General features: G+C 69.8%; 77 protein-coding genes and 1 riboswitch. Of the genes, 23 read left to right on the plus strand and 54 right to left on the minus strand.

Features of this window, described 5'->3' with window-relative positions; all coding sequences use genetic code 11:
- Positions 1-467: 467 nt before the first annotated feature.
- From ACIA1L_RS30315 to ACIA1L_RS30325, 3 genes are all read right to left on the minus strand, one after another.
- Complete coding sequence (locus tag ACIA1L_RS30315; RefSeq protein ID WP_396076443.1) at positions 468-2021, minus strand: hypothetical protein; 1554 nt, start codon at positions 2019-2021, stop codon at positions 468-470.
- Positions 2018-3016: a hypothetical protein gene (locus ACIA1L_RS30320; RefSeq protein WP_396076444.1), complete on the minus strand. Its 999-nt coding sequence runs from the start codon at positions 3014-3016 to the stop codon at positions 2018-2020. The genes ACIA1L_RS30315 and ACIA1L_RS30320 overlap by 4 nt, the downstream gene beginning before the upstream one ends.
- 241 nt (positions 3017-3257) lie before the next feature.
- Positions 3258-4136, minus strand: a complete 879-nt coding sequence (locus ACIA1L_RS30325) for a hypothetical protein (protein WP_396076445.1) — start codon at positions 4134-4136, stop codon at positions 3258-3260.
- Positions 4137-5590: 1454 nt separating this feature from the next.
- Between ACIA1L_RS30325 and ACIA1L_RS30330 the strand changes: the two genes are divergently transcribed.
- Together ACIA1L_RS30330 and ACIA1L_RS30335 are read left to right on the plus strand one after the other, a co-directional pair.
- Positions 5591-7312: a hypothetical protein gene (locus ACIA1L_RS30330; protein ID WP_396076446.1), complete on the plus strand. Its 1722-nt coding sequence runs from the start codon at positions 5591-5593 to the stop codon at positions 7310-7312.
- Positions 7313-7435: 123 nt separating this feature from the next.
- Positions 7436-8443 (plus strand): YaaC family protein, encoded by a 1008-nt coding sequence (locus tag ACIA1L_RS30335; protein WP_396076447.1) that lies wholly within the window; start codon positions 7436-7438, stop codon positions 8441-8443.
- Positions 8444-8725: 282 nt separating this feature from the next.
- On the opposite strand, the gene ACIA1L_RS30340 is transcribed toward ACIA1L_RS30335, so the two are convergent.
- From ACIA1L_RS30340 to ACIA1L_RS30365, 6 genes are all read right to left on the minus strand, one after another.
- A complete protein-coding gene (locus ACIA1L_RS30340; RefSeq protein WP_396076448.1) occupies positions 8726-9880 on the minus strand; it encodes a recombinase family protein in 1155 nt (384 codons plus the stop codon).
- Complete coding sequence (locus ACIA1L_RS30345; RefSeq protein WP_396076449.1) at positions 9811-10149, minus strand: hypothetical protein; 339 nt, start codon at positions 10147-10149, stop codon at positions 9811-9813. The genes ACIA1L_RS30340 and ACIA1L_RS30345 overlap by 70 nt, the downstream gene beginning before the upstream one ends.
- Before the next feature lie 224 nt (positions 10150-10373).
- Positions 10374-10490 carry a hypothetical protein gene (locus ACIA1L_RS30350; RefSeq protein ID WP_396076450.1) on the minus strand — a complete coding sequence of 39 codons (117 nt, stop codon included), beginning with the start codon at positions 10488-10490 and terminating at the stop codon, positions 10374-10376.
- An 82-nt stretch (positions 10491-10572) separates the two neighbouring features.
- Positions 10573-11550, minus strand: a complete 978-nt coding sequence (locus ACIA1L_RS30355) for a TIGR03557 family F420-dependent LLM class oxidoreductase (RefSeq protein WP_396076452.1) — start codon at positions 11548-11550, stop codon at positions 10573-10575.
- Between the two features lie 240 nt (positions 11551-11790).
- Positions 11791-12408 (minus strand): flavodoxin family protein, encoded by a 618-nt coding sequence (locus ACIA1L_RS30360; protein ID WP_396076453.1) that lies wholly within the window; start codon positions 12406-12408, stop codon positions 11791-11793.
- A 128-nt stretch (positions 12409-12536) separates the two neighbouring features.
- On the minus strand, positions 12537-12719 hold the full coding sequence (locus ACIA1L_RS30365) for a hypothetical protein (RefSeq protein WP_396076454.1): 183 nt from the start codon (positions 12717-12719) through the stop codon (positions 12537-12539).
- Positions 12720-12731: 12 nt separating this feature from the next.
- Between ACIA1L_RS30365 and ACIA1L_RS30370 the strand changes: the two genes are divergently transcribed.
- Positions 12732-13325 carry a cadmium resistance transporter gene (locus tag ACIA1L_RS30370; RefSeq protein WP_396076455.1) on the plus strand — a complete coding sequence of 198 codons (594 nt, stop codon included), beginning with the start codon at positions 12732-12734 and terminating at the stop codon, positions 13323-13325.
- Between the two features lie 398 nt (positions 13326-13723).
- On the opposite strand, the gene ACIA1L_RS30375 is transcribed toward ACIA1L_RS30370, so the two are convergent.
- The 20 genes from ACIA1L_RS30375 to ACIA1L_RS30470 all read right to left on the minus strand — a co-directional run bounded on the left by ACIA1L_RS30375 (position 13724) and on the right by ACIA1L_RS30470 (position 41494).
- Positions 13724-17863 (minus strand): fibronectin type III domain-containing protein, encoded by a 4140-nt coding sequence (locus tag ACIA1L_RS30375; protein ID WP_396076457.1) that lies wholly within the window; start codon positions 17861-17863, stop codon positions 13724-13726.
- Between the two features lie 399 nt (positions 17864-18262).
- The gene (locus ACIA1L_RS30380) at positions 18263-18910 is read right to left on the minus strand and encodes a DUF4262 domain-containing protein (RefSeq protein WP_396076458.1); all 648 of its coding nucleotides are present in this window, start codon (positions 18908-18910) and stop codon (positions 18263-18265) included.
- Between the two features lie 146 nt (positions 18911-19056).
- On the minus strand, positions 19057-19653 hold the full coding sequence (locus ACIA1L_RS30385) for a DUF3105 domain-containing protein (protein ID WP_396076459.1): 597 nt from the start codon (positions 19651-19653) through the stop codon (positions 19057-19059).
- The gene (locus tag ACIA1L_RS30390; RefSeq protein ID WP_396076460.1) at positions 19650-20885 is read right to left on the minus strand and encodes a hypothetical protein; all 1236 of its coding nucleotides are present in this window, start codon (positions 20883-20885) and stop codon (positions 19650-19652) included. Before ACIA1L_RS30390 ends, ACIA1L_RS30385 begins: the two co-directional genes overlap by 4 nt.
- A 191-nt stretch (positions 20886-21076) precedes the next feature.
- Positions 21077-22303 carry a HesA/MoeB/ThiF family protein gene (locus ACIA1L_RS30395; protein ID WP_396076461.1) on the minus strand — a complete coding sequence of 409 codons (1227 nt, stop codon included), beginning with the start codon at positions 22301-22303 and terminating at the stop codon, positions 21077-21079.
- A 129-nt stretch (positions 22304-22432) separates the two neighbouring features.
- Positions 22433-24733 (minus strand): ATP-binding protein, encoded by a 2301-nt coding sequence (locus tag ACIA1L_RS30400; protein ID WP_396076462.1) that lies wholly within the window; start codon positions 24731-24733, stop codon positions 22433-22435.
- Positions 24734-24996: 263 nt separating this feature from the next.
- Positions 24997-25713 carry a hypothetical protein gene (locus ACIA1L_RS30405; RefSeq protein ID WP_396076463.1) on the minus strand — a complete coding sequence of 239 codons (717 nt, stop codon included), beginning with the start codon at positions 25711-25713 and terminating at the stop codon, positions 24997-24999.
- Positions 25714-26008: 295 nt separating this feature from the next.
- Positions 26009-27754 (minus strand): nucleotidyltransferase family protein, encoded by a 1746-nt coding sequence (locus tag ACIA1L_RS30410; RefSeq protein ID WP_396076464.1) that lies wholly within the window; start codon positions 27752-27754, stop codon positions 26009-26011.
- Entirely contained in the window at positions 27705-29528 is a 1824-nt protein-coding gene (locus tag ACIA1L_RS30415; protein ID WP_396076465.1) for an amino acid adenylation domain-containing protein, read from the minus strand. The genes ACIA1L_RS30410 and ACIA1L_RS30415 overlap by 50 nt, the downstream gene beginning before the upstream one ends.
- Complete coding sequence (locus tag ACIA1L_RS30420) at positions 29525-30769, minus strand: MDR family MFS transporter (protein ID WP_396076466.1); 1245 nt, start codon at positions 30767-30769, stop codon at positions 29525-29527. Before ACIA1L_RS30420 ends, ACIA1L_RS30415 begins: the two co-directional genes overlap by 4 nt.
- A complete protein-coding gene (locus ACIA1L_RS30425; protein ID WP_396076467.1) occupies positions 30766-32067 on the minus strand; it encodes a condensation domain-containing protein in 1302 nt (433 codons plus the stop codon). The genes ACIA1L_RS30420 and ACIA1L_RS30425 overlap by 4 nt, the downstream gene beginning before the upstream one ends.
- A gap of 32 nt (positions 32068-32099) precedes the next feature.
- Positions 32100-33215 carry a branched-chain amino acid aminotransferase gene (locus ACIA1L_RS30430; protein WP_396076468.1) on the minus strand — a complete coding sequence of 372 codons (1116 nt, stop codon included), beginning with the start codon at positions 33213-33215 and terminating at the stop codon, positions 32100-32102.
- Positions 33212-33574, minus strand: coding sequence for a nuclear transport factor 2 family protein (locus ACIA1L_RS30435; RefSeq protein WP_396076469.1), 363 nt, complete (start codon positions 33572-33574; stop codon positions 33212-33214). The genes ACIA1L_RS30430 and ACIA1L_RS30435 overlap by 4 nt, the downstream gene beginning before the upstream one ends.
- Positions 33564-35042: an AMP-binding protein gene (locus ACIA1L_RS30440; RefSeq protein ID WP_396076470.1), complete on the minus strand. Its 1479-nt coding sequence runs from the start codon at positions 35040-35042 to the stop codon at positions 33564-33566. The genes ACIA1L_RS30435 and ACIA1L_RS30440 overlap by 11 nt, the downstream gene beginning before the upstream one ends.
- Complete coding sequence (locus ACIA1L_RS30445; protein ID WP_396076471.1) at positions 35039-35278, minus strand: acyl carrier protein; 240 nt, start codon at positions 35276-35278, stop codon at positions 35039-35041. Before ACIA1L_RS30445 ends, ACIA1L_RS30440 begins: the two co-directional genes overlap by 4 nt.
- Positions 35275-37500, minus strand: coding sequence for an SAM-dependent chlorinase/fluorinase (locus tag ACIA1L_RS30450; RefSeq protein WP_396076472.1), 2226 nt, complete (start codon positions 37498-37500; stop codon positions 35275-35277). The genes ACIA1L_RS30445 and ACIA1L_RS30450 overlap by 4 nt, the downstream gene beginning before the upstream one ends.
- Entirely contained in the window at positions 37497-38819 is a 1323-nt protein-coding gene (locus tag ACIA1L_RS30455) for an aminotransferase class III-fold pyridoxal phosphate-dependent enzyme (RefSeq protein ID WP_396076473.1), read from the minus strand. Before ACIA1L_RS30455 ends, ACIA1L_RS30450 begins: the two co-directional genes overlap by 4 nt.
- Positions 38816-39769 (minus strand): hypothetical protein, encoded by a 954-nt coding sequence (locus ACIA1L_RS30460; protein WP_396076474.1) that lies wholly within the window; start codon positions 39767-39769, stop codon positions 38816-38818. The genes ACIA1L_RS30455 and ACIA1L_RS30460 overlap by 4 nt, the downstream gene beginning before the upstream one ends.
- Positions 39753-40580 carry a formyltransferase family protein gene (locus tag ACIA1L_RS30465; protein ID WP_396076475.1) on the minus strand — a complete coding sequence of 276 codons (828 nt, stop codon included), beginning with the start codon at positions 40578-40580 and terminating at the stop codon, positions 39753-39755. The genes ACIA1L_RS30460 and ACIA1L_RS30465 overlap by 17 nt, the downstream gene beginning before the upstream one ends.
- Positions 40577-41494, minus strand: a complete 918-nt coding sequence (locus ACIA1L_RS30470; RefSeq protein ID WP_396076476.1) for a hypothetical protein — start codon at positions 41492-41494, stop codon at positions 40577-40579. The genes ACIA1L_RS30465 and ACIA1L_RS30470 overlap by 4 nt, the downstream gene beginning before the upstream one ends.
- Positions 41495-42275: 781 nt before the next feature.
- Between ACIA1L_RS30470 and ACIA1L_RS30475 the strand changes: the two genes are divergently transcribed.
- From ACIA1L_RS30475 to ACIA1L_RS30505, 7 genes are read left to right on the plus strand one after another with little or no spacing between them, the layout of a single operon-like run.
- Entirely contained in the window at positions 42276-43193 is a 918-nt protein-coding gene (locus ACIA1L_RS30475; RefSeq protein WP_396076477.1) for an HAD-IIB family hydrolase, read from the plus strand.
- Positions 43181-43834 (plus strand): dTMP kinase, encoded by a 654-nt coding sequence (locus tag ACIA1L_RS30480; protein ID WP_396076478.1) that lies wholly within the window; start codon positions 43181-43183, stop codon positions 43832-43834. Before ACIA1L_RS30475 ends, ACIA1L_RS30480 begins: the two co-directional genes overlap by 13 nt.
- On the plus strand, positions 43831-44538 hold the full coding sequence (locus ACIA1L_RS30485; RefSeq protein ID WP_396076479.1) for a hypothetical protein: 708 nt from the start codon (positions 43831-43833) through the stop codon (positions 44536-44538). The genes ACIA1L_RS30480 and ACIA1L_RS30485 overlap by 4 nt, the downstream gene beginning before the upstream one ends.
- Positions 44539-44597: 59 nt before the next feature.
- Positions 44598-45368 carry a hypothetical protein gene (locus tag ACIA1L_RS30490; RefSeq protein ID WP_396076480.1) on the plus strand — a complete coding sequence of 257 codons (771 nt, stop codon included), beginning with the start codon at positions 44598-44600 and terminating at the stop codon, positions 45366-45368.
- Between the two features lies 1 nt (position 45369).
- On the plus strand, positions 45370-46392 hold the full coding sequence (locus ACIA1L_RS30495) for a Gfo/Idh/MocA family oxidoreductase (RefSeq protein WP_396076481.1): 1023 nt from the start codon (positions 45370-45372) through the stop codon (positions 46390-46392).
- Positions 46385-47131: an SDR family NAD(P)-dependent oxidoreductase gene (locus tag ACIA1L_RS30500; RefSeq protein WP_396076482.1), complete on the plus strand. Its 747-nt coding sequence runs from the start codon at positions 46385-46387 to the stop codon at positions 47129-47131. The genes ACIA1L_RS30495 and ACIA1L_RS30500 overlap by 8 nt, the downstream gene beginning before the upstream one ends.
- Positions 47128-47736, plus strand: coding sequence for a pyridoxamine 5'-phosphate oxidase family protein (locus tag ACIA1L_RS30505; RefSeq protein WP_396076483.1), 609 nt, complete (start codon positions 47128-47130; stop codon positions 47734-47736). Before ACIA1L_RS30500 ends, ACIA1L_RS30505 begins: the two co-directional genes overlap by 4 nt.
- 162 nt (positions 47737-47898) lie before the next feature.
- Here the strand turns inward: ACIA1L_RS30505 and ACIA1L_RS30510 are convergent, their stop codons facing one another.
- From ACIA1L_RS30510 to ACIA1L_RS30530, 5 genes are all read right to left on the minus strand, one after another.
- Positions 47899-49218: a PLP-dependent aminotransferase family protein gene (locus tag ACIA1L_RS30510; protein WP_396076484.1), complete on the minus strand. Its 1320-nt coding sequence runs from the start codon at positions 49216-49218 to the stop codon at positions 47899-47901.
- 3 nt (positions 49219-49221) lie between these two features.
- Positions 49222-50343: an alpha-hydroxy acid oxidase gene (locus tag ACIA1L_RS30515; protein ID WP_396076485.1), complete on the minus strand. Its 1122-nt coding sequence runs from the start codon at positions 50341-50343 to the stop codon at positions 49222-49224.
- Positions 50336-51322 (minus strand): alpha/beta hydrolase, encoded by a 987-nt coding sequence (locus ACIA1L_RS30520; RefSeq protein ID WP_396076486.1) that lies wholly within the window; start codon positions 51320-51322, stop codon positions 50336-50338. The genes ACIA1L_RS30515 and ACIA1L_RS30520 overlap by 8 nt, the downstream gene beginning before the upstream one ends.
- A 9-nt stretch (positions 51323-51331) precedes the next feature.
- Complete coding sequence (locus ACIA1L_RS30525) at positions 51332-52549, minus strand: cytochrome P450 (RefSeq protein ID WP_396076487.1); 1218 nt, start codon at positions 52547-52549, stop codon at positions 51332-51334.
- A gap of 62 nt (positions 52550-52611) precedes the next feature.
- Positions 52612-53895, minus strand: coding sequence for an SGNH/GDSL hydrolase family protein (locus ACIA1L_RS30530; RefSeq protein ID WP_396076520.1), 1284 nt, complete (start codon positions 53893-53895; stop codon positions 52612-52614).
- A gap of 356 nt (positions 53896-54251) precedes the next feature.
- Between ACIA1L_RS30530 and ACIA1L_RS30535 the strand changes: the two genes are divergently transcribed.
- From ACIA1L_RS30535 to ACIA1L_RS30545, 3 genes are all read left to right on the plus strand, one after another.
- A complete protein-coding gene (locus tag ACIA1L_RS30535; RefSeq protein ID WP_396076488.1) occupies positions 54252-55799 on the plus strand; it encodes a class I adenylate-forming enzyme family protein in 1548 nt (515 codons plus the stop codon).
- Positions 55796-57019 carry an MFS transporter gene (locus ACIA1L_RS30540; protein ID WP_396076489.1) on the plus strand — a complete coding sequence of 408 codons (1224 nt, stop codon included), beginning with the start codon at positions 55796-55798 and terminating at the stop codon, positions 57017-57019. The genes ACIA1L_RS30535 and ACIA1L_RS30540 overlap by 4 nt, the downstream gene beginning before the upstream one ends.
- 70 nt (positions 57020-57089) lie before the next feature.
- Positions 57090-57770 (plus strand): SGNH/GDSL hydrolase family protein, encoded by a 681-nt coding sequence (locus tag ACIA1L_RS30545; RefSeq protein WP_396076490.1) that lies wholly within the window; start codon positions 57090-57092, stop codon positions 57768-57770.
- 85 nt (positions 57771-57855) lie between these two features.
- Here ACIA1L_RS30545 and ACIA1L_RS30550 read toward each other — a convergent pair whose 3' ends face one another.
- The 12 genes from ACIA1L_RS30550 to ACIA1L_RS30605 form a co-directional block, all read right to left on the minus strand.
- Positions 57856-59214 (minus strand): hypothetical protein, encoded by a 1359-nt coding sequence (locus tag ACIA1L_RS30550; protein WP_396076491.1) that lies wholly within the window; start codon positions 59212-59214, stop codon positions 57856-57858.
- Positions 59211-60185, minus strand: coding sequence for an alpha-ketoacid dehydrogenase subunit beta (locus tag ACIA1L_RS30555; protein ID WP_396076492.1), 975 nt, complete (start codon positions 60183-60185; stop codon positions 59211-59213). Before ACIA1L_RS30555 ends, ACIA1L_RS30550 begins: the two co-directional genes overlap by 4 nt.
- The gene (locus tag ACIA1L_RS30560; protein ID WP_396076493.1) at positions 60185-61156 is read right to left on the minus strand and encodes a thiamine pyrophosphate-dependent dehydrogenase E1 component subunit alpha; all 972 of its coding nucleotides are present in this window, start codon (positions 61154-61156) and stop codon (positions 60185-60187) included. Before ACIA1L_RS30560 ends, ACIA1L_RS30555 begins: the two co-directional genes overlap by 1 nt.
- Positions 61153-61950 carry a DUF3050 domain-containing protein gene (locus ACIA1L_RS30565; RefSeq protein WP_396076494.1) on the minus strand — a complete coding sequence of 266 codons (798 nt, stop codon included), beginning with the start codon at positions 61948-61950 and terminating at the stop codon, positions 61153-61155. Before ACIA1L_RS30565 ends, ACIA1L_RS30560 begins: the two co-directional genes overlap by 4 nt.
- 2 nt (positions 61951-61952) lie before the next feature.
- Complete coding sequence (locus tag ACIA1L_RS30570) at positions 61953-62876, minus strand: phytanoyl-CoA dioxygenase family protein (RefSeq protein ID WP_396076495.1); 924 nt, start codon at positions 62874-62876, stop codon at positions 61953-61955.
- Positions 62873-63970 (minus strand): 4-hydroxyphenylpyruvate dioxygenase, encoded by a 1098-nt coding sequence (hppD, locus tag ACIA1L_RS30575; RefSeq protein WP_396076496.1) that lies wholly within the window; start codon positions 63968-63970, stop codon positions 62873-62875. The genes ACIA1L_RS30570 and hppD overlap by 4 nt, the downstream gene beginning before the upstream one ends.
- Before the next feature lie 67 nt (positions 63971-64037).
- On the minus strand, positions 64038-65297 hold the full coding sequence (locus tag ACIA1L_RS30580; RefSeq protein WP_396076497.1) for a beta-ketoacyl-[acyl-carrier-protein] synthase family protein: 1260 nt from the start codon (positions 65295-65297) through the stop codon (positions 64038-64040).
- Complete coding sequence (locus ACIA1L_RS30585; RefSeq protein ID WP_396076498.1) at positions 65294-66910, minus strand: class I adenylate-forming enzyme family protein; 1617 nt, start codon at positions 66908-66910, stop codon at positions 65294-65296. The genes ACIA1L_RS30580 and ACIA1L_RS30585 overlap by 4 nt, the downstream gene beginning before the upstream one ends.
- Positions 66907-67407: a beta-ketoacyl synthase N-terminal-like domain-containing protein gene (locus ACIA1L_RS30590; protein WP_396076521.1), complete on the minus strand. Its 501-nt coding sequence runs from the start codon at positions 67405-67407 to the stop codon at positions 66907-66909. The genes ACIA1L_RS30585 and ACIA1L_RS30590 overlap by 4 nt, the downstream gene beginning before the upstream one ends.
- Before the next feature lie 14 nt (positions 67408-67421).
- Complete coding sequence (locus tag ACIA1L_RS30595; RefSeq protein WP_396076499.1) at positions 67422-68651, minus strand: beta-ketoacyl-[acyl-carrier-protein] synthase family protein; 1230 nt, start codon at positions 68649-68651, stop codon at positions 67422-67424.
- Entirely contained in the window at positions 68644-68889 is a 246-nt protein-coding gene (locus tag ACIA1L_RS30600) for an acyl carrier protein (protein ID WP_396076500.1), read from the minus strand. Before ACIA1L_RS30600 ends, ACIA1L_RS30595 begins: the two co-directional genes overlap by 8 nt.
- Positions 68889-69155, minus strand: a complete 267-nt coding sequence (locus ACIA1L_RS30605) for an acyl carrier protein (protein ID WP_396076501.1) — start codon at positions 69153-69155, stop codon at positions 68889-68891. The genes ACIA1L_RS30600 and ACIA1L_RS30605 overlap by 1 nt, the downstream gene beginning before the upstream one ends.
- 17 nt (positions 69156-69172) lie before the next feature.
- Between ACIA1L_RS30605 and ACIA1L_RS30610 the strand changes: the two genes are divergently transcribed.
- A complete protein-coding gene (locus ACIA1L_RS30610) occupies positions 69173-69778 on the plus strand; it encodes a 4'-phosphopantetheinyl transferase family protein (protein ID WP_396076502.1) in 606 nt (201 codons plus the stop codon).
- Between the two features lie 35 nt (positions 69779-69813).
- Here ACIA1L_RS30610 and ACIA1L_RS30615 read toward each other — a convergent pair whose 3' ends face one another.
- Positions 69814-71205 (minus strand): class I adenylate-forming enzyme family protein, encoded by a 1392-nt coding sequence (locus ACIA1L_RS30615; protein WP_396076503.1) that lies wholly within the window; start codon positions 71203-71205, stop codon positions 69814-69816.
- A gap of 733 nt (positions 71206-71938) precedes the next feature.
- Between ACIA1L_RS30615 and ACIA1L_RS30620 the strand changes: the two genes are divergently transcribed.
- Complete coding sequence (locus tag ACIA1L_RS30620) at positions 71939-73144, plus strand: EAL domain-containing protein (protein WP_396076504.1); 1206 nt, start codon at positions 71939-71941, stop codon at positions 73142-73144.
- A gap of 309 nt (positions 73145-73453) precedes the next feature.
- Positions 73454-73792, plus strand: a complete 339-nt coding sequence (locus ACIA1L_RS30625) for an STAS domain-containing protein (RefSeq protein WP_396076505.1) — start codon at positions 73454-73456, stop codon at positions 73790-73792.
- 19 nt (positions 73793-73811) lie between these two features.
- Here ACIA1L_RS30625 and ACIA1L_RS30630 read toward each other — a convergent pair whose 3' ends face one another.
- Genes ACIA1L_RS30630 through ACIA1L_RS30640 form a run of 3 tightly spaced genes read right to left on the minus strand, consistent with a single transcriptional unit; the run spans position 73812 to position 76404 of the window.
- A complete protein-coding gene (locus tag ACIA1L_RS30630) occupies positions 73812-74381 on the minus strand; it encodes a GerMN domain-containing protein (protein ID WP_396076506.1) in 570 nt (189 codons plus the stop codon).
- Positions 74378-75721: an ATP-binding protein gene (locus ACIA1L_RS30635; RefSeq protein ID WP_396076507.1), complete on the minus strand. Its 1344-nt coding sequence runs from the start codon at positions 75719-75721 to the stop codon at positions 74378-74380. Before ACIA1L_RS30635 ends, ACIA1L_RS30630 begins: the two co-directional genes overlap by 4 nt.
- Complete coding sequence (locus ACIA1L_RS30640; protein WP_396076508.1) at positions 75718-76404, minus strand: response regulator transcription factor; 687 nt, start codon at positions 76402-76404, stop codon at positions 75718-75720. Before ACIA1L_RS30640 ends, ACIA1L_RS30635 begins: the two co-directional genes overlap by 4 nt.
- Positions 76405-76553: 149 nt before the next feature.
- Between ACIA1L_RS30640 and ACIA1L_RS30645 the strand changes: the two genes are divergently transcribed.
- Together ACIA1L_RS30645 and ACIA1L_RS30650 are read left to right on the plus strand one after the other, a co-directional pair.
- Entirely contained in the window at positions 76554-76856 is a 303-nt protein-coding gene (locus ACIA1L_RS30645; RefSeq protein WP_396076509.1) for a GlsB/YeaQ/YmgE family stress response membrane protein, read from the plus strand.
- A complete protein-coding gene (locus ACIA1L_RS30650; protein WP_396076510.1) occupies positions 76853-77461 on the plus strand; it encodes an STAS domain-containing protein in 609 nt (202 codons plus the stop codon). The genes ACIA1L_RS30645 and ACIA1L_RS30650 overlap by 4 nt, the downstream gene beginning before the upstream one ends.
- Positions 77462-77525: 64 nt before the next feature.
- Here the strand turns inward: ACIA1L_RS30650 and ACIA1L_RS30655 are convergent, their stop codons facing one another.
- Positions 77526-79343, minus strand: coding sequence for a LamG-like jellyroll fold domain-containing protein (locus ACIA1L_RS30655; protein ID WP_396076511.1), 1818 nt, complete (start codon positions 79341-79343; stop codon positions 77526-77528).
- Between the two features lie 1009 nt (positions 79344-80352).
- Positions 80353-80613, minus strand: a complete 261-nt coding sequence (locus tag ACIA1L_RS30660; RefSeq protein ID WP_396076512.1) for a hypothetical protein — start codon at positions 80611-80613, stop codon at positions 80353-80355.
- A gap of 78 nt (positions 80614-80691) precedes the next feature.
- On the opposite strand from ACIA1L_RS30660, the gene ACIA1L_RS30665 reads away from it, so the two are divergent.
- The 4 genes from ACIA1L_RS30665 (at position 80692) to ACIA1L_RS30680 (ending at position 85258) form a co-directional block, all read left to right on the plus strand.
- Positions 80692-82548, plus strand: coding sequence for a diguanylate cyclase domain-containing protein (locus ACIA1L_RS30665; RefSeq protein WP_396076513.1), 1857 nt, complete (start codon positions 80692-80694; stop codon positions 82546-82548).
- A gap of 368 nt (positions 82549-82916) precedes the next feature.
- Positions 82917-83591: a DUF998 domain-containing protein gene (locus ACIA1L_RS30670; protein WP_396076514.1), complete on the plus strand. Its 675-nt coding sequence runs from the start codon at positions 82917-82919 to the stop codon at positions 83589-83591.
- 31 nt (positions 83592-83622) lie between these two features.
- A complete protein-coding gene (locus ACIA1L_RS30675) occupies positions 83623-83994 on the plus strand; it encodes a YciI family protein (protein ID WP_396076515.1) in 372 nt (123 codons plus the stop codon).
- A gap of 34 nt (positions 83995-84028) precedes the next feature.
- Positions 84029-85258, plus strand: a complete 1230-nt coding sequence (locus tag ACIA1L_RS30680; protein ID WP_396076516.1) for an RNA polymerase sigma factor — start codon at positions 84029-84031, stop codon at positions 85256-85258.
- Positions 85259-85268: 10 nt separating this feature from the next.
- Here ACIA1L_RS30680 and ACIA1L_RS30685 read toward each other — a convergent pair whose 3' ends face one another.
- Together ACIA1L_RS30685 and ACIA1L_RS30690 are read right to left on the minus strand one after the other, a co-directional pair.
- Positions 85269-86483, minus strand: a complete 1215-nt coding sequence (locus tag ACIA1L_RS30685; protein WP_396076517.1) for an acyltransferase — start codon at positions 86481-86483, stop codon at positions 85269-85271.
- A gap of 133 nt (positions 86484-86616) precedes the next feature.
- Positions 86617-87570: a MerR family transcriptional regulator gene (locus tag ACIA1L_RS30690; RefSeq protein ID WP_396076518.1), complete on the minus strand. Its 954-nt coding sequence runs from the start codon at positions 87568-87570 to the stop codon at positions 86617-86619.
- Positions 87565-87784: riboswitch (cobalamin riboswitch) on the minus strand. It overlaps the preceding gene by 6 nt.
- 240 nt (positions 87785-88024) lie before the next feature.
- Here ACIA1L_RS30690 and alaS point away from each other — a divergent pair.
- Complete coding sequence (alaS, locus tag ACIA1L_RS30695) at positions 88025-90670, plus strand: alanine--tRNA ligase (RefSeq protein ID WP_396076519.1); 2646 nt, start codon at positions 88025-88027, stop codon at positions 90668-90670.
- Positions 90671-90811: the final 141 nt, after the last annotated feature.

Consider the following 90811-nt stretch of genomic DNA (forward strand, 5'->3'; position numbering starts at 1 on the left):
ACATCCACGACAGCCTGGTCAGCCTCGCCTGCGCCCTCATCTGCTGGCGACGCCTGATCAAATCCCGCCAGCAGAGATCGTGTTAGCAGCTCTTATTGCCGGAGGGTTCGAGGGTGCGTTGAGCATCAGTTTCCGAGGCCAGCCAGTTGCCGAACTCGCGGGGCCTCGATGTCATGGGAAGGTTTCTAGCTGGCTGATGATGAGGCCGATGCCTGCTTCCAGGGAGGCAGGCCAGCTACGGAGTCCAACGCGGCGTTGTACATGATGTCGGCGAGGCGGCTCGCGATCGTGCCGATTCCTGCCGTCGCTGGGAATCGTCCTGGGATGAGGGTCGTGGCGCTCATGGCGGCTGCTAGGGCTTCTCGGAGGGTTCCGCCTCCGGCCCGGTAAAGGTCGATGAGGTCGATGAGGTGAGCCGCAGCGGCACGCATCACGCCGCCGCTGCGCTGGTGCTGCTTTTCAAGGGCTTAGTAGACGGCGTGCGGATCGATGCGCAGCTCGCGGTCGAGGAGCAGATGTATGGCCTCGGTCATGTCGATGTCGGTTAGTTGCTCGGTCTGATCCTGTCGTTCGAAAAGTTCTTCGGCGACAGCCGCCATCGAGGCGCGCCATGGGTTAATGCCGCAGCTCAGCCCGAATATCATGCTCGTCATCATCGAGGTGTAGTGGTTATCGACTGCGGGGGGAACGCCGGCGAGGTCGTACGCGAGCGGTTTGTTGATAATGTCGCCAAGCCACGCGATGGCGTAATTCGTGTAGCGAGGGTGAGAGCCAAGGCGTTGGCCGGTACCGCCGTCGGGGCGCCCGCGGATCGCACGCGAGGCGAGCGTCGAACACTGTGCCAAGGAGAGGAATTCGGCGAGGTTTGCCCAGACGTTGGAGAGTCGCTGCCTCTGTGCAGTTGATAGGCGGGGAAGTCCGGCCTCGTGAAGGCGAACCTCAAAATCGTCGATCGCTTCGAGGTGGATCAGCTCCGTGCAGAGTTCGAGCATCTCCTGTCGGCGCTGCCCGTCGAGTTGCTTTGCCGCCAGCCGGGCAGACAAGGCGCGGTTGAGTTCGTCGGCCGCGATCTGTCCGCCGTCGCCGAAAGGCGCGTACCAGTGCACCTGCAATAGGTCGACATCGCCGCGCGCGGGTTCGCCGACGCTGTCGGGGCTGTCGGCCTGCGCGAGGGCTTGTTCGAAGCTTTGCTGCCATGCCCATGCGCGAGTCGGTGTGTCGGGGTGAATGCGCAGGACATCCTGGGCCAAGCATTCTTCCAGCAGCGACCTCAGGAATCCGGTGGTGGGTGCTGGCGGGAGAAATGTGTCATGGGCCGCTGTCACCGTGGCCCTACCGGAACTGATAGCGACCATCAGCAGCGCCGCTGCTTCTGCTCGTACGGATGCTGTTGGCCGGTCCTTTGCACCTCCGGGCTCAAGGCGCAGGGGAAACGCGGCTTCGATCTGCGACCTCTGGTGGGCTGTCCATCGGTCTCGCGCCAATCGTTGCTTCGCCGCGTACTGGGCGCGCTGCTGACGTCTTTCCCGACGTTCTTGCGCAAAGGGGTCGAACTCGCGCTCGATGGCCTGGGCGAACCCTTTGTCACACTGCAGACACCGAGTGGGCGGCCTATTAATCAAGTAGTCGTGAAGATCCGCGCGAGATCGCAGCAATGGCGCTCGGCCGCATCCCGCGCACTCGAAGCCTTGCAAGGTAATGCAGACCCCTGCTGCGGCGAGAACGTCGCAGCGTTTCAGCGTCTCGCCCCATTCGAGCGCCAGTTCGTTGATGGTAAAGCGCCACACGACGCCGCCGTGATCGGCGTCCATGCCTTCGATCGACCAGTAGCGCTCGCCGAAATCGACGAGTTCTGGGACGCTCACCTCACGCCTGGTCACCGTCAGGACGAGGCGTATTCCATCTGACGTGACGAGTTCGGGTGCGTGCCGGGTTGCTTCGGGGCTCCCTGAGGTCGAGTCGTGCGAATCCTCCTGCTGGGTGCCGTCAGGCACTGGCCTTGGGTGTGCTTCGTTCGTCATCGCGGGATCACCTCTTGCCTGGTGCGAGTTGGCCCGTGATTGCTGATGGCTCCGAGTCGGCTGAAGCGCTGGTCCAACACGCTGTCAATGCCGTACACCGCGATGTCGCATCGCCGGGTTCGAGGTGCGGCAGCAGGATCCTCGGCATCGCTCGCCAGCTCGGTACCCACGCCGAAGCCGTCCTCACTCCGGTCAGTAGGTGTCAACGTCAATGCAGATTCCGTCAGCCTCACGCCGAGACCGGGGAACTGGTCATCGATGGCCGGGATCCACCCCTCGATCGACCTGTCGAGGAATCTGACGCTGGCGTGTTTACTCGTCGTCTCGGTCCCGATGTGCTGCTGGACGTCCGTGAGTGGCACCGTTACCGTGGCACGGACCTGGGGAGCGACCAGCGCCACCCAGTGCATCAAATCGATCGGCACGGGCGAGGGCGGCGCGTTGCTACGTAGTGGCCACTGAAGTCGGCTGGTCATGGCCACGTCTCGCACCGCGGCGACACTCGGCAGCGCGGGAAGGGCTCGCGCCGCCTCGGCAACCCAGTCCGCCAGCTGGATCCCTTCATCGCTGAAAGTTCCTACTGGCCGGCGGCTGATCACAGCCCCCGTGAGGGCCCTGATCTCGGCGGTGGTGGCCATCAGTCGATGTAGCTGGCGATGGCAGGTCTGCGCGGAGAAGTCCAGGGGGCCAACCAACGCACTCAGATCACCAGGACTCAGGACAGGGCTACCGCCCGCGCGAAGATAGTCGAGGACCTGACGCAGCACCAGGCGCCCGGCCGGCCCGGTCGCCCACTCATAGCCTCCGCCGACGCCGCGCGGAACTCGCAGTCCGACGACGCGACTACCGTACACGCGTTCGCGGACGCTCTGATCAGGCCTGTTCGTGTACGGCAGTTCGAGCAGCAGCTGGATCAGCGCACGCGCCCCATCGCGAAGATGGCCGTCCTCAGTATCCGCGACGGCAAATGGATCCAGGCTTCCTGAAAGCGACACGCGGCAAGGATAAGGGCATAAGCGGCCCGGTCGACACCCCGCGCCCCCACCCATCGATTTCCATTGCTGGCGGCGTGTGAACCTTGCTGCCCTTGAGGCATTCAAGCCGCAGCCGCCGCAGCCCCCGCCGCCGCTTGCTTCGCGACGATGCGACCGCGCGAAGTTTCGGGCGGAGCCTGGGGGTGGGTCGGCCGAGTCTCGATGCCCCTGGATGGCACGCCGAGGCCATCGGCGGAACGGGCTACGCGAACTCTGCGAGATCGTATCGGCGGCCCAGCATGAAACTACCCCGACGCACTTGATTGAACAACGTCTGGTCGTTCTTCCTAAGAAAGGCGCGAATACCAGCAACAGGAAGATCTGGGCGGGGGTCCGCAATTTCAAAAAGGCGGCACGCGGACAGCGGTTCCGGCGAATTGGCAAGGGAGCGGATGATGGCCGCTTCGGCGCTGCGGATGCCGGGAGCGGGAACGGCGAATCCGTTGAGCTGGGCCTGATCTCGCTGTACTTTTATGAAAACGTCTCCGTATTGCTGTAAGGCGAATGACGCCACGGTCGCCGCACATCGCTTCATTCTTGCTCGCTTCTCGGGCGGCAGTTGCAGGATCCACAACGCGCCACCCGCCGCGAGAATCCCCAGAGTGAGCCATACGGATGAGCCCATCCGCTGCGCTGCCCAACGTGTCGTGGCTGCCATCGCACGGCCCGAGAGCATCGGCACCGCGACGAGAGCTTGAGCCTGCGTCATACTTTCATCGCGCCGGATCAGAGTTAGAAGGCCGTCCACGCCCTGCGAAGGACTGACGACACCTAGCGGGCCGAAGTCTCTGTAATTGTGCGTAAGGAGGATGCAGGGCGAAAGCAGGGCCGCCAGCGCTGCCGCAGGATAATCGTCGGCGTCCAGAGCTGCTACCCCGTCAGCGCGTTCATCGATGCCGCGCAATGAGAGGGGAATCTTCACCACCTCGATGTGCGGCAACCAGTCCTCGTTGAGAATGCGGCGTAATTCATCCTCGGGAACCTTGAACTGCTTCGCGAATCTCGGCAGTCGTCCGATGGTCTCCGCCAGCGTGGCGTACTCCATAAACAGGCGCAGGGCGCCGCTCTGCGCAGCACGCACCGACGCGGGTGGTATGCCTTCGCTCAGCTGAGCGTGAAGTCCGGTACGCACACATGAGGTATCCAGAACCATCGGAAGCGGCCCATACCCCGCCCCGGAATTACCAGAGACAACCAGGTCCGGCGTAGGAGCACCTAACACCCGACGATCGAATTCCGCAATGACAACCATGGCCCTCCATCCACCCATCCCAAGTTTATGGTGAGGATAGGCGCCGACCCTAGGAATTTTCGATGAACTGCCGTTGAGGTACCCGTGACGACCAACGGGGGAAATGCTCGCGGGACTCGAACGGGCGGGGGTGATCGTGCACGGCGCCCCGAACCCTTAAGACTCGCTTCTCGGCGCGTGGCAGCTCGCGTCTTGCGGGCATTCTGGCGGCCGGGCAGCCTGCCCCCGCGCTCACAGTCCGGGCAAGGGCGGACGCTGATGCGGAAGGCCGCAAGGTGACGAGGGGAGCCCTTGCCCTGCCCCGGTCGCTTTGGGGCTACGGCGCCCAAACGCCCACCACCCACCCGCCAACGGCGTTCGTCGTCCGCGGCGCGCGCCGCGCGGGGTCAGGTCGCGGGCACATCCGGCGAACGCCGCGTCCGACCCGGTCGACCGTTCCGCATCGTTCACCTCGTGGTGGGGATATACGGCCACAGGGCGACCACAGTCTAGTAACGGATACCGATGATAAGAATTGAGTCACATCTCGCCGGGCTTCCGCTCATGCGAATCCTGTCGGGGTTCACAGGCCCAAGGCCGGTTCGATCTTTGCGCGCGGCGGGCGGGGCGGGGGCGGCGCGAGCGGGATGGGCCAAGCCGGGCGTGCAAGCCTGACTGCACCAAACGAAGCGAGCATGGCTGCCAGCCGCCTGCCTTCGGTCGTTGATGTAACTAACGATGCCTTCGCTGGTTCTCGAAGTGTTCCTGGAGCAGGGCGTGGCGAAACTGATAGATGGCGCCCGCAACCCGGGCACCGTCGATGGCCGACGCGTTCGGACTCTGACCTCGGCGGCTTGGCCGAGCTGGGCAGCCGCCAACCTGCCGGACGCTGTTCGTGGTGTACCGCATACACGCGGCGCTGCCATTGCGATCGCAGGGACAGCGATCCTGTTCGCCTTCCGCCGGCTGCAGCCTCGCCTCGAGACGCACCGCGAAGCGTTCTGAGGTTCCTTCCCAGCCAGCCACGCCAGGCGATGGCGGACCACGGATGGCCAAGAACGCCGGGTTTATGGTTAGGTTCGTGCCGGCCCTGGCCCCGGGCCCCGGATAAACTCACCCCGGACTGGCACGATCCTCGCGCCCCCGGCCGTCAGCTGTGCATGACGCCATGCACACCAAGAGCGTCCTGCGTATCGGGTTGCGCCCTGCTCGAGCCGAAGCTCAGACACCCGCTCACCCGTATGGGTGAGCGGGTGTACCCACGAAATCGCATCGATGGCCCTGCACCTGGTTTGCTCATGGTCGTGACGACCGTCAACTGGGAACGCGAGTCGGGTGAGAAGGTCGAGGAATTCGTGTCAGCGCTGCTGCTGCTCGACCACGATGGCCCCGGCAACCGCATCACCCCCTCACAGGGTGATCGGGGTGTCGACGTGCGCCTTTTGACCGCCGAGGGCTTCGACATCCATCAGATTAAACGCTTCCACGGGCCCCTGGACGCAAAGCAGCGAGCCCAGGTGGAGAAATCCTGGAAGACGTTCGTCCGCGATACCCTGCCGATCCTACCGGTGCGTTCCTGGAGTCTGACGTGTCCATGGGACCCCACGAACGAGCGCCTGGAATGGCTTCAGGACCTCACCGCAGGTCACGACATCACGGTCAACTGGATGGGGCGTACGCAACTCGACGTACTCGCGGCGCAGAACCTAGCCCTCGTCGACTACTACTTCGGCGACGGCGGACAACGTCTGCACCGCCTGATGACCGACGTCCTACAGGGTGGACGCGATGTCCCACAGCGGCTAGCCGGCGAGGACCTTCTCGACGCGGTCGCCGTCCGTCACCTGTCGCTCTCGGATGCCCTGAACGAGGTCGACCCGTTCTACCGGTACGAATTCGAGATCCGCTACGGGCGCGTGCGCGACCTCGAGCTGCAAGAGCCTGGCCTGAGGCCGGCCACGGTTTTCGAACGGTACCTTCAGGTCGACGAGGAACGCTTCCAAGTCCTGCGGATCCTCGCGCGGCACCCCAGCGCCCCGGAGTTGCATCCGATCAGCATCGATTTGCGCCTCGAAGCAGCCGCTGGCACTCCTGACCAGGCGGCGATTGAAGACTTCATCCAGTTCGGCGCTCCGTTCGACGATCTCCCGGCAACCGTCACGTCGATCACCGGCCCGCCCGGCATGCGCCAACCCACCGGAGACGGACGGTTCACCTTCATGGTCGCCAACGACCAAGCTGCTGAGCGACCTGATCTGGAAGTCCGGCTGGTCGACTCGCACGGCAACACCCAACGCGCACTTCCGCTATCGGGTGTCCAGGTGTCACGCGCACCTGCAGGACCCGGATGGTGGATCGCAGGGCGAGACGAGACCGGTGTCCTGGAGGTCGGATTCTTCATGCAGGGACCCGATGGAAGCGACGAAGTTCGAATCACCCCACGCTCTTTGACTGGCCGGACGCCGCTCAGTGTCCTGCCGGCGATGCAGCTGGCCGCAGCGATGGCCGAGGATGTCGGCCTCCTGCTCGCAGTCAGAGGCGGGCCTGCTCTGACGTCCGTGTGGCACCTCGAAGACTCGGCGCTGAGCGCCTCCGCCCGGTGGCATCTTCGTCTCCTCGAAGCCCTGATCGAAATCCAGCAGCACACTGTTCGACGGGTCACCGTGCCCGACGTCGATACGGTCCCGACAGGGGAAATCAACGAGATCCTCAGGGTCGGCAGACTCCTGCGCGGAGAGCAGATCGAGGTGTCCTGGACCCACGTCGAGCTGACCGTCACGACACCGGAAAACCTGCCACCAGCCGGAGGGACAGAGTTCGCACTCATGAATACAGGACCGCTCACTGTGGCCCTCAGCGGTGAGCGCATCGAGCTCGACCTCGACCGCCGTGTCCTGTACCGCGCCGCGCGACTCGCCGAGTCCACCGACCTCGACGGCGTCGAAGCTGGCCACGCCATACGCCTGTTACCCGGATCCGATCCGGCAGCCATCATTGCAGCAGTCCCGCGCGAACCTGATGCCTAGCTCAACCCAAGAGTGAGGACCTTACTACGCAACACGACTGCTGTCGTCTGCCTTGGCTCGCCGGGATTTCACACCGCGCCTCGTCGAGGGCCTCGGATCACGCGTCAAAGAAGGGGAGGTCAAATGGTCGAGCCCAAAGCCGTACTCCGAGAGCTGAGATCTTTACGTTACGATCCGCCCGGCTATGCGAAGAAGGGGTCCCGCCGGACAACGTTCCAGGCCGCCGTCGAGCAGTGCGAGCAGTTCCTGGCCGCTGGTAGCCAGGCAGGCTACTCCACCAGGCCAGTACAACTTTTCTACGCGTTGTCGCAGGCCGGTAGGGCCATAGTCGCGGCATCTCCACACATCGGCAATCAGCAGTGGAGTGTGCATGGGCACGGACTCAGTTCCCGGACCAGCGCCGCAACCGTCTCCGACACTGCAGTCGTAGCATCTGAAACTGGCCTGTTCCAAGCTGTTGCGGCGGCCCTGCAGGTAGAGCCCCTCGGCGTTGCCGACGTGGTAACCGTGCGCGAGCTATGGCCGCTGCTTCCGGAGATGGTGGGCGTCACATTGCCGGGAGATCTCTCGGCGCCTGCTCTGCTTTTCATGCCGGAGAATTGGCCGAAGCGCGGCCCTTTCGCGCAGGCCGAGCTGCATTGGATTCCGCCATGGGTGCGCGAATTTTATGGCTCAAGCGCTTCACGAGTGAGGGAGTTCTTGCAACTCTATCCCGCACTACGCGGCAGCGATCTCACCTCGAGCTCCATCATGACCGGGGCAGTGAGGTGGATCGAACAGCCGCTAGGACTCGCCATAGATGTGGAATGGCGATCCAGCAACGCGCCACATACGCACGCACCAGTTCAAGACACGAGCAGTCTGGGCTTGGTCCCATACCGCGCCCAAGATGACTGGTTCGTTACCCCGCCGTTGGGAACGATGCAACAAGGCATGCACCCCTTCCTAGCCCTGTGGGCAACGCTACTGGCGCTGTCATCCCTCGCACGGTACGAGCCCGCCGCCTGGTCGAGGATGATTGACATCGATCGGTCAGCGGAGGCCAGCGCTCTGGAGCACTTGCTGGACGAAGCCGCAAACTCGATCAGTAGGTCGGTGCGGAACTTCCTCACCACGCCCACCCAAACCTGACCGAAACATCGCCACCAGGCGGCAGACTGAACCGCTCGCCCTCGCGGGAGACGACGCCGCCGACAGAACGACCGGTAGGATTCAGCACATGAACACGGATGCCCTGTGGTATCCGTACCACTCGTGGGGGTTCAAGTCCCCCCTCGGACACGTTAACCCCCACCAAAGTCATTCACGTTTAGCGGATGATTTTGGTGGGGGTTTTTCGCTATCTATCGCCCGAAGTTCGCACCGGTGAGAACGAGTTGACCGGTCTCGGTTGCCTCAGCTGAGGCGGTCTCATCAGGCTCGGTTTCTTGGCCGGTGTCGAGGGTGATGCTGACCGGCGTGCAGACGATCGTGATCCGGTCGGCCCGCAACCCGTTGGGCCAGGTCCCGTAGCTCGAGGACTTCCGGGTTCACCCCGATGTGGTGCGCGTACTGGATCCGGGCCTGCGCTACGATCTGATCCTGACGCATATACAGCACTTTGGCCCGGTTGAGTTGGGCGTCGCTGGCACTGGTGTAGCCGTGCCGGCACCGGTACCGGGCTCTGCCGTGCGCCCGATGCCCCTCCATGCAGCGTCCGCACAGCCCGCAGATCACCAGGCCGGTCAGTTGGTAGCGGTCCGTGCTGGCGTCGTCTGGTACCGCGAGCGCGTTGACCTGCTGCACCCGCAGGGAGTCGGTGTCTGTGACGAGCGCCGGGTGCGCGCCTGGCCGGGAGAACTCCCATTGGTCACGAGGGTTCCAGCAGCGCGTCGGCTTGCTGCCCCGCGGCCGGCTCGACTTGTCGCCCGGCCTGGTCTCGTGTTGGTCGATGTGCTGGCGGCGCCATACCTGACGGCCGGTGTAGCGCGGGTTGGCCAGGATCGCCGCGACCGTGCGGACCGTCCACGCGGCGCCACTGCAGTGCGGGTTGCGGTCCCGGTCGTACGCTGATGGCGGCACCACCCCTTGGGCGTTCAACGTGCCTGCGATCCCGGCGACGCTGTACCCGGCGAGTCGTTGCGCGAACATCCACCGCACGTGCGGTGCGGTTTCCGGGTCCGGGTCAATGCGCAGCAGGCGTCTGCCCCACCGGGCGTGCTGCGGGTTCGGGTGCGGGCCCCCATCGTCGAGGCGGTAGCCGTAGGGCGGACGACCTCCGAGGTGCCGGCCTTGTGTGCGGACCTGGGCGCGCATCGCCGCCATGGTGCGGCGGCGGGCGCGCAGCACCTCCCGTTCGGCCTGGTACCCGAGCAGTGACAGCAGGGACTGGTGGGTGATGTCGCTCAGGTGGACCGGACCGCCGAACTCTGCCAGCCACACACTGACTCCGTAGGCGTGCAGTTCGGCGATGACGCTGCGGGCCTGATCGGCAGCGAAGGCCCGCTCGAACTCGCCGATCACCACGGCGTCGAAGCCGCGTTGCGGGTCGGCCACCGCGCGCAGCAGCGCGGCGGCCGGCGACGCCAAGGCAGGCTGCGGGAGTAGCCGACGTCGAAGAACTCGGCCACAATATGGCCGCGGCCGGCGATGGTCCGGTCGGCGTTCTCGCGCTGCCATTCGCGCGACGACGCCAAATCTTGGAATCGGCCTGTGGAGGTGCGGCCGTAGAACGCGAACCGCAACCCCGCATCGGCCGCTGATACGCGGCGCCGGCCGCGGATGCGGGGCTGGCCGGGGCCGTGGGAGAGCCAGTCCTCGAACGCGGCGGTCTGCATCTCGTCCATCGTGGTGGACATACCGATCACCTCGATCCGAGGCCGCGAGTACAGCAAAGCGGACTCTTACGTGCAGTGTGCGACGGCGGCAACGCATCGCGCGGCTGGTGTCACCGTGAAGCTGGACGGATGTACGCCGTCCGGCTGAGGCTCGGCCAACCGTGTCAGCGAATCCCCCAGTTGGGCGGGCTGTGAGCCATACGAATTCTTCGCGGGTGTCAGCGCAGCTCGCCTGCGTAGGCACGTTACGGCTCGTTGTCTAGCGTCGTCGCGCACCCGGCGTAGGACCTCCCCGAGATGCGTTCTGACTCGAACGGCTCGTACGCCTCAGCGGTGTCGAAGAAGGTGACACCCCAGTCCACCGCGGTACGGGATGATCTTAATCATGTCTTCTCGGCTGCTGATGCGACGGATTCGTAGACATCAGCACCGGGTATTACGCGATCAGCTGAGCTGCCGGAGGCGTTCCAGCAGCGGGCCGGCTGCTTCGTCGAGGAAGCGCTGCTGGAGAGCGTCACCGACCTGGAGCAGGGCGATGTCAGTGAAGCCAGCTTGCAGGAACGGTTTGACGCTTTCGGCGAGTTCATCCAGGTCCGGCCCGCAGGCGATCGAATCGGCTACGTCTTCTTTGCGCACGAATTGACTGGCTGCTTGAAAGCCGGCCGGGGTGGGTAGGTCGGCGTTGACGCCCCAGCCGCCGCCGAACCAGCGGAACTGTTCGTGGGCCAGATCGATGGCCTGCTGCTTGTCCGGGGCCCAGCAGATCGGCAATTGGCCGATAGCGCGGGACTTACCGGCGCCCCGCGGGCGGGCTTTGTTCCAGCCTGTCACCAGGTCGGCGTCCGGTTCCACGGCGACGAGGTGGTCACCCAGTGGGGCGAAGCGTTCCATCGACTTGTCACCCGAGACGGCCAACGCGATCGGCACGCCCCCTTCAGGGGCGTCCCAGATGCGGGCTGAGTCGACGCGGAAGTAGTCGCCTTCCCAGGTGATCAGTTCACCGGTGTGCAGTTCACGGATGATGTTGACAGCTTCTTCCAGCATGTCTTGGCGCTGGGCGACCGGGGGCCAGCCGTCCCCGGTCACGTGCTCGTTCAAGTTTTCCCCGGCACCCAACCCGAGGATGAACCGGCCGTCGGACAGCACTTGCAGAGTGGCCGCTTTCTGTGCCACCACGGCGGGGTGGTAACGCTGGATCGGGCAGGTCACGTAGGTCGCCAGCTCCACCCTCGAGGTGGCATGAGCGACCGCGCCGAGCACTGTCCAGGCATACGGTGCGTGGCCTTGCTCGGTCAGCCAGGGCGAGTAGTGGTCGCTGGAGACCTCGAAGTCGAAACCGACTTGTTCGGCCTGCACGGCGTAGCGCACCAAGTCCTTCGGCCCGCTCTGCTCCGTCATCAAGGTGTAACCGAACTTGACCACGCGCCCCCACGCCCCTTAATTGTTCTGGTGAAGTACTTGTAACGCCTTCCCGCAGCGGTCATGGTCAAACCGGGGAGAGCCAGTAGACGGCCGCCGGGTCGCCAATGTGCCCGGCCTCCCCCATTGCCCACCCGGATGCACTCAACGTCGTTGCTCAGCCGCGTGGACGTTTCCAGCCAATGGATGGCCGCCCGGAACTGGCGTCGAAGGAGCCAAGGCCCGTCGTGGGGTGCTAGGTCGTCAGGGGGCCGGGTAGGGGGATGCCGCCAGCAGCCGGGCCAGGTGGGCGGCGTTCGCCGCGAGGGCCTTGGTCGCACTGCCGGTGGTGTCCGGCTTCGGGCCGGCGTCTTTGTAATCGAGCTTGCCCATGGCTTCGCCGACCCAGTAGGTGCCGCCGGCGGCCGGGATGGTGAAGCCGACGTCGTTGAGGGCCTGGAACACCTCGGCGCACACGTGGTGGGCGCCGTCCTCGTTGCCGACGACCGCGACGACCGCGACTTTGCCGTACATGGACGGCTGGCCTTGGTCGTCGGTCTCGGACAGTTCGGCGTCGAGACGTTCGAGGACCATCTTGGTGATGGCCGAGGGCTGGCCCATCCAGATCGGCGTGGCGATGACCAGGATGTGCGCCGCGAGGATCTTCTCCCGTAGAGCGGGCCAGGCGTCGCCGTCTCCTTCGTCGGTGCTGACGCCGAACTTGACGTCGTGGTCAGCGACCCGGACCACTTCACCGGCGACGTCATGGTCGGCGAGCGCGGTGAGGACCTGACGGCCGAGCAGTTCGCTGCTCGACTCGCTGCCGGAAGACTTCAGAGAACAGCCGAGCACGACGACGCGCAGAGTCCGGGATTCAGTCATGCGGCGGGAATGCCCGCCCATGATCGGCCAAAACGCTGCAACGGATACTGGCGGATCGCGCCGGTGCCGGGCGCTCCGACCGGGAATGCGCGTGCGGTGCGGTGTCGTTCGCCAGCCCCGTGGCGCGGCTACTGCTGCTGGGAGAGGGCGAAGGCGCTGAGGAAGCCGGCCAGCAGGATCAGTCCCATCGCGAGGTGGGTGTGTTCGAACGCTTCCGGGATCATGGTGTCGGCGATCATGGTGAGGATCGCGCCGGCGGCCAGGGCGGTGATGCAGGCCAGCACGCCGGGTGCGGCGCCGTCGAGCACCACGGCGCGACGATCATGAACCTGAGCATCATCGGATCGGCCGCAGGCCTGTTCGCCGTCACCAACATCGACGACATCCTGATCCTGGCCCTGTTCTTCGCCCAAGGCGCAGGCCACCGCCACACCACCCGCAACGCCCTTATAGGCCAATACCTCGGCTTCGCCGGCATCCTCGCCGTCGCCGTTGCAGCCGCGTTCGGCGCCAGTTTCCTGCCCGATCAGGCCCCGCCCTACCTCGGCCTGCTCCCGCTGGCACTAGGCATCAAAGCCGCCGTCCAAGCCCGGCGGCACCACAACGACGCCGACCCGACCGAGACGACCAACGACGCTCCCGGCATCTTCGCCGTCGCCGCCGTCACGTTCGCCAACGGCGGGGACAACATCGGCGTCTACGTACCGGTCTTCGCCACCGCCGGAGCCGGCGGCATGACCGTCTACGTGATCGACTTCCTGCTTCTGGTCGCCGTGTGGGTTGCCGCGGGGCGGTTCTTCGCCACCCGCCCGATCATCGCTCAGGCACTCAGCCGCTGGGGGCACGTCCTGCTGCCCGTCGTCCTGATCGGCATCGGCCTGCTCATCCTCATCGAGGGTGGCGCGTTCGGCCTGTAACCCGGACGTGGGGACCGCGGGCCGGGCACAGTGTCGTCGGCGCCCAGGCTGCTCCAGCGCAGAATCACGGCGTCGGTGCCCTCGAGGGTCGGCTCCTGTCCGATGATCTGCTCGCCGGGTACGCCGAGCAGATCATCAGACGGCGTACCAGCTACGCCTGTCGTCGGCGGTGAAAGTTCGACTCGGCGGCACGGGCGGTCTGATGGCGCACGTCTGCTCGAACGACTCATCGAGGTAGAACACGCACGTCGGCCGGGAGGGATTAGGTAAGCCCGGCGAACCCGTCGGCGCTTCTTGCCAGTCGCTTCTGGTCCAATGACGGGTCAGCGTCGAGGGCCTGGTAGGCAGTCAGGGCCGCCACCCGGAAGGTGGCGGCCCTGATGTCTAGCGGCTGGTGCTCAGTAGCGGATGGTGATGTCCACTCGCCGGTTGCGGGCCATGCCCGCCGCGGTGCTGTTGCTGCCGGACGGGTTCGCCTCGCCCTTGGTGATCACGTACGTGCGGATCCCGGCGCGGGCAGCCAGCGTGCGGCAGACCTCCCGGGCGCGGCGTTGACCGAGGGCGCGGCTGGCGGCGGCGCTGCCCCGGTCGTCGGTGTGCCCGACGCAGGTGATCGACCGGATACCGGTCAGGTTGCTCCGCAAGGTGCCCAGGTAGCGGCGTTGCGGGGCACTGATCGTCGACGAGGCGGTGGCGAAGTACACCGGTCGTGCCGCGGTGAAGCTGTTCAGCACGAGCTGCGTACGACTGCTGCCCCGCAACGTCTTCCCGCCACCGGTCGGCACCGTGGTGATCGCCGCCGCGATCGGATAGCCGCCGAGTCGCGCGGCCATGGCCCGGCCGAGCGGGTTCAGCGTGACGGTGACGACCGCCGAGCGGCTGGCCTGCGTGGTGACTGCACGGCCGGTGCCGAGCATGACCCGCTTGCCGGACACCGTGCTCCACAGCACCACCGTGTGCCGGCCACGGACCGCCGCGGAGAACGACACCGCAACAGGCACCGTCGCCTTCGCCGGGACACCGCGGGTGACGGTCAGCTTGGACACCTTGACCGTGACCGAGCCGGTGGACGGTCCCGGTCCAGGGTTCTCACCGCCGCCACCGGTCACGACTGCCGTGTACGTGCCGTCCACCATCGTGCCGATCGAGTCGGTGATGCGGTACTTGACGGACGTGGCCGTACCCGTGAAGCCGGTGACCGGGACGAAGGTGATTGCTCCCGTCGTGGCGTCCAGGGCGTAGGTGCCCTGTTGCGGGATCACGACGGTCGTGGCCGGGTTGTTGTTCGCGTCGAGCAGCGTGATGCCGCCACCCGCTGGCACGGGCAGGGTCGTCTTGTTGGTGTCGCCGGGCCCGGTGGTGTCCGGGCTGGTCGGCGGCACGGTGACGGGCAGCGCCATCTTGCGGGACGATCCCTGCGGGTCGACGCCGACGGCGAGGAAAGTGTGCGGCCCGGCGGCGAGCGCCGCGGGGACGGTGACCGGCACGGAGAAGTTGCCGTTGCCGTCGGTGGTGACCGTGCCGAGCTCGATCGGGTCGGAGTAGATCGTGACCTTGGCTGTCGAGTAGGGCGCGAAGCCGGTGCCGATGACGACGATCTGCTGCGACGGTACGGCCAGCGCCAGCTTGCCCTTGTCCGTGGTGAGGGTGAGCGGCGCGTCGGTGGGCACGGTGGCCGGCGGTTCCGGTTCCTGCACCGTCACCTGGTTCGATGCCGCCGAGGGCAGGGAGGTGCCGCCGGGGCCGATCGCGACCACGGTGACCGTGTAGCTCGTGCCGGCGACGCCGCCGAGCACGCACGACGTGGCGGGCGCGTCCACCTGGCAGAAGGCGTTGCCGGGTGACGCCTGCGCCTTGTAGTTGACGGCGCCTTGCACTGCCGGCCAGGACACGGAGATCGATGAGATGCCGGCTGTGGCGACCGGCGCGGTGGCCGGTGCGGCGGGCGGCGGGGTTGGCGCCTCGGGGGTCACCGTGGCAGCCGCCGATTGGGTGCCGGGGCCGACGCCGTTCACTGCGCGGACGCGTACCTGATAAAGCTGGTTGTTGGTCAGGCTGGTGACCGTCGTCCGGCGCTGGGTGCTGCCGAAGGCGGTCGTCTGCACCGTGGTCCAGTTGACGCCGTTGTCGGTGGACACCTGGTAGTCGGTGATCGCGCTGCCGCCGTTGTCGACCGGCGGGGTGAAGGTCACCGTGGCGGTGGTGTCGCCGGGCAGGGCGGTCAGCCCGGTCGGCGCGCCCGGCGCAACAGGAGCCGGGGTCACCGATGATGCGGTGGAGGCGGCGCCGTCGCCGACACTGTTTACCGCCCGCACCTTGACCTGATAGGTCGTGGTGTTGGTCAGGCCGGTCACCGTCGCCGTGCGTGTGCCGCCGTTGCCCGCCGACGTGGCGATCGTCGCCCAGTTCACACCGTTGTCGGTGGACACTTCGTAGCGGGTGATCGTGCTGCCGCCGTCGTCGGCCGGCGGAGTGAACACCAGGGCCGCCGAGCCGTTGCCCGGCGTGGTCGACACGCCGGTCGGGGCGCCCGGCACCTGCGCGGCCGGGGTGGTCGGCGAGGCCGAGGTGGCCGCGCCGGGTCCAACGGCGTTGCGGGCCCGAACCTTGATTTGGTACGTCGTGGTGTTGGTCAGGCCGGTCACGGTCGCCGTCCGGGTGCCGCCGTTGCCGGCCGAGGTGGCGATGGTCGTCCAGTTGACGCCGTTGTCGGTGGACACCTCGTAGCTGGTGATCGCGCTGCCGCCATCGTTGACCGGCGGAGTGAACACCAGGGCCGCCGAGCCGTTGCCGGGCGTGGTGGACAGGCCGGTCGGGGCGTCCGGTGCCACCGAACCCGGGGTCACCGGCGAAGCTGTCGACTCCGCGCCGGGGCCCACGGAGTTCCTCGCCCGTACTTTCACCTGGTAGGTCGTGGTGTTGGTCAGGCTTGTCACGGTCGCCGTGCGGGTGCCGCCGCCGGCCGGGCTGGTGGCGATCGTCGCCCAGTTCGCGCCGTTGTCGGTGGACACCTCGTAGCTGGTGATCGAGCTGCCGCCGTTGTCGACCGGCGGGGTGAAGGTCAGCGTCGCGGACGTGTTGCCCGGGGTGGTGGACAGGCCGGTCGGGGCACCCGGCACCTGAGCGGCCGGGGTGACCGGCGAGGCCGTGGAAGCCGCGCCGTCGCCGACGCTGTTCACCGCGCGCACCTTCACCTGGTACGTCGTGGTGTTGGTCAGGCTGGACACCGTTGCGGTGCGCGTGCCGCCGTTACCCGGCGCGGTGACGATCGTGGACCAGTTCACGCCGTTGTCCGTCGACACCTCGTAGCGGGTGATCGAGCTACCACCGTCGTCGACCGGCGGAGTGAAGGTCAGCTCGGCGCTGCTGTTGCCGGGCGAGGTGGAGAGGCCGGTCGGGGCGCCCGGCACCTGCAGGTCCGGGGTGACCGGGGACACCGACGACGCGGTACCCGGGCCGATGGCATTCCGCGCCCGAACCTTGACCTGGTAGGTCGTGGTGTTGGTCAGGCTGGACAAGCTCGCCGTACGCGTCCCGCCGTTGCCCGCCGAGGTGGGAATCGTCGTCCAGTTCACGCCGTTGTCGGTCGACACCTCGTAGCTGGTGATCGCGCTGCCGCCATCGTTGACCGGCGGGGTGAAGACCAGGCTCGCCGTCGTGTTGCCCGGCGTGGTGGACAGACCGGTCGGCGCGTCCGGAGGAGCCGTACAGGCACTGTAGGTGGCGGTCACCCGCGACAGGCCGGTCGTCGTGGTGCTGTTGACGCTCGCACCGCCCGGAGCCAGGTTCGCGCCACCGCCGCCGCCGGAACCATGATCGTGGGCGCCGCCACCAGCGCCACCGGCGTACCAGCCGCCACCGCCACCGCCGGACGAACGGATACCGTCGCCGCCGACCGGCCCATTGCCATCCTGGCCCTCGCGTCCGGCCTGGTCACCGACGCCGCCGAGGCCCGCCCCCAGCGAGGTGCCCCCGCCGCCGCCGGTCGGAGAGAAGCCGTCACCACCGGCTACACCCAACGGCCCGGCATCCCCGCCAGCCCCGGATGCATACCCGGCCCCACCACCACCCGCAGCGACGATCACGGGCGTCGGAGAGGCCCCGATCGTCACGAACGTCGCGCCGCCGCCTCCGCCGCCGTACTGACTACCGAACCGGTCACCGCCGGCGCCACCGGACGTCGCACCGCCGCTCTGACCGCCGACGCCGTTACTGTCGCCGCTGGCACCGATCGACAGGGTGAATGACTGACCGGGTGTCACCGCCACTGATGCCACGACCCTGCCGGCCTTACCGCCGTCCTGCTCGAACCCGGGGAAGGCAGTCGCGCCCCCGGCACCTCCGCTCACATCGAATTCGATCTCGCAGACCGACGCCGGCACGGTCTCGTTGATCACTTGCGTGGTGTCGGTCCACGTCTGGGGGCTGGGCACTGCCGCCCAGGCAACTTCCGGCGCGAACACCGACACCGACGCCGCGAGGCCGACCGCGCTGACCAGCCGCAACCGGCGCACGGAAGATGATCGATTGAGAGGCATGGGCGAACTGTACCAATTCAGACTTATGCCTAAATACGGAAACGTGAACGCTCTAGCCGGGCGGGGTCGTAGTTACCAGCGCGGACCCGTAGGCACCCCGTACCGGCCAGCTCGAGATGCCGGGTAGGGCCCTGCGGCGCCGTCGACGCTCCGTTTCCCCCACGGGGCGCGAGAGGGTAATCGTTGTGCCCCTGATCTGGTCGGGCGACAGGTCCGGCCGCCTGCGGCTACGCCGGAGCAGTGCCTTGTCGGCAAGCAGCGTGGCAAAGCGGCGTCGTGGCCGACCGGGCCGGCCGGCGATAGGCGGGTAACAGTCAAGCAGGTCCAGGGCGCGGCTGATGTCGGGCACATTCGCGCCAGAGGTGAGCACATAGATCGGCGTGCCGAACCCGTCGCAGATCAGATGGTGCTTGGAGCCGGCCCTGCCGCGGTTGACCGGCGACGGGCCTGTCCCGGCACCCCCTTTTTCGCGTCGATGTGGCTGCCGTCCATCGCCGCCCCCAACCAGTCGATCCGGCCCGCCGAGTTCAACCTGGCGAGCAGGATCTGATGCACCTGGTCGAACACCCCGGCCTCGCTCCAACGCTGCAGCCGCCGCCAGCAGGTCATCCCGGAGCCGAACCCGAGTTCCTGCGGCAAGTCTTCCCAGCCGATCCCGGTATGCAGCACGAACAAGATGCCCTGCAAACAGAGACGGTCCGGCACCGGCGGCTTGAAGAGGACCGGATCGCCGTCGATGACGTGGCTGCGCTCCTCGTCGATCTCCGGCGGCCAGCCGGCGACGGCCTGCTCCCCCACCACGTTGAGACAGTCCTTCATTGCGCCGATCTCCAGGCCGAAGGTCGCCAGCTCGGGGAGACGGTGGGTGTGCCAGAGGCCTACGGTGAAAGCCCAGCCTGGGCCATGCTCGTCTCCGGGGATCTGCACGACACTCCAGCCATGCTCCTCGACGTGACCGATGGTGTTGCGGTCGATGGCTTCGAGTTCATCTCGATCGCCGTAGTCGCGGCAGATGATGCAGGGGCACCTCGGCTTGCCATGGGTCACCCGAAGAGGGTAGATAACCACTCGGTATCGTCCCGACCGCCATGAAGCGAGCTGCGGTCAGGACGATGACCAGTGTGGTGAATATTCATCGAGCGCACCGGCCGTAGTGCCGCTTACCAGGGCGGCAATGCCCTGGTAAGCCGGCGTCATCCAGACGGCGGGCAGTCGTCCGCGCGGGTCCAGGTGTGGACGTACCGGTTACGCAGACCCTCGACGAAATCGACGATCTCTCGCTCGCGAGCATCGTCCAGGTCTGCCGGCACCTCGGCCAGGCGGCCCCACGCGGTGAGGGCCACGACCGAACCCATCGAGGGGTACGGAGCTAGCACCACATCCCGCCCGTACTGTTTGGACAGTCGTCGGAGCCGGTCCACCGCCTGCGGTGACGTGCCGTCGCCGTAGCGGATGACGATGTGCCCGTGTTCCAGGGCGTGGACGGCCAAACCGTCGGGCACCGGATCGGGATAGATGCCCGGGGCGACGGTGAACGAGAAGTGCGGGCCCGAGGTCGGCGGTACGGAGTTGTAGCGCACCGCCGCGATCTGCGATTCGGCGATGTGCGGGCTGTCCATCACCGGGATCTCTCTGCCCGGCAGGCAGGGCGCGGCCCGTGTTCCTGACGCCGAGCCGGTCACGGAGCCGATCAGGAAACTTCCCGACTGCAGCGTGACGGCCGTGGCGGCGGTGGCAGCAGTCACCAGGACGGCGAGCCACCACGCTGCCCGTTCCTTGAGGGTGGTCACAGCAGTTCCCCCGTCCGCCGCATCCGGCGTTCGCGCAGCGCCAACAGGGGCGGTGCCAACCACTGCGCCGCGAGGAGCAGCAGCACCGCGACGGATTCCCAGAACGCCGCCGTCGTCACAGCGAGGCTGCGGATGTTGTCCGCCAGCCACAACACCATCGAGATGAGGAACGGTGCGCTGATGACCACCACCAGCCAGCCGGTGACCAGGATGCCCGCGGCGTAGACGACCGCGAACCAGCGCGCCACCCGCCGGTCGTGCGGGCTGATGTCCGCCAGTTCGGCGGTCTCGCCGGCACCGAGCCGCCACAGTCGGCTTTTCAGCGTGAGCCAGGTCGCCCGGTACAGGTTGTGGCAGCGGAGGGCGTTGGCCAGGACCGCGTACCCGTCGCTGCGCAGGAAGACGGCAGCGCACTGCCACACCAGAGCGATGGTCTGGGCCAGGATCACGGTGGCCAGCACGCGGTCGACGGTCGGCGGCAGGGCGATCAGGTCCTCGCGGTACAGCAGCCGCAGGCCCAACGCCACCGCGACGACGACGCCGTCGATCGCCATACCGGCGAGGAAAGCGCCGTAGCGCCGGCGCCGCGGCACGGCGACGATCTGGGAGAGGTCGGTCTCGAAGACCAGGAAGACGCCGCGGCGGCTGACCCGGAACACCGCCGGCACGCCGATGGCCCGGCCGGCCAGCCAGTGCCACATCTCGTGCAGCGCCGCGAGGAGCAGGGCGACCGGGGTGAACAGCAGCATGCACAGCACCGGGTCGGGCAGGAACCACGCCTGCTCGAAGCTGGGGCGCAGGTCGGGGCGCCCCAGCAGGGTGGCGAGCACGAAGACGGCGGCGAGCGCGTACCCGGTCCACGCGGTGGGGCCGAACAGTCGGCGGGCCGCCTCCGGTGACACGCCCTCGATCCAGGTGATGCGGCGGCCGTCGATCTCGGTGGCCGGCGTCGCTGTGGTCGCCAGGAGCAGGCCCGCGTCGTCGAGGCCCTGGAGGAAGTCGGCGCCGTCGACGGGTTCGCCGGCCGCCCGGCTGGCCAGATCGGTGGCTTCCGACAGGCCGGCGCCGCGTTGCAGAGCCGTGACGAACACGCCTCCCGGTGCGGGCACCACGACGTACAGGCCCAGGTCGGGCCGGCCGAGCAGGCTGCCCTCGTCGTCGTCGGTGACCACGATGGTGGCCACCCGCCGTTGGATGTCGATCTCGTCGACCCGATCACTGTCGGGCTGCATGGCGCCTCCGCGCTGTCGCGGCAGTCTCGGCGCGGACAAATGCCGCGCTCTCGTGGACAGGCGGTGTGCCCCGGGCGAAACCCGGGGCACACCGGTGAATCAGCTGTCGGTCGTGCAGCCGGCGGGGCTGCACACCGGCGGGAACGTCAGCCGGGTGTTCTCGACACGGCGGATGGTGAGCTTCACAACGATCACCTCCCTCCACCGATGGGGGCGGCCACCGCATCGCGATGGACGCCGGAACCGGCGCCGAGGGCCGTCGGCCCGCACACCGTGCAGGCCGGGTCCCGCGGCCACGACTGTTGGCGCATCGCACATCCGGCGGCGAAGTCGATGACCAGAGAGCTGCCGGCGTACGCCGGAGGTTCGAAGGCGGTCAGGTAGCGCAGGACCTCGAAGGCGCCCAGCGCACCGAGCAGGCCGGCGACCGGACCGATGCCCCGGTTGGTCCGGGGTTGGCGGACGTCGTGCAGGGTCAGGCCGGCCAGCGCCGTCGCGGTGGCCGCGTCCAGGTCGGCGGCGTCCGGGTCGGGCAGCGACGCGCACTGCAGGCAGGCGCTACGGCCGGGATCGACGGACCAGACCAGTCCCTCGGTGACCCACATCCCGCCACGCACGAACGGTACGCCGCGCGACACGCATGCCGCGTTGACCCAGGAGTCGACCTCGCCGGGATGGTCGATGCCGTCGGCCACCACGTCCGGGCGTACCTCGTCGAGCAGGTCGGCCAGCTGTTCGGGCCCTTCGATGCCGGCGTCGATGCCGCGTACGTCGATCGACGGGTCGAATGCGCGCACCCATTCGACGGCCCGCGCCACCTTGCGCTGCCCGATTTCCGACCACCGGTAGAGGTACTGGCGGGCGAAGTTGCGCGGTTCCACGGCGTCGCGGTCGAGCAACGTCAGTCGCCCCACGCCGAGGCCGCACAGGTGCGGCAGCAGGTTGGAGTTGAAGCCTCCGGTGCCGAGCACCAGCACGTGCGCGTTGCGCAGCGACTCCTGGAAGTCCTCCCGGCTGCGTGACAGCGAGGCGAAGGACTGGAAGAACGACAGGCTGCTGAAGTGGCGCTCGGCGTCTTCCGGCGCGAGCCGGCCCAGTCGATCGCCGTCTTCGAGCAGGCCGTGCGCGTCGAACGCGGCCACCGCCTCCGCCACGTCGTCGGCGCCGACCGGCCGGCCGGCCGCCGTCAGCGCGTCGGCGAGTTCGGCAACGGTACGGCCGCCGGCGTGCAGCAGCTCCAGCAGCGCCTCGACCACGCCGGCCTCGTCGTCGATGATCAGCTGTTCGCGCCGGTCGTACACCACGCGCAGCTCGTCGCCCGTACGCTCCCACACCACAGCCTTCAGCCGGGGCCGGGGACCACGGGCCGGCGTCCGGCTCGTACCGGTGGTGGCCGCTGTGTCGGCTTGCCCCCGCATGGCTCCTCCTCCTGCTGCCGGCGAACGCCCCTCGGGGCGCCGTCACCGTCCTCGGTGGATGAGCGTGCCCGAGTGCCGGCGGGGGGACCACACACAGCGACCCACACAGCGAGTGTGTGCGGCGCCCGGCTATGCGGCGTGCAGGCGGCCGCGGACGACGCCGGCGCGGGGTAGTCCCAGCTCTTCCATGATCACCAGGGCGGAGTGCCAGCACCGGCGGGCCGCCGCCGGCCGGCCGGCGGCGCGTTGCACCAGGCCGAGGTGGTCGGTGGCCAGGGCTTCGGTGTGGCGGTCGTTGTTGCCCCGACTCAATCGGATGGCCTCGGTGGCGTGGCGCGCGGCAGCGCCGTGCCGGGACAGCCCCAGGTACGCCTCGCTGAGGTGCAGCAGGGTCATCGCCTCGCCGTGCCGGTGCTCGATCTGGCGGCACAGGACGAGAACTGTGCCGAACGCGTCCAGTGCGTCCCGATAACGCCCGAGACCGAGGTACGCCTCCCCGACGTTGCCCCGCGCGACACCTTCCAGGTAGACGTCCCCGAGCGGCTGCACGGTCGTCAGTGCCTGCTGCGCGAAGGGCAGCGCCTGCACGTGCCGCCCCGCCCCGATGTGCACGTCGGCGATGTTGAGCAGCGCCGAACCCTGGGCCCGCCGGTCGACCGCCCGCCGGGCGATCTCCAGCACCTGGGTGAACCCCGCGATCGCCTCGTCGAAGCGATGCAGGTCGCGGTCGATGGCGGACAGCCCGCTGAGCATCCGCAGCCGCCCGCGGTCGTCGCCGCACGCCTCGGCGGCGGCAAGTCCGGCCCGGCAGACCGCTGACCAGTCGTCCCAGTACTTCGTCAGATAGAAGAACGGCCACAGGTTGTCGGCCAGCTTCCACGCCGCTTCGTGCAGTCCGTGTTCCGAAGCCAGGCGGACCATCGGCTCCAGCGCGGCCCGCTCGGCCTCGCACCAGGCCAGCGCCGCCTCGAAGCTGTCGAAGCCGGGCGGATCGGCGGGCCCCTCCGCTTCCGCCGCCGTGAGCGGACTGCGCTCCCGGCCCGGATGAATCCGGTCATTGGCGGCGGCGGCGGAGTGCAGGTAGAGACCCACCAGCCGGCTCACCGCATCGCGTACGTCGGCAGCCGGCTCATCGTCCGACAGCTCCCGGGCGTACGCACGCAACAGGTCGTGCAGCCGGAACGTGTCACCGTCCTCGCGCTCGACCAGGTGCGCCTCGGCCAGCTCCCCGAGCCGATGACGCGCCTCGCAGATCTTCATCCCGGCCAGCGCCCCCGCGGCGACCGCGCTGACCTGCTGAGCCGGATGGACACCCAGCAGCCGGAACAGACCGGCCGGCCGCTGCGGCAACCCGCGATAGGACCAGGACAGCACCGACCGTACGGCGATGCCCAGGTCCGGCCCGGAGCTGAGCACCTCCAGCCGGTACGCCTCGTTGCTCAACTGATCGATCGAGACGCGCAGCGGATCCTGCGACTGCAGGGCCGCCCGCTCACTGGCCACCCGCACCGCCAGTGGCAGCCGGGCGCACAGCTCGGCGAGTTCCCGCACCGCGGCCGGCTCGGCATCCGCGCGATCCGCCCCCACGACCGCCCGCACCAACGACACCGCTTCGGCCGGCGTGAACACGTCGAGGCCGATGGACTCCGCGCCGTCGCGTACGGTCAGACCCAGCATGCTGCGCCGGCTGGTGACCACGACCATGCCGCCGGCGCTGGCGGGCAGCAACGGCCTGACCTGGGTCTCATCGGACGCGTTGTCCAGCACCAGCAGGATGCGCTGCTCCCCGGTGACCGAACGCCACATCGCCGCCCGCCCCTCCAGAGTGCTCGGCATCTGCTCCGGGCCCAGACCCATCGCCCGGAGAAAATCCTCCAGCACCGCGGCGGGATCGGTCGGCGGCTGCTCGTCGAACCCGCGAAGATCGACGTAGAACTGACCATCCGGAAAGACATGACGTACGCGATGCGCCCACGCGACCGCCAACGCCGTCTTGCCGACGCCCGCCGTCCCATGCACCACCGCCAGCTGAGGTCCTACCGGCTTGACGGCGTCCAGCAACCCGTCCATCCGGGCCAGATGCTCACCTCGGCCGACGAACGACCTGATCGCCACCGGCAACTGACCCGGCCGCGGCAGCACGGCAGCCGCCGAATCCTCCACCTGGCCAGCAGCACCGACAAGCGCCGCGGCGTCCTGCTCATCAAGTTCCAACGCACCGGTCAACGCCCGCACGGTATTCGGATAGGGCCGCCGGCGCTCGCCACGCTCCAGCGCGCTGATCGCGTTGACGCTCAGCCCGGCCCGCTCGGCAAGCTGCTCCTGGGTCAATCCCCGACGCCGACGCAGCCGTCGAAGCGCCACCCCGAACGGCGCCGCAGCCGTACCCTCGCCCATCACACCCGTCTCCCCCACCCCGACCAGCATCATCAACGGGTCCCGAATTAGCCACCCCCGTGGCGCCACGCACCGCCACGCGCGGCTCCAGCCTTGACCCAAGATCGATCACGGTCACGATAGAGCACGATGCATCGAACGGTCGGGCGATCGCCAACGCCGGCTGTCAGCGCGGTGTCAGACCAGGCCGTTGCGGTGCGCCCAGGCCGGTTAGGCGCCGCGCCAGCCACCGGGAGAAGGGCACGGCCCGGTGGCTGGGCTGCTGCGCGAGCTGTTCGCCGCGCGCCGGGCCGTGATCAGCCGCAGAGGAAGATTGGGCACTGTGGGTGCGTGATGACCAGGGGTGGGTAGGCGGCCATCGTGTCGACGATCCACTGACGGTGCGGGGCGATGCCCAAGGCGGAGATCGGGCCGGAGAAGTCCCACGAGCCGTCCGGGTTGATCCGCGTGAACCAGTACGAGACGCCGACCAGCACGCCGCCCCAGATCACCGCGCCGCCCGCGTGGAACGTGGGCAGACCGTCACCACCCGAGGTGACCAGGTCAGGGTCGCGGTAGTCGCGGCCGTCGGCGTTCTCGAGGATGGTGACCGGGCTCGACCGGTAGAAACGGGTGTCGCTGCCGCTGTAGCGGAAGACCCGCGTGCCGATCGCCGGACTCTGCCGGGCCAGCGGAAGAACCGCGTCGGGCTGGCCGGGAATCGGGCGGCCCAGACGGGCCAGATACATCTGGCCGTGGCGGGCACCGAAGGCGACCGGGAAACGCTGGCCGCCGGCCTCGATCTCGCTGCCCGGGCCGGGCCCGACGCAGCCCTCGACGGTGAGCACCCACCAGCGGTTCAGGGCCGTACCCGAGCACCGCAGGTCGCCGTCCGAATAGCCGCGCACCATCCAATGGTTGCCGGGGACACGTTCGTCCACGATGGTGGACGCCGGCGGGTCCGCGTAGGCGGCGGTGGGGGTCAGAACCAGCGCGGCGAGGACCGCGGCGGCCACAACACGAAGGCTGCGCATACTGTTTCCGTTCATCGAGGGAGCTGAGCGCGCACGACTCTACGGGGTGGCCTTCGACCTGCGCGACCTCGAACCCTGACGCATCGAGGCCCGGACCATGCCGGGTCCGAACCTCGCGCTGCCCTCGATTGTCGGGGGAGTCAGTCACCGGCGCGACGTCCCCTGGACCCACTGGGGCCGTTAGACCTACGCTGAGTCAACTTGTGCACGGCAGCTCTCTGGCTGCGACCACCGTGTGGGTATCCCAAGTGTTGATCCCGGAACGTACCGTCGAGCGGCTCGCCGCGGCGCGCTTCTAGAGCGCGCTGGCGTCCAGGACCTGACGGCGTTCGTCGTCCGCGAGGTGACCGAGGGTACGCAGCCAGTCGACGACCGCCGCGGCGGCTCCGATCGGCACGTTGTCCAGGTAGTGCTCTCCCGCGGGCAGATCCCTTACGGCCGAAGTGGCGTTGTGGGCCATCGACGTCTTGGCCAGCGTCTGCCCGTCGGTCAACCGTCGGGCATCGTCCCGTCCGCCACGCAGTACCAGCACCGGCGGTTCGAGCGCCTCGACGTCCCGTGGCACCGCGGCGATCAGGTCTTCGAGGAAGTGGCGACCGACCCGGCCGGTCAGGAACGGTATTGACTCGCCCGCAGCGGTCGGGCGGGCCAGAAGGGCACGTGGCGTACCGTCCACCGGGCCGATCGCGTCACCGAGCACTGTGCCGGCCGTCACCACATAGTCCACCGACGCACCTGAGATGGTGGCGGCGAGTGCCGCGGCGCTGCCGAGGCTCAGGCCGAGCAGGCCGACCGAGCCGTCTGGGGCGAGCGAGCGTGCCTCGTCGACCTCTCGACGCAGCAGGGCGGCCACCGTGGTCAACGGCATGGCGTCGTCCTCCGCCGGGAACGGGGCGATCTCCACCATCGTCACCTCGTACGCGGCCAGGCGGCTGCGGAGCCGACGGATCCAGGGGGACGAATCGCGTCCCCGCCCCCACCCGTGGCAGACGATCAAGGTCCCCCGCCGACGGTCCTGCGGCACCGGTGCGGGCGTGGAATCCGCGCGGACGTCGTCGGCGGGTGGGGTGAGCCCGCACTCGGTCCGCAGGAAGCGCAGCGTCTCGGCGATCGGCTCGGTGACGAACGGGTAGCGTTCGGTCGCCTCACGGACTACGGCCGTCGACCAGTGTCCGCGCGCGACGAGCTCGGCGACGTCGGCCAGCAACTTGAACCGGCGTTCGCCGAAGATCGCGATGTCGCAGAAGGCCCGGTAGCTGAGCAGCCAGGCCATCGTGGTCGCCGGCAGGGTACGCACCTCGCCGCCCCGGTGGCGGACGGTGACGGCGGCCTCGAGCAGGTCCTGCGCGGGGATCGGATGGGCGACACCGGCGGCATCGAGATGGCCGACGTCGTAGTGCAGGTCGACCGCGGACACCGACCGTGTGCCCTCGGCGGTCGTCACGAGCTTGCGACCAGGTAGCCAGCGCGCGAGGTCGACGTCGTCGAGTTCGGGCAGCTTCAGCAGGCGCCCCATCGGTGCCACCTGCCCGTACGAGCCGGGAAGTGCCTCCAGCGCGGCGATGCTGCGCTGCCCCATGCGCAGGAAGCGGTGGTCGGTGACGTCCAGTCCGGAGTGGAAGTCCGCGGCCCGCAGCACCTCCTGGGCCGCCTCCAGTTGGTCGCGCGCGACGAGCAGGTCGAGGTCGGTGGTGATCCGGTCGCGGCCCTCGGGGTGGTCGAGCAGCGCGGCGAGGAAGATGCCCTTGATGCCTGCCACCCGGATGCCCGCGTCGGCGAACAGGGGCGCCACCTCGCGCCACGTCTGCCGGTGGTGCTCGCCGGCGACCGCCCCGAATCGCCGGTTGACCCGTACCCCGGCGGAGCCCGCGTCGGCGTCGTGGAGCAGGTGGGCCACCCGTCGGCTCTCGGCCCGCGCGTAGAGCCGGTCCGAGACCGGCGGCAGCGCGGTGGGGTGACCCGCCAGCCGCAGCAGCGCGGAGTCGAGCTCGTCAAACGACTCCCGGCCGCTGGCCCTCAACAAGGCGTCTTTCAATGTCATCGGCGAGCTCCCTCGCGGTCGGTCTGATGAAGATGGATGCGTCGCCGGAGATGTCGACCCCGAAGAGGCGCAGAACCTCGTCCTGGAGGCGTCCGGCGAGCCGTACCGCGGTGAGCGAGTCGCCACCGCCGATGTCGAAGAAGCTGTCCGAGGCGGCGATCTCCGTGGTGCCCAGCACCTCCTGGAAGAGCGTCAGGACCCGGGCGGTCAGGGTTTCCGGTGGCGTCGACGCGGATCCGGCGGGCAACGCGTCGAAGCGGCGTACCAGCTCGCGACCGTCGAGTTTGCCGTGGGGCGTGGTGGGCCACGAGGTGACGTACGCGAAATGGGTCGGCACCGCCGCCGCGGGCAGCAGCGCGGCGAGGTGGTCGCGCAGCTCGGCGGCGAGATCCGGCCGACGCGAGAGCGGAGCGTCCGGGGCGTGGCCGTCCTCCTCCGTCTCGACGAAGGCGACCAGCCGGTCGGTGCCCCGGCTGCCCGTCAGCACGGCGTGGGCCCGCACCACCCCCGGGTAGTCCGTCAGCGCCTCCTCGACCTCGGTCAGCTCGATCCGGACGCCCCGGAACTTGACCTGCCGGTCGATGCGTCCGAGGAACTCCAGCACGCCGTCGCCACGGTCCCGGACGAGGTCGCCGGTGCGATAGACACGTGCGGCCGGAATGTGCGCGGGAGCGGTCGGGAACGCGCGGGCGGTCAGCTCGGGACGGTGGTGGTAGCCGTGGGCGAGCCCTGTCCCGGCGAGCCACAACTCGCCCGGTTCGCCCGCCGCCACCGGCCGACCGTCAGCGTCCACCACGTAGGTGGACATCCCGGTGATCGCCCGACCGATCGGGACGACGCCCGACGCGAGGTCTGCCGCGTCGACCCGGTGAGCGGTGGCGTCGATCGAGGCTTCGGTCGGCCCGTAGAGGTTGTGCAGTTCGGCGGCGGCCGGGAAGCGGCGCATCGCCTCCCGGGCGGTGGCGGCACTCAGGGCCTCCCCGCTCGTGACCACCAGTCGGATCGTCGCGAGCTTCGGGTCGCGGGCGTCCGCCGGGTTCGTCCGGAGAAAAGCCTCCAACATCGATGGTACGAAGTGCACGATCGTAATCGCCTCAGCGGCGATCACGTCGCGGAGGTACCGGCCGTCCAGGTGACCGCCCGGTCGGGCGAAGACGACCGTCGCGCCGTACATGAGGGGCCAGAGGAGTTCCCACAGCGAGACGTCGAAGCTGAACGGCGTTTTCTGCACCACGCGGTCGGCCGGGGACAGGGCGAACGCCTGCTGCATCCATTCGAGGCGGTTGAGCAGGCCCATTTGTCCACTAAGGACTCCTTTCGGGCCGCCCGTGGAACCCGAGGTGAACAACAGGTAGGAGAAGTCTGCTGCCGAGCCGGCCGGCCCGGTGCCCGGCGCGGGACCGGAGGTGTCGTCCAGGTCCACGGTCGGCCGGTCCGGGAACGGCGACGCGCCGGCCGTCACGATCACGTCAGGCGCCGCGTCGTCCACCATGGCGGCCAGGCGTCGGCGCGGCAGCTCCGCGTTCATCGGGAAGTAGGTGCCGCCGACCTTGACGATCGCCAGCAGCGCCACCAGGAGGCGGTTGCCGCGATCGAGGTGGACGCCGACGATCGGCGCTGGTCGGTCGGCGCACGCCTGGAGCCGCGCCGCCAGGTCGTCAGACAGGGCATCCAGGCGAGAGTACGTCAGCGGCGCGGGGTCGCGGCCGGCAACGGCGTCGGGCCGGCACCGCACCTGCGCGGTGACATGGGCGAGCAGATCGTCGGTGCTCATGAAGTCCTGCCCTCCTCGGGCGTCGGCGTGCGGGCGGTGATCCGTACGCTCAACGCCGCATAGCCGAGCGCCGCGACCACGCCGAGGACGGCGCACAGACCCCAGAGCCAGTCGGCGCCGAACCGGGCCACGACCAGGCCGGCGATGGCGGGTGCCGCGACGGCGGCCAGTGCGATCGACGTGGCGAACACCCCCTGGTAGCGGCCGCGGCCGTGCAGCGGGGACAGTGCCACGACCAGGCTGCTCTGGGTGGGCGCGCTGACGATCTCGGCGACCGTCCACACCAGTACGGTGGCCGCGTACCCGACCATGGAGTGCGCGAAAGCCGTCAACGCGAAACCCCCACCCGCCCCGAGCGCTGCCAGAACGAGCAGTCGCCGGGGGTCGCGGCGTTCGATCAGCCGGGTGACGGGGATCTGCAGGGCGACGATCAGGATGCCGTTGAGCGCGATGACGAGGCCGAAATCGCCGCTGGAGAAACCCTGGTCGGCCATCGTCAGCGACAGCCCCACGAAACCCTGCTGGAAGATCAGCGCGACAACGAACGACACCGTCACGAGCGTCATGAACGATTTGTCCCGCCAGACGGGGCCGCCAGGCCGGGGAGTGGTGGCGTCGACAGCCGTTGGCTCGGGCCGCGACTCGGGCACCTTGATGAAGATCAGCACCGCACAGCACAGTGTCAGGGCCGCTTCCACAAGAAAGCCGGCACGGTAGCTGACCTCGGCGATCAGTCCCGCGCCCGCGGCCGAGACGGCGAAGCCCAGGTTGATGGCCCAGTAGTTGAGGGAGAACGCGCGTACCCGGTCGGCCGGGGCCACGATGTCGGCCATCATCACCTGGACCGCGGGGCGGGACGCGTTGGAGGCCACGCCGACGACGAAAGCGATGGCCGACACGGCAACCGGGGCCTGCACGAAACCGAGCAGCGCTACCGATACCCCCGTCGCCACCTGCGACACCAGCATGGTGGGCCGGCGTCCGAGACGGTCGGTCAGCACGCCGCCGATCAGGGAGGCCACCACTGAGCCGCCGCCGTACAGCGCCACGACCAGACCGGCGAACGACGCAGGGTAGCCCTGGTCCGCGGTGAGATAGAAGGCCAGAAACGTCGCGACGAAGGCGCCGATCCGGTTGATCAGAGAGCTCGCCCAGAGCCACCAGAACGCCGCCGGCAATCCGCCGACAGCCTGCCGGACCGCCTGCCGCGCCCCGCTCGGCCGCACCGGAGCAGAGGTCACGACGGTCCACCGGACGATGCGACCGGGCGGCGTAGAGCGTCGAGCCAGGAAGCGACCCGCTCAGCGGATACGAGCGCGCGGCGGCTGACCGCCATGCCGCGCAACCGCTCACCGTCATCCGAGATCCACAGGCTCAAGTCGAAAAGCGCCGTGGTGAGCCGCGGCAGCGCGGTCTGCGCGCGTACCTCGTCCAGGATGAGGTCGTCGGGCGGGAACCCGGCCACGAAGATGGACCGGCGGTTGCGGGGCAGTTTCTCCCCTGTCGCGTCAACGTGCCGGACCTCGTCCATGATGGCGTCGAATGGCATGCCCTGGTGCCTGAGTGTCCACAGCATGCCGTCGCGAACGGCCGCGACCGTGGTCGCCACGTCCGCCTCCCGCGGCGCCTCGACGGTCACCGGCAGCAGGTTGATGAAGTTGCCGACCACGTCGGCGGCCTCGGGCACGAACCGGCCCGGCAGCGGGCTGAAGAAGGCCAGGTCGTCCCCGAGCACGTGGGGCCGCAGGGCGACGAGCACCTTCGCGGTGGCCAGGACGAAGCTCGTCACCCGCAGGCGCCGCGCCTCGTCGCGGTGCCGCTCATATTCGGCACCTTGCAGCGTGTACGTCTGGTAGTCGCCCTCGGGTGGCGCCTCGTACCACGGCAGCGGCCGCTCCAGCACGACCTCGGGCACGCCTCGGGGCAGGCGCCCCCGCCACGCCTCGCGAACCTGCTGCCCGGGTTCGCCGTCGAGGACGCGGCGTTCCGCGGCGGCGACCGCGGCGAGGGAAGCCCGGTCCCGATGAGCGGAGGCGTACCCCGCGTCGTCGGTGAAGGCCTCACCGATCTCCCGCAGGAACTGGGCGAGTGACAGCCCGTCGCAGACAGAGTGGTCGATCCGGATCACCAGGGCGAATCCCACGGCTTCAGCGCCGACGTGGACGATCCGCAGCGGCCGGCCCGTACGCACGTCGAGCACGACCGCGGACTCGGCCGCCGCGATCGTCCGGGCCTCGGCGCACACGTCGTCCCAGGTCGTCCCGTCCGGAGGCGACGACTCCACCAGCGGTACGGGGATCGGCAGCAGGCGATGCTCGACAGCCCCGTCCGCCCCGATCCGGTACGCGCTGTGCAGCGCCGGGTTGGCCGCCACCACCCGACGGACGGCGGCGTCGAGCCGGTCGGTGTCGACCGTCGTACCCGGGAAGTGGTAGACGTTGCAGATGATGCTCTCGGAGGCGACGAAGCCGTCGGCGCGCTCCTGTCGGCGCAGGCCGATGCTCATCCGGTGCGGAACGTCGTGCCAGGTGTCGTGCATGGGAATCCTCGATGTCAGGGGGGTCGGGGAGATCAGGCGGCCGGTGCGACGATCTCGTGCATCCACCCGTGTCGGTCGGGGGCGTCGCCGTGCTGGACGTCGCCGAGCAGGGTTCGCAGTCGCCGGGTCACGGGCCCCTCGGTGCCGTCACCGATCGTCCATTCCCCGTCCGACGCACGCGCGGCACCGACCGGTGTGACCGCCGCAGCGGTGCCGCAGGCGAACGTCTCGGTGACGGCACCGGAGGCGGCGCCGCGACGCCACTCGTCCAGGGTCACGGCGCGCTCCTCGGTGGTCAGGCCGAGATCCTGCGCCAGCCGCAGGACGGAGTCGCGGATCAGGCCGGGCAGGATGGTGCCGGTCAGTCGCGGCGTGACCAGGCGCGCCGCGCGTCCGGCGCCGACGACGAAGAAGAGGTTCATGCCGCCCAGCTCCTCGACGAAGCGACGCTCCGCCGCGTCCAGCCAGACGACCTGGTCGCAGCCCATTTCGGCGGCCTGGGCCTGGGCGGCCAACCCCGCCGCGTAGTTGCCGGCGCACTTAGCGGCGCCCGTTCCGCCGGCCGCGGCCCTGCTGAACTCGTGGCTGACCCAGACGGTCACCGGCCGGGCCATGCCACCGAAGTAGGTGCCCATGGGAAAGGCGGTCAGCAGGTAGCGGTACTCGCGGGCCGGTCGGAGCGCGAGGACTCGTTCGGTGGCAATGAGCAGCGGTCGCAGATACAGGCTCCGGCCGGGTTCGTCCGGCACCCACCGGTGGTCCTGACGCACGAGGTGCTCGATCGAGGCAAGGAACAGCTCGTCCGGCAGCTCGGGCATCATCAGGCGCCGTGCCGACGCACGGAACCGCGCCGCGTTGGCGAGTGGCCGGAACACCGCAATGCCGCCGTCGCGCCGCCGGTACGCTTTGAGGCCCTCGAAGACCGACTGTCCGTAGTGGAGTCCGATGGTGGTCGGATGCAGCTCGATCGGGCCCAGCGGCAGGACGCGGGCGTCGTGCCAACCCCGTTTGAGGTCGTGGTCCACGACGACCATGTGTTCGGTGAAGACGTCGCCGAACGATGCCGCGGCCGCCGCGGCGGTGACCACCGACGCGGCGAGCGGCTCGCTGGTGTGCCGGACCGCGAAATCCGGCAGGCCGGTCCTCATACGGCGGCGGCGTCGAAGTACGTACGGCGCTCGGCGAACCGACCGTCGGCCGTCAGGGTGAAGAAGTCGGCGAATCCGACGGAGACCGCCGTGCCGTCCTTCAGGGTCCCGTCGAAGGTGCCGGACACGGCGACCGTCCGATCGTCGCGCACGATCGTCGCGAGTCGGTGCCGGCCTCCCGCGATGACCCGTTCGGCGGTGTAGAACCGGCGGAGGTCGGCATGGCCGCGCAACGGCGGGTAACCGGGGCGGTGGTAGACGCTCTCTTCGGCGAAGAGCGCCACCAGGGCACCTACCTCGTCGGCGTCGACGTGGCGGTAATAGTCGAGCACGGGTCGCAGCGCGGGATCACTTCGCAATGCTGGTCCTCTCCTCGGTCGTCGGCGTCGGGTCGTCGACCATCCGGTCGACGGCACGCATGTCGGTCTTGCCATTCGGCAGCGTCGGCATGGCCGGGGTCCAGACGACGCGCGCGGGCCGCGCGTACGGCCGGAGCTCGCCCGCCGCGATCTCGGCGCCGTCGCCCGGCTCGCCCTCGACGACGGCCACCACCTGGTCGTTCGCCACGAGAGCGCGGGCGGTGAGCACCCGGGGATCGCGCAGCAGGGCGGCCTCGACCTTGGCCAGGTCGATGCGCCGGCCCATGACCTTCACCTCGCGGGTCCGGCGGCCCTGGTAGACCAGCCCGAACTCGGACGGCGTGACCAGGTCACCGCTGCGGTACCAGGAGCGTTCGTCCGGGGTGTCGGTCGCCACCAGGTCGGCCACCGTCTCGCCGGCGTAGAACCGGCCGACGTCGTCGGCGGGGTCCGCGTAACCGACCAGTCGCTGCGGGCCGCGCAGACAGAGCTCGAACAGCGGCGTACCGTCCTCGTCGGTGTCCGCGGGTACCAGCAGCGACTCGACCTGCGGGAACACCGGGCCAATGGGGATCTTGCCGTCGACGAGCCGCAGCTCCTCCCCCGGCGCGACGACGTACGTCGTGGAGCCGATGGTGACCTCGGACGGGCCGTAGAGATTGACTACCGTGGCGCCCGGAGCGGCCGCGCGCAGCTCGGCCACGAGGTCGGGCAGCAACGGTTCCCCGGCCAGAACGCAGAGCCTCAGCCCCGGCATCGACCCCGCACCGAGACGACCGAGCCGGCGTGCCAGGCGTAGCTGCGACGGCACGCTGTTCCAGACGGTGACGCCGCGCTCCTCGACGAAGGTGGCGACGAGCAAGTTCTCCCGCAGCCGGGGCAGCACGACGCATGCGCCGGAGCTCCAGGCGAGCACCACGATCAGGAAAAACCCGTCGAACGTCGTGGTGTAGTTCTGCGCCATCCGGTCGCGCGCCGACAGGCAGGAAAGGCCCTGCACGTACGCGCCGAAGCTGCGCAGATTGTCGTCGCTGATCGGGACGTTCTTCGGGCTGGCCGTGGAGCCGGACGTGCTGATGACATACGCACAGCCGGCCGGCACCCGGGCGCCGCCGGCCGCCGGAATATCGAGCGCCTCGACCGTCGTCCGGCCGTCAGCGCCCGCGACCACGAGGTGGCGCACGCCCAGTCGGCTTAGCCGACGACGTTCGTTCACCGGGTCGTTGGCGGCGAAGGTGACGACCGCGCAACCCAGCCGTGACAACACGGCCACGGACGCGTAGAGGTCCAGCCCGTCCAGCGGGGCGAGACCGACCGGCGTGCCCGGGGTGACTCCGTGTTCGCCCAGGACGACCTCGAGTTCCGCCGCGCGGTCGAGCAGGTCGCCGTAGGTGTGCACGCCGTGGGACGTGTCGAGCGCCGAATCGGCCCGACGACATCGCGCGAGGATCTCGTACAGGTAGCTCACGACGCGCCCTCATCGGCCAGCGATTCCAGCTCGGCGAGCGTGCCCACGGTGAACAGAGCCTCGATCGGCAGCTCCCAGCCGGTCCCGACGGACACCCGGCGGATGAGCTCCATGGCGGCCAACGAGTCGCCGCCGAGCTCAAAGAAATTCTGCGCCGGCTCCGCCGCTGCCACGCCCAGCACGGCACACCAGTGGGTACGCAGGCAGGCGATGCGCTCCTGCACCGCGGCCGTCACGCCGTCTCCCGTACACGCCAGGTGAGGACGTCGCCGACCCGGACACCGTGGGCGTCGGCGAAGTTGCCGCGGACCATCCCGATGTCGGTCATGTGGTCGAACGACGTCGAGCGGTAGCACACCACATCGCCCTGCGTGCGTTCCAGGTAGATCTGGCTGGAGATGAACGACGCGTCGCAGAGCTGCCGGTCGCCCAGGTGCAGGCTCAGGATGTCGCGGTGCCGCAGGTCGCCCAGGTCGGCCAACACCTTGGCGTTGCCGAAGTTGTCGACGTGCACCACCGTGCCCGGCACCATGCCGATGTCCTCGATGCGGTCCTCGGCGTACGGGTGCCGCGACAATTCCGCCTCGTCGCCCATGGCGAGCCGTGCGACGATCGGGGCGATGAAGGTCTTCCCGGAGAACGGGGTCTGCGGCACGTTCGGCACCTCGTATACCCGCTTGACCCCCTGGTCCCGGGCCAGCCAGCCGAAGTAGCCGAAGTTGGAGCCCACGAACACCAGACCACCGAGCGTCTCGCCCCAGATCACCTCGTGCCGGTCCAGGACGTTGTCCGACTTGGACACCAGCGTGTAGATGACCGTGCCCTCGGGGTAGTTGTCGGCCACCAGCCGGGTCAGGAAAGCGGCGTTGATCTCCGAGAAGTTCTGCACGGGCACCAGCTCGACGGCCAGGTGGTGAGCGGCCGCCCTCGCTTCCTGATACATAGCGCCGCACATCTCGTTGAAGGAGACGTCCGTACAGTCGGTGACGACGACAATTCTGCGCACGGGGGTTCCTCTCTGGGACGACGCGGGTCGCTCGCTGCGATCCGTCGCCGTGGTGGGGTTGGGGACGATGTCGAGCCGGTAGACGTCAAGGACGCGCCGGATCTGGTGTTCGAGCTGTGCGGAGCTCGATGACCGCAGGTGGATCAGGCCCGCGAGCTGGGACGACCGGGTGGCTGCCGGCAGCACGTCGCCCGGCCGTACCCGCAGGTCCACCTCGGTGACGCCCGGCAGTGCCCGCAGCTCGTCGGCGGGTGTCACGTGGGCGACGCGTCCGGGCGCCGGGGGCAGGTGCAGGTGCGCGGACACGCCGTCGGCGAAGTGCGGGGTGATCCGGACCGGGCGACCCAGGGCGGCGCGGACCGACTCGCGCCACAGGTCGACGCCACTGTGCCGGCGTACGTGCTCGACGATGCCGCCGCCCGGCGGCCGGCACGCGATCTCGCCGACCACGAAGCCGGACGCGGTCCGGAAGAGCTCGACGTGGGTGGCGCCGTGGTCCAACCCGACGGCCCGGACGACCCGCTCGTGCAGCCGCAGGATCTCGGCGCGGGCGAGGTCGTCCACGGGCACGGTCATCGAGCCCGACGGGCGGTCGAGACGGCCGAGGAGCGGGGCGAGGTAGCGCGAGGCCAGGGCGAACACCGTCGTTCCGCCGACGACCACACCGTCGCAGTGATACTCGTCGAGCATCGCGACGAACTCCTCGGCGACGATCGCGTGGCCGCAGGCGCGCAGGTCCGCGCCGACCGGGCCGGACAGCAGCTCGGCGAGTTCGGCCCGGTCCCGCACCACGACGGTGAGCGCCGACCCGGACCCGACCACCGGTTTGAGGACCACCGGCCAGGACAGCTCGTCGGCACGGTCGGCGAGCTGCTCCGGCGAGGTCAGCAGGATCGCGCGGGCCACGGGGATGCCGGCAGCCTGCAGGGCACGGGTCATGGCGAACTTGTGTGTGCAGGCGAAGGCGGCGGCTGGGGAGTTCCCCGGCACGCCCAGGTATGCCCCGAGATGGGCGGCGACGACCTGACCGCGTTCGGTCGGCGAATAGACGCGGTCGATCGAGCGGCCGGCGAGCGCGGCCAGGACGGCCTTGCGGGCCGTCTCCAGGTCTTCCACGTCCTCGACGAGCACGACGTTCGCCTCCGGCGGGTAGAGGTGGCGGTGCCGCGGCTCGGTGAGGACTGTCACTTCGACGTCCGGCTCGTCGTCGAGGACCCGGATCGGCTCGCTCTTGCCGCCGTTGACCATCAGCAGTCGGGTGGGCGCTGTCCGGCTGGCGACGAGTACGTCCTCGAGGTCGTCGCCGCATTCCCCACAGCCGAGGTTCGCGCCGGTGACCGAACGGATCGCGGCGACGTCCGACGCGCCGGCGTCCAAAGCGGCGGTGATCTCTCGCTCGGTGACGTGGGCGCACAGGCAGATCACCGGGTCGGCCTCGGGTGGCACCGTCACGACGACTCCTTCCGTTCGGACAGTCGGCGCAGCGACGTGTCCAGGACGTCGGTCATGACGTCGAGATCCGCGTCCGAAATCACCAGCGGCGGATGGATGTTGATCACGTCCGGTGACATGCCGGTGGCGGCGACCACCAGGCCCACCTGAGGGTCGGCGGTCAGGCAGAGACCCCGCAGTCGGGCGGCGTGGTCGCCGGTGAGCACGATCCGGGCCGCCCCACCGAAGGTGGTCACGTCACGGACGAGATCGGGGTGTCCGACGCGCAACCGGCGCAGGCGGACGGCCATCCGCTCGCCGAGCGCCTCCACGTCGGCCTGAGCCTGCGGCCAGCGGTCCCACCGGTCGAGCACGGCCCGGGCGACACCCAGTGCGTGCGGGATGGCGATGAACGTCGACGAGTGACTACCGGGCCGGTAGCGGGCCGGGTCCGCCAACGGTTCGCGGGCCCAGACGGCGCTGAGGGCGGCCGCGCCGTTGGTCAGGGCCTTGCTCGCCACCACGATGTCCGGGCGCACCCCGCTGCGCTGGAAGCCCCAGCGGGGACCGGTGCGGTGCATGCCGGTGAAGATCTCGTCGGCGATCACCACGGCACCGTTGCGCCGCGCGTGCGCGACGGCATTCCGCAGCAGCGCGTGGTCGGGCTCGACCATCCCGGCGACGTTCTGGATCGACTCGAAGACGAACGCGCTCACCTTGCGGGTGGAATCCGGTCCGCCGACACCGCTGAGCTCGGATCCCCACCGGCGGACCGCGGCCCGGCAGCCGGTCGTGCAGCCGGCGTCGACGACCGCGTGCGGGCACCGGGCGCAGTCCGGGGTCGGCAGGCGCACCACCTCGAGGCCCCATCCTGCGAGCAGCTCCCGGTAGCGCGGGCTGGAACTGAGCATGCTGGTCATGCCGGAACGACCGTGGAACGCGCCCTCGAAGACCACCACGGCGCCCGGGCCGACCGCGCTGAAGGCGATGCGCAGGGCCGTTTCCATGCCCTGGGCGCCGCCGAGGTCCAGTTCGACCCGTCCCGGCTCGCCGACGACGTCCCCGACAAGGCGTTCGATCCGTGCGAGCACGTCGAGGCGGAGCTCGGACTCGCAGAACGAGGGGAGCGCCGGCAGGTCCCGGCAGTGCCGCAAGGCCTCGTCGAGCAGCCCGCTGTCGTAGCCGAACGGAACACTGCCGTTGGCAGCCTCGGCATCGAGGTAACGCCGGCCGTCGGTGGACCACAGGTACGCGCCCTCGCCACGGACGAAGTGCGGCACCCTGTCCGCCCGGTAGACGAGGTTGCCGGCGCCCACGAACGACGGCACGGACGCGGTCACCGGGTACGCCAGTCGTCGACCGTGGCGGTATGCACGAGCGGCCGCACGCCGGGCTCGTTGCAGTCGATCGCCGCGGTGACCACCGACAGCACATCCCACCGGGCGGAACCGTCGGGCAGCGACTCCGCCGACAACGCGTCGAGCCAGCGGTCGACCGCTCTCGGATGCCGCACCGCGAGCCGTGTCCAGAGCCCGTGGTCCGCGGCGGCCAGCCGATCAAGGCCGGCCCGCGCGTCGAGGTCGTGCGCCGGCGAGCCCTCGTGCAGGGCGTCGAGCAGCTGCCGCGTCTCGACCGCGGCCGCGGTGGTGTCCACGCCCGCCGGATCGGCGAGCGCATCGGCGCACCACGACCAGCCCGCATGGTACGAGAAGAGCTGCAGCTCCCGCAGCACGTCCACCGGCTCGTCGGGGCCGTGGACGAAGTTGAACAGGCCGTTCACCCGACCGATCCGGGCACGCAGGTCGCCGGCGCGGGCGCGGGCCGGCTCGGCGCTGCCCTTGGCCTGTGTCAGCCTGACGCTGGCGGGCAGCCAGTCCGGCCGCTCGGTGTCGGCGAGCAGGACGAGCAGGCTGTCGCCGGAGCCCAGGAGATGGTCGACCACGGCGATACGGGCCACGGATGCCGCGTTGAACTGATACCGCCACAGCTCGCGAGTGAGCAACGGATCGAAGCGAATGGTCGTCGCTGCCCGGGGGTGCCAGCCCTGCTCGTACAGGACGTCGAGCACGTCGGGGCCGCGTCGTCCGACGACGGCGTCCGGTTTGAGGACGACGAACGTATGGTCGCGCAGGGTGTCCGCGGTGACGCCGATCCGGTCGGCCGCCAAGAGCCCTTCCCGGGCGTACGGGTCGTGCCGGTACGTCCGGACCTTGACCGGGTCGACCGTCAGCGCCGCGAGCGACGTGACCTGCACGGCGCTGTCCCGGTCGACGTCAGTGGCCGTCGACATCGCCGAGCCTCCTTCCGCCGAGCGGGGTGGGCCGCCCGTCGACGAGCACGACCGCACTGCCGTCCGGGTGGGTCCGGTCGTCGAGTGCGAGCCGACCCGCGGCAAAGGCGCGGACGGTCCACTCCAGGCAGGGTCGGTCGCTGACCCGCTTCTGCTCCCATTCGTGGTCCGCGGCGTCCGCGGGGGTACGACCGGCCGTCGACAGCGCCGGCCCCTGCGCGAGGATCGGACCGCCGTCGTGGGTCGCGTCGACCAGGAAGCACGAGGTGCGGGTGCTGTCGTGGCCCGCCCGCAGGGCCTCGCCCACCGGGTCGCGACCGGTGAGGAACCGTCGGCTTTCGGTGTCGAGAACGGCGAGGTCACCCGGATGCTGGTTGATCATCCGACCTCGGTAGCGCTGCAACAGGTTTCCCTCGATCCACCGGTGGTAGGCGAGCACCACGAGGTCCAGCGGTCCGTTAGCGTCCTCCCAGGCGAGCAGGCGTCGATCGAGGTTGTCGTGCCAGGCGCGGGCGCGGTCCTGGTAGGCCGCTCGCGATACGGCGTCGCGGGCCGCCGTGGCCGTGCCGCAGCGGACGGTGAAGTCGCCGGGCCACGTCGGGATGCCGTACCCCGCCGCGACCTCCAGCGCGGGTGTCGTCGCGCTTTCGGAGGCGGCCAGGCACACCTGGAACGACGCGGGTTCCACACGGGCGAGCTCGGCGAGGGTGCGCAGGTTGGCGCCGGTCGCGGAGATCAGTACGCCGATCCGCAACGCTCCGGTGTCGGAGAGTCGGCGCAATGGTCGTCGGGTCGGGACGGCCGCGGTCAAGACTGCCCACCGCCGGCCCAGTACGCCAGGTCCGCGTCGAAGACCGCGGGGTCGTGGGCGCTGTCCGCCACGCTGATCCCGAACGCGTGGTGGGCGGTGCCGGCCACCAGCTGGAACAGTGGGTCACCAGCGAAGCCGTGCCGGCGGGCGTTGTCCATCTGTCGGGCGAGCGGCTGGGAACCGGCGGCGACGATACCACCGTCCTGATACCACAGCCCGTTCTCCTCGGTGTGGTGCAGCTCCTGGCCGCCGAGCCGGGCGGAGTCGCACCGGTCGGTCATCATCATCGCGTTGCCCGGGCCCATGAGTTCCGCGGCTCGGGTCGCGATGGCGAGGTCGACGTGCTCGCCGTCGAAGTTGATGCAGGCCGCGATCCGGCCCGCGGCCGCCGCACTCATGATCGCGGCGGGGACCGGTCCGGCGATCTGGTCCATCGTGTCGATGGTCCAACCGGGCAGGTCGTAGGAGGCGATCACGGCGTCCCTGGTGGCCCGCGCCCGGGACGACCGGAACGCGTGCCGGATGTCCAGCGGCATGTCGTTGAAGAGGTGGTCGGTCACCACCCGGGCGCCGGTGCCGTTCCACTCGCTGTCCCAGGCCAGGTCGACCAGCTCGGTCACCTGCGCGGCGCTGCGAGCCGGGTCGCCACGGGTGAAATGGCCGAGGGCCGGCCGTACGCCGTGGCCGAGCAGCTCGGGGAGGATCCACTCGAAGCCGGGGTGCCGTTTCGTCGCCTGGCCGTACAGGTCCGAGTCGGGCCCGAAGGTGTCCGGGGAGAGGACCATGTACTTGAGTCCGTAGTCCCCGAGTCGGGCCAGCCGCTCCCATTCGTCGCGGGTGGGCAGCCACACGGTCGCGGCCGGAGTGCCGCCATGGCTGGCGAGCAACGGTCCTTCGAGGGCTATCCCGACCACATGCGGGATCCGGCCCGCACGCCACATTCGGTCGTAGCGGTGGAGGAGGCCCTCGAGGTCGGCCAGCCGATCCCGGTGCAGATAAAGCGTCGGGACGCAGAGAATCCCCTCCCGCGCCGACTGCCTTTCAACTTCCTCTAAATCAAACGTCGCGAAATCAGAGAAGTCAACGCCTGGAAGCCCATGACAATGCACTTCGACGGGAAGCCCAGGTGCCATGAGCTGCGGTCCGGAAAGGTTATCCCGGCCACGGACGTCGACTGACATGTAGTGATTCCCCATTTCGTCTTCCGTCTCTTTTCGACTCTGCGCAACGCATCCGTAAACGCTCAGTGAACCGCACGGCAGCGCAGCGCGGAATACCACCGAGCGTCCACCCTGCGCAGTTGGTCGAATTGCGACCAAACTCTCCGCCCACCCGACACGGGTGCGGGCATGCTTGGCCGCTGGGACCGCCAAAGGCCTCCCACCTGGGCTTTCGCCCGGCAGCGGAGGGCTGGCGTCCACATCAGAGGCGAACGGTATACGGCCGGCACATCGCGGTCAACTTGATCGACGTCTATTCTTTCGAGGATCGACGCGATTGCCCTACCTGATCTGCGATTATCGGCCCAATAAGGAGTCGGCAGCCCTCAAGAATGGCTGAACGAACACTCAGGTGTTGGACGTGAATTGACAGCCGGTGTTAGGTTCGGCCCCGTCGACAACGCTCCGTCCACAGTGACGTCGCGTTTCTCAACAATCGTGGATCGCAGGGATCCGGCCGCTGATCAGGAGGAGCATGCGCACCCCCGAGACATCACCCCTCTACGTCTGCGACCTCGACGGCACCCTGCTCGGCGCGAACGCCGCGCTGAGCGACTACGCCCGTACGGGCCTGTGCCGTCTGCTGGCGGCCGGGGTGGCCCTCACGGTAGCCAGCGCCCGCGGCGTCGTGTCCATGGCTCACCTACTCGCCGGTGTGCCGATCCGCCTGCCGGTCGTCGAGCTCGACGGCGCCTTCCTCTCCGACCTGACCACCGGTCAGCACCGGGCCCGACGGACCCTGCCGAGTGACCTCATCCCGGCGATACTGCGGAGCCTGGAAGACGCGGGTACCGCGCCGGTCCTGACGTCCTGGGATCCCCGGCACGACAGGGACCACGTCAGCTACGGCGCCCGGCTCGATGCGGGCGCGTCCTGGTACGTCGAGGAGAAGCGTCGCTACGGCGACCCCCGCCTGCGGCCGACCTCTGACCTGGCCGAGGTGGCCCGCACCGACCAGATCGCCACCGTCACGGCGTTCGTGCCGGATGCGGATCGCGCGCGACTCGTCGCCCGCCTGCGTGCCGCGACCCGGGACGCGGCGTTGGTCACCGGCGCGCCCCACGTCTACCTGTCCGGCTGGAGCGAGGTGCAGGTGCGACACCCGACGGCCGACAAGGGCACGGCCGTACAACATCTAGCCACCATGTCCGGCCTGGCGCACGCTCCACTGACGGTGTGCGGCGACCATCTCAACGACCTGCCCATGTTCGCCGTCGCGGACCGCTGCGTCGCTCCGGCCAACGCCCACGAACGGGTCCGCCGCGCCGCCACGGTCGTCACCGCCTCCCACGACGAGGACGGGATCGTGCGCTTCCTGCTCGCCGACAACGGTCTCGCCACCGAGAACGCCGCGGCCGACTCCGGTCAGGGGGCGCCGGCGTGCTCTTGGTGATCGAGGGTATCGACGGTGCCGGCAAGTCGACCGTGGCGGCACTGGTGGCACGGCGGCTGGGCGACCGGGGCCACCGGGGAAAGAAGGAAGTCGACGAGACCGACACCGCGACCGCGGTCCGCGTGGACGCCCTGCGCGATCTCATCTGGAACTCCCCGGAGGCCCGGCGTGACGGATTCGGTGCCACGCACTGGATTCTGCTGATCGCCGCTTGGTACGCGGCACTGCCCCGGCTGCGCGCCGACCTCGCCGACGACCACCCGGACGTCCGCGTCATGGACGGCTGGTACTACCGGAACATCGTCAAGACGGTCATCCGGGAACCGTGCGACCCGGCATGGGTCGAGTCGCTGTTCGTCACCGCCCCGCAGCCTGCCCTCGTCGTCCTGCTCGACCTGCCACCCGAGGTGGCCTGGAGCCGACGCCCGCACTTCCACGAGACGGAACTGGGGCGCTGGGACGGGTTCACCGGCGAGCCCCGCGCATCGTTCGTCGGCTACCAGGAACGGGTGCGGGCCGGGCTCCTGGAGATGGCCGCCGACCGCGGCTGGCTCGTCCTGAGGCTCGACGCAACGCAGACACCCGACCAGATCGCCGACATCATCATCGACCACACCATCCGCCGCGAGGAGCAATCATGATCGACTATCTCGACCAGCTGACCGTCGACTGGACCGACTTCGAGGCGGCCGGGGAGCTCACCCGCGACCTGGCACAGCGTCTGGCCGAAGACAAGGACTCGCTGCGCAAGCTGGTCTACCGGGTCGAGCACGACCCCGAACTGCTGGCCAAGTGCGAACGGCACCAACTGCTCGACTACCTGGTCGTCTACGACGCGGTCGACCGGGGCCTGCGCATCCGGCTCCATCTGTCCACCGACGACCACTTCGACCGGCCGCACGACCACCGGTTCTCCTTCTCCACCCGGATCCTCGCCGGCGGCTACACCCACACCTGGTACACGCTGCCGACCGACCTCTACCCGGGTGACGACCCCGAGGCGCGCCGCTACCTCAGCCGCCACCAGAGCGACCCGCGGGCCCACGTCCGCGCTCACATGGCCGAACTGACCCCGCACCTGACGCGCTGGGAAGGTCCCGGCAACACGTACACCCTGCACCACAGCGCGATCCACACCACGTTCACGACTCCGGACACCGTGTCGCTGTTCGTCCGCGGCCCCGCGGAGAAGGACCGCTCCGTGATCATGGACATCGACACCGGCGACGTGTGGTGGCGCTTCGGTCGCCAGGACGAGCCGGAGAACCGGGTACGCGAGAAGGTCATGGGTCTCGAGGCGTACCGGGAGATCCGCGACCGGCTGGAAGGCCTCGACGTCATCTGACGGCAAGCCGTAGCCGAAACCCGTACCCCACCTTCGAAAACGCCGATCCGAGGAGACACATGTCCACCGAGACCGCCGACCGCGCCCACATCGCCGCGTCGAAGGTCGACCTCTTCGACGAGGTCGATCCCATCGACTGGACGGACCTGCCCAAGGTCGCTGTCCTGACCGAGTCGCTGATCAAAAGGTTCGCGGCCGACAAGGGGCTCTTCAAGCGCCTGCTGTTGGCCGTCGAGCACGACCCGTACCTCTGGGCCAAGTGCGAAGAGGACGTCGTCGAGGACAAGATCGTGCTCTGGGACGACGTGGCGAAGGGCCTGCGCATCCGGCTGCGGATGTCCACCGACCACCAGCAGCAGCTGGCGCACAACCATCGTTTCTCCTTCACCAACCTCGTGCTGCGCGGCACGTACCTGCACCGCAACTACTACGCGCGCAACGGCTTCGACGAAAGCACGGTCCCCGAGGACGTCCAGCCGGTCATGCTCCACGAGGACCGCGCCGGCGACTGCTTCACCATCCATCACAACGCGCTGCACTCGACGCCGTTCACCCAGCTGGGCACGATCTCGCTGGTGCTGCGCGGGAACCCGGTCAAGGACCGGGCTCCGGTGATGTTCAAGGAGGCCCGCGGTCGCGCCGAGGCCGTCGCCGCGATGCGGGAGCGGGGCGAACTGTCCGAGGTTGAGCCGGACAGCGCCGGCGTCGGCACCATGTTCTGGCGCGTCGGCGAGGACCGGGAGTCGCAGGAACGCCGGGCGGAACGCCAGATGACGCTGGCAAAATACCGTTACTGGTGCACCGAACTCGAGCGCCTCGGGATCATCTGACATGGTCCTGCACGCGACGCCCGAGCCGGCACCCCTGGTCCGGTACGGGCTCGTCGGCCCGGGCGAGCATGCCACGGAGAACCTGCTGCCGGCGCTGACCCTCCTCGAGGGCAGCCGTCTCGTGGGCGTGGCGGCGCGGAGCACCACGTCCGCAGCCGCCGCGGCCCGACAGTGGCGGGCCGCCCGTTACACCGACGACTGGGCCGAACTCGCGGACCCCGCGGTGGTCGACGCGGTGCTCGTGTCGGCCACCTCCGAGGTGCACGCCCGGGTGTTGCGGCACTGCCTCGACGCGGGCATCCACGTCTTCGCGGAGAAGCCTCCCGCCCCCGATCTCGCCGTCATGCGCGACCTGGCCGCGCGTGAGGCAGCCGCTCCTGGCGTGGTTGCGTTCGTCGGCTTCAACTTCCCGTACGGAACCTCGTACCGGCTGCTCCAGGACCGGTTGCGGCCGCACGGAGAGGTACGCGGCATCGACGTGTCGATGATCTCGGCGAAGCCGCTCACCCCCGACCCCGGCCACGCCACGGTGCTGGAGAGCCTCCTGTACGGCCTCGGCACGCACGCCGTCGACCTGGCCGTCCGCACGTTAGGGCAGCCGGGCTCGGTCGACGCGTACCGGATGGTGGTCGACGGTGTGCGCCAAGGCGTGCGGATCATCCTGGGGTACCCCGACGGGAGGCAGGCGACGCTGCGGGTCGGCAATTACTCCAACCGGCTGGAGTACCGCTGCGAGCTGGTCACCGACCAGAGCGTCGTAGGGATCCTCGACCAGCACAACGCCCTACAGCTGCACCGGCCGGGGGACGCGCCGGGGCCGCGATTGCTCGACCGCAAGGAGACGCTGCGCTACGACTGGCCGAGTCGGCGCGGTGGATACGACCGCACCGGTTACCGACCGGAGCTCGCGTCATTCCAGGAATCGATCGTCGCCGGGCGGGCCAGCACGTCGTCGCTGGCGGCGTGCCTTGCCGTCTACGAGGTCCTCGACCAGGTACGACACCGGTTGGTAGACCGTGACTGACAACGCTCCCCTGGCCGGCCGGGTCGCCCTGGTCACCGGCGCCAACCAGGGCATCGGACGGGAGATCGCCCGAACACTGTGCCGACAGGGCGCCCACGTCGTGGTCAACCATCCGGACGCGCACACCGAGCCGGCCGCCGACAGTCTGCCGGCGGGCTGCCTCGCCATACGCGCCGACGTGCGACATCGGGCCGAGGTCACCGCCATGGTCGATCGGATCGCCACTGGGTACGGCCGGTTGGACATCCTGGTCAACAACGCCGGCATCTTCCCCCGGGCGAGCCTGGCCGACCTCGACGAAGAAACGTGGGACCGGGTCCTCGACACCAACCTCAAGGGCGCGTTCCTCTGCGCTCAGCAGGTGGCACCCCTGATGATCGCCGGCGGGGTCGGCGGTCGCATCGTCAACATCTCCTCCTCGGCGGCGTTCACCGGATCGGTTCTGGGCGCACACTACGCAGCCAGCAAGGCCGGTCTCATCGCGCTGGGCAAGTCGCTCGCCCGAGCCCTCGCCGACCACCGCATCACGGTCAACACCGTGGCACCGGGCATGGTCGAGACCACCCAGCCGGGCCTGGACGAGGCAGGCTTCGCGGCGAAGGGCCGATCCGTCCCGCTCGGCCGCGTCGGCCGCCCCGAGGACGTCGCCGCCGTCGTCGGCTTCCTGGTTTCCGACGCCAGCGCCTACGTCACCGGCCAGACCCTCGGTGTCAACGGCGGAAAGGTGCTTACACCGTGACGGCGTTCGAAGAACCAGAGCCCCACGTACGCGCGAAGATCTCCACTACCGTGCACGCCTGGGCCGCCACATTCGTCACCACCTCACCGTTCGTCGTGGTGGCGAGCTCCGGTGCCGACGGCTACGCGGACGCCTCACCCCGCGGCGGCCCGCCCGGCTTCGTCCGGGTACTCGACGACCGTACGCTGGCCATCCCGGAGGAACCCGGCAACCGGCTCGTCCAGACGTTCCGCAACCTCGCATCCCACCCGGCCATCGGCCTGCTCTTCCTCGTCCCCGGCATGAACGAAACGGCCCGGATCAACGGCACGGCCGAGGTGGTGCGCCCCGGTGAGCCCGGTTGGGAGCGGTTCCGCACCGAGTGGACGCACAGCGACCGACTCGCCGCCGTCACCGTGGTGCACGTGGCCGAGTGCTACTACCACTGCGGACGCGCGAGCAAGTTCAGTGGCCTCTGGGACGTCGACCGCATTCTGGCCCACCGCCAGAACCCGCCCCTCCCCCGCCGGCCGCCCCGAGCAGCCACCTCCGCCTCGGACGCAGTGCCGGTGTGGAACGGCACCGGCCATACTCCCAGATGCAAACGGTCGGAACCACGCTGCTAGCGAGCTCCGGCGAACGGATGGTGGCCTACCCCCTCCTCCGGTCGTGAAGCCGAACAAGCTGAGCTTCGGGCGCCACCTACCGCACCTGCGGCGCCGTGACCGAATCCGGATCCAGCCGCAGCAGACGCCGGCCCACCGGGCATGCTGCGAGGGTTCATCCCGTCACCGCGCGGGGGCCGGCATGTGGTCGAGTTCGTCGGCGACCAGGGCGGCGAGGCGGTCCAGGCCGAGGTCGATCTGGTCCGGGGTGACCGCGCTGACCGACAGCCGCAGCGCACCGACCGGCGTCGCGTCGTCGTAGAAGTGTGCCATCGGCGTCCAGAGCACTCCGTACCGTTCGGCGGAGCGGCGCAGCAGCGCATCATCGACCCGGAACGGCACGCTGAGCACTACGAAGAAGCCGCCGCCCGGGGTTGTCCAGGTCGCCAGGGAGGGCGGCGGGAAGCGCCGCTCCAGGCCGGCGAGCAGATGCCGCAGGTTGCGTGCGTACGCTGCCCGCTCCCGGAGGTTGGCGGACACCAGCGAACCGTCGTGCTCCAGCAACGCGCCGCCGATCATCGCTTGGGCCAGGGCGGAGGTGTTCACCGTGACCATACTTTTGATCTTGGCGAGCTGGTCGGCGAGGAGGCCGACAGTGCCGTCGACGCCGGCCACCCGCTGATCGGCCACCAGGTAGCCGACCCGGGCGCCCGGCAGCACCGTCTTGGCGAACGAGCCGAGGTAGATCACCCGACGTCGGGTGTCCAGCGCCTTCAACGTCGGTAGCCGGTCCTGGTCCCCGGCCGGGAAGAGACCGTACGGGTTGTCCTCGATCAGCAGCAGCTCCTGCTCGGCGGCCAGCTCGAGCAGCCGACGACGGTCGTCCAGACCGATGCTGACGCCGGAGGGGTTGGCGAAGTCCGGCATCACATAGCAGGCCCGGGGGCGCAGCCCCTCGCCCCTGGCCCGGCGCGCCTGCTCGGCCAGGTCGGCCAGGTCGACCCCGGTCGGGCCGCCGGCGACGGGGCGCACCGGCAGGTCGACGAGGCGGGCCGCGCCGGTCAGCCCGACGTACGTGGGGGCGACGGCGAGCAGCACGTCGCGCGGCCCGGCGCGCAGCGCCTGCAGCACCAGGAACATCGCCTCCTGGCAGCCGACGGTGACGACCACCGCCTCCGGGTCGACCTGCATGCCCTCGTCCACGGCCAGGTTCTGGGCGATGAGATGGTGCACGATGCCCTTGGTGCGCCCGTACTGGAACAGGGTGCGCCGCGCTTGTGCCGGACTCTGGCCCTGGTCCTCGACGAGGTGGCGGCGGAACCGTTCCAGCCACCGCCGCGGCGCGTCGTCGTCGAAGAACTGTTCGTACGGCCGGCCGGCGGCGAGTGACACCGCGTCCGGCCAGTGCTGGGCGACTTCGTTCAGGAAGTTCATCGAGTTCAGGGCAGGGTCGTCGACCGCCGGGTGCAGGTCGGCGACGGCCAGGTCCACCGGTGTGTCCACGGCTCAACCTCCGGTCACGGTACGCAGTCGTCGGGCCTCGGCCGGGTCGGCGCAGCCGCTGAGGGTCAGCGCGTCGCGCCACTCGGCGGCAAGCAGGGCCAGCGCGGTCTCCACTCCGCCCCGGCCACCGGCGGCGAGCGCCCAGAGCAGGGGCCGGCCGAGCAACACCCCGGCAGCGCCGAGGGCGAGGGCCCGCAGCACGTCGCCACCGCCGCGTACGCCGCTGTCCAGCAATACCTCGGCACGGCCGTCGACGGCAGCCACCACCTCGGGCAGCATGCTGACGCTGGCCGGCGCCCCGTCGAGCTGCCGTCCGCCGTGGTTGGAGACGACCACCGCGTCCACCCCGGTCTGCACCGCCCGCACCGCGTCGCGCCGATCGAGGATGCCCTTGACCAGTAGCGGCAGCTCGGTCCGGGCGCGCAGCCACTCCAGGTCGCTCCAGCTCAGCGCCGGGGCGAAGAGCGCGCCGGTGTGCGCGGCGATCGCAGAGACCCCCGGGGTACCGGCGTGGGCCAGTTCGTCCCGGCCCCGGGGCAGGTTCGCGGCCGTGACATGGGCCGGCAGCGCGAAGGCGTTGCGTACGTCGCGCAGCCGCCGACCCAGCACCGGCACGTCGACAGTCACCATCAGCGCGGTACTGCCGGCGGCGGTGGCGCGATCGAGCAGGTCCGCGACGAGGCCCCGGTCGCGCAGCCAGTAGAGCTGGAACCACAGTGGACCATCGGTCGCGGCAGCGACCTCCTCGATCGAGACGCTGCTCAGCGTGCTCAGCGTGTAGGGCAGGCCGGCGGCGCCGGCGGCCGCAGCGAGCGCCAGCTCGCCGTCGGGGTGCAGCAGTTTCTGGTACGCCATCGGCGCGACCGCCACCGGCATGGCCTGCTCACGGCCGAGCAGACTCGCGCCGATGCGCGGGCTGCCTGCCCCGGTGAGCACCCGGGGCAGCACGGCGACCCGGTTCAGGGCGGCCCGGTTGGCGGCCCGGGTGATCTCGGCGCCGCTGCCGCCGTCGACGAAGTCCCAGATGTCCGGAGCGAGTACGGCCCGCGCCAGCGCGGCGAAGTCGGCGAGGCAGGCCGGCGGGCCCGCGGTGGACGGCGGCGGAATGTCACCCGGGTCAGTCATCGGCCGGTCCTCCCGGCATAGTGGCCGCCGACCATCCGACGTCGGTACCGGGCAGGGCGAAGCACTCGCGGAGGAAGGCCGCCGCCTCGGCCTGCGCGCGTCGGCCGGCGTCGAAAACGCCCGGCATGGCGAAGAAGCCGTGGATCATCCCGTCGTGGCGGCTGGTCCGGACCGGCACGCCGGCCTCTCGCAACCGCTGACCGTAACGCTCCCCCTGCTCCCGCAGCGGGTCGTGTTCGGCGGTCACGACCAGAGCCGGCGGCAGACCGGCGAGGTCGTCGGCGAGCAGCGGCGAGGCTAGCGGATGGGTCACGTCGGCCGGATCGGGCAGGTAGTGGCCCCGGTACCAGGCCACGGAGTGCCGGTTGAACAGCAGCGGGTCCTCGTCGGCGGCCAGCTGCCGGTCGGCCCGCTGGTCGGTGTTCGGGTAGACCAACAGCTGGCCGGCGAGGCGGGGGCCGTCCGCGCGGGCCAGCAGGGTGACCGCGGCGGCGAGGTTGCCGCCCGCGCTGTCGCCCCCGACGACCAGCCGGCGCGGATCCGCCCCGAAGTCGGCGGGGTGCGCGGCGATCCATGCGGTGGCGGCGTGGCAGTCGTGCACGGCCGCCGGGAACGGGTGTTCGGGAGCAAGCCGGTAGCCCACCGTCACCACCTGGCAGGGCGTGGCGTTGGCAAGCCTCCGGCAGATCCCGTCGGCGGTGTCGACGCTGCCGAGCGTCCACCCGCCGCCGAAGAAGTAGAGCAGGGTGGGCATCGGGCCGTCGCCGGCCGGCCGGTACACGCGCACCGGGACGTCCCCGGCGGGACCGGGCACCTCTGTGTCGCGCACCTGGTGCACCGGCTCGACGTCGCCACCGCCGGCGCGGATCGCGGCGAGGTCGGCGGCGCGGGCCTCGGCGAGGGTACGGGTGTACAACGGCGGGATGCCGGCCGCCGCCCGCGCGGCCCGGTACGCCACCACCTGGGGGTCGAGGGGCATGTCGGGCTCCTATCCGCCGGTCGAGACGAAGAGTTTGTCGATACCGCGCAGGAAGAGGCTCCCGCTGTAGACCGGCGTACGGGTGACCGCCAGGTCGGGAAAGCGGGCGAGGAGCCGGGGCAACGCCACCGTCCCCTCCAGCCGGGACACCGCCGCACCGAGGCAGTAGTGCACGCCGACACCGAAGGCGAGCGAGGCCGGGCCGGACCGGCGCGCATCGAAGCGGTCCGGGTCGGGGAACCGGAGCGGGTCACGGTTGGCTCCGGCGATGATCAGCAGCACGTTCTCCCCCTGCCGCACCGGTACTCCGTCGAGGTCGGTGTCGTGCGGGGCGGCCCGGGCCAGGAAGTGCACCGGATTCTGCATGCGCAGCACCTCGTCGACGCAGCCGCGGGCCAGCGCGACGTCCCCGGGCAGCGACGCGACCGTGTCCGGGTGGGACAGCAGCAGCGGCAGTCCGTTGCTGAACAGGTAGGCGGTGGTTCCGAAGCTGGCGTTGAACAGCACGATGAGATTGCCGATCAGCTCGTCCTCGGTCAGCTCGACCTCGCCGGAATCGAGCGCCTCGACCAGCCCGCTGATCAGGTCCTCGCCAGGGCAGCGGCGACGATGGGCGATCAGGTCACGGTAGAACGCCGTCAGTTCCTCGGCGGCGTGGTTGGCCCGGTCGAGGCGTTCGGCGGTCTTGCCGGCCACGTCCATGAACTCGTCGATCCACGCCACCCGCTGCCGGTACCAGGCCAGCTCCGCCTCGGGCAGGCCGATGAAGTCAGCCATCACCAGCGCCGGCACCGGCTGCGCGAAGCCGGCCACGAAGTCCACCTCGGCGCCGCCCGCACCGGCCTCGGCGATCCGGTCCAGCATGCTGTCGACCACCCGGACGACCACCGGCTCCAGCGCACCCAGCCGGCGCGGAGTGAAGGTCTTCGCGAACACCGCCCGCATCCGGGTGTGCTCCGGCGGATCGGTGAACATCATCGAGGACATGAAGGTCCGCAGGATCGGCTGCGCATCCCAGCCCGGCGCGGCCCCCTTGCGCCACTCGGGATCGCGCAGCACGGAGCCGACCACGTCGTATCCGACGGCGACGGCAACGACGGTGTGGTGCTCGGGCCGGTCCCGGATCGCACTGACGGGACCCCACGCGTGCAGGGCCGCGTACCAGGGATAGGGGTTCTGCCGACCCGGCTCGCTGTAGAGCCCGGACAGGATCTCGTCGACGTCCATGGTGGAGCTTCCTCCCAGGAACGGACGGTGGGGCGGCGGGTCGTCCCGCCGCCCCACCGGTGTCACAGACCGAGCAGATGCAGCGGTACGGCGTCCGCCATCGCCTTGTTGCCGGCGTCGTTCGGGTGGATGTGGTCGCCCGAGTCGTACGCCGGCAGCAGTCGGCTGGGCTGGGCCGGGTCGCGCAGCACCGCATCGAAGTCGAGCAGGCCGTCGAACTCGGCCTTGCCCTGGCCGCGGAGCCAGGCGTTGACCGCCTGCCGGGTCGCGTCCTTCTCCGGCGTCCACACGCCCGGGTTGCCGTGCCCCTCGTACGGGGTGAGCGTCGCGGCGAGGCTACGCAGTCCACGCGCCTTAGTCTGCCGGTTGATCTGCCGCAGGGCGGTGATGATGTTCTCGGCGGAGTCGTCGGACATCCAGATGTCGTTGATGCCGAGGTGGGTCACCAGAGTCTTCACCCCGGTCTGCGGGAAGACATCCTCGTTGAGCCGGGCGAGGGCATTCGGTCCCAGCTCGGGGTAACCGGGAAAGCCGCCCGCGCCGGGCTCGGGCCCCTCGTGGTTGAGCCGGTTGCCGGCCAGGCTCAGGTTGAGCACACCGGGGGTGTTCACCTCCGGGCGGGCGACGACCAGCCGATCCGCGAGCAGGTCCGGCCAACGCTTGTGGGCGTTGACGGTGCTGCCGTTGCCGTCGCCGATCGAGTCGCCGAGCACCACGACCGCGCCCGGGCTGTGCCGCCGCTGCACGTCGAGACCGGAGAGGAACATCCAACAACAGTTGGGCCGGATGGTGAATCCGGCGCCGTCGGCGGTGGTGGTCAGGTCCTTGGCCCCGATGAACGTGGTGACCTTGGACTGGCCGTGGAAGGTGACCAGGCCGGTGAGCACCGGGAAGTGCAGGGTGACGATCAGTTCCTCCTGCTCGGCGACCCGGAAGTTCAGCGGGTCGCTGAGCAGTTCGGCACCCTTGTTCATGGTGGCTGAGGTGGACCCGCCGAAGGTCAGCTCGCGCAGCGTGGCCGCGTCGATGTCGGACCGGTCGTCGGGCGTACCGTTGTTCGGGCGGGCCACAGTGGCGTGCCCGACCTTGACGGCCTGCTCGCCGTAGAGGTTGGTCAGCCGCACCCGCAGCCGATCGCCGCCGACCGTGGTGCGTACGGTCATCCGGATGCTCTGGTCGTTCAGGCCGGTGTAGGTGAGGCCGGCGGTGTTGCCGCGGGTGACCGCGGTGGCCCAGCCGCCCGCCCACTCCGCCCGCGGCGGGAGGGTGCGCTCGGCGGCCGAGGGGCCGGCACTGGCTGTTATGGCTGGGGCGCTCACGACCAGCAGCGCAGCCGCAGAAGCTATGACGTGCCATCGTTTCGGGGTCGACATGGAACCTCCATCTGTGGCAGCCCAGGGCCGGCCCATGATCGCCCCGGCCCGGGCGATGGACGGAACCTAGCCGGAGGCTCTGACGAGCGTCAATCAACCTGATCGACATGACCCGATGTCCACTGTGTGGACTCCGCGCCGCCGTTCGGCTCTGTCCGTCGGCCCAGCCACGTGCTTAGGCTCGAACGGGGCGGCGGTGCGGTCACCCGCTCACGCGCCGGCGCGTCGGTATTCGGTCCGCCCGCAGGCCTCGCTAGGCCGGTCGCCGCGGGCGCCTGACGCAGGCCGCCGCGAAGTTGACCACCACGCATCGACTGGGGGCCCGCACGATGACCGATCGGCCGACGACGTACGTACACGACGCGCTGGAGCTGTTCGCCGCCTTCGGCGAGCGGGAGGCACTGGTCGGCGACGGCCGCCGGCTCAGCTACACCGAGGTCGTCGCCGAGGTACGCGGCCTGGCCGGGGCACTCACCGCGCACGGCGTACGGCCCGGCGCGGCGGTGCTGGTCATGCTCGGCAACACGGTGCAGGCCCCGCTGCTCCAGCTCGCCCTGCACCTGCTCGGCTGCCGGACGATGTGGATCGCCCCGGTCACCTCGCGCCGCGAGATCGACGACTTCGCGCGTCTGGCCGGCCCCGACGTGTTCGTGCACGACGCCGACGACGACCTCGGCGCGCAGATCGCCGCCGCGCTGCCTGGCGTCCCGGTGCTGCGGCTCGGCGTGGAGCTGACCCCGGCCCCGGGCGGAGCGCTGCCCGCTGCGGTGCCCGTACCCGAGTCGATCCTGCAGACCAGCGGCACCACCGGCACTCCCAAACTGGTGCACCACCGGGAGAGCTTCTACCGGCAGGTGCTCGCCCTGGCCGCCGGGTTCCGCGCGGCCGGCCCGCCGCTGCTGCGGCACCTGTCGCACTCGCCGATGTGGCTGGCCAGCGGCCAGATCACCACGCTGTTCAACCTTTTCACCGGCGGAGTTCTGTTCCTGCGCCAGCAGTGGGACCCGGCAGCGTTCGTCCACACCGTCGAGGCCGAACGGCTCACCTCCACCTTCCTCACCCCGCCGATGCTCTATGAGGTGCTCGACCATCCGGCGCTGGTCGGGGCGGACTTCTCCACCATGGTCATGTTCAACGTGGGTGCCGGGCCCGCCGCGCCCGCGCGGCTGCGTCAGGCAATCGCCCGGTTCGGCCCCTGCCTGCGCATCGTGTACGGCCTCAGCGAGGCCGTAGTGATCTGTGCGCTGCCCGACCTCACCGACGATCCGCAGCATCCGGAACGGCTGCGCTCGTGCGGCCGGCCGTACGGCGACGTGACGGTGCAGATCCGTGACACCGACGGGCGGGTCCTGCCGGCCGGCGCGGACGGCGAGGTGTGGGTGCGCACCGCCCTCAGCTTCCACGGCTACCACGGCCAGCCCGAACTGACCGCCGAGACCCTGGTCGACGGCTGGGTGCGGACCCGCGACATCGGCCATCTCGACGCTGACGGCTACCTGTACCTGGTGGACCGGCTGCAGGACCGGATCCTCACCCGGCAGCGCAGCTGGCCGATCTACTCCCGCCCGATCGAGGACGTCCTCGCCGCGCATCCCGAGGTGCGCGCCGCCGCCGTGATCGGCGTGAGCGACCCGGTGGCCGGTGAGCTGCCGTACGCGTACGTGGTCGCCGTTGCTGGCGCGTCGGTCACCGGGGATGAGCTGATCACGCTGGTGACCGCGGAGCTGAGTGACACCTGGGCCCCCGGCGGGGTGGAGTTCGTCGACGCGCTTCCGCTCAACCGTGCGGCCAAGGTGGACAAGCAGGCCCTGCGCGCCCGGTACGCCGCCGCGCATCCGGGCAATGCGGAGGTCGCGGCGACCGGTGCCACGCCGTGACCCCGCGTCGGGAACTCTACGTCCTGGTCGGCGCCGACCTGATCTCCAACCTGGGCAGCCGCATCTCCCTGGTGGCGATCCCCTGGCTGGTGCTGGAGACCACCGGCAGCCCGGCCCGGATGGGCGTGGTGGCGGCGGCGGAAGCCCTGCCGTACCTGCTCTCCGGTGCGCTCGCCGCCCCGTGGGCCGACCGGTTCGGCGTACGGCGCACGTCGATCGTGGCGGACGCGGCGAGCGCGGTGGTCGTGGCGTTGGTGGCGCTCGCGCCCTGGCTCGGATTCGGCACCCTCGTGGCTCTGGTCGCGGTGGCCGGCGGGCTGCGCGGCATCGGCGACCGAGTCAAGCACGTCATGTTCCGCCCGGCCGCCCTGCGCGCCGACGTGCCACTGATCCGGCTGACCAGCGCGTACGACGGCCTGGTCCGCGGGGTGTCGCTCTTCGGCGTGGTGCTCGGCGGGCTGCTCATCGACGGGGTCGGGGTGACCAGGGCGATCGGGATCAACGCGGGCACCTTCGCCCTCTGCGCCCTGCTGATCGCCGTCGCGGGCCGCCAGAGCGCCCCGACGGAGCAGGCTCCCCGGGAGAGCTACCTGCGGGCGCTGCGCGGCGGTTTCGCCTATCTGCGCACCGACCGTACGTTGCTGACGATGTTGTTGGTGATCTCGGCACTGAACCTGTTCGCCACTGCCAGCGTCGCGGTCTACATCCCGCTCTGGGTGGCCGAGGTCTTCGGCCACCCGACCGGATTCGGCCTGGTGCTGGGGGTCTTCGCCGGCGGAGCGTTGCTCGGCAACCTGATCTTCACGGTCGCCGGGCCGCGGCTGCCCCGTCGGATGACGTTCGCGGTGGGAGCGGCGGTCAGCGGCACCCCCCGGCTGCTCGCGTTGGCGCTCAGCGACGACCTGGCCGTCGTGCTCACCGTGACCTTCCTGTCCGGGGTGGGGATCGCCGCGGTCAACCCGCTGCTCGGCGCGGCGCTCTACGAGCGCGTGCCGGAGACGTTGCAGACCCGGGTGATCGGCATCTCCGGCTCGCTCGCGTTCCTGGGTCTGCCGGTGGGAGCCCTGCTCGGCGGCTGGACCGCGGCCGGTCTTGGACTGGTGCCGGCACTGTGGGTGATGGCGGCGGCGTGCCTGGTGCTGACCGGGCTGCCACTGCTGGTCGGCGGGCTGCGCGTGGGTGGGCGCACCCCTGAGCCGACGGCCTCCGGTCAGCGCTGAACCATCGGGCGTCCCCGACCTCCGCCGTTCGTCTGGTCTGGGCGGACGGCAGGACCGGTACCGTTCCGGCATGCCATCGACGCTGAACGAACTGACGGATCCGTTCTGCCTACGCGCCGGCGAGAGCGCTGACCTGCTTGGCGGACATCCTTGGCGCAGGTTCGTGGTGCTCGGCGACAGCGTCGCCGAGGGGATGTGCGAACCCGTCACCGGGTACAGCGAGCTGCAGTGGGCCGACCGGATCGCCGCCGAGCTGCGGGCGGCCGCACCCGCGCTGGCGTATCTCAACCTGGGCCGGCGCGGCCTGCGGGCGCACGAGGTGCGTGCTAGCCAACTGGACGACGCTCTGCGCTTCGCCCCCGACCTGGCGCTGGTGGTGTGCGGTGGCAACGACGCGTTCCGGACGTCGTTCGTACCGGCGGAGGTGGACGTCGAGGTGGCCGCGATGATCACACCGTTGCGGCAGGCGGGCGCGGACGTACTCACGGTCGGGATGTTCGACGTCTCACACAGCCCGGCGGTGCCGCCCGCGGTGCGGCCCGGACTCGGCGAGCGCATGCGGTTGCTGTCCACACACACCCGGGCGCTGGCGGCCCGGCTCGGCTGTCTGCACGTGCACCTCACCGACCATCCAGCAGTGGCCGATCCGACGCTCTACAGCGCTGACGGCCGGCACGGCAGCGCCCGCAGTGACGCCATCGCCGCCGCGGAGACGGTACGCCGGCTCGGCGCGCATCTCGCCGGGCACTGACCGGCCCGGGCGCACCCGGGTGGCCGACCGGGACGGCACCGACGGCGGGTCAGGTGCACGGCCCCGGTCTCGCCGCCGGGATCGGTCAGTCGATGAGCAGGACACCGGTGAGCAGGACTCCGCGGGCCAGGTTGAGCACTCCCTCGCCGCCGGGGTAGCCGACCCGGGCCAGCGCGCCGGAGCCGGTGCGGCCGAACAGGTACGGGGCGATGCTGTACGGAACCTCGTCGGTGACCACCGCACCGGTCCCGATCTCCACGAAGTCCATCGCCACCCGATCGGCCGGCACGTACGCCTGCAGGATGTCGCCACCCCGGGCGATCGCCGCGCGCACCCCATCGGCCCATGCCTCCGGGCTCAACTCCGGGCCGATCAGCACGTCGTGGCCGGCGGAACCGTCGGCCGGCTTGGCGACCAGGTGTGCCTGCTCGGCGAGAGCCTGGTCGAGCTCGGCGGCAGTCAGCGCCGCGGTAAAGGGGACGTAGCGACGGATCAGCGCCTGATCGTCGGCGGGAAGCTGGTCGATGTCCTCGTACAGCCAGGCGAAGTTGATCTTATTGCCGAGCAGCCAGGCGGCGGCGCTGACGAACATCGGCAGAGTCCCGGCCGTCAACGCCCCGGACACCGCATCCAGGCCGGCGCTCGGGGTGACCCGGTTGGGCACGAAGAGCCGGAACAGCGCGTCCACCGGCGCACCTTCCACCACCAGCCGCTTCGCGTCGTCCAGCCGGGCCGTGGCGACCGGCGCGATGACCAGGTCGATGCCGAACCGGGCGGCCCGCGGGATCAGCGGCGACAGGATCCGGATGAAGGCGGCGGGGTCGTCCAGGCCCGGATAGTCGGCATCGAAATCCATCAGCAGGGCCACTCGGGCCCCCTCGGCCAGCCCCAGCTCGTCACGGATCGCCACGAAACGCCGGTCCAGGAGGGAGGGTGCGGGCCGAGCCGAGATCCCGTCGAGCAGGCCGCGCTCCCGGTACAGCGCGCCGAATCGCTCGATGACCGTGTCGGCGTCGAAACCCCCGCCCAGACTGCTGTCGATGTTGTACTCGACGATTTTCGGCTCGCCGCCGGAGATCAGCACATCCGGGCGGTACGCCGCCAGCAGCGCCTCGGTCAGTGGCTCCTGCTCGTCGAGCAGGCGGGTGTCGCCCGGTGGCACGCCGAGCAGTGCCCGCAGCTCCTCCGCCGTCTCGGCCCGCCGCCGGCAGGCGTCCAGGATGAGTTGGGCGATCCGGTCGCAGACCTCGTTGAGTTCCCGGAACGAGTCGGCGGTCAGCACCGGCGGCCGGGCCAGCCGCCACCGTGGGTTGTACGTCGCACGTCCGTGGAAGATCCGTGCCGACTCTCGCGCGCCGGCGTCGACCATCGCCCGCCGGACCGGCTCGGGCAGGCTCTGCCACGCCTGCCCGGCCGGCGGCCACGGGTATTTCACATCGATCATGTTCCGTCCTTGGTGACGAGATGGATGGCGGCCGTGAGGGCGGCCCGGCCGGGCTGCACGGCCCGGTCCAGCCCAGGGGCGAACGGGAGCACCGCACCGTCCGGGCGGGTGACCCGGCGGGGTGGGGCAGCCAACGGCAGTCGCTCCACGACGCTGGCGATGATCTCGGCGGCGACGCCGCAGGACCGGTTGGAGTCGTCGACCACCACCAGCCGACCGGTCCGGGCCACCGATGCGCACAACCCGTCGAGGTCGAACGGGTACAGCGTGCGCGGGTCGAAAACTTCCACCGACACCTGCCCGGCCAGCTCCTCGGCGACGGCGAGCGCGTCGTGCACCAGGTGCCCGACGGCGACCACCGTGACATCGTCACCGCGGCGCCGGACCAGGCCTTGACCGAGCGGCACCGGACCCAGCTCGGCGAAGTCGACGTCCTCCCGCACGTCCAGCGCGCCGGCCGGGGCGAAGACCACCACCGGATCGTCGTGCCGGATCGCCGAGACCAGCAACCCGTACGCGTCGGTCGGCGTCGCCGGCACCGCGGTGACGATGCCGACGTGCGCGAACAGCGCGTACGGGTGGTCGGAGTGCTGCCCCGCCCAACCGGTACGCGAGCCCGAGCCGGGCACCAGGTAGGTGACCGGTGCGGCACACTGGCCCCCGGTCATCAGGGAGAACTTGTGCGCGTGGTTGACGATCTGCTCGAAGACCAGGAAGAGCAGCGACGGGATCTGGAACTCCACCACCGGACGCATGCCCGCCAGCGCCGCCCCGGTCGCGAAGCTGGTGAACGCCTGTTCCGACAGCGGTGTGTCCCGCACCCGGTCCGCTCCGAAGCGTGCGAACAGTCCTGCGGTCACGTGTGAGGCGCCCACCCGGACATCCTCGCCGAGCAGGAAGACCCGTTCGTCGCGGGCGAGTTCGTCGGCGAGCGCCCGGGTGAGCGCCCGCCGGTACGACAGGCGGGGCATCAGGCACCTCCTGTCCGGGCGGTCAGCCCACTGGCGTACAGATAATCGAGCGCACCGGCCGGATCCGGCTCGGGGCTTTCCAGCGCGAACGCGACAGCGGCGTCGAGGGTGGATTCCACTTCGGCGTCGACGGCTGCCCGCTCGGCGCCGGACAGCCGGCCGCCCTGGATGTCGACCGGGTCCCGGGAGCGTCCGGCAGCCACCTCCTCGGGCGGGCGGTAGTCGAGGCGTACCTCGTGCTCGAAGGTGTGGTGTGCGTCGAAACGGTAGGTGCGCGCCTCGATCAGCTCGGGTCCGCCGCCGGCGCGCATCCGATCCACGGCGGCGGCCGCCGCCACGCACACCCGCTGCGGGTCCTGGCCGTCGACCACGACGGCCGGGATGCCGAAGGCGTCGGCGCGGCCGGTGATGGTCCCCGCGACCGCGCCGTCGACGGGCATGGTGGTGGCGTAACCGTTGTTCTCGCAGACGAACAGCACCGGCACCCGCCAGAGCGCGGCCAGGTTGAACGCCTCCAGCAGCATGCCTTCGTTGACCGCGCCGTCGCCGAAGAAGCTCGCCCCGACGACGTCCTCGCCGCGCTGCCGGCGCGCCCACACCGCTCCGGTGAGGATCGCCCCGGCCGCGCCGACGATGGCGTTGGCGCCGAGCACCCCGACCGAGAAGTCGGCGGCGTGCATCGACCCGCCCCGGCCGCGGTTGAGGCCGGTTTCCCGCCCGCACAGCTCGGCCATCATCCGGGCCGGGTCGGCACCCTTCGCGAGCACATGTCCGTGCCCGCGATGGGTGCCGGTGACCAGGTCCGTCCCCCGCAGCGCGGCGCACACCCCGGCGGCGATCCCCTCCTGACCGAGGTACGGGTGGATGCCGCCGACGATCGTCCGGGCCCGGACGAGCTCGATGGCCCGCTCCTCGAAGCGACGGATCAGCCGTACCGTGTGGTAGAGCCGGACCGGGTCGGCGTCGGTCACGTGTCGCGTCCCTCCTTCACCGCGGCGAGGATGTCGTCCCACAGCTTCGCCCGGGCCGTCAGCGCCAGGTTGACCGTGTCGGCGCACTCCTGCCACTTGACGTCGTCGTCGCCGCAGAGGTCGGCGAGCATCTGCATCGCCATCGGGGTGTGCTGCTCGCCGTCGACCTCGATGTGCCGCTCCAGGTAGTCGACGAACGTGTGCAGCCGGTCGCTGCGCTCGTTGACCGCGACCACCTGGGTGAACATGTCCGGGATCAGGTCCTCCCGGCCGAACGCGAAGGCCGCGGCCTGACAGTGCACCGGCGCCGACTCGATGATCTTCCAGGTGGTGGCGGCGAACGCGGCCGACGCGGCGGGGACCCCCGCCTCGGCCAGCGCCTCGCCCACCGGGCGGCCGGTCCGCAGCAGGTCGATCAGCCGGTCCACCGCGGTCGTGTCCGCTCCCGCCTCCCGCATGCCCTGCACGTAGAGTTCGAAATGGCTGATGAAGCCCTCACCCAGTTCGTCACTCTCCTCCACCATGACGATGTCGTTGATCAGTCGGCGGCTGCCGGTCGGGCCGGTCGGGATCCACGGCACGCTCACGCAGGTGAGCTGCCGCTGCAACGACTTGAGCAGGGACATGAAGTCCCAGACCGCGAAGACGTGGTGCTCCATGAAGGTCACCAGCGCCTCGTGGGTGTCGAGGTTGGCGTAGAGGGGGTGCTTGACGACCACGTCGCGGCGGTCGGTCACCGCCCGCTCCAGCCGTTCGATTCCCGGGTGCGTCTTACCCCATTCGTACCGTGACATGTTCAGCCTCCTTGCGGGGCGCTCTCGCGCCAGATGATCGGGCAGTAATCGGGGTCGGCGTAGTCCGGCCGTCCATCGTCGGTGCGGCGGACCAGGACGTCGTGGTTGTAAGTCGCGTGCGTACCGTCGGAAAGCGGGAACTCGCGCCAGGCGTTCGCACCGTCCTGCAGGTGCAGCGAGATGGCACGCCGGGGCCGCCCGCTCACGTTGGCGCCGCTGCCGTGGTAGGTGCGGCAGTGGTGGAAGCTCAGGTGTCCCTTGGGGATCACCATCGGAATCTTGCGGATCTCCGCGCCGTTGTGGGCCGCGTTCTCGGCCAGCATCTCCTCCAACTGGCCCCGATCGCGGTCGGCGAAGTGCCGCACCACGGTGTCGTCCGCGCCGATCTCCGACCAGCGGTGCGATCCGTCGACCATGGTGATGGTGCCCATCTCCACGTCACAGTCGTGGAACGGGATGAACGCGGTGAGCATGTCCTCGGACGAGGATGACGCCCAGTAGTGCTTGTCGAAGTGCCAGGGCACGATGTTCGACGGCTCGCCGGCGATCGGCGGCTTGTAGATCAGCGTCGATTGGAAGATGCGGATCTCCGCGGCGCGGGCCAGCCGGGCGGCGACCGCCCCGAGCAATGGCTTGCGCAGAATCGCGCCGATCGCGGAGTGTTCGTAGTGGACGTAGTCGTTGTGCCGCTGCACCGGTCCCTTGGCCGGCTCCCAGTAGGCCAGTTTCGGTGGCCGTACGCCCAAGGTGCGGTCGCGTTCGCCGTCGTAGTAGCGGTCGGTGGCCGCGGTGAGCGCGTCCACCTCGTCGTCGGTGAACAGCTTTTTCGACAGGTACCAGCCGTGCTCGGCGTAGAAGCGCACATCCTCGTCGGAGGGCAGCAGCTCCCGCTCCTCGGCGCTCAGTGCCGGATGGGTGGTGGTCATACCCCAACTCCTTGAGCCGGGCTGGCCGCGGCCAGCTCCCGTTCCTTGGCCTCGTAGAGGGCCTTGATGTTGCCGCTGCCGAAGGTGCGCGCCCCGCGCCGCTCGATGAGTTCGAGGAAGAGGGTGCGGCGCACGTGCATCGACTCGGTGAAGATCTGCAGCAACTGGCCGCCATGGTCGTGGTCGACCAGGATGCCCAGCTCGCGGAGCCGGTCCAGCGGCGCGGCGATCGCACCGACGCGTCGTTCCAGATCGTCGTAGTAGGTGGCCGGGGTCCCGGCAAAGCGCACCCCGCGCTCGCCGAGCGCACCGACCGCGGTGACGATGTCGTCGGTACGCAGTCCCAGGTGCTGCACGCCGGCGCCGTGGTGCTCGCTGAGGAAAGCGTCGATCTGCCCGGGCCGGCGCGACGTGTCCGGTTCCAACAGCACCAGGGTGACCCGTTCGGAGCGGCTCTGCACCACCGTCGAGTTCATCGCCTGCCCGGCGACCTCGATGTGTTCGGTGAAGATCTCCCGGAAACCGAAGACCCGCGCGTAGAGGGCCACGGTGTCGGCGAGTTGGCCCGGCGGCACACAGACCGCCAGATGGTCGATGTCGCACAACAACTGCTGCCCGGCCCCGGACCCGGTTCGTGCCGGCGGAGTCGGCTCCACCGCCCCGGGCAGGAACACCGCCCGGTCGCCGCGGCGTTCGACGAGGCGGTGCACCACGTCGCCGAAGCCGCCGACCTCCGCGGTCACCACCTCGGCGTCCGCGCCGGTCCAGGTGCGTGGTGCGCTCAGCCCGGTCGCCCCCCGGGCCACCAGCTCCGCGTACGCCCCAGCGGCGTCATCGACCTCCAAGGCGACCACGGCGATGCCGTCGCCGTGCCGGCGCACGTATTCGGTGGCGGGATGCGCGGCACTGAGCCCCGTGGTGAGCACCATCCGGATGTCACCCTGGGTCAGCAGCAGGGAGCGCTGCCCGTCGAGCCCGGTCTCCGGGCCTCCCTGTCCACACAGGTGGAAACCGACGGCGGTGCCGAAGTAGAAGGCGGACTGTCGCGCGTCCCCCACGTACAGTTCGATGTGATCTATGGCATGTATGTCCATCTGTCAGGCCCTTCCTTGTTCCCCGTAACCGCTGCCCGGGCGCGTGCCGCCCAGGGTGGAGCGTCGATCAGCCGGGCGCCCCGACCGCCCGCGCGCCCGGCGCGGCAACGCGCCGCAGCAGGAGGCTGACGTTCTGACCGCCGAAGCCGAACGAATTGGTCAGTGCGAACTGGGTACCGCTCGGCCGGGCCTGACCTCGGATGTGGTCCGCCGGGCATTGCGGGTCCGGGTCGTCGAGGTGGTACGTCGGGGGCAGCAGGCCCGCGCCAAGCGCCAGCGCACAGGCCGCCGCCTCCACCACCCCGGACGCGCCGAGCAAGTGCCCGGTGAGCGCCTTGGTGGAGCTGACCGGCACCCCGCCGGCGCCGAAGACCGCGGCCAGCGCAGTCGTCTCCGCGACGTCCCCGAGTCGGGTGCCGGTGCCGTGGGCGTTGACGTAACCGACGTCGCCGGCCGCCACTCCCCCGGTGGACAGCGCCCGCCGCATGCACTCGGCCGCTGCCACGCCGTCGGGGCGAGGCGCGGTCAGGTGGTACGCGTCGGTCGTCGCCCCGTACCCGATGATCTCCGCGTAGCCGGTGGCCCCGCGCGCGGCCGCGTGTTCGGCGCGTTCCAGCACCAACAGCGCCGCCCCCTCAGCCAGGACGAACCCGTTGCGCCGGCGGTCGAACGGCCGGCTGGCCTCGGTCGGGTCCGCCCACCCGCGGGCGAGGGCCCGGGCGTTGCCGAAGGTGTCGGCGAAGGTCGCGAACAGCGGCGCCTCGCTGGCCCCACAGAGCACCACGTCGGCCTCGCCGGCGCGGATCAGCCGGACCGCGTCGGCGACCGCCTGGGCGCCGGAGGCGCAGGCGGTACCGACCGACGAGCTGTAGCCGCGGATGTTGTGGGTGATGGCGATCCGCGCGGCCGGCATGTTCGGCAGGATCCCCGTCAACAGGTACGGGCTGACCGCCGCCCGCCCCCGCTCGGCCCGGGCGATCACCTGCGCCTCCAGGGTGGACATGCCGCCCACCCCGCCGACGATCACCCCGATCCGCCGGGGGTCGACGTCCCGGCCGACCTCGATGCCGGCGTCGGCGAGCGCGTCGGCGGCGGTGAGCAGCGCCAGCACCACCACCCGGTCCAGCACCCGGGTCTCCGGGCCGGAGGCGACCGTACGGGGGTCGATCGCCGGCAGCATGCCGGCGACCTCCAGCGACTCCCGCGCGGGATGCCCCTCGGGCGGGCGGACCAGCCCCGACTTGCCGCCGGTCACCGCGTCGAAGGTGGCCGCCGGGCCCCGCCCGACCGGGCTGAACAGGCCCATCCCGGTGATGACCGCGGTCACGACGGGGCCTCGCTCAGGTAGCGCTCGCGCAGCGCCACCTTGCGGACCTTGCCGGTGACGGTGACCGGGATGTCGTCGGCTCGCACCGGCAGCACCCGGCGCAGTGTCGCCCCGAGGTCCGGGCCGAGCGCCGCGCGTACCGCCGGGTCACGGTTCTGCTCCGGGTCGGCGCCGGCGGCCAGTTCCAGCAGGACGTCGGTGACCACCGTGTCGCCCGTACGGACGATGACCACGGTGCAGTCGGTGACGTCCGGACAGGAGGCGAGGATCCGCTCCTCCGACAGGGCGGTGAAGAACCACCGGCCGTCCCCGGCGTCGACCGAGTCGACCGCCCGGTCCAGATGGTAGTAGCGGCCGTCCGCGTCGGCGCGGACCAGGTCACCGGTGAGGTACCAGCCGCGCAGCCGGGAGCGGTAGGTGGTGAGCGAGTCGTTCCAGTAGCCGCGGAACAACGACGGGGAGTCGATCCCGAGCCACCCCACCTGCCCCGGGGGCAGCTCGTTGCCGTTCGGATCGAGCACGGCGACCCTGGCGAACGCGTACGGGCGGCCCACGCACCGGCCGTACCGGTCGGAGTCGGTGGTGTGCGTGACGTGGAACATCGAATGCCCCATCTCGCTGGAACCGAGCCCGTCGATGAAGACCGAGCCGCGCACCCGGGTCACTCCGGCACGGGTCATCACGTCGCGGGAACCGACCGCGACCAGCCGGCGCACGTGCGGCTCGTGCGAGCAGTCACCGGTGTTGAACCACAGCCGCACCGAGGCCAGGTCGTACCCGGACAGGTCGAATCGGGCCAGCTCCGCCCAGGTGACGGAGAAGCCGAACACCCCGTCCGGACGCCACCGCTGGATGGCGTCGAGCACGCGCTCACCGCCCTGCTCGGACAGCAGGAACATCTCCGCCCGGTTGCCCAGCGCCTGATTGACCATCAGCACCGTCGCGGTGTGCGGGGCGGGCAGCGCGCTGAGTATGCGACCGGTTCCCTGCGCCTGCGGCATGGACAGCAGATGCCGGGTAGCGGCAAAAAGACTGGCGTGCGAGTGCAGCACCGCCTTGGGCACGCCGGTCGTCCCGGAGGTGTGGGTGACGACGACCGGATCGTCGTCGTGGTGCCGGTAGTGCGCGGGGGCGGCGGCCGGGTCGCCGCCACCGGCCTCGGCGGGCCGGCCGAGCAGCGGTGCGCCCAGGTCGTGACCGTCGAGCAGCTCGGCGTGCGCGGCGTCGGCGAGCACCCCGACGGCCCGCAGCCGGCGGATGTACTCAGCGGCGATCTCCGGGCGCAGCTTGCCGTTCATCAGCGCCGGGACAGCCCCGAGGCGGGCCAGGGCCAGGAAACTCAGCACCATGTCGGCGGCGCCGGTCGCCCAGACCGCCACCGGGTCGCGGGGGCGTACGCCGCGCTCGTGCAGCCAGGCGGCCCGGGCCGCGATCCGCTCGTCGAGCTGCCCCAGGGTCAGCGGCTGTCCGGCCGGGTGACCGTCGACGGCCGTGTCGAAGGTCAATCCCGGTCCCTGTGGATCCGCCCCGTGCGCCAGCACCCGGGCGAGCACGTTGCCGGCGCCGATCTCGGTGTCAGCGGCGAGCGCCCCGCGAAGTCCCTTGGTCCTCATGAACCGGTTCCTCCCCCCATCAGCACCGCGACCGCCCCGGTGGGGGTGCCGTCGGATGCCTGTTCGATCAGGACCAGCAGCGCCTCGTCGGCGTCGCCGTCGTACAGCAGCAGTTCCGCCGCGGCGGTGGCGTCGGCCCGCAGATCCTCCGTGGTGCTCAGGCACACCACCGGGCCGTGCAGCCCCCAGCGCGCCGCGATGTGCCCGGCCACGCTGTTCGACACCGACTGGAAGAAGAACAGCGGTCCGATCCGGCCACCGGCGTCGACCGCGGCGCGGACGTGCTCGGCGCTGGGCCGGTCCCCCGCCACGCTGCCCAGCACCACCGCACAGCACACCTGCGGCGGCGCGGGACGCTCGCCGTACCGGCGGGTGAGGCACCGCTCGGCGACCGCCGCCGCCAGCGGGTGAAACGTCGAGTGCACGAACCCGGGCAGCGGCGGCGGCGCACCGTCGCCGGCTTCGGGCCAACGCGCCTCGGCCAGCACCCCGGGCATCGCCGCCTGCGCGTTCACGGCGCGCCCACCAGCAGAGCGGTGTTCGCGCCGCCGAAGGCCGCGTTGAGGCTGAGCGCGTACGGGCTGGCGACCGGTCGGGGTGCGCCGGTGACCACGTCCAACGGGCAGGCCGCGTCGGGTCCGAGCCAGCCGGCGTTGACCGGCAGCTTGCCGTGCCGAAGAGCAAGCACGGTGACCACCAGTTCGAGCAGGCCGGATGCTTCCAGTGCGTGTCCGTGCAGCGACTTGGTGGAGCTGACCGGGATCCGGTCGGCCCGGTCGCCGAGGGCCAGCCGCAGCCCTGCCGCTTCAGAAGCGTCGCTGAACCCGGTGCCGGTGGCGTTGGCGTTGACGTAGCCCACCGCCTCGGCCGGCAGTCCGGCACGGGCCAGTGCCGCCCCGATCGCCCGGGCCAACCCGCCTCCGGCCGGATCCGGCCGGCACGGGTGGTACGCGTCTCCGGCCCGCCCCCAGCCGTACAAGGTCGCGACCGGCTCGACTCCGCGGCTCCGGACCGCGACCGTGGACTCCAGCACCAGCGCGGCCACGCCGTCGCCGAGCAGCAGACCGGTGCGTCCGACGCTGAACGGGCGGACCGACCCGTCGACGGCCAGCGCCCGGCCGGCGTCGAAGAGCGCAAACTGGTCCGGTTCGACGAGGTAGCCGGCGGCCACCACGACCCGTTCCCGGTCGCCCCGCCGGATCATGGCGGCGGCGTCGGCGACCGCCGTGCTCGCCGAGACACACGCGCTGGCATAGGTCCTCGTCGGACTACCGAGCCCACACCGCCGGGCCAGACGCGCGACGAGTTCGGGCGCCGGTCGGCCGGCAGGCTCGACGCCGTCACCGGGGCCCCGGGCCGGGCCGCCGGTGACCGTGACCCGGTCGCGGTCCGCGGTCGGAGCTGCCCCCGTGCGGACCGGCCGGTCCGCACGGAACGCGCCAGGTTGGGACGACGGGCCACCGTGGGAGGCCAGCAGCAGCGCCGACTCCGCACGCTGGGCGGAGGTCAGGCCGGCGGACCGGCAGGCGGCGTCGATCGCGGCGGCCAGTTCGTCGGGCAGCGTCCCGACATCAGGCAGGGTCGCCGCGACGGTCACCCGGCGACCGGTGGTGTCGAAGCGGCGCACCGGCCGGAACGCCGGCGCTCCCCGGAGCGCACCGGCGAGCTGCGCGTCGGTGCCCCGGCCCAGGGCGCTGACCGCGTGCATTCCGGAGATCGGTACGGGCTCCCGCTCACCCATCTGCGGGACTGGTGAGCGAGCCACGGAAGACCGTCAGGGCGTCATCGACGGTGCGGACCCCGGCGAGTTGGTCGTCGGTGAACTCCATCCGCCGTCCGTAGCGTTGTTCCACCAGGTGTACGAGCCACGCGAGTTCCATCGAACCGATCCGGTGCGGCACCTGGTCGACCGGCTTCGCGGTCAGTTCGGCGAGCATGCCCACCAGGTCGGCTCGGTCCAGGTCGGACTGCCTGGGCATCAGCGGCTGCCGCTGGTCGACCCGGCGACCCGGGCGGCGACCATGGTGGTGAACTCTCCGACAGTCATCAGCGCGAGCTTCTCCGACTCGTCCTCGGCGAACTTCACCCCGTAGCGGTCCTCGACCCGCACGGCCAGGTCGGCCAGGGCCAGCGACTCCAGGTCGACCCCGGACGGACCGAGGGTGGTCGCGTCGTCGATCTCCTCGACGTCGTAGTTCATATCTTCGAGCTGCTCGATGACGAAGGTACGGACCTCGTCCCGCATGGCTTTAACCTCTCTCTATGGGCGAGTTACCGGTGTCCGGTCAGGACACCGTGCACGTATGGATCAGCGCTGACTCCGGCGATCGGCCGAAGGCAGCACGGCAGCTGTTACGGCGCGCGGGGTCCGCGCTGCTCGGCCGGACAGAACGGGACGTCGTGGTCGGACACGCGCCGGACGGCCGGCCCCGGGTACGGGCCGGGGCCGACGTGCTGGCGGTCAGCGTGAGCCACAGCGACGGCGTGGTGGTGGTCGCCGCCCGCCCGTTCGGGGCGGTCGGGGTCGACGTCGAACGCCACCGCCGGTTGCCCGCCGTGGCACTGGCCCGCCGCTGGTACGCCCCATCGGAGGTCACCTGGCTGCGGAGCCTGAGCGAGGGCGACCGGGCGGACGGTTTCCTGCTGCTCTGGACGGCCAAGGAGGCGGTCGGCAAGGCGCTCGGCCGAGGGCTGCGCGACGGTGGGCTCCGACGCCTCGCGCCGGTGCCCGGGCCGCCCCGCGCGCTGCTGCGCCCGGTGCCCGGGCTGGCGCACGTCCAGGTCGGGAATCCGGCGGGTCCACCGGGGCTGGTCCTGGCCGTAGCGGTTGCCTCGCCGGCCGGCGAGGTGTCGGTGCTCCTGCGTTAGCCCGGGCAGGCGCGGCCGTCCACCCCACGGGCCGGTCATGGGAGCGCCGCCCGCAGTACGGGCACGGCACGCACCAGCTTGCCCGTGGTGGTCCGGGGCAGTCGGTCGAGCAGGTGCAGGGTACGCGGACGTTTGTAGCCGGCAAGCCGTTCCGCCAGCAACTCCTCCAGCGCCGCTTCCGACAGCGGACCGTCGGGCTGCACATAGGCGGTGATGCCGTCGTCCTGGACCACCACCGCAGCGGCGACCCCGGGTAGCGCGGTGAGGGTCGCCTCGACCTCGGTGAGATCCACCTTGAGCCCACCGACGGAGACCTGCGAGTCGAGCCGACCCTTGATCGTGACGAGCCCGGTGGCGGCGTCGACGATCCCGGCGTCACGGGTGTGCAGCCAGCCGTCGGCCCACCGGCCGGGGTCGGTGAGCCCGACATACGGTGAGGCGGGGCAGCTCACCTGGAGTTCGCCGCCGACCACGCGCACCTCGATGCCGGGGGCCGGCACGACCGCGGGCCGGTTCCGGCCGTACAGGTCGGTGCCGATCACCCCGACCTCGGTCATCCCGTACATGTTGCCCAACGGGACACCGAAGCGATCGGTGAATGCCTGCACGGTTGCCGCCGGCACCAGTTCCCCGCCCGTGGTCATCCGGACGAGCTGCGGAAGTGGACCGTCGGCACGGCTGGAAGCGAGCAGTCCGATATGGAACGGGACACCGAGCACGGTTGCCGGGGTGTTCTGCGCGCGGATCGAGGCGAGGACGGCGTCGCCGACGAGCCGCTCCGGTCCGACCAGCTCGACGCCGGCGTGCAGCCCGTAGAGCAGGCCACCGACCAGGCCCAGCACGTGCACCATGGAAGGCAGCAGAATGATCCGCTCGCCCGGCAGGGCGACTCCGTCGATACGGGTGTAGCGGCGCACCTCGGCGATCAGGTCCGCGGCGGTACGCCCGATCACTTTGGACGGACCGGTGGAGCCAGAGCTGAGTTGGATGACCGCGTGTCCGCTGACGGCCGGGTGCGCGGAGAAGGGGACGACCCCCTCGGTCACCTCGACGAAGACGCGCAATGCGCCACCGCCGCTGCGCACCGGCGCGACGACCACCTGCGGGGTGAGGCGCGCCAGCGCCCGGTCGACCTCGTGGTCGGTGAGGCGGTGGTCGAGCAGGACCGCCTGGGCGCCGAGGCGCCAGGTGGCGAGCAGGTTCACCACGTACGCCAGGGAGGGGGGCAGCCGCAGCGCGGCAGCACCACCGGCACGTAGCCCAGCGGCGGTCAGGCGGGTCTGCGCCGCGCCGATCAGGTGACGCAGGGTGCCGCGGTCGACCGGCTCCGGAAGGCGCAGACAGATGTCGGCCGCAGGCCCGGCGAGCAGAACCTCGTCGACCCAGGATGGGTCCAGTACCGCGGAATTGTTCGTTGAACGATCCATTGTCACCACTGCCCACCGCTCAGCGTCAATGAGAGCGCAATCAGCCCGTCAAGTGCATCTTTCGGGGTGTTGGCGGGAACCCTACGACAGCCCGCAGGAGCATTGCTAGATGCAAATAGCTAGATCGAAGACGCCGCCGGTCGGATTGCCGATGCCCGATCAGACAAGCGAGATCGGGCGCGTACGTCTATTGTGATACCACTGTGGACGCATCGGCCCTATTCGCCCGGGACGCGTCGGATACACCCAACCGATGCCTGACAATGCGGTTTCCTGGATTATCCGGACACCCGCACGTCATCTCTTCGATCGTCCCGATGGGGACTGCTCGATCGCTCAGTCCGGCATGACTTTCTGCCCCCTGCGGTCCACCCACTCATCCGAGGTTGCCGGGTCGAAGACGACCGGCAACCCCGTTGCGAGGAAGTCGAGCCGCGCGGAACGCTTCCTTGAGGCGGTTGCCTCGCTGAACGTTGGGCAGCTGACGAAGCGATAGCGAATCGCCCCTGAGGACTCGCGTGCGCGGTCAAACCAGCGCGCCCGGCATGCCGATCTATCCCAGCCCGCGCTTGCACCGAAATTGCACGAATGACCGGGAGTCACCGAATCTGATCGACGCCGCGTTGACCGCCGCCGACGTCACCGGCCCGCGATGCACTGGTCGCTGCGCTGTGGCGCGTTGCGGAATGGGTGCGAAGCTCAGGCCGGGTCGGTGTCAGCCGATGGGGCGGGCATGGCGAAGCAGCGTACGGACGTCGGCCGGCAGATCGCCGACCTTCTGGGTACCGCCAAGCGTTCGCTCGGGCTCAGCGTCGCGTTCATGACCCGGATGGACGGCACCACCCAGCACCTCGAGGTGGTTGACTCCTCGATCCCGGTGCTGTTCCGGGAGGGTGCCAGCGTTCCCCAGGCCACCACCTTCTGCCAGGCGATCTTGGATGGCCGGCTGCCGTCGGTCATCCCGGACGTCCGGCGTTTCCCCGAGGCGATGCGGCTGCCGGCGGCCCGAATGCCGCGCATTCGCAGCTTCGTCTCCGTCCCCGTCACGCTCAGCGACGGCACCCTGTACGGCACCTTTTGCGCCGCCGGTCTCACCTCGGACAAGGGCCTTACCAAACGGGACCAGTCGCTGCTTGACGTCCTCGCCCACGCCGCCTCGGTCGTCCTCGAGCCGCAGGTACGCGAGCAGGCCCGCCGCGGTGAGATCGAGGGCCGGCTGGTGCCCGTACTCGCCGCAGGCGGGCCGGAGATCGTGCTGCAACCTATTGTCGACTTGCTGACCGGTGACCGCGTGGGCGTCGAGGCGCTCAGCCGGTTCCCCCGCCACTGGGGCCTGACCCCGGACCTCTGCTTCGCCGACGCGCACAGCGTCGGCCTTGGCGACCGCCTCGAGCTGTCCGCCCTGGAACGGGCCGCCGAGCAGATGGCCGGCATCGACGGCTACGTGGCGATGAACGTTTCCCCCGACACGCTGCTCACCGCCGAGTGCGCCGCCCTGCTGTCCCGGTTGCCGTTGGAGCGCGTCCTGCTGGAGCTGTCCGAGCACGACCCGGTCGCCGACTACGCCGCCCTGACCGCCGCCTTGGCTCCGCTTCGGGCCCGCGGGATGCGGCTGGCGATCGACGACGTCGGCGCGGGCTTTTCGTCTCTGCGCCACATCGTCCTCACCACCCCCGACGTGATCAAGCTGGACCGCAGCCTCATCGATGGGGTCAGCACCGACCCGATCCTCACCACCCTGGTCCGGTCACTGGTCGAATTCGGCCGTGGCTGTTCCGCCCGCGTGGTGGCCGAGGGGGTCGAAACCGCCACCGACGCCGCGACCTTACTTGCCCTCGGTGTGCACTACGGTCAGGGCTGGTACTTCGGCCGGCCGGGCACCGCCGGACAGCTAGCCGACCGGTACCCGGTCGTCGCCCTGCCGCTCCCCGCCGCCTGAGCCGCGCGACGGGTCGACGGCGGCGGGTCAGCGAGGTGTATGCGGGCCTACCGCGAGTTTCGCCGGTAACCGTGCCCGGCCCGCCAGTTCGTTGAACACCGCCTAGACCTCGGACGGTGTGATTACTGGACCGCCGGCCAGGCTTCCCGGCACACCTGCTGCTCACCGTATCCCCGCCGTGCCTGCCGGTGGAAGGCTCACCAGTCGGGGAGGCCTGGCATCGTCATGGAAATGTCACGGTTTCGCGAGAGGACCGCGGCACGGGCGGGCGATCCTGACCCGACATGTCAGAGGGCACGAAGGTGGATCATGGTGCGTGCGCAGTCCGGCAGGGTGCCCGAGCTTGTCGTGGCGGTATCCGGGGCGCTGGCGGGCTCGACCGTGCCGCAGTGGAGCCGGGAATTCGACCGTGTGGCGCGCACCGGGGCAGACCGGTTGGTGGTCGACCTGAGCGCCTGCCCCCGGATCGACACAGCAGCAATCGTGATCTTGCTGCGCTTGCATCGCCAGATGAAACGGTCCGGAGGGCGACTGGTGTTGCGGCACCCGGCTCCCGCGGTCGTGCGCTTGTTCATGGTGGCGCGAGTAGATCAGGTGCTCACCGTCGAGGACTCCCCCGCCGTCCAGCAGCCTTCGGCGGAGACCTGATTCGCTGGTGACAGCCCCCTCATGCCGGGCCGATGAGGGTGCGGTAGTCCGCTGCCTGCAGCGGATCACTGGACAGGGTGCCGTCACCGCGGGGCACCTGCAGGAGCTCCCCGTCACGGTGGAAAGACACGGCCGCGATGTCGGCACGCGAGGTGAGCGTGCAGACGATCTGTCCGTACGCGAGCACCTCGTCGCTGCGAGCCGCGTTCTCCTCGGTCTCGCTGATCTCGACGGTGGCGACGGCAACCTCGGGCGTCACCGTGACTGCCAAAGCTGTGCCGGCCAGAGCAGTGGTCAGTCCCTCGGCCTGTTCGGCCGGGGTCGGGCCGGCAATCAGCTGGTCGAGTTGCTGCTGCGCGGCCGGCATCGCCGCGGCGCGGCGGACGCTCTGCGCGAGCCGGTTGTCCCGCACCAGGCACAGCACCTGGGCGACCTCGCCGCCCGGATCGGTGGCGGTCGCCGACGATGTTGCGTTGAGGGGACGGCGGGGCAAGGTGACCGGGTGTGGTTCGTCCTGGGCGGGTACCCCGCAGGAGGTCAGCAGAAGCAGGGTCGCGGTGAGCGTGGCGGCGCCGCGTACGGTGATCATGGTTGGTGTCCGGGTATCTCGATGCGGAAGCGGGCTCCGCCGCCTGGCCGGTCGCCGGCGGTAGCTCGCCCGCCGTGTGCGGCGGCGTGTTCGGCGACGATGGACAGGCCCAGTCCGGTGCCGTCGGCGTTGCCGCGGGAATGTGCGGCCGGGCCGCGGACGAAGCGGTCGAAGATGCTGGCCCGATCCTCGGCGGCGACGCCCGGGCCGGCGTCGTCGACCTCGAGCCAGCCGTCGCCGACCCGCACCGCGGTGGGGCCGCCGCCGTAGCGGATGGCGTTGTCCACGAGGTTGCCCAGGGCCTGTTCGATGCGGCGCCGGTCGATCAGCCATTCGTCCGGGGCGGCCGGGGTGATCTCGACCAGGTCGGTGGGCAGGTCCCGGGACTGGCAGACCCGGCGAGCGAGTGCCGCTACCGGGACCAGCTCGCGCTGGATCGGCTGGTCGCTGCGGGCGAGTTCGAGCAGGTCGTCCACCAAGGTTTGGAAGCGGCCAACCTCCGCGGTAAGGAGCTGCATTGCTGCGGACGTGCGGGCGTCCAGGTGCTCGCGACGTTTGTCGATCACGCTGGCGGTGGCAGCGAGAGTCTGCAACGGCGAGCGCAGCTCGTGGCTCACGTCGGCGGCGAACCGCCGGTCGCGGTCGAGGCGGCGGGCGAGTTGGTCGGCCATGTCGTTGAACGCCAGCGACAACGGCGCCAAGTCAGGTTCGGTCGCCGGATCGAGACGGGTGGTGAGATCACCGCCTGCGATGTCCCGGGCCGCCGCGGCGACGACGGTGAGCGGGCGCAGGGCGTGCCGGGTCACGTACCAGCCCACCGCGGCGCCACCCGCCGCGACCATGATCGCCACGGCGGTGAGGACGAGAGCGAGGGCTTGCAGGGTACGGTCCAACTCGTCCAGCGAGATGATCTCGTAGAAGGACGCCGAGCCGGTGATCGGGATGCCGACGATCAATGCCGGGCGACCATCGCGTTCCACGCGTTGCGCTCCCGCCTCGCCCGTGGCTGTCAACGCCTGAAGCGCAGCCGGAACGGCGGTGTCGGCGGCCAGGTCGGCGCTGCGGGAATGCCAGCGGCCGGCGTAGTGCAGCAACACGTAGCGGTCCGAGCCGGTGTCCAAGGAGCGCAACAACTCCAGCACGTCCGGGTCTGTCCCGCCGATGCCCGCGTTGATAACCGCGGCGTCGTAGTAGGTGGCTCGTACGGCGGTACGCTCGCGTTCGGCGAGCAGGGTGTTCCGGGTCGAGGTGTACGACACCAGGCTGACACTTGCCGTGAGCAGCAGCGCCCCGAGGGCGAAGGCCCCACTCACCCGGGCCCGTAAGCCGAGCCGGCTCACGATTGCAGCTTGTAGCCCAGGCCCCGCACCGTGACGAGATACCGGGGGCTTGCGGTGTCCGTCTCGATCTTGTGCCGCAGCCGACCCACGTGCACGTCGACCACCCGCTCGTCGCCGAACTCGTGGCCCCACACCCGCTGCAACAACTGCTGGCGGGACAGGACGAGGCCCGGATGGTCCGCCAGCTCGCACAGCAGCCTGAACTCCGTACGGGTGACCGCCACCGGCTCACCCCGCAGCCGCACCTCGCCCGCCTCCGGGCGTACCTCCAAATCGCCGAAGGACAGCACCGAGGTGACCGGCGTGGCCGCCGGCTGGGCGGCCCGTGCGCGCCGCCGCAGCGCGCGCAGCCGCGCAGCGAGTTCCTTGACCGCGACCGGCTTGACGACGTAGTCGTCGGCGCCGGCCTCCAGCGCGGCGACAATGTCGTGGGTGTCGTCGCGGGCGCTGACTACCACGATCGGGACGTCGTCCTCGCGGCGCAGCTGCCGGATGCACTCGTAGCCGTCCATCCCGGGCAGCATGAGATCCACGAGCACCGTGTCCGCCGGCTGCCGGCGCTGCGCGGCGATGCCCTCCTCCGCGGTGGCCACGGCGTACGCGGTGTAGCCCTCGTCCTCCAGCGCCATGGCCAGCGACAGCCGGATCCGGTCGTCGTCTTCGATCAGCAGTACGGCACCCATACCCCGCATGATGCCCGTTCTCCGGGACATCAGCCCTCCGGCATCGTCCACCGCGCGGTTTGTCACGCAACTGTCACACCTGCGGGCAGGTTTCGTCGATCGGGCGCGGCACGCTGAACTTGTCACGATCGAGGTCTGGAGGATCTGTCATGACGGCGCTCAGCCTGGTCACCGCAGTGACCGTCGGCCTCGTCACCGGCCTCACCGGCCGAGTGGTGGCTCCCCGGAGCCGGCCTGCACCGTGGTGGCTGCCGGTCGCCGCCGGCATCGCGGCCGCGATGCTAGCCACCGTCGTCGCGCGCACAACGAACAGTGCGCCGGGCGGTCCCGGCCTGGTCGAGATCGGTCTCCAGCTCCTGCTCGCGACGGCGGCAGTCACCGCTGTCGGTGTCACCGCCGACCGGACGCCTGCCGGGGGCCGATGGAAGCGCGACAGCAGGGAGACACCGTGACGGCCGTGCCAGGCGACGGTCACGTCGTGACCGTGATATGCGACGCCTGCGGCACGGTGGAGGAAGCCACCGACGTCCTGCACGACGAAGAGATGGTGTGGCCGTCCATTACGCAGCTCGGCTGGACCGGATCTCCGTTCGCGACCGGCACCCACCGGTGCCCTCGCTGCGAAACCTCCGTGCGCGCGGAGTGTGCGCCGGCGCCGACAGAGGCGACAACCGCAGACGGTCTTATTGACGTGCAAGACGCCGCTGACACCCTTACCAGAATCATCACATTGCACGCCGATCTCGAACACCGCATCGTCGATCAGCTCCGGCCCGCGCTTGATGTGGCCGTGCGCAGCGGCCGCAACGTGATCCTCGACCTGGCTGATGCCGGTACCGTCGACTCGGCCGGCTTGGGCCTGCTGGTCCGCGCCCATCGCGCCGTGAAGCCGCGCGGAGCGGTCCTGTGCCTGGTGGCACCGTCGCGGTTCGTCATCACCGTGCTGCACACCATGCACCTGGACGACGTCTTCCCGGTATATCCGGACACGCGAACGGCACTGCGGCGCTTGAGGGTGCCCTCGCCGCGCTGCACCGGTCCCCGCGCATACCGCTGACAGGAATCCGCTGCATGCCCGGTGGCGGGGAAACCTGCGGTTGCGCCGCCACCGGGAGAGCCGGTCAGCCGATGGCGATCCAGACGTCGTCGAGGTCGCCCTGATACTGATCGTTGTTGTCGCTCAGCCCCTTACCGCCGATCACCAACGCCGCGGAGTTGGCCACGCTCAGCGAGGCGGGCAGCGAGGTCCGGCCGCGGACTTTGCCGTCAACGAGGATGCTGAGCTCGGTCGGCGATCGCCGGCATTCCAGCTCGTGCCAGTCGCCGTCTGCGGCCGTCACTGTGCTGTTCGCGAGACGTACGGTGGAAGATCCCGCGCCGGTCATGACACAACTCGGCTTGCCGGCGCGGTGGTCGATCTGCAGCTTGTACTGGCCGCCGCCCGTACCAGAGTGTCCTTTTTGGAGGATGTTCTGCCCATCGGTCGTCTGACCGTGATCCAGGCGCACGGTGGCGCCGAACCGGAGGGGCCGTTCTCCCGGGTTGAGGTCCGCGGCCTCGGAGGTTTGCAAAACCAGGCGTGGACACGTCTTCGCCGCACAGGGCGAGGGGAACCTCAGCGCGCGTCCGGAGCCGTGCGCCGTAGTCCGCAGGGTGGCGCCGTTACGGGTGAACGTCTGCAGAGCGTGCTGGTTGCCCGAGCCGTCGTCGAACACGCCGTCGCCGTCGGTGGAGTCGAAGCTGTACGTCGCCGCGAACGTCGAGTTTCCAGACTTGACACTAGGGGCGCGGAACGACACAAACCGCTTGTATGACTTGCCCTGCACGGTGGTGAAGTCGCCACCCGCACCGACCTGGTCGCGAATCGGATCGGCGGCGAGGGCTCGCACGCCCACTACACCGTTCGCGGCAGGCGCCCAGCCACTCAGGCTGCCGTTGGCGTCCACGGCGGCGAACTTGAATCGTGCGACGGCGCCTCCGGTGCACGCGCCCTGGGCACCGTTGCCGCCGGTGGTGCAGGCGTTGTCGAAGTGTCCACCGACGTAGGTCGTCCCGCCGAGCCGGGTGATCGCCTGGACGTCGCCGTCGAAGACCCGGGTCCAGCGCACCGCACCCTTGGTGCTGTACGCGACCGCCCGGCCACCCTGCCCCCCATGTCCGGCGTACACGCCGGTCGCATCAGCGGTCACGGCGAACACGGCGGAGCCCGGCTTGGGGCGGAAGCTACTGTCCAGAGTTCCCTTGCCGGTGTCGACGGCGCTGAGCCGCAGGGTCGAGCTGACCCCGTTGGTCTTGTGGAACCGCCCGCCCAGGTAAACCCGCGACCCGGTGACCGCCAGCGCGTAGACGGTGTCGTCCGTGCGCGCCGACCAGCTCGCCAGCGCACCCGACGACAGCGTGAACGCGGCCAGGTTGCCGCGCGTCTTGCCGTCGACCGCGGTGATCTGGCCGCCGACGAACAACCGGCCACTACCGACGGCGAGCGCATGCGGTCGGCCGGACACCGCATGCTTGAATCCGGTCACCTTTGCTGATCCGACGTTGATGCCGGCCAGGGCATCCCGCTTGGCACCGGAGATCGCGGTGAAATCTCCTGCCGCATACACCACGTCCCCGGCCACCGCCAACGCGCGAACCGTCTGGTCGGCGGACGGATTCCAGCTCAGCAGCGCACCTGTCCGCGCGTCGAATGCCGCCAACCGATTCCGCGTCACTTTCCGACCGGCAACGATCGCCGCCGTGAACGAACCGCCCACGAAAACTCGATCACCGGAATACGCCACCGCATACACCGAGCCGTTGAACGACGGTCCCGCCGCGGGCTTGTCCTCGACCGTCGCCGCCACGGCCACCCCGCCGGCCGCCAGCACGACACCGGCGGCGGCCAGAGTCGCTACTCGCCGTACCCACGTCCGATTCCTCAAGATCAGTGGTCTCATACCGGACATTAAAGATGATTCAGGCGCAGGGGTCCGACCACTAACCTCCACCTTTCGGCCAGAATCCCACGCTCTTTTTATGTCCCCTCAGGCGTTCGCCCGAAACGGCAGCAGAATTCAGGAAGGCGAGATCGCGCGCGTTTTGCATTGCGAGAAATCGAAATGCCAGAGTCATGCTCCGGCAATGGCGCTGCTTTGTCACACAACTGTCATGATGCCGGGGTGAAACGGTCATAGCGGCGGAACAGGATCGTTCTCAGAACCCCCGATCCACCCACCGGCGGTGTGCGGATGCACCGATGCGGGCGTCCGCACACGCTGCCGGATTCGCGCGAAGACGCCCCTACGGTGAAGGTCGGGTCGGCGGCGAGCTTGCGGAAGGCGACCAGGCCAGCCGGAGTGCTGCCCGGTCAGTGGACTCGCCACGCTTCTTCGCGCTGGCCTTGATGTGCTGGTACTGCCGTTCACACTTCGGGCTCGATCCTGCCGGCATGATGCACTCCTCTCACCAGCACCGCCCAGGGCCTCCGCTCGCCTGCGGTCGGGGCAGGAACAGCCGACCACAAGCGGCGGTTACGCTGGTTCAACCGCAACCCGAGGATGTGACTGCGAATGATCGATGTGCGGGAATTCGCCCGGCGGCTCAGCACCGTTGCAGCCGATGCGTATACCAGCGACGATGTCGTGGACCTAGCTACCGCTGCCGATGTTCGGATCAGCGCCGACCTCAAGATCGACGCCCAGCTGGCACAGCGCCTGCTGGACCGGATATCGCCCGCGTTGCCAGTCACCGCAGCGCAGATCGCAGCGTCGCAGTGGCCGCCGCCGCTGTCCTCCCGGCCGGCGGCTCCCTCCGTGTCGTTCTCCCATCCCGGAGCCGTCGACGCCCCGGCTGATCAGCGACCTCGACCCCGAGGTTCCCGGCCTGCGCGAAGCAGCCGGCGATCCAGCACTAGACGACCTGGCAGGTAAGTCCGGCGTCAGTGACTCTGCCCCCTGAACTGATGCGCTAGACGCCGCGCAGACAGGCCACATGATCGCCGGCCAGCGGATCACCCCATGTACAGAGACCGGCCGGAAGCTGGAACGAAACCCCGTCAGCAAGCTGCTGCTTCGGACGGTCTTCCTGATCGGTGACCAGAGACTCGGCGATGAATTCCTGGCGGTCGTCGTAGATCCACCGGTCCGGCTCAGTCGCTAACAGCACCGTCACGTGCACGTCATCGCCCTCATGCTGTGCGCTGGTGTGGTGTGGTCCCACCCGCCGCACACCGCGAGAGTGATCGCCACACCTGGTGCCCAGGGCCGAAAGCTAACATCCGCGCAGGCGGCGCCGATAGGACCGGACATGCCTCGCGTGCGGCTCGACCCGGTTCTGGGCTGCCTCCTCGCGGCCTCCGTGGTCCTGCTCGGCTGGTTGACGCTGGGCACCGGCACACCGCGCGCGATGGTCGTGGCCTGCTGGGCGGCGATGTCGATCGCGGATCTGGTCCTGTATCTGCTCGCCCGCCGCGTGTACCGCAAGGACGCCATGACCGCGGCACCGCAAAGATTCTGGCGGGCCGTCGCGGTCACCGGCCTGATCTTCGCCGCCGGCGACAGCTTCCAGCTCCTGCTCACCCTGCTCGATCCGGCGGTCCGGACGCTGGCGCCCAGCACCCTGCAGACGGTCTCGGCGATCGGCGGCGCGGCGTACCTGGTCTGCGTGACGATGTCCTATCCGAACGTCCTGGGCACCCGGCAGGCCCGGACACGCTTCTTCCTCGACGCCGCCACCATCATGACAGCGGTCGGTGTGGTCGCCTGGTGCCTGGTCACCCGACCCGCGTTGTCCGACGCCGGCCCGAACGCGTTCTTCACCGCCGTGGTGGGCTCCGGAGTGCTGCTGGTCGGCGTCTTCGCGGCGGCCAAACTCGGCCTCGGCGGCAACAGTCCGATGGTCGGCGCCGCCGCACTGCCGATGATCCTGGCCGCGGTCACCCAGGGCGTCGCGAACATCGTCGTGCCCAGCGATGGCAACGAGGCTCGGCTGCCCGTACACCTGTCGCTGTTGTTGGCACCGACGTTGCTGTTCGCGTTCGGGCCACGCATCCAGGAACTCCACGACCGCCACCAGACACCGGACCGCCGCCGGACCGATGCCCGGCGGTTCAGTCTCCTTCCGTACGTCGCCACCGCGGTCACCTTTGGCGTCTTCATCGCAGTCCTGTCCACCGGACTCGGCCCGTCGGCCTGGGGTGCGCTCGTGGGCCTGATCCTCAACGTGAGCCTGGTGATCGTCCGCCAGATCCTTGCACTACGCGAGAACGAGCACCTCCTCGACCGCCTGGACGAGAGCCTGCTGGAGATCACCCGGCGGGAGCGACGGCTCGAGTCGTTGTTGCGGCACTCCTCCGACGTCACGTCCGTCATCGACCGGGCGGGCCATCTTACGTACGCGAGTCCCGCTCTGCGGCGGATCCTCGGCCTGGACCCGGCCGCGGTGCTGGACCGGCCCGTCGTCGATCTTCTCCATCCTGACGACCGGAAAGCGATCCGGCCGCGCCTGGACCGACTCGGCGCCGAGGCAGGCGCGGTCATGTCCTTCCGGAGCCGGTGGCGCCACGCCGACGGCTCCTGGCGGTGGCTCGAAGTCACCGCCACCAACCTGACCGGCGAACCGGCGATCGGCGGCATCGTCGCCAACGCACACGACGTCACCGAGGCCCACGAACTCCAGGAGCAGCTGCGCCACCAGGCCACCCACGACCCCCTCACTGGGCTCGCCAACCGGCGCCTGTTCGCTGACCGCATGCGGGAAATCCAGCAGGAGGACGCCGCGGTGCTGCTCATCGACCTCGACGGCTTCAAGAGCATCAATGACACGTACGGCCACAGTGCCGGCGACCAGGTCCTCCTGCACGTCGCCGCCTGCCTGCGGATGGCGGCCCGGTCCGGCGAACTCGTCGCCCGGTTCGGCGGTGACGAGTTCGCGATCCTGGTCATGGGCGGCGACGAGCCCACCGCCCGGGGGATCGCGGATCGCTTCCTGGACCTGATCGCGGCACCGGCGGACATCGCCGGGCGGTCGCTTGCGGTTCGCGCCAGCATCGGCCTGGTGGTCGGCTCGGCCGCGGACCCCGACGCGCTGCTGCATTCCGCGGACATGCAGATGTACGCGCAGAAACAACACGCCAGGACCAAGGCAGCCGAGCCGGCAATCTGACCGACAGGCATCGGGTCGACATCGCAGCAATAAGGATCCGGCGCATCAAGAAGTTGATCTCGGTCACGCGGTTCGTATACCCAGTTGTAGGTATACGACGAGTAACCGGGTCGACGGCCACTACGGCTGCGTCACCATCTGCCCGTAGCGGTCGGCAGGGGCATGGGGGGCATGCCCCGTGGGCCGGCTCACGCACCGGGCCGGCCCACTCCTCAACGTCCAGCGGCCGACGTCACCTGCGGGTGGCGGCGGCCGCTGTTCTCATCCGTAGCCAGCGCCTGAGATCGATCATCACAATGTCGGGGCGGCGGGTCCGAACCGGCGCTGCTCGTTCGAGGTCAAGACAAGGACCTTGCACGAAGGAGCTCATGTTGACCACCCATCTCCACCCCACCGGCACCGACTATTGCTCACCGGCAACCCGTATCACTCGCTCGTTGCTCGGGTACGGCCTGATCGCCGGGCCGTTCTACGTGGTGGTGAGCCTGGCCCAGGCGCTGACCCGCGAGGGCTTTCGCCTGCACGAACATTCGTGGAGTCTGCTGGCGAACGGCAGCCTCGGCTGGATCCAGATCACCAACTTCATCGTCACCGGGCTGATGACCGGCGCCGCGGCCATCGGCCTGCGCCGCGCGATGCCGCTCGGCCGCGCCCGCCGGTGGGCACCCTGGCTGATCTTCGGGTACGGCACCAGCATGGTAGGCGCAGGAGTATTCACCGCTGACCCTGCGCGAGGCTTCCCGGCCGGGGCGGCCGAAGGCACCACCGTGAGCTGGCACGGCATGGCGCACCTGATGACCGGTGGCATCGGATTCCTCTGCCTCGTCACCGCGTGCCTGGTGCTCGGCTCGCATTTTGCCGATACCGGTCGCGCCGGTATGGCCTGGTATTCCCGCGTCACCGGAGTCGCCTTCCTGGCAGCGTTCGCCGGAATCGCCAGCGGTTCCCGCGGCCCTGCCACAGTCGTGTTCGTCGCCGCGGTCCTGCTCGTCTGGACTTGGCTAGCGGCCATCTGCCACCACTTCTACCGCGCGGCTTCCTGAGCCGATCACCCCGAACCGGGAGGATCCGATCATGCGATACCTGATGATTCTCAAGGCCGTTCCGCCCTCGACCGCACCCCCGGCGGAACTCATGGACGCAATCTTGAAACTGGGCGCCGACGCCACCGCCGCCGGGGTCCTGCTGGACACCGCAGGGCTGGCCCCCAGCGCCGCAGGCGCCAAGGTGTCCCTCACCGGCGGCCGATTGAGCGTGACCGACGGCCCGTTCGCCGAGGCGAAGGAAACAATCAGTTATGCCTTGTATGAGCTGCGCGACAAGCAGGAGGCCATCGAATGGGGGTCCCGGTTCCTGACCCTGCACCGGGACATGTGGCCCGGGTGGGAGGGTGACGCCGAGATTCTCAAAGTATTCGGCCCCGAGGACTTCGGCCCGCCTGCCTGACCGCAGCGGCCGTCCGGTGCGAGGATCGGTGGCTATGGCGCCCACCGATTCTCGCACCGTGGTGGCGACGGTTTGGCGCATGGAGTCGGCCCGGATCGTCGCTGCGTTGACCCGGCTGGTCCGCGACGTGGGGCTGGCCGAAGAACTTGCCCAGGACACCATAGTCATCGCACTCGAACAATGGCCGATTGCCGGCATACCAGAGCACCCGGCATCGTGGCTGATGGCGACCGCCAAGCACCGCGCGATCGACCTGCTGCGGCGGCAGAGCCGCTATGCGGAAAAACTGGCCGAGATCGGCCGGTCGGCACCGACTGCGGTGGACCCCGACATCGCTGCGGATCTGGACGACTACGTCGGTGACGACCTCCTGCGTCTGATCTTCACCACTTGCCATCCGATATTGCCCACCGAGTCGCGGGTAGCGCTGACCCTGCGGCTGCTAGGCGGGCTCACCACCGACGAGATCGCGCGGGCCTACCTCGTCCCGGAAGCGACCGTGGGCAAGCGGATCACCAGGGCCAAACGAACCCTTGCCGAGAAGAAGGTGCCGATCGAGCTGCCACCGCCGTCCGAGGCAGCGCCGCGGCTGGCGTCGGTCCTCGAGGTCATCTACCTCATCTTCAACGAGGGCTACTCGGCGACCGCCGGCGACGACTGGGTGCGCCCCGCGCTGTGCATGGAGGCCTTGCGGCTCGGCCGGGTCCTGGCCGGACTCGCCGCACAGGAACCCGAAGCGCAGGGACTGGTGGCGCTCATGGAACTTCAGGCATCTCGAATCCCCGCCCGCACCGCCGCCGACGGCACCCCCATCCTTTTGCAGGACCAGGACCGGCGGCGCTGGGACCGCCTGTCCATCCGGCGCGGACTCGACGCCCTCACCCGCGCCGAGGGCACCTTCGGACCGTACGCCCTGCAAGCGTCGATCGCCGCCTGCCACGCCCGAGCCGGCAGAGCCGAAGACACCGACTGGGAGCGGATCGCCGCACTGTACGAGGTCCTCGCCTACGTCGCACCGTCACCCATCGTGGACCTGAACCGTGCCGTGGCGATCAGCCACGCTGACGACCCGATTCGCGCCCTCGCCATCGTCGATGCCCTGGTTCTGCCGCACTACCCCCTCCTGCCGGCCGTCCGCGCCGACCTGCTCGCCAAACTCGGCCGCCCGACCGAAGCGCGGGAGGAGTTCCGCCGGGCCGCCGCAATGACCCGTAACACCCGCGAGCGAACCATCTTCGAAGCCCGCGCCGCCGAGCTGGACTGACGAAGCGAAATTAGGTCGCTCCGAGCCTGGAAGTCAGCGTCGGATCAGTTGGCCCCGAATCAGGTTGCCGGACTGCCCCACGTTTGACGAACGGCGAGATGCGTGGGGGTCGTCGTGCCGAGAGGTCCTCCACCCAGCCGAAGGCGAGGACCGCCAGGGCGAGCAGCGGCAGGGCAATGGCGAGGACTATCAGACAGGAGAGCAGGTCATCAGGACGTTTCAGCGTCACGATCGAGGGATCGACCACATATACGCCGACCGCAATAGCTGGCATGTGCCACAGATAGATCGAAACGGCCCGATTATTGATCATCGATACGAAGCCGTCGAGCGGCCGGCACCGAGCTAGCCAACCCATGGGTGGCGACCAGCGGAACAGCAGGAGCACGAAGCCGATTTGGAAGATGGAAAACGCAACAGGGTGTGCGGCCAAAAGGAACACACCGTCGACCGGATGCATGATCGCCCACGTCAGCGCACCACCGATAGCGGCGGTCCCTACGCCAATCACTACCGCTGGCCGCAGCTTACCGAGATCGCCGGCGCGGTGTGCTATTCCGAGCATCCAGCACGTTCCATAGGAGAGCAAATTTTGCAGGTGCCAGTAAGTGGGATAGTGGCTGATGCTGTCCCGCCAGCCAACGATGAGCAGCAGCCCCACGAGCGGCAGGAGAACCGTCGGAAGAGGCCACTTGCGGTAGAGGCGCAACAGCAGCGGCGTGAGAAGGACCAGCCAGAGGTACGTATTGAGATACCACAGCACCTCCAAGCCCAGTCGCTGCCCGAGATCGCTGTACGGTGGGAGCCCAGCCGGGAAGGCCCAGAACAGCATGTTCGGCCAGGCGGGTGCCTGCGTAGGCCACTGGAGGTCATTCGACCAGCCGAGTAAGAACATCAGCGGCACGATCACCAGGCCAAAAACCCAGAGAGCGGGCAGCAATCGGCGCAACCGGGTGAGGATCGCGCGCCGCGGTGAACGGTCCGCCGATGCGGCAGTCAGCGATCCACCGATGGCGAACATGAGGCCCATGGACGGAAAGGTTGCCTGCAGAATGTACGACCAGAAGGTGTGGAGCAGCACCACCCTGACGATCGCCGCCGCCCGCAGAGCGTCAAAATACCGATCACGAGCCCTCGTCGATTTCACCCTGAGCAACTTCCTGGTAACGGCACCCCATCCGGTGTTGCCGGCGAGGCAAGTCTCAGAGATCTTCGTAGATCGCATGGCGACACGGCTAACCCGATCGGCGTTACGTAGGTCACAGTGAGATAGCCACTCGCCGTGCAGGACCGCCCGACAGCCGTGGCCGCTTGTCGCCAAACGCCCACCGACGTTCACCGACCGCTGACCTCCGTCATCAGCGCAGCGCGGCGATACTCAGCGCGACGCAATCTGCCAACGTCGCACCCACTTCCACACCAGGCTGCCCGTCCCAGCCGCGGCCAGCCCCCACCACCAGCGGTGAACCGGCCGCGACAACCAAGTCCGGCAACACGTCGTGCGGGGCATGGCTCCACAACACCACAACAGCCGGACGAATCCGGCTCGCCACCTCCGCGAGCAAAGCCGCGTCCGGCACCGCGCCAAGATGAAGAGAGCCGACCCCCTGCTCGGCGAGAGCCGCAGCGAGAGCGTCCAAAGCCACCAAGTCCCTGCTGCGCGGCGGCGCAGCGAGCACTACCCGGACATCAGTGCCGGCCGGCGGACGTACCACAGCGGCGAACACCTCACTCAAACACCGGCCCAACACCCGCCGCGCCGCATCCCGCAACGGCTCAACCACCCGCGCACGACTCAAATGCACGAACGCCGGGGCCGCCAGCACATGCCACGTCGGCACCACGCCCCGCTCAGCCACCGCGGCAGCCAACGTCTCCCGCAAGGTCAGCACATCCAGACGCCGCGCCGCCCGAGCGATACCCCGCGCCGCCGAAGCGGTCGCGGGATCGCCCTCAGGCGCCGAACATCCGGAAAGATCCGCCCGGCGAGCCATCCGGGCCGCCTCCGCTGCGGGCATCCCCCGCGCGGTCAACCGGGCCATCGCCGCCAACACATCGAGATCGTCCGCGGTGTAACGACGATGCCGGCCGTGCTCATGCCCGCTCGGGCCCAAACCGTAACGCTGATGCCACGTCCGCAACGTCGTCGGCGCGACACCAAGCCGGCGCGCCACCGCGCCCGCACTCAACCCTGTCGGTTCCGGTCCAGCCTCGTCCGGACGAACGGCATCGTCGCCGTCGCCCACACAGAATTCCGCCTCGCGCACCGCCGACCCGCCCTCGAGGTCACCGACTACACCACGCGCGGACACGCGCAGGGCAGTGGCAGGTCTTCGGACTCGCGGGCACGACCGGAACCGATCCGATCTCCTACTGGCCGTCGCTTCCCAAGCCCCTCAAGGCCCAGTGCCGATGACGGCGGTCGTTCCAGCTCACCGCTGCGGGGCAGCCCCGGATTCCCACCGGGTTCCCTCTTACGACGCCACAACCTGAGGGCTGTGGCGAACCAGCTGCGCGGCTCAGCTTAGCGACGGACATCCCGGCGAGATGACCCGGCGGCATCCACACCGGGCAGCATCGCACGGGTGGCGTGCGAAGCGCGGGGCGGCGGCCGCACCGCCGACACTGCCTGTCGACCGAGCAGCCAGGACCTGACGATCCCCCCAAAGAGTTGCGAATCGGAGCGCGGCCGAGGGGTCCTGGAACGGCGGACCTCTGTCACCCATACGATGCAGTTGCCAGTTGCCGGCAATAAGGGGTGCAGTGATGCTGACAGCGGAGATCAAGCGGCGCTTCCTGGCGCACTTCGAGGCTAACGGCCACACGGTCGTGCCCTCGGCGCCCCTGCCCGCCATCGACGATCCGAACCTGCTGTTCATCAACGCGGGCATGGTCCAGTTCGTGCCGTTCTTCCTGGGCCAGCGCACCCCGACCTACCGGCGAGCCGTCAGCGTGCAGAAATGCATCCGGACGCCGGACATCGACGAGGTCGGCAAGACCAGCCGGCACGGCACGTTCTTCCAGATGAACGGCAACTTCTCCTTCGGCGACTACTTCAAGGCCGGCGCGATCCCCCTCGCCTGGGACCTGTCCACCAAGCCGGTCGCCGAGGGTGGCTTCGGGCTGGACCCCGAGCGGATCTGGGCCACGGTCTACCTGGACGACGACGAGGCCATCGACATCTGGCGACAGACCGGCATGCCCGCCGACCGGATCGTGCGCCGCGGCAAACGCGACAATTACTGGTCGATGGGCATCCCCGGCCCCGCTGGACCCTGCTCGGAGCTGTATTATGACCGTGGCCCCGCCTACGGTCCCGAAGGCGGCCCCGAGGTGGACGAGGACCGTTACCTGGAGTTCTGGAACCTGGTCTTCATGCAGGTCGAGATCGCTGACGTCGCATCGAAGGAGGACTTCCGGATCGTCGGTGACCTGCCCGCGCAGAACATCGACACCGGCATGGGCCTCGAACGGATGGCATCGATCCTGCAGGGCGTCGACAACCTGTACGAGATCGACGAGGTCCGCCCGATCCTGGCCAAGGCCGCCGAGTTGACCGGCAAGACCTACGGCAAGCAGTCGGGCCCGGCTGCCTCCGAAAGCCACCCCGACGATGTCCGACTCCGCGTGATCGCCGACCACGTCCGCACCTCGCTCATGCTGATCGGCGACGGCGTCACCCCGTCGAACGAAGGCCGCGGTTACGTGTTGCGCCGCATCATGCGCCGCGCGATCCGGTCCATGCGGCTGCTCGGCTGGCACGACAAGGCGTTGCCGGAGCTGCTGCCGATCGCACGCGACTGCATGGCCCCTTCTTACCCGGAACTCGCCACGGACTTCGACCGCATCGCGTCGGCGGCATACGGCGAGGAAGACACCTTCCTCTCCACGCTGCGCGCGGGCACCACCATTTTGGACACCGCTATCGCCGAGACCAAGCAGGCGGGCAAGACCCGGCTGGGCGGCGACAAGGCCTTTCAGCTGCATGACACGTACGGATTCCCGATCGATCTGACCCTGGAGATCGCCGCCGAGCAGGGCGTGCAGGTCGACGCCGACGGATTCCGGGCGTTGATGGCCGAGCAGCGCGAACGCGCGAAGGCGGATGCGAAGGCCCGCAAGACCGGCCACGCCGACCTGTCCGCCTACCGCACGGTGCTCGACGCGTCCGGACCGACCGAGTGGCTGGCCTACGAATGCCTGGAAACCGAGTCGAAGATCGTCGCGATCTGGGCGGGCGGCCAGCCCGCCGGTGCGGCGCAGGCCGGGGAAATCGTCACTGTCGCTCTGGACCGTACGCCGTTCTACGCGGAATCCGGCGGCCAGGACTCCGACGCGGGCCTGCTCACCGGCCCCAACCTCAGGGCCGAGATCATCGACGTGCAACGGCCGGTCAAAGGCCTGATCGCGCATACCGTACGGGTCCTCGACGGTGGCCTCGCCGTCGGCGACAACGTGCGGGCGATGGTCGACCCGGACTGGCGCACAGGAGCCCGGCAGGCGCACTCCGGCACCCACGTGGTGCACGCGGCGCTGCGGCAGGTGCTCGGCCCGACCGCCTTGCAGTCCGGCTCCTACAACCGGCCCGGCTATCTACGCCTCGACTTCGCCTGGCGCGGCGGCCTGTCCGACAGCGCCCGCAGCGAGGTGGAAGAGGTCGCCAACCTGGCCATCCGCCGGGACCTGCCCGTCGGCGTGCGCTACCTGTCCCTGGAGCAGGCCCGCGCCGCGGGCGCGCTCGCCTTGTTCGGCGAGACCTACGACGAGACCGTACGCGTGGTCGAGATCGGCGGCGACTGGTCGCGGGAACTGTGCGGTGGCACCCACGTGGACCGGTCCGCGCAGATTGGGTCGCTCGCGGTCACCGGCGAGTCGTCCGTCGGTGCCGGGCAGCGCCGCATCGAGGCAGTCACCGGCATCGAGGCGTTCCGCTACCTGGCCCGCGAACGTGACCTGGTCGGCCGGCTCGCCGCGCAGCTCAAAGCCCGCCCCGAGGAACTCCCGGACCGGGTCGCCGCCCTGCTGAACCGCATGAAGCAGGTCGAACGTGAGGCCGCCGACCTGCGCAACCGCCTGGTCGACCTGGACGCGGAGCTCTACGCCGATCAGGCCGTCGACGTCGACGGCATCGCCTACGTCGGCGTCACCAGCACCGGAGACGGCAAGAGCCTGGCCGAGAAGGTCCGCCAGCGGCTCGGTAACCGGCCCGCCGTGATCGGTGTGGTCGCCGGGTCAGGCATCGTCGTGGCCGTCAACCCCGCCGGTATCGAGCGCGGCCTGTCCGCCAGCAATCTGATCAAGGTGCTCCTAGCCGGCCGAGGCGGCGGCAATGACGCCTTCGCCCAGGGCAAGGCTGTCGGTGACCCGGCGGAACTGCTCACTCGGCTGCGAGACCTGACCGCCGCGAAATGACGGCCGACGCGGCGCCGCTGCTGGCCGGGATGCAACACGCGCTAGGTGTTCTGTCCACGGACGTTGGTAACGCGTCGGAAGTCCTGACACGGTGAGGACCTCCGGGTGAGGTGGAGCTTGTCGAGAGTTCCGTTTCACCCG

The sequence above is a fragment of the Actinoplanes sp. NPDC051859 genome, assembly GCF_044452725.1.
Classification (GTDB): Bacteria; Actinomycetota; Actinomycetes; order Mycobacteriales; family Micromonosporaceae; genus Actinoplanes.

Coding starts and splice junctions, on each gene's coding strand:
- ACIA1L_RS30475 (WP_396076477.1), top strand. CDS start 42,276: ATGCGCACCCCCGAGACATCACCCCTCTACGTCTGCGACCTCGACGGC.
- ACIA1L_RS30315 (WP_396076443.1), bottom strand. CDS start 2,021: ATGACGAACGAAGCACACCCAAGGCCAGTGCCTGACGGCACCCAGCAG.
- ACIA1L_RS30520 (WP_396076486.1), bottom strand. CDS start 51,322: ATGCCCCTCGACCCCCAGGTGGTGGCGTACCGGGCCGCGCGGGCGGCG.
- ACIA1L_RS30410 (WP_396076464.1), bottom strand. CDS start 27,754: ATGACATTGAAAGACGCCTTGTTGAGGGCCAGCGGCCGGGAGTCGTTT.
- ACIA1L_RS30550 (WP_396076491.1), bottom strand. CDS start 59,214: ATGATCGATGTGAAATACCCGTGGCCGCCGGCCGGGCAGGCGTGGCAG.
- ACIA1L_RS30555 (WP_396076492.1), bottom strand. CDS start 60,185: ATGCCCCGCCTGTCGTACCGGCGGGCGCTCACCCGGGCGCTCGCCGAC.
- ACIA1L_RS30405 (WP_396076463.1), bottom strand. CDS start 25,713: ATGCGCAGCCTTCGTGTTGTGGCCGCCGCGGTCCTCGCCGCGCTGGTT.
- ACIA1L_RS30590 (WP_396076521.1), bottom strand. CDS start 67,407: ATGCCCGGGGTGCTGGCCGAGGCGCGTTGGCCCGAAGCCGGCGACGGT.
- ACIA1L_RS30630 (WP_396076506.1), bottom strand. CDS start 74,381: ATGATCACCGTACGCGGCGCCGCCACGCTCACCGCGACCCTGCTTCTG.
- ACIA1L_RS30395 (WP_396076461.1), bottom strand. CDS start 22,303: ATGCGGGGGCAAGCCGACACAGCGGCCACCACCGGTACGAGCCGGACG.
- ACIA1L_RS30390 (WP_396076460.1), bottom strand. CDS start 20,885: ATGCAGCCCGACAGTGATCGGGTCGACGAGATCGACATCCAACGGCGG.
- ACIA1L_RS30620 (WP_396076504.1), top strand. CDS start 71,939: ATGGCGAAGCAGCGTACGGACGTCGGCCGGCAGATCGCCGACCTTCTG.
- ACIA1L_RS30595 (WP_396076499.1), bottom strand. CDS start 68,651: ATGGGTGAGCGGGAGCCCGTACCGATCTCCGGAATGCACGCGGTCAGC.
- ACIA1L_RS30545 (WP_396076490.1), top strand. CDS start 57,090: ATGCCATCGACGCTGAACGAACTGACGGATCCGTTCTGCCTACGCGCC.
- ACIA1L_RS30485 (WP_396076479.1), top strand. CDS start 43,831: ATGATCGACTATCTCGACCAGCTGACCGTCGACTGGACCGACTTCGAG.
- ACIA1L_RS30615 (WP_396076503.1), bottom strand. CDS start 71,205: ATGGATCGTTCAACGAACAATTCCGCGGTACTGGACCCATCCTGGGTC.
- ACIA1L_RS30655 (WP_396076511.1), bottom strand. CDS start 79,343: ATGAGACCACTGATCTTGAGGAATCGGACGTGGGTACGGCGAGTAGCG.
- ACIA1L_RS30400 (WP_396076462.1), bottom strand. CDS start 24,733: ATGATGCTGGTCGGGGTGGGGGAGACGGGTGTGATGGGCGAGGGTACG.
- ACIA1L_RS30625 (WP_396076505.1), top strand. CDS start 73,454: ATGGTGCGTGCGCAGTCCGGCAGGGTGCCCGAGCTTGTCGTGGCGGTA.
- ACIA1L_RS30375 (WP_396076457.1), bottom strand. CDS start 17,863: ATGCCTCTCAATCGATCATCTTCCGTGCGCCGGTTGCGGCTGGTCAGC.
- alaS (WP_396076519.1), top strand. CDS start 88,025: ATGCTGACAGCGGAGATCAAGCGGCGCTTCCTGGCGCACTTCGAGGCT.
- ACIA1L_RS30345 (WP_396076449.1), bottom strand. CDS start 10,149: ATGTCCACCACGATGGACGAGATGCAGACCGCCGCGTTCGAGGACTGG.
- ACIA1L_RS30605 (WP_396076501.1), bottom strand. CDS start 69,155: ATGCGGGACGAGGTCCGTACCTTCGTCATCGAGCAGCTCGAAGATATG.
- ACIA1L_RS30360 (WP_396076453.1), bottom strand. CDS start 12,408: ATGACTGAATCCCGGACTCTGCGCGTCGTCGTGCTCGGCTGTTCTCTG.
- ACIA1L_RS30665 (WP_396076513.1), top strand. CDS start 80,692: ATGCCTCGCGTGCGGCTCGACCCGGTTCTGGGCTGCCTCCTCGCGGCC.
- ACIA1L_RS30675 (WP_396076515.1), top strand. CDS start 83,623: ATGCGATACCTGATGATTCTCAAGGCCGTTCCGCCCTCGACCGCACCC.
- ACIA1L_RS30585 (WP_396076498.1), bottom strand. CDS start 66,910: ATGAGGACCAAGGGACTTCGCGGGGCGCTCGCCGCTGACACCGAGATC.
- ACIA1L_RS30525 (WP_396076487.1), bottom strand. CDS start 52,549: ATGGACGTCGACGAGATCCTGTCCGGGCTCTACAGCGAGCCGGGTCGG.
- ACIA1L_RS30645 (WP_396076509.1), top strand. CDS start 76,554: ATGACGGCGCTCAGCCTGGTCACCGCAGTGACCGTCGGCCTCGTCACC.
- ACIA1L_RS30335 (WP_396076447.1), top strand. CDS start 7,436: ATGGTCGAGCCCAAAGCCGTACTCCGAGAGCTGAGATCTTTACGTTAC.
- ACIA1L_RS30610 (WP_396076502.1), top strand. CDS start 69,173: ATGGGCGAGTTACCGGTGTCCGGTCAGGACACCGTGCACGTATGGATC.
- ACIA1L_RS30640 (WP_396076508.1), bottom strand. CDS start 76,404: ATGGGTGCCGTACTGCTGATCGAAGACGACGACCGGATCCGGCTGTCG.
- ACIA1L_RS30535 (WP_396076488.1), top strand. CDS start 54,252: ATGACCGATCGGCCGACGACGTACGTACACGACGCGCTGGAGCTGTTC.
- ACIA1L_RS30430 (WP_396076468.1), bottom strand. CDS start 33,215: ATGAGGACCGGCCTGCCGGATTTCGCGGTCCGGCACACCAGCGAGCCG.
- ACIA1L_RS30415 (WP_396076465.1), bottom strand. CDS start 29,528: ATGAGCACCGACGATCTGCTCGCCCATGTCACCGCGCAGGTGCGGTGC.
- ACIA1L_RS30490 (WP_396076480.1), top strand. CDS start 44,598: ATGTCCACCGAGACCGCCGACCGCGCCCACATCGCCGCGTCGAAGGTC.
- ACIA1L_RS30570 (WP_396076495.1), bottom strand. CDS start 62,876: ATGACCACCACCCATCCGGCACTGAGCGCCGAGGAGCGGGAGCTGCTG.
- ACIA1L_RS30565 (WP_396076494.1), bottom strand. CDS start 61,950: ATGTCACGGTACGAATGGGGTAAGACGCACCCGGGAATCGAACGGCTG.
- ACIA1L_RS30600 (WP_396076500.1), bottom strand. CDS start 68,889: ATGCCCAGGCAGTCCGACCTGGACCGAGCCGACCTGGTGGGCATGCTC.
- ACIA1L_RS30515 (WP_396076485.1), bottom strand. CDS start 50,343: ATGACTGACCCGGGTGACATTCCGCCGCCGTCCACCGCGGGCCCGCCG.
- ACIA1L_RS30370 (WP_396076455.1), top strand. CDS start 12,732: ATGAACCTGAGCATCATCGGATCGGCCGCAGGCCTGTTCGCCGTCACC.
- ACIA1L_RS30685 (WP_396076517.1), bottom strand. CDS start 86,483: ATGCGATCTACGAAGATCTCTGAGACTTGCCTCGCCGGCAACACCGGA.
- ACIA1L_RS30495 (WP_396076481.1), top strand. CDS start 45,370: ATGGTCCTGCACGCGACGCCCGAGCCGGCACCCCTGGTCCGGTACGGG.
- ACIA1L_RS30680 (WP_396076516.1), top strand. CDS start 84,029: ATGGCGCCCACCGATTCTCGCACCGTGGTGGCGACGGTTTGGCGCATG.
- hppD (WP_396076496.1), bottom strand. CDS start 63,970: ATGGACATACATGCCATAGATCACATCGAACTGTACGTGGGGGACGCG.
- ACIA1L_RS30670 (WP_396076514.1), top strand. CDS start 82,917: ATGTTGACCACCCATCTCCACCCCACCGGCACCGACTATTGCTCACCG.
- ACIA1L_RS30460 (WP_396076474.1), bottom strand. CDS start 39,769: ATGTCGACGGCCACTGACGTCGACCGGGACAGCGCCGTGCAGGTCACG.
- ACIA1L_RS30425 (WP_396076467.1), bottom strand. CDS start 32,067: ATGCACGACACCTGGCACGACGTTCCGCACCGGATGAGCATCGGCCTG.